General features: G+C 62.6%; 108 protein-coding genes, 1 tRNA gene, 1 pseudogene and 1 riboswitch (1 of these 111 cut by a window edge). Of the genes and pseudogenes, 47 read left to right on the forward strand and 63 right to left on the reverse strand.

Annotated features, from left to right (window positions below; genetic code table 11):
* From SM763_RS04960 to SM763_RS04970, 3 genes are all read right to left on the reverse strand, one after another.
* A partial coding sequence (locus SM763_RS04960) for a transposase (RefSeq protein WP_368998048.1) occupies positions 1-177 on the reverse strand: 177 nt, incomplete at its 3' end.
* Between the two features lie 23 nt (positions 178-200).
* Positions 201-752 (reverse strand): hypothetical protein, encoded by a 552-nt coding sequence (locus SM763_RS04965; RefSeq protein WP_368997842.1) that lies wholly within the window; start codon positions 750-752, stop codon positions 201-203.
* Positions 752-4054 (reverse strand): TM0106 family RecB-like putative nuclease, encoded by a 3303-nt coding sequence (locus SM763_RS04970; RefSeq protein ID WP_368997843.1) that lies wholly within the window; start codon positions 4052-4054, stop codon positions 752-754. The genes SM763_RS04965 and SM763_RS04970 overlap by 1 nt, the downstream gene beginning before the upstream one ends.
* A 105-nt stretch (positions 4055-4159) precedes the next feature.
* Between SM763_RS04970 and SM763_RS04975 the strand changes: the two genes are divergently transcribed.
* Together SM763_RS04975 and SM763_RS04980 are read left to right on the forward strand one after the other, a co-directional pair.
* Positions 4160-5143, forward strand: coding sequence for a helix-turn-helix transcriptional regulator (locus tag SM763_RS04975; RefSeq protein ID WP_368997844.1), 984 nt, complete (start codon positions 4160-4162; stop codon positions 5141-5143).
* A 22-nt stretch (positions 5144-5165) separates the two neighbouring features.
* Positions 5166-5831, forward strand: coding sequence for a hypothetical protein (locus SM763_RS04980; RefSeq protein ID WP_368997845.1), 666 nt, complete (start codon positions 5166-5168; stop codon positions 5829-5831).
* Positions 5832-6025: 194 nt separating this feature from the next.
* Here SM763_RS04980 and SM763_RS04985 read toward each other — a convergent pair whose 3' ends face one another.
* From SM763_RS04985 to SM763_RS05025, 9 genes and pseudogenes are all read right to left on the reverse strand, one after another.
* Positions 6026-6283 carry a hypothetical protein gene (locus SM763_RS04985; RefSeq protein ID WP_368997846.1) on the reverse strand — a complete coding sequence of 86 codons (258 nt, stop codon included), beginning with the start codon at positions 6281-6283 and terminating at the stop codon, positions 6026-6028.
* Entirely contained in the window at positions 6280-6954 is a 675-nt protein-coding gene (locus SM763_RS04990) for a YcbK family protein (RefSeq protein WP_037207574.1), read from the reverse strand. Before SM763_RS04990 ends, SM763_RS04985 begins: the two co-directional genes overlap by 4 nt.
* Before the next feature lie 73 nt (positions 6955-7027).
* Positions 7028-7318, reverse strand: a complete 291-nt coding sequence (locus SM763_RS04995) for a DUF6127 family protein (protein WP_037207576.1) — start codon at positions 7316-7318, stop codon at positions 7028-7030.
* Positions 7319-7337: 19 nt separating this feature from the next.
* Positions 7338-8414: a DUF2793 domain-containing protein gene (locus SM763_RS05000; RefSeq protein ID WP_368997847.1), complete on the reverse strand. Its 1077-nt coding sequence runs from the start codon at positions 8412-8414 to the stop codon at positions 7338-7340.
* Positions 8415-8422: 8 nt separating this feature from the next.
* On the reverse strand, positions 8423-12391 hold the full coding sequence (locus SM763_RS05005; RefSeq protein WP_368997848.1) for a baseplate multidomain protein megatron: 3969 nt from the start codon (positions 12389-12391) through the stop codon (positions 8423-8425).
* Positions 12392-12400: 9 nt separating this feature from the next.
* Complete coding sequence (locus SM763_RS05010) at positions 12401-12835, reverse strand: NlpC/P60 family protein (protein WP_368997849.1); 435 nt, start codon at positions 12833-12835, stop codon at positions 12401-12403.
* Positions 12832-13716 carry a DUF2163 domain-containing protein gene (locus tag SM763_RS05015; protein ID WP_368997850.1) on the reverse strand — a complete coding sequence of 295 codons (885 nt, stop codon included), beginning with the start codon at positions 13714-13716 and terminating at the stop codon, positions 12832-12834. The genes SM763_RS05010 and SM763_RS05015 overlap by 4 nt, the downstream gene beginning before the upstream one ends.
* A complete protein-coding gene (locus tag SM763_RS05020) occupies positions 13713-14339 on the reverse strand; it encodes a phage distal tail protein, Rcc01695 family (protein WP_368997851.1) in 627 nt (208 codons plus the stop codon). Before SM763_RS05020 ends, SM763_RS05015 begins: the two co-directional genes overlap by 4 nt.
* Positions 14339-15886, reverse strand: a pseudogene (locus SM763_RS05025) (phage tail tape measure C-terminal domain-containing protein); the annotation flags it as partial. The gene SM763_RS05020 and the pseudogene SM763_RS05025, both read right to left, overlap by 1 nt.
* Positions 15887-15949: 63 nt before the next feature.
* Here SM763_RS05025 and SM763_RS05030 point away from each other — a divergent pair.
* Positions 15950-17014 (forward strand): type I restriction enzyme subunit R domain-containing protein, encoded by a 1065-nt coding sequence (locus SM763_RS05030; protein ID WP_368997852.1) that lies wholly within the window; start codon positions 15950-15952, stop codon positions 17012-17014.
* Between the two features lie 394 nt (positions 17015-17408).
* Here SM763_RS05030 and SM763_RS05035 read toward each other — a convergent pair.
* Together SM763_RS05035 and ychF are read right to left on the reverse strand one after the other, a co-directional pair.
* A tRNA-Ser gene (locus SM763_RS05035) sits at positions 17409-17498 on the reverse strand.
* A 211-nt stretch (positions 17499-17709) separates the two neighbouring features.
* Positions 17710-18807, reverse strand: a complete 1098-nt coding sequence (gene ychF, locus SM763_RS05040; RefSeq protein WP_065272349.1) for a redox-regulated ATPase YchF — start codon at positions 18805-18807, stop codon at positions 17710-17712.
* A gap of 211 nt (positions 18808-19018) precedes the next feature.
* Here ychF and SM763_RS05045 point away from each other — a divergent pair, with 211 nt between their 5' ends.
* The 3 genes from SM763_RS05045 (at position 19019) to trpA (ending at position 20398) form a co-directional block, all read left to right on the forward strand.
* On the forward strand, positions 19019-19333 hold the full coding sequence (locus SM763_RS05045; RefSeq protein ID WP_368997853.1) for a hypothetical protein: 315 nt from the start codon (positions 19019-19021) through the stop codon (positions 19331-19333).
* Between the two features lies 1 nt (position 19334).
* A complete protein-coding gene (locus SM763_RS05050) occupies positions 19335-19511 on the forward strand; it encodes an acyloxyacyl hydrolase (RefSeq protein WP_368997854.1) in 177 nt (58 codons plus the stop codon).
* A gap of 95 nt (positions 19512-19606) precedes the next feature.
* Complete coding sequence (gene trpA, locus SM763_RS05055) at positions 19607-20398, forward strand: tryptophan synthase subunit alpha (protein WP_065272348.1); 792 nt, start codon at positions 19607-19609, stop codon at positions 20396-20398.
* Between the two features lie 47 nt (positions 20399-20445).
* Here trpA and SM763_RS05060 read toward each other — a convergent pair whose 3' ends face one another.
* On the reverse strand, positions 20446-21684 hold the full coding sequence (locus tag SM763_RS05060) for an ATP-binding protein (protein ID WP_368997855.1): 1239 nt from the start codon (positions 21682-21684) through the stop codon (positions 20446-20448).
* Between the two features lie 286 nt (positions 21685-21970).
* Here SM763_RS05060 and SM763_RS05065 point away from each other — a divergent pair, with 286 nt between their 5' ends.
* The 5 genes from SM763_RS05065 (at position 21971) to SM763_RS05085 (ending at position 26341) form a co-directional block, all read left to right on the forward strand.
* A complete protein-coding gene (locus tag SM763_RS05065) occupies positions 21971-23137 on the forward strand; it encodes an alpha-hydroxy acid oxidase (protein WP_368997856.1) in 1167 nt (388 codons plus the stop codon).
* A gap of 113 nt (positions 23138-23250) precedes the next feature.
* Entirely contained in the window at positions 23251-23877 is a 627-nt protein-coding gene (locus SM763_RS05070) for a 50S ribosomal protein L25/general stress protein Ctc (RefSeq protein ID WP_274831530.1), read from the forward strand.
* 155 nt (positions 23878-24032) lie between these two features.
* Positions 24033-24725: an aminoacyl-tRNA hydrolase gene (gene pth / locus SM763_RS05075; RefSeq protein ID WP_368997857.1), complete on the forward strand. Its 693-nt coding sequence runs from the start codon at positions 24033-24035 to the stop codon at positions 24723-24725.
* 73 nt (positions 24726-24798) lie between these two features.
* Complete coding sequence (locus tag SM763_RS05080) at positions 24799-25962, forward strand: serine hydrolase domain-containing protein (RefSeq protein ID WP_368997858.1); 1164 nt, start codon at positions 24799-24801, stop codon at positions 25960-25962.
* A 10-nt stretch (positions 25963-25972) separates the two neighbouring features.
* Entirely contained in the window at positions 25973-26341 is a 369-nt protein-coding gene (locus SM763_RS05085) for a DUF2237 family protein (RefSeq protein ID WP_368997859.1), read from the forward strand.
* A 9-nt stretch (positions 26342-26350) separates the two neighbouring features.
* Here the strand turns inward: SM763_RS05085 and SM763_RS05090 are convergent, their stop codons facing one another.
* From SM763_RS05090 to miaB, 21 genes are all read right to left on the reverse strand, one after another.
* Positions 26351-26782, reverse strand: a complete 432-nt coding sequence (locus SM763_RS05090; protein WP_274844838.1) for a helix-turn-helix transcriptional regulator — start codon at positions 26780-26782, stop codon at positions 26351-26353.
* A 99-nt stretch (positions 26783-26881) separates the two neighbouring features.
* Entirely contained in the window at positions 26882-27370 is a 489-nt protein-coding gene (locus SM763_RS05095) for a hypothetical protein (RefSeq protein WP_368997860.1), read from the reverse strand.
* A gap of 200 nt (positions 27371-27570) precedes the next feature.
* Positions 27571-27936, reverse strand: a complete 366-nt coding sequence (locus SM763_RS05100) for a hypothetical protein (RefSeq protein WP_274831536.1) — start codon at positions 27934-27936, stop codon at positions 27571-27573.
* A gap of 224 nt (positions 27937-28160) precedes the next feature.
* Positions 28161-29420 carry a tryptophan synthase subunit beta gene (gene trpB, locus SM763_RS05105; RefSeq protein ID WP_065272338.1) on the reverse strand — a complete coding sequence of 420 codons (1260 nt, stop codon included), beginning with the start codon at positions 29418-29420 and terminating at the stop codon, positions 28161-28163.
* Positions 29421-29583: 163 nt separating this feature from the next.
* Positions 29584-30231 (reverse strand): phosphoribosylanthranilate isomerase, encoded by a 648-nt coding sequence (locus tag SM763_RS05110; RefSeq protein ID WP_368997861.1) that lies wholly within the window; start codon positions 30229-30231, stop codon positions 29584-29586.
* Positions 30232-30235: 4 nt separating this feature from the next.
* Positions 30236-30586 (reverse strand): lipopolysaccharide assembly protein LapA domain-containing protein, encoded by a 351-nt coding sequence (locus SM763_RS05115; RefSeq protein ID WP_065272336.1) that lies wholly within the window; start codon positions 30584-30586, stop codon positions 30236-30238.
* Positions 30587-30871 (reverse strand): integration host factor subunit beta, encoded by a 285-nt coding sequence (ihfB, locus tag SM763_RS05120; protein ID WP_065272335.1) that lies wholly within the window; start codon positions 30869-30871, stop codon positions 30587-30589.
* A 282-nt stretch (positions 30872-31153) separates the two neighbouring features.
* The gene (locus tag SM763_RS05125) at positions 31154-32707 is read right to left on the reverse strand and encodes a hypothetical protein (RefSeq protein ID WP_368997862.1); all 1554 of its coding nucleotides are present in this window, start codon (positions 32705-32707) and stop codon (positions 31154-31156) included.
* Positions 32708-32905: 198 nt separating this feature from the next.
* Positions 32906-34585 carry a 30S ribosomal protein S1 gene (gene rpsA / locus SM763_RS05130; RefSeq protein ID WP_368997863.1) on the reverse strand — a complete coding sequence of 560 codons (1680 nt, stop codon included), beginning with the start codon at positions 34583-34585 and terminating at the stop codon, positions 32906-32908.
* Positions 34586-34891: 306 nt separating this feature from the next.
* Positions 34892-35506 (reverse strand): (d)CMP kinase, encoded by a 615-nt coding sequence (gene cmk / locus SM763_RS05135; protein WP_065272331.1) that lies wholly within the window; start codon positions 35504-35506, stop codon positions 34892-34894.
* Between the two features lie 21 nt (positions 35507-35527).
* Positions 35528-36874, reverse strand: coding sequence for a 3-phosphoshikimate 1-carboxyvinyltransferase (gene aroA / locus SM763_RS05140; RefSeq protein WP_368947763.1), 1347 nt, complete (start codon positions 36872-36874; stop codon positions 35528-35530).
* A gap of 115 nt (positions 36875-36989) precedes the next feature.
* Complete coding sequence (gene trmB, locus SM763_RS05145; protein WP_368998049.1) at positions 36990-37754, reverse strand: tRNA (guanine(46)-N(7))-methyltransferase TrmB; 765 nt, start codon at positions 37752-37754, stop codon at positions 36990-36992.
* 131 nt (positions 37755-37885) lie between these two features.
* Entirely contained in the window at positions 37886-38557 is a 672-nt protein-coding gene (locus SM763_RS05150; RefSeq protein WP_368997864.1) for a COG3904 family protein, read from the reverse strand.
* A 160-nt stretch (positions 38558-38717) separates the two neighbouring features.
* Positions 38718-39899, reverse strand: a complete 1182-nt coding sequence (metK, locus tag SM763_RS05155; RefSeq protein WP_065272328.1) for a methionine adenosyltransferase — start codon at positions 39897-39899, stop codon at positions 38718-38720.
* A 6-nt stretch (positions 39900-39905) separates the two neighbouring features.
* Positions 39906-39955: riboswitch (SAM-SAH riboswitch) on the reverse strand.
* Positions 39956-40018: 63 nt separating this feature from the next.
* Complete coding sequence (gene lnt / locus SM763_RS05160) at positions 40019-41527, reverse strand: apolipoprotein N-acyltransferase (RefSeq protein WP_490363263.1); 1509 nt, start codon at positions 41525-41527, stop codon at positions 40019-40021.
* Complete coding sequence (locus SM763_RS05165; protein WP_274830557.1) at positions 41524-42423, reverse strand: hemolysin family protein; 900 nt, start codon at positions 42421-42423, stop codon at positions 41524-41526. The genes lnt and SM763_RS05165 overlap by 4 nt, the downstream gene beginning before the upstream one ends.
* 23 nt (positions 42424-42446) lie before the next feature.
* Positions 42447-42959 carry an rRNA maturation RNase YbeY gene (ybeY, locus tag SM763_RS05170; RefSeq protein ID WP_368997865.1) on the reverse strand — a complete coding sequence of 171 codons (513 nt, stop codon included), beginning with the start codon at positions 42957-42959 and terminating at the stop codon, positions 42447-42449.
* 60 nt (positions 42960-43019) lie between these two features.
* A complete protein-coding gene (locus SM763_RS05175; RefSeq protein WP_368997866.1) occupies positions 43020-44033 on the reverse strand; it encodes a PhoH family protein in 1014 nt (337 codons plus the stop codon).
* A gap of 190 nt (positions 44034-44223) precedes the next feature.
* Positions 44224-44529, reverse strand: a complete 306-nt coding sequence (locus SM763_RS05180) for a hypothetical protein (RefSeq protein WP_065272323.1) — start codon at positions 44527-44529, stop codon at positions 44224-44226.
* Positions 44530-44542: 13 nt separating this feature from the next.
* Positions 44543-45127, reverse strand: coding sequence for an OmpA family protein (locus SM763_RS05185; RefSeq protein ID WP_370571264.1), 585 nt, complete (start codon positions 45125-45127; stop codon positions 44543-44545).
* Positions 45128-45392: 265 nt separating this feature from the next.
* Entirely contained in the window at positions 45393-46718 is a 1326-nt protein-coding gene (miaB, locus tag SM763_RS05190; RefSeq protein WP_065273685.1) for a tRNA (N6-isopentenyl adenosine(37)-C2)-methylthiotransferase MiaB, read from the reverse strand.
* Between the two features lie 131 nt (positions 46719-46849).
* Between miaB and SM763_RS05195 the strand changes: the two genes are divergently transcribed.
* Positions 46850-47716, forward strand: coding sequence for a glycosyltransferase family protein (locus SM763_RS05195; protein ID WP_490363266.1), 867 nt, complete (start codon positions 46850-46852; stop codon positions 47714-47716).
* Positions 47717-47763: 47 nt separating this feature from the next.
* Here SM763_RS05195 and SM763_RS05200 read toward each other — a convergent pair whose 3' ends face one another.
* Positions 47764-48561 (reverse strand): phytanoyl-CoA dioxygenase family protein, encoded by a 798-nt coding sequence (locus SM763_RS05200; RefSeq protein WP_368997868.1) that lies wholly within the window; start codon positions 48559-48561, stop codon positions 47764-47766.
* Between the two features lie 95 nt (positions 48562-48656).
* Here SM763_RS05200 and SM763_RS05205 point away from each other — a divergent pair, with 95 nt between their 5' ends.
* Positions 48657-49583 carry a LysR family transcriptional regulator gene (locus tag SM763_RS05205; RefSeq protein ID WP_368997869.1) on the forward strand — a complete coding sequence of 309 codons (927 nt, stop codon included), beginning with the start codon at positions 48657-48659 and terminating at the stop codon, positions 49581-49583.
* Here the strand turns inward: SM763_RS05205 and irrA are convergent.
* Positions 49574-50002, reverse strand: coding sequence for an iron response transcriptional regulator IrrA (gene irrA / locus SM763_RS05210; protein ID WP_274830553.1), 429 nt, complete (start codon positions 50000-50002; stop codon positions 49574-49576). The genes SM763_RS05205 and irrA overlap by 10 nt on opposite strands.
* Positions 50003-50214: 212 nt before the next feature.
* Here irrA and fabA point away from each other — a divergent pair, with 212 nt between their 5' ends.
* Complete coding sequence (gene fabA, locus SM763_RS05215) at positions 50215-50724, forward strand: bifunctional 3-hydroxydecanoyl-ACP dehydratase/trans-2-decenoyl-ACP isomerase (RefSeq protein ID WP_065272318.1); 510 nt, start codon at positions 50215-50217, stop codon at positions 50722-50724.
* Positions 50725-50816: 92 nt separating this feature from the next.
* On the opposite strand, the gene SM763_RS05220 is transcribed toward fabA, so the two are convergent.
* Positions 50817-51911, reverse strand: a complete 1095-nt coding sequence (locus SM763_RS05220; protein ID WP_368997870.1) for a hypothetical protein — start codon at positions 51909-51911, stop codon at positions 50817-50819.
* A 57-nt stretch (positions 51912-51968) separates the two neighbouring features.
* Between SM763_RS05220 and fabB the strand changes: the two genes are divergently transcribed.
* Positions 51969-53198, forward strand: coding sequence for a beta-ketoacyl-ACP synthase I (gene fabB, locus SM763_RS05225; RefSeq protein WP_368997871.1), 1230 nt, complete (start codon positions 51969-51971; stop codon positions 53196-53198).
* A gap of 7 nt (positions 53199-53205) precedes the next feature.
* Positions 53206-53997, forward strand: a complete 792-nt coding sequence (locus tag SM763_RS05230; protein WP_368997872.1) for an enoyl-ACP reductase FabI — start codon at positions 53206-53208, stop codon at positions 53995-53997.
* A 92-nt stretch (positions 53998-54089) separates the two neighbouring features.
* Here the strand turns inward: SM763_RS05230 and SM763_RS05235 are convergent, their stop codons facing one another.
* The 3 genes from SM763_RS05235 to SM763_RS05245 form a co-directional block, all read right to left on the reverse strand.
* Positions 54090-54701, reverse strand: coding sequence for a hypothetical protein (locus SM763_RS05235; RefSeq protein WP_368997873.1), 612 nt, complete (start codon positions 54699-54701; stop codon positions 54090-54092).
* Positions 54702-54763: 62 nt separating this feature from the next.
* Entirely contained in the window at positions 54764-55831 is a 1068-nt protein-coding gene (locus SM763_RS05240; protein ID WP_368997874.1) for an NAD(P)H-dependent flavin oxidoreductase, read from the reverse strand.
* 339 nt (positions 55832-56170) lie between these two features.
* Positions 56171-56599: an FKBP-type peptidyl-prolyl cis-trans isomerase gene (locus tag SM763_RS05245; protein ID WP_065272312.1), complete on the reverse strand. Its 429-nt coding sequence runs from the start codon at positions 56597-56599 to the stop codon at positions 56171-56173.
* A 197-nt stretch (positions 56600-56796) separates the two neighbouring features.
* On the opposite strand from SM763_RS05245, the gene SM763_RS05250 reads away from it, so the two are divergent.
* The 10 genes from SM763_RS05250 to SM763_RS05295 all read left to right on the forward strand — a co-directional run bounded on the left by SM763_RS05250 (position 56797) and on the right by SM763_RS05295 (position 66430).
* Positions 56797-57483: a haloacid dehalogenase type II gene (locus tag SM763_RS05250; protein ID WP_368997875.1), complete on the forward strand. Its 687-nt coding sequence runs from the start codon at positions 56797-56799 to the stop codon at positions 57481-57483.
* Positions 57484-57515: 32 nt separating this feature from the next.
* The gene (locus SM763_RS05255; RefSeq protein ID WP_368997876.1) at positions 57516-58349 is read left to right on the forward strand and encodes an alpha/beta fold hydrolase; all 834 of its coding nucleotides are present in this window, start codon (positions 57516-57518) and stop codon (positions 58347-58349) included.
* Complete coding sequence (locus SM763_RS05260; RefSeq protein WP_368997877.1) at positions 58349-59323, forward strand: threonine ammonia-lyase; 975 nt, start codon at positions 58349-58351, stop codon at positions 59321-59323. Before SM763_RS05255 ends, SM763_RS05260 begins: the two co-directional genes overlap by 1 nt.
* 88 nt (positions 59324-59411) lie before the next feature.
* On the forward strand, positions 59412-60203 hold the full coding sequence (gene pcaD, locus SM763_RS05265) for a 3-oxoadipate enol-lactonase (protein ID WP_368997878.1): 792 nt from the start codon (positions 59412-59414) through the stop codon (positions 60201-60203).
* Positions 60196-60906, forward strand: a complete 711-nt coding sequence (locus SM763_RS05270; RefSeq protein ID WP_368997879.1) for an alpha/beta fold hydrolase — start codon at positions 60196-60198, stop codon at positions 60904-60906. The genes pcaD and SM763_RS05270 overlap by 8 nt, the downstream gene beginning before the upstream one ends.
* 1 nt (position 60907) lies before the next feature.
* A complete protein-coding gene (locus SM763_RS05275; RefSeq protein WP_368997880.1) occupies positions 60908-62248 on the forward strand; it encodes a lyase family protein in 1341 nt (446 codons plus the stop codon).
* 105 nt (positions 62249-62353) lie between these two features.
* Positions 62354-63553 carry a TCR/Tet family MFS transporter gene (locus SM763_RS05280; protein ID WP_368997881.1) on the forward strand — a complete coding sequence of 400 codons (1200 nt, stop codon included), beginning with the start codon at positions 62354-62356 and terminating at the stop codon, positions 63551-63553.
* A gap of 106 nt (positions 63554-63659) precedes the next feature.
* Positions 63660-64754, forward strand: coding sequence for a Zn-dependent alcohol dehydrogenase (locus SM763_RS05285; RefSeq protein ID WP_368997882.1), 1095 nt, complete (start codon positions 63660-63662; stop codon positions 64752-64754).
* Positions 64755-64783: 29 nt separating this feature from the next.
* Entirely contained in the window at positions 64784-66016 is a 1233-nt protein-coding gene (locus tag SM763_RS05290; protein ID WP_368997883.1) for a mandelate racemase/muconate lactonizing enzyme family protein, read from the forward strand.
* A 105-nt stretch (positions 66017-66121) separates the two neighbouring features.
* A complete protein-coding gene (locus SM763_RS05295; RefSeq protein WP_335645308.1) occupies positions 66122-66430 on the forward strand; it encodes a metalloregulator ArsR/SmtB family transcription factor in 309 nt (102 codons plus the stop codon).
* A 284-nt stretch (positions 66431-66714) separates the two neighbouring features.
* Here the strand turns inward: SM763_RS05295 and SM763_RS05300 are convergent, their stop codons facing one another.
* Positions 66715-67563, reverse strand: coding sequence for a fumarylacetoacetate hydrolase family protein (locus tag SM763_RS05300; RefSeq protein ID WP_368997884.1), 849 nt, complete (start codon positions 67561-67563; stop codon positions 66715-66717).
* Positions 67564-67599: 36 nt separating this feature from the next.
* Entirely contained in the window at positions 67600-70596 is a 2997-nt protein-coding gene (locus tag SM763_RS05305; protein ID WP_368997885.1) for an ABC transporter transmembrane domain-containing protein, read from the reverse strand.
* Positions 70597-70839: 243 nt separating this feature from the next.
* On the opposite strand from SM763_RS05305, the gene SM763_RS05310 reads away from it, so the two are divergent.
* Complete coding sequence (locus SM763_RS05310; RefSeq protein WP_368998051.1) at positions 70840-71187, forward strand: DUF3307 domain-containing protein; 348 nt, start codon at positions 70840-70842, stop codon at positions 71185-71187.
* Positions 71188-71199: 12 nt separating this feature from the next.
* Here SM763_RS05310 and SM763_RS05315 read toward each other — a convergent pair whose 3' ends face one another.
* Entirely contained in the window at positions 71200-71658 is a 459-nt protein-coding gene (locus SM763_RS05315) for an Lrp/AsnC family transcriptional regulator (RefSeq protein WP_274829522.1), read from the reverse strand.
* A gap of 145 nt (positions 71659-71803) precedes the next feature.
* Here SM763_RS05315 and SM763_RS05320 point away from each other — a divergent pair, with 145 nt between their 5' ends.
* Both SM763_RS05320 and SM763_RS05325 read left to right on the forward strand, forming a co-directional pair.
* Positions 71804-75226: an indolepyruvate ferredoxin oxidoreductase family protein gene (locus tag SM763_RS05320; protein WP_368997886.1), complete on the forward strand. Its 3423-nt coding sequence runs from the start codon at positions 71804-71806 to the stop codon at positions 75224-75226.
* A gap of 303 nt (positions 75227-75529) precedes the next feature.
* Entirely contained in the window at positions 75530-75967 is a 438-nt protein-coding gene (locus SM763_RS05325) for a response regulator (RefSeq protein WP_274839011.1), read from the forward strand.
* 25 nt (positions 75968-75992) lie between these two features.
* On the opposite strand, the gene SM763_RS05330 is transcribed toward SM763_RS05325, so the two are convergent.
* Positions 75993-76658, reverse strand: a complete 666-nt coding sequence (locus tag SM763_RS05330) for a TetR/AcrR family transcriptional regulator (RefSeq protein WP_065272299.1) — start codon at positions 76656-76658, stop codon at positions 75993-75995.
* A gap of 351 nt (positions 76659-77009) precedes the next feature.
* Between SM763_RS05330 and SM763_RS05335 the strand changes: the two genes are divergently transcribed.
* A complete protein-coding gene (locus SM763_RS05335) occupies positions 77010-77492 on the forward strand; it encodes a GNAT family N-acetyltransferase (protein WP_368997887.1) in 483 nt (160 codons plus the stop codon).
* Between the two features lie 88 nt (positions 77493-77580).
* On the opposite strand, the gene SM763_RS05340 is transcribed toward SM763_RS05335, so the two are convergent.
* Together SM763_RS05340 and SM763_RS05345 are read right to left on the reverse strand one after the other, a co-directional pair.
* Positions 77581-78210: a glutathione S-transferase family protein gene (locus SM763_RS05340; protein ID WP_368997888.1), complete on the reverse strand. Its 630-nt coding sequence runs from the start codon at positions 78208-78210 to the stop codon at positions 77581-77583.
* Between the two features lie 75 nt (positions 78211-78285).
* Positions 78286-78780: a class I SAM-dependent methyltransferase gene (locus SM763_RS05345; RefSeq protein ID WP_274829518.1), complete on the reverse strand. Its 495-nt coding sequence runs from the start codon at positions 78778-78780 to the stop codon at positions 78286-78288.
* A gap of 275 nt (positions 78781-79055) precedes the next feature.
* Here SM763_RS05345 and SM763_RS05350 point away from each other — a divergent pair, with 275 nt between their 5' ends.
* The 5 genes from SM763_RS05350 to SM763_RS05370 are packed head-to-tail and all read left to right on the forward strand — an operon-like array spanning position 79056 to position 86298.
* Positions 79056-80828: an ABC transporter ATP-binding protein gene (locus SM763_RS05350; protein WP_368997889.1), complete on the forward strand. Its 1773-nt coding sequence runs from the start codon at positions 79056-79058 to the stop codon at positions 80826-80828.
* Positions 80821-82773 (forward strand): ABC transporter substrate-binding protein, encoded by a 1953-nt coding sequence (locus SM763_RS05355; RefSeq protein WP_368997890.1) that lies wholly within the window; start codon positions 80821-80823, stop codon positions 82771-82773. Before SM763_RS05350 ends, SM763_RS05355 begins: the two co-directional genes overlap by 8 nt.
* Positions 82773-83801, forward strand: a complete 1029-nt coding sequence (locus SM763_RS05360; protein WP_274831563.1) for an ABC transporter permease — start codon at positions 82773-82775, stop codon at positions 83799-83801. The genes SM763_RS05355 and SM763_RS05360 overlap by 1 nt, the downstream gene beginning before the upstream one ends.
* Entirely contained in the window at positions 83798-84955 is a 1158-nt protein-coding gene (locus SM763_RS05365; RefSeq protein ID WP_065272293.1) for an ABC transporter permease, read from the forward strand. The genes SM763_RS05360 and SM763_RS05365 overlap by 4 nt, the downstream gene beginning before the upstream one ends.
* The gene (locus SM763_RS05370; protein WP_368997891.1) at positions 84952-86298 is read left to right on the forward strand and encodes a CoA transferase; all 1347 of its coding nucleotides are present in this window, start codon (positions 84952-84954) and stop codon (positions 86296-86298) included. The genes SM763_RS05365 and SM763_RS05370 overlap by 4 nt, the downstream gene beginning before the upstream one ends.
* Before the next feature lie 164 nt (positions 86299-86462).
* Here SM763_RS05370 and SM763_RS05375 read toward each other — a convergent pair whose 3' ends face one another.
* Positions 86463-88835: a mechanosensitive ion channel family protein gene (locus SM763_RS05375; protein ID WP_368997892.1), complete on the reverse strand. Its 2373-nt coding sequence runs from the start codon at positions 88833-88835 to the stop codon at positions 86463-86465.
* A 221-nt stretch (positions 88836-89056) separates the two neighbouring features.
* Here SM763_RS05375 and SM763_RS05380 point away from each other — a divergent pair, with 221 nt between their 5' ends.
* The 7 genes from SM763_RS05380 to SM763_RS05410 are packed head-to-tail and all read left to right on the forward strand — an operon-like array spanning position 89057 to position 95570.
* Positions 89057-90283: a glycosyltransferase family protein gene (locus SM763_RS05380; RefSeq protein ID WP_237028367.1), complete on the forward strand. Its 1227-nt coding sequence runs from the start codon at positions 89057-89059 to the stop codon at positions 90281-90283.
* On the forward strand, positions 90280-91524 hold the full coding sequence (locus SM763_RS05385; protein WP_274829511.1) for a glycosyltransferase family 4 protein: 1245 nt from the start codon (positions 90280-90282) through the stop codon (positions 91522-91524). Before SM763_RS05380 ends, SM763_RS05385 begins: the two co-directional genes overlap by 4 nt.
* Positions 91521-92609, forward strand: a complete 1089-nt coding sequence (locus SM763_RS05390) for a glycosyltransferase family 4 protein (protein ID WP_368997893.1) — start codon at positions 91521-91523, stop codon at positions 92607-92609. Before SM763_RS05385 ends, SM763_RS05390 begins: the two co-directional genes overlap by 4 nt.
* Positions 92606-93193, forward strand: coding sequence for a histidine phosphatase family protein (locus tag SM763_RS05395; RefSeq protein WP_368997894.1), 588 nt, complete (start codon positions 92606-92608; stop codon positions 93191-93193). Before SM763_RS05390 ends, SM763_RS05395 begins: the two co-directional genes overlap by 4 nt.
* On the forward strand, positions 93190-94326 hold the full coding sequence (locus SM763_RS05400; protein ID WP_368997895.1) for a glycosyltransferase family protein: 1137 nt from the start codon (positions 93190-93192) through the stop codon (positions 94324-94326). Before SM763_RS05395 ends, SM763_RS05400 begins: the two co-directional genes overlap by 4 nt.
* An 8-nt stretch (positions 94327-94334) precedes the next feature.
* Entirely contained in the window at positions 94335-95093 is a 759-nt protein-coding gene (locus SM763_RS05405) for a polysaccharide deacetylase family protein (RefSeq protein WP_368998052.1), read from the forward strand.
* Complete coding sequence (locus SM763_RS05410) at positions 95094-95570, forward strand: class I SAM-dependent methyltransferase (protein ID WP_368997896.1); 477 nt, start codon at positions 95094-95096, stop codon at positions 95568-95570.
* 84 nt (positions 95571-95654) lie between these two features.
* Here SM763_RS05410 and SM763_RS05415 read toward each other — a convergent pair whose 3' ends face one another.
* A complete protein-coding gene (locus SM763_RS05415) occupies positions 95655-96797 on the reverse strand; it encodes an alpha-D-ribose 1-methylphosphonate 5-triphosphate diphosphatase (RefSeq protein WP_368997897.1) in 1143 nt (380 codons plus the stop codon).
* 52 nt (positions 96798-96849) lie between these two features.
* On the opposite strand from SM763_RS05415, the gene SM763_RS05420 reads away from it, so the two are divergent.
* On the forward strand, positions 96850-97533 hold the full coding sequence (locus SM763_RS05420) for a DUF1045 domain-containing protein (protein WP_368997898.1): 684 nt from the start codon (positions 96850-96852) through the stop codon (positions 97531-97533).
* On the opposite strand, the gene phnN is transcribed toward SM763_RS05420, so the two are convergent.
* From phnN to phnG, 7 genes are all read right to left on the reverse strand, one after another.
* Positions 97515-98075 (reverse strand): phosphonate metabolism protein/1,5-bisphosphokinase (PRPP-forming) PhnN, encoded by a 561-nt coding sequence (phnN, locus tag SM763_RS05425; RefSeq protein ID WP_368997899.1) that lies wholly within the window; start codon positions 98073-98075, stop codon positions 97515-97517. The two genes, SM763_RS05420 and phnN, sit on opposite strands and share 19 nt — an antisense overlap.
* Complete coding sequence (gene phnL / locus SM763_RS05430) at positions 98072-98755, reverse strand: phosphonate C-P lyase system protein PhnL (RefSeq protein ID WP_368997900.1); 684 nt, start codon at positions 98753-98755, stop codon at positions 98072-98074. Before phnL ends, phnN begins: the two co-directional genes overlap by 4 nt.
* Before the next feature lie 10 nt (positions 98756-98765).
* Positions 98766-99536 (reverse strand): phosphonate C-P lyase system protein PhnK, encoded by a 771-nt coding sequence (phnK, locus tag SM763_RS05435; RefSeq protein ID WP_368997901.1) that lies wholly within the window; start codon positions 99534-99536, stop codon positions 98766-98768.
* Positions 99533-100393 (reverse strand): alpha-D-ribose 1-methylphosphonate 5-phosphate C-P-lyase PhnJ, encoded by an 861-nt coding sequence (locus SM763_RS05440; protein ID WP_368997902.1) that lies wholly within the window; start codon positions 100391-100393, stop codon positions 99533-99535. The genes phnK and SM763_RS05440 overlap by 4 nt, the downstream gene beginning before the upstream one ends.
* 339 nt (positions 100394-100732) lie before the next feature.
* Entirely contained in the window at positions 100733-101833 is a 1101-nt protein-coding gene (locus tag SM763_RS05445) for a carbon-phosphorus lyase complex subunit (RefSeq protein ID WP_368997903.1), read from the reverse strand.
* 3 nt (positions 101834-101836) lie between these two features.
* Positions 101837-102421 (reverse strand): phosphonate C-P lyase system protein PhnH, encoded by a 585-nt coding sequence (gene phnH, locus SM763_RS05450; RefSeq protein WP_368997904.1) that lies wholly within the window; start codon positions 102419-102421, stop codon positions 101837-101839.
* Positions 102421-102885: a phosphonate C-P lyase system protein PhnG gene (gene phnG / locus SM763_RS05455; protein WP_368997905.1), complete on the reverse strand. Its 465-nt coding sequence runs from the start codon at positions 102883-102885 to the stop codon at positions 102421-102423. Before phnG ends, phnH begins: the two co-directional genes overlap by 1 nt.
* 108 nt (positions 102886-102993) lie before the next feature.
* Here phnG and phnF point away from each other — a divergent pair, with 108 nt between their 5' ends.
* Entirely contained in the window at positions 102994-103707 is a 714-nt protein-coding gene (gene phnF, locus SM763_RS05460) for a phosphonate metabolism transcriptional regulator PhnF (protein ID WP_368997906.1), read from the forward strand.
* A 314-nt stretch (positions 103708-104021) separates the two neighbouring features.
* Here the strand turns inward: phnF and SM763_RS05465 are convergent, their stop codons facing one another.
* The 3 genes from SM763_RS05465 to SM763_RS05475 are packed head-to-tail and all read right to left on the reverse strand — an operon-like array spanning position 104022 to position 106236.
* Positions 104022-104825, reverse strand: coding sequence for an ABC transporter substrate-binding protein (locus tag SM763_RS05465; RefSeq protein WP_368997907.1), 804 nt, complete (start codon positions 104823-104825; stop codon positions 104022-104024).
* Positions 104822-105532, reverse strand: a complete 711-nt coding sequence (locus tag SM763_RS05470) for an ATP-binding cassette domain-containing protein (RefSeq protein ID WP_368997908.1) — start codon at positions 105530-105532, stop codon at positions 104822-104824. Before SM763_RS05470 ends, SM763_RS05465 begins: the two co-directional genes overlap by 4 nt.
* Entirely contained in the window at positions 105532-106236 is a 705-nt protein-coding gene (locus tag SM763_RS05475; RefSeq protein WP_065272274.1) for an ABC transporter permease, read from the reverse strand. Before SM763_RS05475 ends, SM763_RS05470 begins: the two co-directional genes overlap by 1 nt.
* 403 nt (positions 106237-106639) lie before the next feature.
* Between SM763_RS05475 and nadA the strand changes: the two genes are divergently transcribed.
* The 3 genes from nadA to nadC are packed head-to-tail and all read left to right on the forward strand — an operon-like array spanning position 106640 to position 110136.
* Complete coding sequence (nadA, locus tag SM763_RS05480; protein ID WP_368997909.1) at positions 106640-107692, forward strand: quinolinate synthase NadA; 1053 nt, start codon at positions 106640-106642, stop codon at positions 107690-107692.
* Positions 107693-107695: 3 nt separating this feature from the next.
* Positions 107696-109285, forward strand: coding sequence for an L-aspartate oxidase (locus SM763_RS05485; protein WP_368997910.1), 1590 nt, complete (start codon positions 107696-107698; stop codon positions 109283-109285).
* On the forward strand, positions 109282-110136 hold the full coding sequence (gene nadC / locus SM763_RS05490; protein WP_368997911.1) for a carboxylating nicotinate-nucleotide diphosphorylase: 855 nt from the start codon (positions 109282-109284) through the stop codon (positions 110134-110136). The genes SM763_RS05485 and nadC overlap by 4 nt, the downstream gene beginning before the upstream one ends.
* A 21-nt stretch (positions 110137-110157) precedes the next feature.
* Here nadC and SM763_RS05495 read toward each other — a convergent pair whose 3' ends face one another.
* From SM763_RS05495 to SM763_RS05505, 3 genes are all read right to left on the reverse strand, one after another.
* On the reverse strand, positions 110158-112143 hold the full coding sequence (locus SM763_RS05495; protein WP_368997912.1) for a CocE/NonD family hydrolase: 1986 nt from the start codon (positions 112141-112143) through the stop codon (positions 110158-110160).
* 52 nt (positions 112144-112195) lie between these two features.
* A complete protein-coding gene (locus SM763_RS05500) occupies positions 112196-113299 on the reverse strand; it encodes a CaiB/BaiF CoA transferase family protein (protein WP_368997913.1) in 1104 nt (367 codons plus the stop codon).
* 102 nt (positions 113300-113401) lie between these two features.
* Positions 113402-114169, reverse strand: partial view of an energy transducer TonB gene (locus tag SM763_RS05505; RefSeq protein WP_368997914.1) — the 3' portion only. The gene runs 234 nt beyond the window's last position; the window shows 768 of its 1002 coding nt (coding positions 235-1002); the start codon falls outside the window, past its right edge; its stop codon occupies positions 113402-113404.

The following is a 114169-nucleotide window of genomic DNA, read 5'->3' on the forward strand; positions in this document are numbered from 1 at the left end:
GCACGTTTGGATCGCTTCATCGCTGAAGCTCGGCTGCCGCCCACGCTTCCCGCTCGGCGGCGGCTTCCACATCATGTCGGGATTGAACCAGATCGTCAGCGATCCGCGCTGACACAGTGCTTCATTGTAAGCCGACCAGTTCGTGGTCTTATACTTCGTAGGGGCCCAACTGCTCATACCTTCCAGCTATCACGCTGGATTCACGCAGTGAATCCCTCACCCGATTTGCGCAACAAGGCCTCCCAGATCTGGTCGACCGGTTCAGAAAACTCATCGTCCTCATCGATAAAGTCCTCAAATTCGTTATCCACCTCATCGAGTTCGAGTTCGACGTTACCGTCGGGAGCACCGCGATTTCGTGAAACTAATTCTGGATCAAAATCGGATCCTGTTTTACCCGAAACGGAGTTTTCTGAGTCATGTTCTATGTATGCTTCGGTAGTTGACGTTTGTTGTCCAACTTCAGGAGGACCCATTCGTATTGGATTTTCGTCGTGTACGTCGTCTCGCGTATCCGTCTCGCGAACCTCGGATCCGAAGACATATAGATCCGGATGAAAACCGTCCCTAATTAAGTCTTCGGGATCAGCCGCGGATTTGGTGGTCCCCGAGTTAGGCTTAGCCTGCTCGACTGCCGGCAAGGGTTCAACTTCGGAAAATTCGGAATCTACTAATGGATTCAAATCTGGATGAACGGTCGTATCGTTCGAGCCTGCCAGTTTGCGTCTCAGTTTCGACAAAAAACCCTTCATCAATCGGCCCTTTTTACAAAAGGCAGAGCACAAAGCGTATTCACCAACTGCATTTGCTCGACACTATTGCACTTCGCCTCACGCAAACGCGGCGCACCGAATACCACTGCGAGCGCCTTGGCGCGTGAGACCGCGACATTGATGCGGTTCAGAGAAAACAGGAACTCCATCCCGCGCGAGGTTTCTTCGGCGGAAGATGCGGTCATGGAAACAAGGCAGACGGGCGCTTCCTGCCCCTGAAACTTGTCCACGGTTCCGACACGAACACCCAAGGGAAGGGCATCCCGCAGAGCGTTTACCTGAGCGTTGTACGGAGCGACGACAATGATGTCCGTCTCGCGCATCGGCCGCGTGCTGCCATCCTTCCCCGTCCAGCTGCTGTCAAGGAGGTCAGTGACGGTTTTGCCAATAGCGGCGACTTCTTCCTGTGCGATCTGTGCATTCCCCTCATGCGGGACCGGCACCCAGAAAGCTCCGGCTTCGGGGAGCGCCGTGCCTGTCACGCACTGGTTAGCCGTATCAGGATGGCTGGTCAGGCGGCCTTCATACACCTGTTCCGAGACAAACCGACAGACCTCCGGATGCATGCGCCGGGATGTGGGAAGGAAGATACCCCGCTCGGCTGGAACCGTCGCATGCTCCCCGAGCATCCAATCTAGGCACGACAGGCTCGCAGGCTCGGGATGCGCCCCCTGGATGACCTGCGGCAACTGGCGCGGGTCGCCCACAAGGACGATGTTTCGCGCGGCGCGACCCATGGCAGCCATGTTTGCCAAGCCAACCTGGCCCGCCTCGTCGACGAACAGCCAGTCAAAAGCCTGCACATTCTCGTCGCGCGAAAAGAACCAAGCGGTGCCGCCCACGACATGGGCGTCTGACAGCGCAGGGTCGTCGTTTGCCTGCGCGCGGGTGATCCCGGAAAATCCATCGAGATACCCATCCTCACCCCCTCCGACCTTGTGCGCCAGTTCGGCGTTTTCCAATGTGATGTCGAGATCGTCATCCTCGAGTGCGAGAAGACAACCCATCAGAACATTTCGGATCGCCTCGTGACTGTTCGAAGCGACTCCAACTCGGAACCCTTGGCGGACAAGGGACAGGATCGCGCGGGCGCTGACATAGGTCTTGCCGGTGCCGGGCGGTCCCTGGATCGGCAGGACCGTTCCATCCATGTCATTCACTACGGCAATAGTACCCGTTACTGGGTCTGCCCCGCCCAAAAGATCGCCCCGTGGGCCAGAACGCAGACGCGGTGCAGCGCGCGACAGTAGGTCATCCACTGCCGTGTACCTGCGTGCGCCGCACTGATCGTCGATCACATCACGCAGAGCATTTGCAATGACGCCCGTCTGGATCGGCCAGTCCGGATGCAGCGTCAGTTGATCTGCCAAGAGGTCGGCTTTGCCTGGACCTGCCTTGACCGTGATCTGACGAGCGCGGCGATCCATGGACTCGATCCCGACAGTAGTAGGAGGGCTGTCAAACACCGGAACCGTCGCTTTCTTGCCGCTCCGCAGTTTCGTTTCCTGTTCGGGATAGGTGTATCGGCGCGCGAAGGATCTCTTGACGGGTTCGACAGGACCCGCTGCCTCAAGCCCGCCAAGCGCATCGAGATCGTCGAGCAGATCATCTTCGTCCTTAGCAGCGCTATCGAACACGGCCCATTGCGCGGGCTTCACCTCACGGCTGTGAAAGACGCCGAGGTTGAACAGCATATCCTGCCGCGCCTCCGGCAAGCCTGATGCTGCCAGCAGGTTGCGCAGAGCTTGCGTGTCGGCATCTTCTTCGACTTCTTTATCGCCTGCATCCGGGGCAAGTGTCGGCCAAGGGCCGGTGGGTCGGATGCCTACCAGCCAGTCGCGCAATTCCTCAGTGGAGATACAGTCGATGCGGTTGTAATCCTCGATCTCGTCCAGAATCTGCTGGTCCTGCGTTTCGCGCCAGCGCTCATAGGCCACGACCGAGCCACCCGCCGTCTTGACCTCGCCGTCGCGCTTGCGGTCGTAAAATGCTTCCATCGATTTGATGGAATAGTTCGGCTCCGATCCGATCAGCCCGCCGCGGACCACGGCGAACAGATCGACGAAGCGCCGTTCCCGGAGCAGCCGGTCGAGGAAAGCCTCACCGATCCCATATTTCGTGGTCAGGCGTTTGAGGGCTGTGATCTCGTAGGGCGCGTAGTGATAGATACGCGCAGTGGGGTATCGCGAAATCCGCGCGCGAAAAAAGGCCAGCAAGTCGGACAATGCCCGCGCTTCTGCGTCGTGGTCATGGGCCCAGAACGCCTTGAACGCCCCGTCGAACCAGATGCCGTGCAGGTATTCGAGGCCGCCCTCGTAGTGTGGATCGCCTTCAATGTCGTAGTACAGGTCGCCCGGCTGCGGTTCCGGCAACAGGTCAAAGCCCTTGCTAGGCTCGGGCGCCCGTAGTTCGAAATCTGGCTCCCCGGTTTTGCGGGCCTGCTGCAGGCGGGCCTGAGCGACCAAACGGGCCTGGGTGTTTTCGGCCATTCCGCGCACTGGGTGATCCAGCATCGAGAGAGCCTCCAATGTGTGAACACCCGCGGCTTCCAACTTCTTCACCTGACCACGGCTGATATTGGCGACATTGAACAAGCTGTCTTCGGTCTGCCAAACGCTTTCGCAATGATCGGCCCAACGGCAAAGACCGCAATCGGCACATGGTATCGGGCGGGTCGGCAGTGGATCGGCAACGAAAGCTTCCAGCCGTTCGCGCGCCATCCGCCCATAGGCAGAGTAGTCAGCCAGGCGCAGCGTCGCGCGCGTGCCGTCGCCCAATTCGACATGCGCAAACTCGGGCACCACCCCCTGAATTTCCGCCAGCAGATCGGAATACAGCACCAGTTGAAGCACATGTTTGGGATCGGCCCGACGTTTCAGCTTGGTGTCGGCCACCTCGTAGCTGAACGATCCAAGCGCCGAGGGTGTCTCGACACGTTCCAGGAAATCGGACCAGCCGCCCCAGTTCCCCGACAGAAACGCGCCCTGAAACACGACGTCCGGACCAGCCGCAAGCGCCGCGCGCGTGGCTTCGCCGTTTTCGCCAAGTTTGCCGCGCTCGATTTCCATGACCGTGCGCCCGGCCTCCTTGAGATGTGCAAGGTGCGCCGCCTCATGCGCATCGCCCTGCTTTTGCAAAAGCGCTGCGTCCTCGGTGTCGTCCCCCGGCTCCGGGCCCGTTCCGCGCATATAGGCCAGATCAAGGGTGGTCGCATGTGCGCAGCCTGTGAAGCGCATGAGATCCGTTGCGGACAAGAATATGCGACCGTCGAGATCCCTCATGGCTACTCCATTACCTATGCAAATCAATCTCCAAGGGAATCACCTCGACAGACCGCAAGGTCATCAATACCGTTCGAGGGTGTCAATTTCTGGCATGGAGATCAAATGTCTTTTGCAAAAGCGCAGGATTTGCTTCGCCTTGCCCAGATGGCGGCTTCTCGCCGGGGAGGTGTCAGCCTTGAGGACATCTGCGCCGAGTTCGATGTGTCGCATCGCACTGCTCAACGGATGACTGAGGCTCTCGAAGCAACTTTCGTGAACGTTTCGACCGCCGACGATGCCGAAAGACGGCGATACTGGCGGATGGACGCACCCTTGCCAGACCGACTGCAGCCCCGACAGGAAACGGCGATCGAGGCGCTAGAAATCGCGGCACGTACCGCGCGCGATGAAGGGCGAATACGGCACTCACGCTCTCTGGAGGATCTCCGCGACGCGTTGCTGGCGCGTTTGAATCCAAGGGACGCGCTTCGGTCGGAAGCCGATGCAGAGGCAGTGCTGGCTGGATTGGGCCAGGTCACGCGCCCAGGCCCGACCGTCACACTGAAGCCTGCCGTGACAGATGCCGTCATCGAAGCCCTGCGCGGTCCCTTCAGGCTGCGCGTCTGCTATGGCGCTCAGGGCGCTGCGCCGCGTGTGATCGAGCCGCATGGCATGCTACTGGGGCACCGCAGCTATCTCGTCGCACGGCAACCTGCGCGTGGAGAAGGCATCCTGAACTTCCGCATGGATCGGATTCATGAAGCGGAGGTTCTGAACGAGAGCTTTCAGCTGGCCTCGGGTTTCTCCCTAGAGACCTATGCCGCTCTGGCGTTTGGTGTCTATCAAGACCCTGAACAATATGGCGAAGTCGTGTGGCGCTTCTCACCGGAAGCCGCTGAGCGTGCCGCCGAATTCCGTTTTCACCCGACCCAAGTTATCGAACCTCAGGACGATGGCAGCCTGATCGTCAGGTTCAAGGCGGCGGGCTGGCTGGAAATGGCATGGCACCTCTATCAATGGGGCGACAAGGTCGACGTGTTGGCGCCCCAAGGCTTGCGCGAATTGATTGCGGGCCACCAGAGGTCGGATTTCGACGCTCTGCCATGACGATATTGAATAGGAATTTACTATGAAAAACGGTCTTGATCATACAGCCCTGAAAGCAAAGCAACGCGCCATTCGCGAAGGCTTCCCCGAGACCATGGGATTGCGCGCCCATCGCGCCATCAGCTGGATCGGCCGTGCTGAGGCTTGCGACGAGGATGATGATGCGCGTTTCATTTTCCTTTGGATCGCATTCAACGCGGCCTACGCCGACGAGCAGGAGTTTCAGGCGGTCGCCCCGGGAGAACGCGCTGCTTTCGTCGAGTACTTTGGTCGGCTCGTGGCGCTTGATCAAGACCACCGCATCTACAAGGCGCTGTGGCAGCAGTTTTCCGGCCCTGTTCGGATGCTCATGGAAAATCGGCACGTCTTCAATCCCTTCTGGCAATACCACAATGGGATTGACGGGTTTGAGGATTGGGAGGAACGCTTCAAGACCTCAGCCCGCGCCTTCGCGCAGTCCTTCCAAACCGGTGACAGTGTACGTGTTCTGAGCTTTGTCTTCGACCGATTGTACGTCCTGCGAAATCAACTCGTCCACGGAGGATCGACCTGGAACAGCGGAGTGAACCGCGCGCAGGTTCGGGACGGCGCGGAAATTCTTGGGTTCCTGATGCCTGTCTTCATCGACATCATGATGGACAACCCAAATGAACACTGGGGCAAGCCATTTTATCCCGTCGTCGAATAGGTTCGAAACGGCCTATGATCATCACGTTTCAATTGGATATGCACGCCCGAGCTTGGTCTCTCATAACAGCATAGTCCGCCATCATCTCGACAACGGCCGATCCGTCTGGCAGCATCTCCAATTCTTCGGCCGCCCTAGACTGAAACTCCCCGCTGTATTCCACGACCGGTGGACATGCAGCCATGCTGCGAGTTTCAAAATCCGCCTTCACGCAGCCGGTCAACCAACTGGCCCCGATCACGAGGACGGCGAGCCGCCGCCTCCAGCATCCTTCGCTGAACTTCATCAGCTTTCTCCCTGGTTTCAAGGCGTTCCGCCAGGCGGCCAGCGCGCTCGCCGGAGCGGCGCAGGGTCAGCAAGAACAGAAGGATCGCAAAAACTGTGACGCCGTAGCGGAGCGCCGCGCGTGCCCATGCCGATCCAACGAGCGAAGCGACAAGCTCACCGATCATCGCCGCCCCCGCTTCCAGTCGTCGAGCCGAGCGTAGATCGTGACCGCGATACCGCCGAGTGCGACGGCGATGAACACCCAGCGCAACGTGTCGAGATACGGCACGAGCGGCAGGATGGCGGTCTGGGTCTCTGCCAGGACGCCTTGCGCCACCTCGACCCCGACTGCGCCCAACGTTGCCACGCCAGCCGCGCCACCGCCCTTCATGGTGCGGCTGGCGGCCAGCACTTCGCGCGCTGGTGGCGTTTCTTCGGCGAAGGCAGTCGCCCGGGCCGGGAACCGCTCGCCCCACTGCCGTGCGGGGCCGAGGTCGACATGGATGAACCCCGAGCGCGGGTAGAAGCCGAAGCCGAGGAAGCCGACTTTCCTTGCCGCCGCTTCGAACGCCACCGGATCATGGTTCGCCATAGCGATGTCGAAGGCCGCGCCGTCCATATGCTTCGAGTGGGTTGCACCGCCAACAGCACGGTTGTGCTCCGGACTGCGATAGGCCGAGCGGACGATCAGCGGCTTGCCCAGCCGATCCCGCAACGCCTGCAGCTTGTCGAGTGCGGGTTCGTTGACAAGCAGCTTGCCGGTGCCGCGGCACGCAATTTCGGCCGGGCTGAAATTCGGCCAGCGCCAGGCTTTCTCCGGCACATCGCGCCAATGGTCGTAAAAGGTCGTCGTCATGGTATCCTCCTGAAACGAAAAGACCCGCCTCGGAGGCGGGTCGATTGGACTGACAGTTTGGAGTGGCGAGCGGCTATGGACCGCCACCGAAGATTTTGAGCTTGATCGCGATGCCCGCGAGCAGCGCCAGCATCACGCCGGTGGTGATCATGCGGACGGCGGTCTGCATCGCGGTGCGGCGCACCAGCCGGACGCAGTCGAGCAATGATCGCAGATCCCGTATATCGAGCGCCGCTTCTTCACCGTCGAGACCAACATCGGCGAGCGCGCGCTTGGCGCCTTTCTCGGCGGCCCGTGCCAGCATCGCCTCGAACTCGGCGTCGGGCATGCGCACGAAACCCTGATCGGATCGGGGTGGTGTCATGAGGTAATCCTCTCTCCGATCAGCCGATCTTGCAGCCCCAAAGGGACGTCTGATCGGCCGCGAAATACCCATCCTGCGAGCGGAAGTACCCCTGGAGTTCAACCGTATCGCCCGCCGTCAGCGACACCATCGTCTGCAACCAGAGCGCCGTGGCTTCCGAGACATGCGCGCCACTGATCTCGCCGTAGGAGCCCCGGATTTCGGTCGCGCCGTTCAGTACGAGCCGCCCGCGCATCCGGGCCGCTGTGCTGGAATTGACCTTGTAGAGCAGCGTCGCGCCGAAGAGGTAGGTGCCGTCCACGGGCGCTGTGAACAGGTTGGTCCCGGCATCAAAGGCAGCCTGATCGTTATAGTCGGTGTTGTTCAGGCCAATTTTCGTCCAGGTGCCGATCCCGACGTAATTGTCGTAGTTCGTGTAGGCCTTGAACCGCGGGAGCCGGGGCTGGTCGACGATGCCATTGGCGTTGTCGACGCTCAGCCCATCGAAAAAGGTGCTGCCGTCGGCCGAGACCGCGATCCGGAACCTGTCCGAGCCGAACAACCCGACCAGCGCCTTCGTGACAAAGCCAGTCTGGAGCGTAAGCCCGAGATCGTCGCCCGCGGCCTCCTTGTTCATGGTGTAGAACAGATCGCCGGTGCCCCCCTCGGCGACGGTCTTCGCCGTCCAGAGCGCGGCGTTCAGCTTGGCCGAGAACGGGTTGGCAGCATCGGCGGTGGTTCCGAGCCCCAGCAGCGCAAGGCTCTGCAGTGCCGTCGGCGTTGTCCCGACCCAGCTGGACCCGTCGTAGACCAGCAGCAGGCCTTCGTCCTCGACCCATGCCCGCCAGCCGGTGCGCGGCGGCAAAAGTAGCCACGCCCCGTCCGTCCAGAGCGCCACATTCAGGTCCCAGCCCGCCCAGTCGCCCGTGCCGCCGCTGGCGACAATGAAGCGGTCGCCATCGGCCGGGCTGCCGGGTGGCGCGGTCAGATCCCGGTCGAGAACGGAGAGATGCACAAGCCCGTCGAGCAGCCGCAATGCCTCGTTGAGGGTGACATGCTTCTGTGCCTGCGCCGCCAGGATGTACGGGAGCAGCAGGTTGGTCGTGGTGTCGGACATAGCGGTCCTCAGAGTTGGAGCGTGATGGTTTTGGCCGCGCCCCGCCCAATGAGGGCGGAGAGCTGGAAGATGCGGATGTCGAGAGTGTCGCCGGGCGCGAACAGCGCACCCCAATCGGCGGTTTGCTGGGCGGCTGTGTAGATCGCGCTGGTGGTGGTCGCGCTCAGCACTCGCTTCACGGTTGCGCCGTCGAGGATCTCGATCTCGTAGGCCTCGGTCTCCTCGACGAGCGGCACGTCGACCGCGCCCCAGTTGTCGGCCGCTAGTGCGCGGGACCGGCGAGTCCAGCGGATGGTCAGATCGCCCGGTGCACGTGGTTTGCGCCATGGCTGCTCGACATGGGCGACTGAGAACGGCCGCAGACCCACGCCAACCGGGTTGAAGGAGGCCGCGACATATGTCTCGTCGCTGACAGACCGGCTTGCAGGACCGATGCGCCAGTTCCACGGCAGGCCGAGATCGGCCTCGGCGATCGGGAGGGACGCAAGGGCCTCGTCAAGTACTACCACCCGAGCGCCTGCAAGAGCCGGATTAGCCATGGCCGTTTCCGTGCCGCGCTGGCCACGAAGCAGGCGCATCATTCGATAACGGCCCGGCGCAATCAGGTCTGCCACGCCGGCCTGCACGATTTCCCACGTGTCGGGTGCGCTCTCGATGGCCAGCGCATTGGCCCCGCCGAACAGCGTCAGGTCGGTGACGCTTTCCAGTGTGCCAGAGAGCAGATCAATCACCAGCGCATTGCCAAGATCGAAGCGCGAGGTCGGGCCCGCGTAGAAATCTGAGACCAGCGTTCCGATCCGGGCACGGCTGTCGAATGTCGTCAGCAACTCGAAGCCATCGGTAGAGGGGCTGCGAAACACCGCCATCTCGCCGGGCCAAGGCACGGCATGTGCTGCAGCGAATGGGCGATGCGCAGGCTGATCTTCGGTCAGCTGCGGCAGGTCCAGCAACACCACCTCTGGTGCCCCGAACACAACGGCTTTTGACAAGGACGATGGTCTTGGCGATCCGGGCGGCAGGTCGTGGGCTTCCCGGTCCTGACGGACCGCTTCGATCCCGCGCGCCTCTGCGTCGGCAATGGAAACGAGCCGCAGGTCGACCAGCCGCCCGTCGTGTTCCAGCGTCACGACATCGGCGGGATCGAGCGCCAGCCGGGAGGGTGGCAAACGTAGCGCTACCGTCTCCCGCCCGGTCCAGGCTTCCATGAGCGCGCGGCGGCAACGGCGCTCGGCCTCCTCAGGCGGAACCGCCATGGGGAAGCTCTCCGAAGCGATCCGCGTCGTGTCGACGGTGATACGGCGCGCCTCGACGAGGGCGGCGTCGTAATCCTCATCTGCACGGGCCACCTGCCACTTCAGCGCCTGTGGTAGTTCGGTTTCCTGCGCGCGTGTCAGCTCCAGCACATCGCCTTCGCGGGCAGCCACCAGATCGTCATGTGATACGTTTGCGACTGCAGCGCCCCCCCGCATGACAAACCGGATCACGCCTTCGGTCTCGACCGCGTCGAAGCCGAAATGACGCGACAGCGTGGTGATTGAGGCGCGCGGGCTTTCCAGCGCACCGATCGCGTAGCCCTCGACCGCGCCCCACAGGCCGGTGACGTCGATCCGGGCTTCTGGCATTCCGGCCCGCAGGCAGAGGTGCCGGACGAGGGCCGCCAGCGACACCGCTCCCAGCCGCCCCGTCAGCCAGTGACCGAGCCGCCAGTTCGCCCCGTCTGTCCAGACGTCGGTTAGCGCCGGAAAGAACGGATACGGTCGCGCGTCCCAGGTCCAGGCGGCGCATTCCGGAACGTGAACCATTCGCCCGCCATAGACGGACGACACTGGGTTGTTCGCGGCATCGCCCCACCAAAGATACGTCGCCTCGAGATAAGCGCGCTGGATCGCGTTATCGCGCCAGCCCCGCGAGAAATGCGGAGTGAAGCTCTCCGATGACTTCGGGTCGAAGAACACGTTGGGCTGGTTGGTGCCACGGTCGATGGCGGGACAACCGAGTTCCGTGAACCAGATGGGTTTCGACTGCGGCACCCATCCCGTTGGGCTTCCGCTCTCCACTCCCCCCGGGCGGTCGTAGTGCGGGTTGGACCACCAAGCCTGCAAATCCTTGTAGCGGAAGACCCATGGCTTGGCCGCAGCGCCGTCTGTGATCGCAGTCCGGATCTGTGCGGACCGGTCAGCGGCCGAATCATAGAACCAGTCGAAGCCTTCGCCGCCCGCGATATTCGCTTGCAGGTAGGCCCGGTCGTAGATGGCGGACCAGCCCACTGCCGCGTCGCAGTGCTCGAACCCGTCCCGCCAGTCCGACAGCGGCATGTAATTGTCGATACCGATGAAATCGATCTCCGGATCGGCCCAGAGCGGATCGAGATGGAAGAACACGTCGCCGCTGCCATCGCCTGGCTGGTGCCCGAAGTATTCCGACCAGTCCGCCGCGTAGCCGATCTTCGTCCCTGACCCGAGGATCGAGCGCACATCCGCGAGCAGATCCCGATAGGCCTGCACCGCCGGATAGGTGGACGCGCCCGAGCGGATCGTCGTCAGGCCCGGCATCTCGGTGCCGATCAGAAAGGCATCGACGCCGCCCGCCGCCGCGCAGAGATGGGCGTAGTGCAGCACCATGCGGCGCAGCCCCCAGTCGCCGGACGCACCGGTCCAGCTGACGCTTTCGCCCGAGATATTGAAACTTCCCGGTGTTGCCCCGCCGAACAGCGCCGCGACTTGGCTTGCGGCCGTGGCGGTCTTGTCCACCGTCCCGGCGTAGCCAGCAGCCGGAGAACAGGTGATCCGCCCCCGCCACGGAAAAGCGGGCTGGCCGGTCTCAGCGGCGTTGTCGGAATACGGGTTCGGCAGCGTGTTGCCGGGCGGGACATCCATCAGGATGAACGGGTAGAAGGTGACGCGCAGCCCGCGCGCCTTCATCTCCTGGATCGCTTGCACCACTGCGAAGTCGGCGGGCGTGCCGCCATAAACCGGGCGATCCTGATCGTCCCGACTGACGAGGAAGGCACTGGCGCGGCTGACGCCATTCACGGACCATGCCGACGGCGTAGTAGTTTTGGCGGTGACCTCGACCCCGGGCCGCACCGTGCAATTGCCTGCCCGCAGATCGTTCCCGAACCAGGCCACCACCAGTGACACGCTCTCGACCTTCGGGGCCATCGCCTGCAGACGGTCCAGCGCCACCACCATGTCAGCGGTATCGGTCAACGCATTGAGGTTCTCGGGCTCGGACGATCCGCCGCTGCCCTTCCTGATGCCCTGCGTTGCATAGGCGAACTCGCCGGATGCCGGGATCATGGTCACAGCCTGCGTGAGACCCTCTGCCGTGTCCGGATCGGCAAGCGGACGGAAGACTTCGAGACTCAGCTGCGGGATGCGATTGCCATAATTGCCGAGCGGCAGGTCCTCGAAGACGACATAGGCCGTGCCGCGATAGGCTGGCGTGTTGGCCGCGCCCATCTTGGCTGTGATGAACGGATCTGCCGCCTGGCTATCATCGCCCGGATACCAGCGCCATGTGACCCCTGCGGTGTCCAGCAGCTTGCCGTCGGCCCAGATGCGGCCGATGCCGGTGATCGGGCCCTCGCAGAGCGCGACCGCGAACGAGGCATAGTACAGATACTCGGTTGTCTTGACCTTGCCGCCACCCCCGCCGCCTTTCCCGCCGCCCTGCGTTGTGGTCTTGGTCTCTTCGCGGAAATCCGTCGCCCAGATGATGTTGCCGCCGATCCGCATCCGGCCGTAAAGGCGCGGGATCACCGCTCCTTCCGTGGCCGAAGTGATGCGCAGGTTGTCCATCCGCGCGCCTTCGATCCTTTGGGTCGGCGCCAGTGACGAGATGATCCAGCTGTCGACGACCGAGCCGATTGTGGAGCCGATGAAGCCACCGATGGTGGCGGCGCTGACGCCGAGGATCGCGCCGCCAATGCTGCCACCAATGGCAGCGCCAGCAGCACCGAGAACGACGGTGGCCATGGGATGATCTCAGCGTTGCGGGAACAGGAAGGCGAAGGCGATGCGCCGCCGCCAGGATTGCGTGAGCGGTTCCTCGATCACGCCGAGCCGCTCGTAGGCGTGGAGGAAGGTGGCGGGGCCGGTCAGGATCCCGACATGCTTGGCGATCGCGCGGGGCTTCATGCGGAGAAGGACCAGCGCACCGGAACCGGCAGCTTCCGTTTTCACCTCGATCATCATGGCGCGCGCGCCTTCGGCCAGAACCTCACGCGGGCCCGTCTCGCCCCAGTCCCTGCTGTAGGGCGGGATCGGGAACGGCTCGGGGCCGACGACCTCGCGCCAGACGCCCCGGGCAAGCCCGAGACAGTCGCAGCCGACGCCCTTGAGGCTCGCCTGGTCGTGGTACGGCGTACCCAGCCAAGCCCGCGCAATGGCGATAACCCTGTCTGGTTCGGCCTGCGTCACAGCACACCTCCTTCGTGGCCACCGTCCTTAGTCGCGTAGCGCAGGATCGTGTCCTGGCCGGGGATGTGCGGGAAGCCGCGGAAGTTGGCGGTGTTTGCGAACTTGGCCCCGCAGGTTTCGATGCGTTTGTCGCAGCCCGCACGGATGGTGAAATCATCACCCTCGGTGATCGCTCGCACCGGCGCCTCGAGCAGGGTCAGCACAGCGATGCCATCAGTCACGTCGTGGCCCAGCACCTCGGTGCGCCTCCCCGCGTTCGCGCCGCTCGTCCAGTCCAGCGTGCCGAAGGTGAACCAACCGGAGGCGAACCCGCGGAGGCCCGAGGCGGTGAAGGCCCGGTCGCGCAGGAGATCGATCACCGCGCCCGTCCCATTGAAGGCCGGGTCCTCCAGGTCGACCCCGCAGCGCGCGTCCCCCAGCGCGGCATCGCAAGTCGCCTGAAACGTCCGCCCGACTGTCTGGCCCAGCACATGCGCGAGGCTGCGCACTTCGGTCACGAAGGCCAGCCGCCCGCGCCGGATCTGGCCGATGGCACCGCGCCGCATCAGCACGCGCTGGCCGGTGTCAGCCCAGTTCACGCGCCAGACCTCGACCTCGGCATTGTCCCAGCGGCCATCGAGGATGTCGGTCTCGGTGATCCGGTCGGAGGTCAGCACGCCCTCGGCGTCCTGCGCATCGACCGAGAGGTCCGAGCCAGAGCGGACTTCTGACGCCGTCAGACCGCTCTCTGGCTCGAAGTTGGTGCCGTCGAAGCTCAGCGTCAGGTCGTGGTCGGTGAAGCCGAAGATTACGCTATCCGCGCGGGCAATCCGCCAGCACCAGGCGAGCGTCGTCGTGCCCTCTTCGAGATGGGCCAGCAGGTCGGGATCGAGGGTCTTCATCGGCGCAGTTCCAGAAGCGGAATGGATGTGATCGAGCCGAGGCGCTCGAGGTCGAGCGTCACGTCGAGCGCGTCGGTGTCGAAGCGGACGGGCACATCGAACTCGAAGCCCGCGGTGATCGCGACGCCGTCCGCAGGCACGCTGTCGAAGGTCACGACGCCGGTGGTCGCGTCGACAGACCAGCCGGCGGGTTGCTCCGCGCCATCGAGGGCAATGCGCACCATGCCCGCCACCGGTTTGGTGATCGTCCGGGTCCAGGTCTGGCTGCCCGAGGCGTAGCGTTTGACCAGCTGGAAAACGGTCGTCGCTCCGTCGCCGGTCCCGATCATCTGGTCGGTTGGCGATGGCGTGCCCGAAGGCAGGCAGGACTTGTGGTCGCCCCAATCCTTGAAACGGAAACCATACAGGCGTCCGTTTCGCGCCTCGAAGAAGGCGACGACCGCCGCCAGATCGTCCGCGCGGCGGATGCCGTAGGCGACATCATAGCGGCGGCGCGAGTTGGCCCAGCTGGCGTTGCGCTCCTCGTCGCCCGAGGCGAGCTCGACGATCTGTGTGCGCCTTTCGGGTCCGCCACGGGCACCCCGGCTGATGTTGTCGGGAAACCGGACTTCGTGAAACGCCATCACATGCCCCTCTGCCCGAGCGACACCGCGCGGGCGATGTCGGCTGCGACCTGCGTGCGCGACTGCCGGAAGCTCTCGGCATCGCGGGCCATGATGGTGACGTTGACGCCGCCGCCTGCTCCGTAGGACTGCGCCTCGCGCCGCGACAGCACGCGCTCGCCGCGCTGCAGGATCGCGGGGACTTCATCGTGGCGCAGCCCCGCCACACCGCCGGAATGCATCCGGGGCGCAGCCGCAAAGGCCATCGCCGGGACCATGCGCGAAGGCCCGCCCGATCCAACCATGCCGCCCGCATGCAGGATGTTCGCGAAGATACCACCCGCACCGCCGAGCGCGCCGGAAAGCGCATTGGCGATCGGCCCCAGGATGAACCGACGCGCCGCCAGCTTCGCGAGATCGGCCAGTAGCGAGGTGACGAGATCGCGGAAATCCAGCTTGCCGGTTTTCACGAACGTAGCCACTGCATTCTCGGCCGATTGGAACGCGCTGACGAGGCTTTGACCGATGTCCCCGCCAATCTCCCGCGCCTTGCTGGCATAGTCGCTGAGCGCTGCAGTGACTGCCTGCCAGCCGGAAACTGCGGCTTCGGTATTTGGTTCGGCGGCGGCCGCTGCAGCCCCGGCCGCTGCGCCTGCACCTGTGGCTGCTTGTCCGGCATCGCCAAGGGCGGTCTCATATCGGTCTGCCGCGTCGGTCGCCTCGGTCAGCGCGTCTGCACCACCCTCATTGCTGCCCCGCACCGCATCATGCAGGGCCTGCCAGCTGGCGAGGGGCGCACGCGCGCCCTCGGCCAGATCCCGCGCCGCACCGCGATAGGTGTTGGCTGTTGCGAGGGCGGTATTGGCCGCCGCGGTGAGCCCGAGATCGGGCGCGGAAAGCGGGTTATCCTCAAAAGCGCGGTCGAAGGCAGTCTGTGCGGCGGTGGTCGCGGCAGTTGCTGCGCCCTCAAAGCGGTTCTCTATCTGGCCCAGCTCGAGATCGGGGATGATCGAGATGCGCCGCTCAGACCCGAGTGCCTCCAGCCCCTGGTTGATCCCACCGATGAATGTGTTGATCCGCGAGACGACGCCGTTCAGCATTGCCTCGACACCGTCGATCAGACTGTTCGCCGCTTGGAACGCCAGATCGCCGATGGCGGCGGGTAGCAGACCCCAGATCGCCTTGATCGCCTCGTAGGCTCCCTCGAAGGTGTTCGCCGCCGTGTTCCCGAAACCGACGACGCTCTCGATGGCGCTCTGCATACCCGACGCCGCATCGGCCTTAAGGTCGAAGAACATCGCCGTGGCGGCTGCACCAGCCGCAGCGGCGCCCATGCGGATCCGCTCCCAGACCTCGACCGCGAGATCCTTCAGGAGTGACATGGCCTCACCAAAGCCGCCCGCGCCGGAGACCAGGCGGGTGAACTGGTAGACGAGCTCGCCCGCGCCGACGATCAACGCGCCGATGCCGGTGCGGATCAGCGCCCCGCGCAGGACGACGAGCGCGGTGGCCAAGCCCCGGACCGAGAGCGCGGCAACCGCCATCCCGGCCACCCAGCGTCCCGCGATGCCGAACTGACAGATGGTCTGACGGACGAGGACAAAGACAAGCTCGGCCGCGCCGCCGCCAAGATGTCGATCCTCGTGAAGGCCCCCGAGCGGATCCGGGCGATCTGCGCCGACATCGCGCAGCACTTCCAGACGAAGGTCCAACCGAACGGTTTCGGGGCTCAGGTGGTCACCTTCGACCGTGAGAGCTGTCTTCTTTACAAGCTGGAACTCGACAAGCACCTGCCACCAGAGACCTCCGACATCGTCATGTCGGTCAACAGCGGCGAGGATGAGTATGCCGCCTACCGGCGCGACAGGGATGCCGAAGAGAAGCTGCTGGACCGGTTCCGTGACCCGAAGGACCCGTTGAAAATTATCATCGTAACGTCGAAGCTGCTGACCGGCTTCGACGCCCCGATTCTGCAGACGATGTACCTGGACAAGCCGTTGCGCGACCACACGCTGCTCCAGGCGATCTGCCGGACGAACCGGCCCTATGGCGTGCAGAAGACCCACGGGCTGATCGTCGATTACCTCGGGATCTTCGACGACGTCGCGCAGGCGCTGAAGTTCGACGAGAAGGGCGTTCAGAAGGCCGTGTCCAACATCGCCGAACTGGCCGCGATGCTGCCGTCCGCGATCCAGAAGTGCCTCGAGTACTTTGCCGGGGTGGACCGAACACTAACCGGCTACGAGGGCTTGATCGCCGCACAGGATTGCCTGCCGAACGACGAGCGACGTGACGCCTTCGCATCGGATTTCAGTGTACTGAGCCGCATCTGGGAGGCGCTATCGCCGGACCCGGTGCTGACGCCCCATGAGAAGGATTACCGCTGGCTGGCGCAGGTCTACGAGTCGCTCAAGCCGTCAACGGGCACTGGGCGGCTGCTCTGGCACCGCCTGGGCGCGAAGACGATCGAGCTGATCCACGAAAATGTCCACGTCGACGCCGTGCGAGACGATCTCGACACCCTGGTGATGGACGCGGAGCTGCTCGAGGCTGTTCTCGGCAACCCGGACCCCGAGAAGAAAGCCAAAGAAATCTCCGTCAAGCTGACGGGGCGGTTGCGCAAACACACCGGAAATCCCCAGTACAAGGCACTAGCCGAGCGTCTGGAAGCACGAATGGTTGGCCGCCAAGGTTAACGATTTCCACAAAGTGTTTCTGAACCGGGTGAGAGACCTCGATGCTGACGAATGGCAGAAGGAGAGAGAAGCAGGCGGCGCATCAGGCCAAGAGGCGACCCAAGTCTAGAGCGGCTTTCTAGACGATGCCTCGTTGGATTTGGGTCCGTTCTTGAGAACGCCACTTGCATCGAAGTGTCCAGCTGCGCCTATGAAAAACCAATTCATTGTCAGATACTTGCAAGCTATTCACCAAATCGGCGCAGTCATCAGGTCCGGAGAATATCGGCCCTGAGAGACCGCTTCCGAGCCACCTGGCGCAGAGGCCAGTGCTCAGCCCCTCCCGCATAACCCTCCGAACCAACGGAAAAATCCGGCCGCAGCCGGATCGGGAGAACGCTTTCGCGGGGGCAGGTGGCGGAGACGAAGGGATTCGAACCCTCGAGACCCTTCCGGGCCTACTCCCTTAGCAGGGGAGCGCCTTCGACCACTCGGCCACGTCTCCGTCGACGCGTATAGCCCAGCAACTATCGGATATACAAGGGCATTCTTGAAACGACGGGCATTTTCTTGGAAAATCCAAGAACCCCTTGAAATCGCTGTTTTTCATGGCTTCTCCCCGCCCACGGTTGAGACGCCAGTCAGGAAAGGTGCACAGAAAAACGCCCGCCAGGGGTCCTGACGGGCGCTGCGATCTTCGTGGGCATACCGAGTGTTCAGGTGTTGAACAGGAAATGCAGCACGTCGCCATCCTTGACGATATAGGCCTTGCCCTCGGCGCGCATCTTGCCGGCTTCCTTGGCGCCCTGTTCGCCATTGTTGGCGATGAAATCCTCATAGGCGATGGTTTCCGCCCGGATGAAACCTTTTTCGAAATCGCCGTGGATGACGCCTGCGGCCTGCGGTGCCGAGGTGCCCGCGCGGATGGTCCAGGCGCGGGCCTCTTTGGGGCCGACGGTGAAATAGGTTTCCAGATGCAGCAGCTCGTAGCCCGCGCGGATCAGCCGGTCGAGCCCGGCTTCGCTGAGGCCCATTTCCTCAAGGAACATCTCTGCCTCTTCAGGATCCAGCTGGCTGATCTCCTCTTCGATCTGAGCCGAGATAATCACATGGGCATTGCCCTGTGCCGCTGCCATTTCTGCCACTTTGGCAGAGTATTCGTTGCCTTCAACGGATTCGGATTCGCCGACATTGCAGACATAAAGCACCGGTTTGGTGGTCAGCAGCTGCAGCATCCGCCAAGCCTTGGCATCTTCGGCGTCAACCTCGACGAGGCGCGCGGGTTTGCCCTCTTCCAGCATCGCCTGGGCGTCGGCCAGAAGGCGATCCTGCTGCTGGGCCTCCTTGTCATTGCCCTTCAGCTTGCGCACGAGGCCCGCACGGCGTTTCTCGATGCTTTCCAGGTCGGCCAGCATCAGTTCGGTTTCGATGGTTTCAGCATCGGCCACCGGATCGACGCGCCCTTCGACGTGGGTCACATCGCCGTCTTCGAAACAGCGCAGCACATGGGCGATGGCGTCCACTTCGCGGATATTGGCCAGGAATTGGTTGCCCAGCCCTTCGCCCTTGGAGGCGCCTTTGACGAGGCCGGCGATGTCCACGAATGTCATCCGTGTCGGGATGATCTGTTTCGATCCCGCGACGGCTGCCAGTTTATCAAGGCGCGCATCGGGCACCCCGACCTCACCCACATTCGGCTCGATCGTGCAGAACGGAAAATTCGCTGCCTGCGCCGAGGCTGTTTTCGTCAATGCGTTGAACAATGTCGACTTACCAACATTGGGCAGACCGACGATTCCCATTTTAAAGCCCATACCGGCCTCCTGATGCCACTTGGGAGCCGCTTCTAGGCAGCATTGGGCGGTGGCGCAAGCGGTCATGGCCCCGCAGCAACCATTGTCATCTGCCCCGGCCGCCCCGTTCACGCCATATCACGGCCGCTATCATTGTCTTGATTTTCCTGTTGCAAACGGACTTCAATACCCATGTCCCGGTCACCCAATTCTCCTGATGCTGAGTGAGACGATGAAATACATTGCTGCCCTGACCGCCGTCCTTTTGTCCGCAGGCGCTGCCGCCGCGCAGGACCGCGAACTATCTGTCGGGATCGGATACTCCGAATTCTCCCGGCCCGGTTCGGAAAACAGCGCACTTGTGTCGCTGGATTACCGGCACAACGCGTTTTACGAAAAGGGCATCTTTTCCGCCCGTTTCGGTGCTGCCCTGGACGTGCAGGAGACCGGAGACCTCTTCATCGGCGCCGGTGTGGCGGGCAAATGGGATCTGGGCCAATCCTGGTTCATCGAGGCCAGTGTCCTGCCGGGCGCCTATTTCGAATAGCGTGGCACTGAACGATCTGGGGTCAACCTTCGAGATCCGCAGCATGGCAGGCGTCGGACGCAGCTTTGCCAACGGAACCGCCCTGTCGCTGTCCCTGTCGCATAAATCCAATGCTTCGACCGCCGATATCAATCCCGGCGTAAATTCCCTGCATCTGCGCTGGCATTTTCCGCTGTGATCCGGGGCATGTGCTGCAGGGTTGATGTGGCTTGGGATTGATTTCCGGCAGAACATTCGGCACACCAGAGCGGACATCACAAACAAGGCCCGATCATGACCCGCATTGACGCCAAATTCGCCGAGCTTTCGGCCGCCGGAAAGAAAGCTTTCGTCTCCTATGTCATGGCCGGAGATCCGGATTTCGACACCGCGCTGGAGGTGGTCAAGGGACTGCCTGCCGCCGGGGTCGACATTATCGAACTGGGCCTGCCCTTTACCGATCCGATGGCGGATGGGCCCACCATTCAGTTGGCCGGGCAGCGGGCGCTGGACGCCGGGATGACCCTGGAACGTACCCTGCAGCTGGCCGCGGAATTCCGCAAAGGTGACGACACCACGCCGATCGTGCTGATGGGCTATTACAACCCGATCTATAACCGCGGCGTCGATAAATTTCTGACCGACGCCAAGGCCGCCGGGATCGACGGGCTGATCGTGGTCGACCTGCCCCCGGAAGAAGACGATGAGCTGTGCATTCCCGCCCAAGCGGCCGGGCTGAACTTCATTCGCCTTGCGACGCCCACCACCGATGACAAACGCCTGCCGCGGGTGCTGCAGAACACCTCGGGCTTTGTCTATTACGTCTCCATCACCGGCATCACCGGCGCCGCCGAGGCCGAAGCAGGCGATGTTGGACCGGAAGTGGCGCGCATCAAGGCCGCCACCGACCTGCCGGTGATCGTGGGCTTTGGCATCAATACCCCGGAAAAGGCGCGCAACATCGCGTCGATTTCAGACGGTGCCGTAGTCGGCAGCGCCATCGTCAGCCAGATAGCCGCCGGAAAACCGGTGGAAGAGGTTCTGGCCTTTGTGAAATCCCTGTCGGATGGCGCCCACGCCGCCTGACGCCTCCTTCAGAACAACAACCTGATCCGCGCTGCGGATCAGGTGGGTCAGGGTAGGCTGCTCCCGGCAAGCGCGCGCGCCATTGCCGCAACAAGGTCGGATTTGCGGGTTGGTTTGGCCACATGCGCCGTCATGCCCTGCGCCAGATAGCCCTCGATCTGATGCGCCATCGCATTGGCCGAAATGGCAATGATCGGCACCGGCGCACGACCCTCTTCACGTTCGGCGCGGCGGATCTCACGGGTTGCGGCAACACCGTCCATAACGGGCATGTTCACGTCCATCAGGATCAGGTCGGCGCCACCCGCCCGCCAAAGCGCACAGAGCTCGGCCCCATCCGGCAGAATGGTCAGATCCAGATCGAACTCCTTCAGCAGGTGGCGCAGGACCAGTTGATTGGTCAGATTGTCCTCAGCCGCCAGCACCCGCCAGCGGTGACGCTGCAACACCTCATTGCTCCAGTCCAGTTCGCCCTGCGCCGGATCCTCCGCAATGGGTTCGGTGCTTTGCAACACCAGTGAGACATGGAATTCGCTGCCCTCCCCGGCTGCACTGGTGAAATCGATCCCGCCGCCCATTTCCCGGCAGATCTGCTGCGCCACCACCAGACCCAGTCCGGTCCCGCCATGCAGCCGGTTCACGCTGACCTCGGCCTGAGCAAAGGGACTGAACAGTTTCTTGTGCTGCGCCGCGTGGATGCCACTGCCGGTATCGCGGATCCTGAAATCCAGCGCCACGCAGCCGTTTGTTACCTCCCGCGCATGCACGGTAAAGGTTACGGCCCCTTCGGAAGTGAACTTCAGCGCATTGGCCAGAAGATTGCCCAATACCTGAGTAAGCCGCGTCGGATCCAGATCAGCCCAGACCTCTTTGCGGGCCATCAGCCCGCTCAGCACGCTGGTAAAGGACAGGCCCTTTGCTTCGACCCGGGGGCGAAACTGGCGGCAGAGGGAATGAAATACCTCATTCACGCAGGTTGGCATCATCTCCAGTTCAAGCTTACCCGCTTCGACCTTGGAGAGATCCAGAATGTCATTGACGATGGTCAGCAACAGATTGCCGCTGTCAGCGATGGTCTCCAGCGCCTGTTTCTGATCCTCGCGCATGCCGCTGTCCGCGAGAACCTCGGCCATGCCCAGAACGCCGTTCAACGGCGTCCTGATTTCATGGCTCATCACCGCCAGAAAGGCCGACTTGGCCTGGTTGGCCGCTTCGGCCTCCTGCCGAGCGGCCCGTTCCTGCTCAAGTGCAAGGCGCAGATCGGCAGTTGTTGCTGTTGCGGGCAACCTGGGTTCGGAATTGCGGTTCACTGTCGAAATGACATGCCTCAATCGGTTCGTGCGTTTCAATAATCGCCCAAACCCATACAGACACCGCCCTGAGCCGGCCTCAAATGGCGCCAGAAATACGGCTACCCTGCAAGATTTCGACGTCTTGTTTTGAAACCTATAGGTTTTCTACAATAAATATACCGTAAAATTTTACCGACAGACAATTTGCGCAGGCCATCATTGCGCCAATGGAACAGAATTGGTAAACATTCCTGACCACCACTAGGGCGAGGACGAACCGGTGCCTGTTATCACCAATATTAACGACCTGAAGCGCATCTACGAACGCCGCGTTCCCCGGATGTTTTACGATTATGCCGAAAGTGGCAGCTGGACCGAGCAGACGTTCCGCGAAAACACCTCGGATTTTGAACAGATCCGCCTGCGCCAGCGCGTGGCCGTTGATATGTCCGGCCGCTCCACCGCCAGCCAGATGATCGGCCAGGACGTTGCGATGCCCGTGGCACTGGCGCCCGTCGGCCTGACCGGCATGCAGCATGCCGATGGTGAAATCAAAGCCGCCCGCGCCGCTGAGGCCTTTGGTGTGCCCTTTACCCTCTCGACCATGTCGATCAACTCGATCGAGGACGTGGCGGAGGCGACAAACAAACCCTTCTGGTTCCAGCTTTACACCATGAAAGACGAGGATTACGTGCGCCGCCTGATCGAACGTGCCAAGGCGGCCAAATGTTCGGCGCTGGTGATCACGCTGGACCTTCAGATCCTTGGGCAGCGCCACAAGGACCTGAAAAACGGTCTTTCCGCACCACCGAAACTGACACCCAAGACCATCGCCAACCTGATGACGAAATGGGCTTGGGGCATCGAAATGCTGGGCGCCAAGCGCCGCGAGTTCGGCAATATCGTCGGCCACGTCGAAGGCATTTCCGACGCGTCTTCGTTGGGCGCCTGGACGGCCGAGCAATTCGACCCCTCGCTCGACTGGGGCAAGATCGAAAAGCTGAAGGAAATGTGGGGCGGCAAGGTGATCCTGAAGGGGATCCTGGACGCCGAGGACGCCAAGATGGCCGCCAAGGTCGGCGCCGATGCCATCACTGTCTCAAACCACGGCGGGCGCCAGTTGGACGGGGCGCTCAGCTCGATCCGGATGCTGCCGCAGATCATGGATGCTGTCGGTGATCAGGTCGAAGTGCATCTGGACAGCGGCATCCGCTCGGGGCAGGACGTCCTGAAGGCGCTGGCGCTGGGGGCCAAGGGCACCATGATCGGCCGCGCCTTTGTCTATGGTCTGGGTGCCATGGGGCAGAAGGGTGTGACCACTGCTCTGGAAGTCATCCAGAAAGAGCTGGACACCACAATGGCCCTGTGCGGCGAGCGCAACGTGGCGGATCTTGGCCGTCATAACCTGCTGGTCCCCGAAGGGTTCGAAGGACGCTGGCAGGACTGATCTCCGGCAGCGATTTTTAAGCTTTGCATTGCGGGGATTCTCCGCTATACGCGCGGCTTCACGCGGGGTGACAGCCTTGGAGGCATCCCGCCCTAACATATTGGAGAATTAAAATGGCTGGAGAGATTCCTGATCTCGTTTGCCAGGAACGTGCGGGGACGGGCAAGGGCGCCGCTCGCGCAGCGCGTCGCGCTGGCATGGTTCCTGGTGTTGTTTTTGGTGGTGACGTTGATCCCATTGCGATCCAGATCCCCTTTAACGAGCTGTTCAAAAAGCTGAAAGCCGGTCGCTTCAAGTCCACTCTGTGGAACCTGAAGGTTGAAGGTCAGGAAGACGTCCGCGTCATCTGCCGCGACGTCCAGCGTGACGTGGTCAAGGACCTGCCGACTCACTTTGACCTGATGCGCCTGCGCCGCACCACCAAGATCAACCTGTTCATCCCGGTTGAGTTCGTCGGTGAAGAGGTTGCACCCGGCATCAAAAAAGGCGGCATGCTGTCCGTCGTCCGCCCCGAGGTGGAACTGGTCGTGACCGCTGGCGACATTCCGGAAAAGCTCGTCGTGGACATCTCCGAGCTGCAGATCGGTGACACCGTCACCATCTCGTCGATTGACCTTCCGAACGGCACCAAGCCGACCATCGACCGCGACTTCGTGATTGCGAACATCGCAGCACCTGCTGGTCTGGCTGCCTCGGACGACGAGGAAGAAGGCGAAGCGGAAGAAGCCGCAGAAGAATAAGATCTACGCCACATTGGCAGGATCAAGGAACGGAGCCCTTTTCGGGCTCCGTTTTCTTTTGCCACACCGAAAACCGTCGACGGGCCCCGGCACTGGATTTCCCGGCGCGCAGCAGGCATGTATCAGGCAGAGATCTGCAAACAGCGAGAGAGCCCATGAAACTCTTTGTCGGACTGGGGAACCCCGGCGCCAAATTCGAAAGAAACCGGCACAATATCGGCTTCATGGCGCTGGACCGGATCGCCGAAGACCACGGGTTTTCCCCCTGGAAGTCGAAATTCCAGGGACAGATCTGCGAAGGCACGCTGGGCGGTGAGAAGGTGCTGCTGCTGAAGCCGCAGACCTTCATGAACAATTCCGGCCAGTCCGTCGGGGAAACCATGCGATTCTACAAGCTGACACCAGCGGATGTCACCGTGCTGCATGACGAACTGGACCTGGCTCCCGGCAAGGCGCGCGTCAAACAGGGCGGTGGCCACGCGGGCCACAACGGGCTGCGCTCGATCCACGCCCATATCGGCGCAGACTACGCCCGCGTGCGTCTGGGCATTGGTCATCCCGGCCATAAGGACGCCGTGGCAGGTTATGTGCTACGCGATTTCCCCAAGGCGGACGAAGACTGGCTCGACGATCTAATGCGCGGCATTTCCGACGGCGCAGCATCGCTGGCCAAAGGGGACGGCGGCAAATTCATGAATGCGGTTGCCCTGCGCACCGCGCCGCCACGCAGCTCCACTTCGCCCAAGGGGCAGGAGAAGCAGGCCAAGGCGGAAAAGCAGGCGGACAAAGCCCCCAAGACACAGGACAACCGCTCTCCGCTTGAGCGTCTGGTGGACAAGTTCAAGTAGGCTGCTTTCCGTTGCGTCCGCTTTGCGCGGGCTCACCCCGGCGGCTAGGCTGACCGTAAAGGGGAGGAAAGACATGCGCAAACTCATGCGGATAGCCGGGCGCGTCCTGGCCATTGCAGCCGTTGTCCTGCTGGCGGCAGGCCTGTGGAAACGGGACGAGATTATGCGCCTTTGGGCGGTGAATTCGCTGTTTGCCGAAGACAGGATCGTGGCAAATTTCTCTAACATGGAGGGCGCCTTTCTGACCCGGTCGGTGTCGCGCGGCGGCGGACCCGTCGTACCCCTTGCCACAGCAGAGGCGATGACCCTGCCCGCCGGAGCGGACGACTGGATCGATGCCCGCGCCGTGACCTCTCTTCTGGTGCTAAAGGACGGGAAGATCCGCCACGAAAGCTATCACCTTGGCACCGAAGAGGCGGACCGGCGGATTTCCTGGTCGGTGGCAAAAAGCTATCTTTCGGCGCTGTTCGGGATCCTGCTGGAGGAAGGCGCGATTGCCTCTCTCGACGATCCGGTCACCACATACGCGCCGCTGCTGAAAGGCAGCGCCTATGACGGCGCCAGCATCCGTAACGTTCTCAACATGGCCAGCGGCGTCACCTTTGACGAGGATTACCTGGATTATGATTCCGACATTAACCGCATGGGCCGCGAGATCGCATTGGGCGGGGCGCTGGACCAGTTCGCTGCCGATTTGAAGGACAGCTTCGCCGCTCCGGGCGGCACCTGGCAATATGTGTCGATTGACACCCATGTGATCGGCATGGTGATCCGGGGCGCCACCGGGCGCAGCATTCCGGACCTCCTGTCGGAAAAGATCATCACCCCGCTGGGGCTGGAACAGGCACCCTATTACGTGACCGATGGCGACGGCGTGGCCTTTGTGCTGGGCGGGCTCAATATCACCACCCGCGATTATGCCCGGTTCGGTCTGTTGATAGAACAGGACGGCCGGTACAACGGACAGCAGATCGTGCCTGCCGACTGGATCGCCGCCTCGACCCGCCCCTCAGCTCCGACCAAGGAGGGTAAGATCGGATATGGCTATCAATGGTGGGTGCCCATCGGCGCCCATGACGGTGAATTTCTCGCCCGCGGTGTCTACGGCCAATACATCTATATCGACCAGGACCGGGACGTGGTGATCGTCAGCACGGCAGCAGACAGAAAATTCCGCGACAAGGGCGTAAACCGCGCTAATATCGAAATGTTTCGACAGATCGCCCGCGCACTATAGGGAGGCCCGCATGGAAAAAGACGACAGCATCAACGTTCTGGGAGAGGCGCTTGAGCCCTGCTCCACCGATCCGATGACCGGCTTTTTCCGCGACGGCGCGTGCAACACCTGCGCGGCGGATCAGGGCAGCCACACCGTCTGCGCGGTGATGACGGCAGAGTTCCTTGCTTATTCGAAATATGTGGGAAATGACCTCAGCACGCCACGACCCGAATTCCAGTTCAAGGGACTAAAACCCGGCGATTGCTGGTGCCTCTGCGCCGCCCGGTTCCTGCAGGCCGCCGATGAAGGCTGTGCGCCGCGAGTGAACCTGAAAGGCACCCACCAACGGGCGCTGGACATCGTGCCATTCGACGTCCTGAAGGCCCACAGTGCCTAAGCGCAGACCCTAGCCGTCGTCACTCATCAGATCCTCGATGAACAGGCTCAGCAGCTGCGTGCGGCCGCTGACCCCGGCCTTGCGGTAGATCGCATTGCTCTGCGCCTTGACTGTGCCGTCCGAGGTTTGGCGCAGCTCTGCGATTTCCGAAAGGCTGAGCCCTTTGAGGGAAAACAGCGCCACATCGCGTTCGGCGGGGGTCAGACCCCAAGCGCAGAACCGTTCTTCCAGGTGATCCTTGAAAGCCGATTGCATCAGGCGCAGGCTTTCCTCGACCGCGCGCACCCGTTGCTGGCTGCGCCGGTAGGCAATCCAGCCCAGAACCACCCCCAGCACAAGCCCCAGCGCGGCGCCGATTTCCAGCAATTCGCGGGTCTGCCAGCTGATCGGACGGGACCGCAGCCCCAGCACCGTAAGCGCGATATCGGAAACGAAAAACATGGCGCAAAGACCTTGCACCAATACCAGAACGGGAAGAAACCAACCCGTCTTCATGCGGCTGCCCTGCGTTTGGTCAGCACAGGCGCGTCCGGCCCATGATCAGTCATCACCGTCCCCGCCTTCGCCATCACCGCCTTCACCGGAGCCGCCCTGCCCTTCGCCACCCTGTCCGTCACCCCCATGACCGCCGTGGCCGCCCGCGCCGGGACCATCGCCGTTGCCGCCATCGTCAGATCCGTCATCCCCGTCTTCACCGCCATCGTCCCCGTCGCTGTCTCCGTCTTCGCCACCAAGGCGATCAAACAGACTGAAAAGACCGCTGCTGGAACTGTCGTCATCCTTGTCTTCGATATAGTCGCGCAGGATCTCACCTGTGCCGGGGTTCACAATGATCTCGCGCTCGGTCCGGTCGGTTGTGGCCACGATCCTGTAGCGGCCAAGGAAAGTCCGCGTCACCACGATTTCCCCATAACCCTGCTGGCGCAGCTGATCGGTAATTCTGTCCGTGAAGGGGTCGGCCAAGGCGACGCCCGGATAGGCCAGCAACATGACAAGAACAAAGAGGACGTCGGCGATCCGGCTGCGCATGGGCTGTGTCCTCCTTCGTGTGATTTCAACGGGGCGATGAGTTACTCTGTGGGACAATGCCACTGATCGGCAGAAAAGCTCAACCGCGGTATCAGGCAGAAAATACCGCGGTTGAACCTTGTGAGGCGCCGGGGGGAAATGGAGCGTTGGGACGGATGCTCCACAGGCGCCTTGGGTGCGCTTAAGGGACGCGCGTCGGGTTAGTCGTGACCTTCACCACCGTTTCCTTCACCACCATGGCCTTCGCCACCGCCGCCGTGGCCTTCACCACCATGGCCTTCACCACCATGGCCCTCGCCACCGTGACCTTCACCACCTTCACCGTGGCCTTCGCCGCCCTCGCCGTGGCCCTCTCCATGGCCTTCGCCGTGGTCGTCTTCACCCGCATCATCGGACTTCCCATAGGCATAGGCATGCTCGTTCTGGTTCTGATGCTGGTTCTGGTTTTGATAGGCGTGCTCGTAGGAATTCTGGTTCTGCTCGCCCGAGCCTGTCTCGGTAGAGGCATAGGTGGTCGCTGCAAGGCCCAAGAGGATTGCGGTGCTGGTCAGAAGTACGCGGTTCATCAGGATCTTCCTTTTATTGATCACGTTGGCGGTGGGTTTTCAGCCGCCTTGACCCAGACTGAACCGCTCGGCCCGGCAAGAACCATTCGACAGAGGTTTAAATTCCGGCCGGACTGCGGTTGGTTTAGGGCGCATAAACCTGGGTTTATGACCCCGAAAACGAAAAAAGAGCCGCCAAATGGCAGCTCTTTTCCTGTGTTTACAGATAGATCAGGAGATCTGGATCAGTCTTCCAGATCGCGCCCCTCTTCGGTATCGGACATGTCAAACCCCAGATGGCGCGCCACCGTGAAGATGTCCTTGTCGCCGCGACCGCACATGTTCATCACGATGATATGGTCCTTGGGCAGGGTCGGCGCGATCTTCATCACATGGGCCAGCGCGTGGCTCGGCTCCAGCGCCGGGATGATTCCCTCCATCGCGCAGGACAGCTGGAACGCCTCCAGCGCTTCCTTGTCGGTGATCGACACATATTCGGCGCGCCCCGTGTCATGCAGCCAAGCGTGCTCCGGGCCGATGCCGGGATAATCCAGACCCGCAGAGATCGAGAAGCCTTCGAGGATCTGACCATCGTCATCCTGCAAGAGGTAAGTGCGGTTGCCGTGCAGCACGCCCGGGCGACCGCCGGTGAGCGAGGCACAATGCTGCATCTTCTCGTCAACGCCCTTGCCGCCAGCCTCGACGCCGATGATGCCAACGCTCTTGTCGTCCAGGAACGGGTAGAACAGACCCATCGCGTTCGAACCGCCGCCAATGGCTGCAACCAGCGTATCAGGCAGGCGGCCTTCGCCTTCCTGCTCAGCCAGCTGCCAGCGCACTTCCTTGCCGATCACGGACTGGAAATCGCGAACCATCGCCGGATAGGGGTGCGGCCCCGCCACGGTGCCGATGCAGTAGAAGGTATCGCGCACGTTGGTCACCCAGTCGCGCAGCGCATCGTTCATCGCATCCTTCAGCGTGCCCCGGCCCGAGGTCACCGGAATCACCTCGGCGCCCAGCAGACGCATGCGGAACACGTTCGGGGCCTGACGTTTGACATCATGCGCGCCCATGTAGACCACACATTTCAGGCCGAACTTGGCGCAGACAGTCGCGGTGGCGACGCCGTGCTGACCGGCACCGGTTTCGGCGATGATCCGGGTCTTGCCCATGCGGCGGGCCAGCAGGATCTGACCCAGCACGTTGTTCACCTTGTGGGCGCCGGTGTGGTTCAGCTCGTCGCGCTTCATATAGATCTTGGCGCCGCCCAGATGATTGGTCAGGCGCTCCGCGAAATACAGCGGGCTGGGACGGCCCACGTAGTTCTTCCACAGATCGTCCATCTCGGCCCAGAAGGTCGGGTCGTCCTTGGCCCGGTCGTATTCCTCTTCAAGGCTGAGGATCAGCGGCATCAGCGTTTCACTGACGAAACGCCCGCCGAAAATGCCAAAGCGACCCTTTTCGTCGGGCCCGTTCATGAAGCTGTTGAAAAGATCTTCGGCCATGATTGTTCCTCTCTGCGCGGCACTGCTTCTGAGTATAGCGCAGCAGGCGACGGGTAAAGAGACACCAGACAGGAATCGCGCCATCTGCGGTAAAGTCACCGGGATGATCGGCACGGAGCGGGGGCGCGGCTCCGGTAGCCGCAAGCCCCTCGCCAACCTGAGGCTATGCCGTTGCGTGCTCCACAAAGACGCGGATCAGGTCCGCATCCTTGATGCCGGGGGCGCTTTCAACGCCCGAGGACACATCGACCTGACGGGCACCAGTCATGCGGATCGCTTCGGCGACGTTCTCCGGGGTCAGACCACCGGCCAGCATCCAAGGCTTGCGCCAGTATTTACGCCCGGCCAGCAGGCGCCAGTCAAAGGCAAGCCCGTTGCCCCCCGGCAGGTCGGCGCCCTTGGGCGGCTTGGCATCGATCAGCAGCTGGTCAGCCACATCGGAGTAAATATCAATCTGCGCCAGGTCCGCCGCGTCAGCCACCCCGATGGCCTTCATCACAGGCAGGCCGTAGCGTGCCTTGACCTCGGCCACGCGCTGGGGCGTTTCCTTGCCGTGCAGCTGCAACATGTCCAGCGGCACGGCCTCTGTCAGCGCATCCAGCTCCGCATCGCCCGCGTTGACCGTCAGGGCAACCTTGCACAAGCCGACAGGCGCCGCTGCGGCCAGGGTTGCCGCGGTTTCATAAGAGACGTTGCGTGGTGATTTTTCGAAGAAGACAAAGCCCGCGTAGGCCGCGCCCGCGCGCGCCACGCAATCGACGTCCTGCGGCGTGCTGAGGCCGCAGACCTTTACCCGGATGTCAGCAGCCATCAGATCAGACCGAGTCGTCCAGCAATGCCAGAACTTCGTCCTTGCCTTCGTGCTTCTGTTTTTTCAGCTTCTGCACTTCGCGGGACAATTTCTTCACCTCGCGGGTCTGGTTTCCGACCTCGCGGCGGTGCTTGTGCTCGCGCAGCCATTCCCAGATGAAGCCAATCACCAGACCGGCCGCAACGCCGCCCAGAACCACGACAAACAGCGGCAGGGCGATGCCCGGGTTCCAGCCCACCAGTTCCGCCAGGGCGGTCGGCATCAGCTTCAGCTCCACGACAGAGCGGTTCGCAAGGCTCACCGAGACCAGAATGATCCCAAGCGAAGCCAGGATGGCATACCGAATATAGCGCATTTAAGCCTTTCCGTTCAGACGGTCCCTCAAGAGCTTTCCAGTCTTGAAGAACGGCACATGTTTTTCCTCAACATGGACCGTTTCGCCGGTACGGGGATTGCGACCAACCCGCGCATCGCGCTTTTTCACCGAAAAAGCGCCAAAGCCGCGCAGCTCGACCCGGTCACCCCGGGCCATCGCATCGGTCACTTCCTCAAATACCGTGTTCACGATCCTTTCGACGTCCCGCTGATACAGGTGCGGGTTTTCGTCTGCAATCTTCTGAATCAGTTCAGAGCGGATCATCCTTTCTGCCCTCCCAAGCCAACGCAATCCTTTGTCGAGTGTTCCCGACTATAGGAAAAAATCGGCGCGCCGGGAACAAAAACAGGCGTCGCCAACCTCCTAATCTGAGGAGATTGCACGAAATTGCTTTGTAAAACCAGCCATTTGCTGCCTATAGGGCAGTTTGCCGCCGCCCGGGCCCGGTTTCGCGCCGCCGACGGCCTGCGCCCGGACCTGATTCGCCGCCCGCTCAGACCCGGGGTTCAGAGACATCAAAATTAGAAGGAAAATCTCATATTGAGATCAAATCTTCTGATCGACAGGTTCCTTGGGGTCCAGATGAAACATCACAATACCATATGCCATTGGCGGGGAAGACAGAGTATCTTCCCAGCGCCTCGGCTGCGCATCCGCGTCCTTTGGCACAGTGACGCGCTCGGGAATATCGATGCTTTTCTTGGCGAGCTCCATGGTATCACCATCAGCCACAAAACTCTCAATCTTGGCCGTACGCTCCTCCCGCAGCTTGGCTTTCTGTTCAGCGCCAAAAGCGATAGTTCGCTGGGCTTCCTCAGGACTGAGCAGGTCATTAATTTCGTCTTCACTTGCCGCATATCTGCCTCTTACGGCAATTGCCGAAGCCTGTTCATAGTCTTTGATTGTTACTGACCCACCGGCGTGCGTAACGATCAGGTCGTTTCCGTCTTTCTTCACAGTATACGGGCCATTTTCTTCGACCCGCAGTACGAATTCGGCGCCGCGCGCCACCTGAACGGTGTCATGGCCTGAGTCAAATCGAACGCTCATCCCGACAGTTCCACCGCCAATCGCAATGGTATCATTGCCAGTACCACCATCAATCGTCAGGGCTTCCTCAACCGTGACTGAAATGAAATCATCCCCTGCCCCTGCGTTGATATCCGCTCTCTGCGCATAGCCCAGTCTTGCCTGCTTTACGCGTTCCTCCGCCGTTTCTGCTCGGGTATAGCTGGTAACTTCGGAGATCCCTATATAGGTGGCTCCGAACTTCGTTACGGCTGTCCCACCAATTCCAGCATCAACGGATATGGTGTCATGGCCATCGCCGCTGTATACGCCACTTACAACCCCAGCGCGAATGGCTGCGGAATCGCTCCCCTCGCCCGCATAGACGGCCTTCACCAAGTCGGTTTCGATCGCAATCGCATCATTGCCGCCTTTGGTGTACACACTACTTACGCGCTTGGCCTTGATGGCGACCGCATCATTGCTGACTGTTTTTGAGTGCCATCCGAGTACAGTATCGCCAGATTTGGTTTTCTTGGCGTGTAGGCCGCTACTTCGATCTGTGTATACGGATTCCACCCAATCAGCTTCAATACTGATGGCATCATTCCCACCTCGCGTGTAAACCCCCTTAACTGTGCTGGCCCGAATGGCAAAAGAGGCTTCATTTTGGGAGGAAACATTTCTGACGGTTTTGCCGCTAACAATGCTCAGCGCATCGGAGTCCGGGGTCTTGAACAAGGCGACAACTGTTCCGGCAGAAGATCGGCTCTGACCGCCAAGTTTGTCGAGGGCCGCCGCCATATTGGCCGCCAGTTTGCGGTAATGCTCGGCGAGAATTCTACTCCGGGCCGCGCTGTTCTTGCTTGAGTCTTGGGCGTTTAATTTTTTCCGGGTATCTATCCCGGTTTGGAGTTTCTCAGCTTGATAGTCATTCTCTGCTTTCGCAATGGTGTTCAGCCTGTCCACGCCCCAGGCCGTCCCTTGATCACCCGATTCGACCCGGGCCTGAGCGCCCCTGTCGCTGGCTGAGGCATTAATCAGTGTAAGGGCGGAATTATTGACAATAGAAAGGCCGGAAAATGTGGTCATGTCTCTACTCCTAAAGCTGAATTCGTTCGCTGCAGTCTCAACCATAGACATTTAGACACCATTACAACTAAAAGGAGATTGCGTGGAATTTTACTAACCCACGCTCTGGACTGTCACCTTTCCATGCCCCAGAACACAGAAAAGCCCCGCAGAACTGCGGGGCTTTCCAGATTGTTAGAACAGAGAAATCTCTGAAGATCAGTCGCCGGTCTTCAGCGCTGCGCCCAGGATGTCGCCCAGCGATGCGCCGGAATCCGAGGAGCCATACTGTTCCACTGCTTCTTTCTCTTCCGCGATCTCGCGTGCCTTGATCGACAGACCCAGACGGCGGGTCTTGCTGTCAACGTTGGTCACGCGGACGTCGATCTTGTCACCAACCGAGAAACGCTCGGGGCGCTGATCGGCACGGTCACGCGACAGGTCGGAGCGGCGGATGAAGGACTTCATGCCTTCGTATTCCACTTCGATACCACCGTCTTCGATGGCGGTCACTTCGACGGTCACGATCGAGCCACGCTTCACGCCGCCCACGGCTTCGGCGAACTTGTCGCCGCCCAGAGCTTTGATCGACAGGGAGATACGCTCTTTTTCAACGTCCACTTCGGAGACAACGGCCGAAACCATGTCGCCTTTGCGGTAGTTCTGGATCGCATCTTCGCCACGCTCGTCCCAGCTGAGGTCGGAGAGGTGAACCATGCCGTCGATGTCGCCTTCGAGGCCGATGAACAGACCGAATTCGGTGATGTTCTTGACTTCGCCTTCGACTTCGGTGCCCTCGGGGTGGGTCTCAGCAAAGACTTCCCACGGGTTGCGCATGGTCTGCTTGAGGCCCAGGGAGACGCGACGCTTGGCGCCGTCGATTTCCAGAACCATGACGTCGACTTCCTGCGAGGTCGAAACGATCTTGCCGGGGTGCACGTTCTTCTTGGTCCAGGACATCTCGGAGACGTGGACCAGACCTTCGACACCGGGCTCCAGCTCAACAAATGCACCGTAATCGGTGATGTTGGTGACGCGACCCTTGTGCACCGAACCCAGCGGGAACTTGGCGCCAACCAGATCCCACGGATCTTCCTGCAGCTGCTTCATGCCGAGGGAGATACGGTGGGTCTCTTTGTTGATCTTGATGACCTGAACCTTGACGGTTTCGCCGATCGACAGGATCTCGGAGGGGTGGTTCACACGGCGCCATGCCATGTCGGTGACGTGCAGCAGGCCGTCAACGCCGCCGAGGTCAACAAACGCACCGTATTCGGTGATGTTCTTGACCACGCCGTCAACCGCATCGCCTTCGGACAGTTTGCCGATGACTTCTGCACGCTGTTCGGCACGCGATTCTTCCAGGATGGCGCGACGGGAGACAACGATGTTGCCACGGCGACGGTCCATTTTCAGGATCTGGAAGGGCTGCTTCAGACCCATCAGCGGGCCAGCGTCGCGCACGGGGCGCACATCAACTTGCGAACCGGGCAGGAAGGCCACGGCGCCGCCGAGGTCGACAGTGAAGCCGCCTTTGACGCGGCCGAAGATCGCGCCTTCGACGCGGGCATCGTCTGCGTATGCTTTTTCCAGGCGATCCCATGCTTCTTCGCGGCGCGCCATCTCGCGGGAGATGACAGCTTCGCCACGGGCGTTTTCAGCCGAGCGCAGGAAGACTTCCACTTCATCGCCAACAGCGATTTCGGGAGTTTCACCGGGATTTGCGAATTCTTTCAGATCAACGCGGCCTTCCATTTTGTAGCCGACGTCGATGATGGCCTGGCCCGCTTCGATTGCGATGACCTTGCCTTTAACAACGGCCCCCTCATCGGGTGTGTCCATTTCGAAGCTTTCGTTCAGGAGGGCTTCGAATTCCTCCATCGATGTGTTCTGAGCCATGTGGTCTCGGATTTCCTTTACATATCTTATTTAGCTGGCCATGCGGTTGTCTCCGCCGGTCTGAATGGGTTGGTCGGTCTGAGATCACGCATCTGAACCGTCTGGAGCAAACAAACACAAAGGGCCGGAGGTTGCCCCGACCCTGCTCAGACTGTCCGTGGTGCGTTTTCGCATCTCTTTCGACAGGGGCCGTATAAGCAGATTCCCCCTTGCTGGCAAGGGGAAATGGACTCGGCATCCCTGTCACGACAAGGATGCGCCCCGGCTATTGGCGGCGGAAACAGCCGCCGCCTCCCCCGTTTCCGGTCAGCCTTGCCGATCCTTGATCGCCGCAATGGCCGCCGCGATGGCGGCTTCGATGCTCAAATCGCTGGTATCGATCACGACCGCGTCATCCGCGGGCTTCAGCGGCGCCTCGCTGCGATTCATGTCGCGTTCGTCCCGGGCCTTCACATCAGCCAGAACGGTGTCGTAATCGCTGTCCGATCCGTTTTCGCTCAGCTCCAGGAACCGGCGGCGGGCGCGGACCTCGGCGCTGGCGGTGACAAAGAGTTTCGCCTCGGCATCCGGGCAGATCACCGTGCCGATGTCGCGCCCGTCCAGCACCGCGCCCCCGGCCCGGCGGGCAAAGCTGCGCTGGAAATCTACCAGGGCCTGACGCACCTCAGCGATCACCGCCACTTTTGATGCGGCCTGGGCCACCTCGGCCGTGCGCAGCCCCTCGGCCTCCAGATCGGCAGCGACCAGAGACTGCGCGGCCTCAAGTGGTTTATCGCCAGCCAACACCCGCGCCCCGACAGCCCGGTACAACAGGCCCGTGTCCAGATGGGCAAAACCGAAATGCGCGGCGACGGCCTTGGAAATCGTGCCTTTGCCCGCTGCTGCCGGGCCGTCGATGGCGATGGTGAAACGGGTGGTCATGCTGCAAAGCGCTCCGAAATCTCAAGCGTGGGTGAACTTGGCGCCAAGCGCGGTCATCAGCGGCTCGAAGATCGGGAAGGAGGTCGCAATCGGGCCGCCATCATCAACGGAGACCGGGTTTTGCGCCGCCATGCCCATCACCATGAAGGACATGGCGATCCGGTGATCAAGGAAACTCTCGCAGGTGCCGCCGCCGGGTACGCCTTCGGGGCCAAGGCCCATCACAGCCCACCAATCGTCGCCTTCACGGACGGCAACGCCATTGGCCCGCAGGCCCCGCGCCATGGCGTCGATCCGGTCGCTTTCCTTGACGCGCAGCTCTTTGACGCCCGCCATCATGGTCTCGCCCCGTGCAAAAGAAGCAACGACGGAGAGCACCGGGTATTCATCGATCATCGAGGCCGCGCGTTCAGGCGGCACCTCGATCCCCTTCATCGAGGGAGAATAGCGCGCCCGCAGGTCGGCGACCGGCTCACCGCCCTCGACACGTTCGTTTTCATATGTAAGGTCCGCGCCCATCTCGCGCAGGGTAGTGAACAGTCCCGCGCGGGTCGGGTTGAGGCCAATTCCCGGCACCAGCACGTCCGATCCGGGCGTGATCAGCGCCGCGCAGACCGGGAAGGCGGCTGAGGATGGATCGCGCGGCACCGCGATCACCTGCGGTTTCAGCTCGGGCCTACCGGTCAACGTGATGACGCGGCCCTCTTCGGTCTCTTCGGTGGTGATCTCGGCGCCGAACCCTTCGAGCATCCGCTCGGTATGGTCGCGGGTGGCTTCCTTCTCGATCACCACGGTCTGCCCCGGCGCGTTGAGGCCTGCCAACAGAACAGCCGACTTCACCTGCGCCGAGGGCACCGGCACCACATAGCGCACCGGCACCGGATCCGCCGCCCCGACGATGGTCATCGGCAGCCGCCCGCCAGAGCGGCCCACCGCCTGCGCGCCGAACAGGGCCAGCGGATCGGTAACCCGCGCCATCGGACGTTTGTTGAGGCTGGCATCGCCGGTGAAGGTCACTGAAATCGGCGAGGTCGCCATAGTGCCCATGATCAGCCGCACGCCGGTGCCGGAATTGCCACAGTCGATCACATTGTCCGGCTCGGCAAAACCGCCGACACCGACACCAAAGACCGACCACTTTCCGCCGCCATGGTTGATTACCTCGGCCCCGAACGCCTGCATCGCCTTGGCCGTGTCCAGAACGTCCTCGCCTTCCAAAAGTCCCGAAATCCGGGTTTCGCCCACGGCCATGGCGCCAAGGATCAGGGACCGGTGCGAAATCGACTTGTCGCCCGGCACCTTGGCCACGCCTGCCAGCGGGTCGGCACGGTGAGAGGTCATCGGGGTAGGCGTACCGTGTCCGGACATGAAGGCTTCCTTTGTCAGAGTGTCGCGAATGCTTTTGTTTCCGCTATCGGTAACGAATTGCCGTGATCCGGTCCAGCGCCGATCAGCGCAAGATCACGCCCATATCACCCTGATATCAGCCAAGGCGGCGGAAGGTCAGGTAATGTGGCGTGCGCCCCTCTCGCAGGGCCTTTTGCTCGTAACGGGTGGAAATCCAGTCGTCCCATGGCTCGCGCCAGTCGGCAGGGCGCTCGGCCAGCCATTCAAAGCCCGCTCTTGGCACTTCTTCCAAGGTCTGGCGGACGTAATCAGGAATATCCGTCGCCACCCGGAAAATCGCGCCGGGTTTCAGGCAGCGGGCCAGCGGCTCAAGATGTTCCTGGGTCACAAAACGGCGGCGGTGATGGCGTTTCTTCGGCCAGGGATCGGGATAGAGCAGGAAGGCGCGCGAAATCGACGCTTCGGGCAGCACATCCATCAGATCGCGCGCATCGCCGGGATGCACTGCGATATTATCCGCATTTGCCTTGCGGATCTTGCCCAGCAGCATGGCCACCCCGTTGATAAAGGGTTCGGCACCGATGATGCCGACTCCTGGGTTGTTCTGGGCCTGATGTACCAGATGTTCGCCGCCACCAAAGCCGACCTCGAGCCAGATATCGCGACCGCCAAACAGCGCCTGCAGATCTAGCGGATTGCGCTCCGGGTTTTCATCCCAGCCCACCGCCCCGGGCGACAGCGCCCCGAGGTCCTCGTCCAGATAACGTCGCTGGCTGTCCTTCAGGGTCTTGCCGCTGAAACGGCCATAGAAATTGCGCCAGGGCGCGCCGCTGGCGTGTTTGTCGGCCGCATCGGTCCGCGCCGGGTGGCTGGCAGAGCTGGTTTTCTTGTCATCAGACATCGGACGGGCCTTTTCATTGCCGGTGTTTCCACGCCCGATCTTGCGTTTCGCCATTAACAGGCGCAGGCGGGCGAATGCTGGGCGTCCATCTGCCGCAAGCCGCCCTGCGGGTCAAGAGAGCTGTCCCGGTGCTACTGATCCTGCGGCGCCTGTTCCCGCAACACTCCGGCAGCCACCAGTCGCAAGCGGGACGGGTACCATTCGGCATTGGGGCGCACCCGCATGGTTTCAATCGCAAAGGCCGGATCGACCCCGCGCGATACCAGATAGGTCAGCTGTTCGTAGATTTCCTCCTGAGTGTCCTGATAGATCCAGGAGCCAAATTCAAAAGGGGTGGCCCAATCTTCGTCATCGCGCCATTCCCGGTAATAGCTTTGCACCGCTTCCGGCGCCCAGCTGCGCTGATGAAACCCGATCTTGGACCCCAACATCATGCGCCGCCGCTGCCCGGCCAGGAAGATATCGACACAGGCGCTGACGCATTCGCCATCGACCGAAGTATTCAGCCCATGGTCCATGACGATCCATGCGATCTCGGCCCCGGCATAGACACTGCCGCCACCACTGTTCAGCCGGATCTCGGTGACCTGCGGGTTGTCTGCCAGGATGCTGCGAAAGGCGTCGATGTCCTCGGGGGTGATCTCGGACGCCGCGCCGGTGATGTCGGTTTCGGTGTCAAACACCAAGGCCTCGCCGTCGATACGAAATTTCTGCGGCAGGGGCTCCCTGGCCAGCAGGGGTAACGGCAATGCCAGCAGCACAAGGCAAAGTAGCGAGAATATAGGCAGGGATGAACGGTTCATATGGACATGGCTTCCTTTGCGCGAAGGGCATTCCCCGCCGGAAAAGACTAGTTCGGCCCCGGCGCGTAGCTCAAGCCCTGCGCCCTACACCAGTCGCGGATCAAAAAAAGGGGCAGGCCCCGTGGCCCGCCCCCGTTTTGCAATACACAGCCTGACCGGATCAGACGGCCTTTTTCAGCGCCTCGACCAGATCAGTGCGTTCCCAGCTGAAGCCGCCATCGGCATCGGGTTCGCGGCCAAAGTGACCATAGGCCGCGGTGCGCTGATAGATCGGCTTGTTAAGGCCCAGATGCGAGCGGATGCCGCGCGGGCTGAGATCCATCACCTGACCAATGGCTTTTTCAATCGCCTCAGGCGCGACGTCGCCGGTGCCGTGGGTGTCGGCATAAATCGACAACGGCTGGGACACGCCAATCGCATAAGACAGCTGGATGGTGCATTTGTCGGCCATGCCAGCGGCAACGACGTTCTTGGCCAGATAGCGCGCGGCATAAGCCGCCGAACGGTCAACCTTGGTCGGATCCTTGCCCGAGAAGGCGCCGCCGCCATGCGGGGCCGCACCGCCATAGGTGTCGACGATGATCTTGCGGCCGGTGAGGCCAGCATCGCCATCGGGGCCGCCGATCACGAACTTGCCGGTCGGGTTTACGTGCCAGATGGTTTCTGCGGTCAGCCAGCCCTCGGGCAGGGTCTCGCGGATATAAGGTTCCACGATCTGGCGGATATCGTCGGATGTCAGCGACTCGTCCAGATGCTGGGTCGACAGCACCAGCGAGTTGACGCCCACCGGCTTGCCGTTCTCATAGTTGATGGACAGCTGCGATTTGGCATCGGGACCCAGTGCAGGTTCGGTGCCGTTCTTGCGCACTTCGGCAAGGCGGCGCAGAATCGCGTGGCTGAACTGGATCGGCGCGGGCATCAGCGCGTCGGTTTCATTGGTGGCAAAGCCGAACATGATGCCTTGGTCGCCAGCACCTTCGTCCTTGTTCTCGGCCGAATCGACACCCTGCGCGATATGAGCGGACTGTTCATGCAGCAGGTTGGTGATTTCCACGGTCTCGTGGTGGAACTTGTCCTGCTCGTAGCCGATGTCCTTGATGCAGGCGCGGGCGATCTCGTCGATCTTGCCCATGTAATCGTGCAGTTTGTCCTGGTCGGACAGACCCACCTCGCCCCCGATCACAACGCGATTGGTTGTGGCAAAGGTCTCTGCCGCGACACGCGCTTCTGGCTCTTCCGCCAGAAAGGCGTCCAGAACGGCATCAGAAATCCGGTCACAGACCTTATCCGGGTGGCCCTCGGAAACGGATTCCGAAGTGAAAATATAGTGCTTGCGGGTCATGAAAAGTGCTCCATTTGGTTTCGCCTCGCCACGCCAGGAAGCCGTTGTGGGAGGAACCGAAACTACCTACGTGGGAAGACGGTTGTCGTCAATGCTTTTACCGGCCAGAGGTTGAGCAGCTATGAACGCGCCTGCATATTTCCGCCGCGGCGCAGCGCCGCACCTGCCAGCCCCAGCAACAGGATCAGAACCAGCCAATCCCCTGTGCGGCTGTAAAGGGTCGCGGGTAATCGCGCGGGCAGGATTACATCCACATAGCCAGCCTCCCCCAGGGGCAGCGACGGGCCAAGGCGCCCATAGGGGTCAATCACGCCGGAAATACCGGTATTGGCGGCGCGCAGCATCGGCAGCCCCTGCTCTGCGGCCCGCATCCGCGCCTGCACCAGATGCTGATAGGGCCCCGAACGAGTGCCGAACCAGGCATCATTGGTGATCTGCACCAGCATGTCCGGGCGATCAGGTGCGGCGTTCACATCCTGCGGGAAGACTGCCTCGTAACAGATCAGCGGCAGTGCATTGCCGATAGGCAGATCCATCAGCCGCGCGCCGGGTCCCGCAGCATAGCCCGCACCGGCCTGAGAGGCCAAACCATGGAATCCGAACCGCGCCATCAGATCGCCAAAAGGCACGTATTCCCCGAAGGGCACCAGATGTGCCTTGTCATAGATCTGCCCGGCCGAACCATCGGCGCTGATCAGAGCAGCCGAATTGAAATAGGCGCCGCCTTCTTCGCGCTGGATCCCCAGCAAGAGCGGCACGCCCGGCGCCTGCTCAAGGATCGCCTCCAGCGTATCCCCGGCATAGTTCAACAACTGCGGCACCGCGGTTTCCGGCCAGATGATCATATCAGGGCGCGGGCCTTGGGCGTTAAAACCCATGGCGCGGCGCACGAAATCCCACCGCAGATCCGGGTGCCATTTCTGGTGCTGCGGCGCATTGGGCTGCACCAAGCGCACATTTTGATCGGTCAGTTCGACCTCGGGCGGAGACGGCAGCAGCGCCACCAGAGCCACAAGTGCACCACCGGGCAGGACCGCCCGCGCGGGGCTTTGGCGCAGCAACGCCAGCGGCAGAAACGCGGCAAGCGTCAGAACCGCCAGCCCCTGCGGGCCAATCCAAGGCAGCAGCTGCGCTGCGGGCGTATCAATCCAGAACTGTCCGAAAGCGGCCCAGGGAAACCCCGTCAGAAGATAGGCGCGGGCAAATTCTGCAAGACTCCAGAAGGCAATCAGCAGGGCGACCCGCGCTGCCCCCCTGCTCCACCGCACGGCCCCGGCAAAGGCGGCGCCCCAGAACAGCGCCAGACCACCGGCCAGAAACACAAGGGCAAAGGGCGCCATCCAGGCGTGTCGCTGCGCATCCACCTGAAAGGGTTCAACGATCCACGACAGGCCAAAAGCGAAATAGCCAAGCCCAAAGCCCCAGCCCAACATGGCGCCAGACCAGGACGTCTGCGCCCGCAGGGCAAAGGCGCCAATCACCGCCAGCGCAATCGGCACGGTCCAGAGCATGTGATTAGGGGCCAGCGCCAGCGACATGAGCGCGCCAAAGCCAAAGGCCAGCACAAGGACCGGCAAATGGGGTGCCAGCCGCCCCAACCTGCTGCGCAGACCGGAAACCCTCGTCATTCCGCGGCGTGGGGCACCAGTACCCGCAGCCGTTTGATCCGACGGGGATCGGCATCCATGATTTCGAACTCAGGCCCGTCCGGGTGCACGATCACCTCACCGCGGGCGGGCACCCGACCCGACAGCATGAAGACCAGTCCACCCAGCGTGTCGATCTCTTCTTCGTCGACATCGTCGTGATTGGTCAGCGACTGGCCGATCTCGGCCTCAAATTCATCCAGTGGCGTGCGGGCTTGGGCGATATAGCAGCCAGATTTTTCCCGAAACCAGGTCTGATCCTCGCCGGTGTCGTGTTCGTCCTCGATCTCACCGATGACCTGCTCAATGAGGTCTTCGATGGTCACCAGACCGTCGACACCGCCATATTCGTCGATCACCAGCGCCATGTGCCGACGTTCGGCCTGCATCTTGGCCAGAAGCACCCCGATGGGCATCGACGGTGGCACAAACAGCAGCGGGCGCAGCATCTCGCGCAGATTGAACGGCTCCGCCCCGCAGTTGAACCCATGGGTCAGGGCAAAATCCTTGAGGTGAGCAAAGCCAAGCGGCGTGTCCAGCGTGCCCTCGTAAACCGGGACACGGGTAAAGCCGCTGTCGCGGAAGACCTGCACCAGATCGTCGCTTTCGATTGTCACGGGGACGGCCACGATCTCGGCCGAGGGGATAGCAACGTCTTCAACCCGCATCCGGCGCAGATTGATCATGCCATGTGGCTGAACCTCGGAGACAGCGTCTTGCTGCTCTTCCTGTTCCTCCGTCGCGGCAGAGGCCGACAAGGAGCCGAAAATACGCCCCAACAGTCCGGTCTTTTCCGCGTGCTCCGTGGCCTCGATGGCCTCACTCTTCATATGCAGCGCGCCATGCGCTGCGTTAGAACTGCCTTCTATGTCGCCCATTTATCCTATCCAATATGCCCCGTTCAGGGGCTTCCATTTACCGTATATGGGTTATCGATACCCAGTTTGCCAAGTATCTCGACCTCCAGCCCCTCCATTAGTGTGGCGTCGGGGTCGCGAATGTGATCGTAACCCAAAAGATGCAACACTCCGTGAACAAGCAGATGACAGAGGTGATCTGCCAGCGGTTTGCCCGCTTCCTCAGCCTCACGGGCGCAGGTTTCATAGGCAATGGCAATGTCACCCAGCGGGATTTCGCCCGAAAAATCAGCCTCTGGTGGCAGAGGGTCCCCGCCCGGCTCCTCGGCAGAGAGCTCCTCGGCTGGCCAGCTGAGCACATTGGTCGGGGTCGGCTTTTCACGGAATTCTGCGTTCAGATCCGCGATACGCGCATCGTCGCAGGCCAGCAGGGAAATCTCGCACTCCTCGGCCTCCAGATCAAAATGCGCAAGCGCAGCGCCGATGGACCGCTCCGCCAGCGCCTCAAGCGCAACCGCATCCCAGCGGCTGTCTTCGGTGGAAATCTCTAATGTCATCTGTCACTTTCACATATCCGCTGGGGTCCGACATCACGGACCCGGCGCAGGGCGCCGGGATCAGATTGCCGGAACATCCGCGTCATAGGCTTCGATGATCGCCGCCACCAGTGGGTGACGCACCACATCGCGGGCGCTGAAATAGTTGAAGCTGATCTTGGGAATGCTGCTCAGCAACCGCTCCGCATCCGCCAGACCCGAGGGCACGCCGCGCGGCAGGTCCACCTGGCTGCGGTCGCCGGTGATCACCATGCGCGAACCTTCGCCAAGGCGGGTCAGGAACATCTTCATCTGCATGGTCGTGGCGTTCTGCGCCTCGTCCAGCACCACAAAGGCATTCGAAAGCGTGCGCCCCCGCATAAAGGCCAGCGGCGCGATCTCGATCGTCTTCTCTTCCTTCAGCTTGGCCAGTTGCTTGCCGGGCAGGAAGTCATTCAGCGCGTCATAAAGCGGCTGCATATAGGGATCGACCTTTTCCTCCTGGGTGCCAGGCAAGAAGCCGAGCCGTTCGCCCGCCTCAACAGCAGGACGGCAGAGAATAATCTTGTCCACCTGTCCAGTGATGAACATGCTGACCCCGGCCGCGACAGCCAGATAGGTCTTGCCGGTGCCGGCCGGGCCGATGCCGAATGCCAGCTCGTGTTCATATAGGGCTTGCACATAGGCCTTCTGCGCGTCGGTGCGCGGCTCCACCAGCTTCTTGCGGGTCTTGATCTCGACCTTGCCGCCACTGAACATTTCCAACTGGCCGCCCGGATCGGTCTGATCCGACGGCCCCATGCGCAATTCGCGGTCCACATCGGCACTTTCGACGCTGCGGCCTGTTTCCAGCCGATCATAGAGCGCGGTCAGAACCGCAGCGGCCTGTTCGCGGCTTGCTTCCTCGCCCATCACCGACAGAAGATTGCCGCGGCGCAGGATCTGCACGCCCAGCTTCTGTTCGATATCGGCGATATTGCGGTCGTATTCCCCACAGAGGTCGATCAGCAGGCGATTGTCAGGAAATTCCAGCAGCACTTCATGTGCGGTGTCGGGATGGGGGTGGGACGACGACGGCGGGGCGCTGGTGACCAATCTCTATTCCTCTGGCTTGCGGTTTCCTTCAATGTGCCTCTGCCGCGCGCCCGGTGCAAGCGCAGCCCGGCAAAATTCACACGGTTGAAACAAAAATGGGCTGACACAATACGGACGGGGTCAGAACGGCAAAAGAAAACAGCCGCCCAGAGACGGGCGGCTGCGTTGTTCTTAAAATCGTTTGATGCGCTTACAGCGGGTCGCCATAGGTGGAACCGGACTTGAACGGGCCAGTCGCCACATTACGCGGCAATTCGCTGTTACAGACCGGTTTGCCATCCGGCGTACGGCGCAGGTCGGCATAGCCTTCGACACCGTCATCGATGATCCAGTGTTCGCAGCCCTGCGGATCGACCCAGATACCGGCAGTCAGCTGCGAAAGATCGCCACTTTTGCCGTCAAAAATGTTCTGGTCGCGAGTCTTGTCGGTGACATCGGTACACGCAGCAACCGAAAGCGCAAGGCACAGAGCAGCGGCCCCTTTGAGAATGGTCATGCTGTAATCCCCCTTAGCGCACACAATAGATTTCGACGCGACGGTTCTGCGCCATATTGGCCGCGCTGGTATTGGGAACGCGCGGATCACGTTCGCCGTAGGCGCGGATATCACCAACCCGCGCACCGGCAGATCGTGCGACCTGAGCCACCGCATTGGCCCGGCGTTGAGACAGGCCGATATTGTATTCATCCGAGGCGCGGCTGTCGGTGTGACCCGCAATCACGAAATACCGTGTGCTCGGTTTTGTCTTCTGAAAGAATTCCGTCAGGCGCTTGCGGCCTGCCGCGTTGATGAAATGCTTGTCCGTGGCAAAGAACTGATCCGTCGGCATCATACCGCACAGCAGACCGGGACGACACACAGGTTTGCCGTCCGGTGTGACATGCGGTGTCATGTAACCTTCGGCGCCATCGTCCATTACCCAATGTTCGCAGCCATCCGGATCAACCCAGATGGTCGGTACATAGCGTTCCCCGACAACAGTGCGTGTCTGCGTATCCTGCGCCTGAACAGACGCCCCTGCCAGACTGAATGCGACCGTGGCAGCGGCCAGCAAAGCGCCTGCTTTTCTCAACTTGAAATTCAGCACAACCAGATATCCTTCACCTAAGTCCGCCCGGGAGCATGCCACCACGAGCGTTAAGCCTCACGGTAACAGCATCAATCCATGTATAAACAATAAACTACACAACTTTTCAGCCTATTGCCCCTTGGCGGAGCCTATTTTTTCCCAAAACTATGCGGATTTCCCCAACACTCAAACAAATTTCTTAAAACTGTCCACAAAATGGATGCAATAAAGACTCACCCCGCGCCAAAGGAGCGAGGTGATCAAAGGCTGCAAAGGCCCGAGGAAATGGTCAGCCGATCAGTTCACCGGCCAGCGAATTTGCCCCCGAGGACACGATGCGCACCCGCGCCAGATCGCCGATGGCGCGGTCGCAATCGGCCACATGCACCGCGTGCAGATAGTCGGATTTGCCCACCATCTGCCCGGGCAGACGGCCCGCCTTTTCGAACAACACGCCAACTTCGCGCCCGACCATGCTGTCCTGCACCTCGCGCTGCTGGCGGGTCAGCAGGGCCTGCAGCCGCTGCAGGCGTTCATCCGCCACTGCGGCCTCTACCTGCGCGCGCTCGGCCGCCGGGGTGCCCGGACGGGTCGAGTATTTGAAGGAATAGGCAGTGCCGTATTTCACTTCCTCGATCAGGTCGAGCGTGGCCTGGAAGTCCTCTTCGGTCTCTTCCGGGAAGCCGACGATGAAATCGCCCGAGATCAGGATATCCGGCCGCGCGGCGCGAATGCGTTCGATCAGGCGGATATAGCTTTCGGCGGTATGGCTGCGGTTCATCCGTTTCAGGATCCGGTCCGATCCGGCCTGCACGGGCAAGTGCAGATAAGGCATCAGCTTTTTGCAGGTGCCATGCGCCTCGATCAGGTCGTCCATCATGTCGTTGGGGTGCGAGGTGGTAAAGCGGATGCGCTCCAGCCCGTCGATCTTGTCCAGCTCCCAGATCAGCTGCGCCAGGGTCCAGTCGGCGCCATTCGGCCCCTCGCCGTGGTAGGCGTTGACGTTCTGACCCAGCAGGGTGATTTCGCGCACGCCGCGCTCCACCAGTTCCTGTGCCTCACCGATGATGCGGGATACGGGGCGGGAGACTTCGGCACCACGGGTATAGGGCACCACACAGAAGGCGCAGAACTTGTCGCAGCCCTCCTGCACCGTCAGGAAGGCCGTCGGGCCACGCTTGGCCTTGGGGCGGTTCTTGAGCTTTTCGAATTTGTCCTCTTCGGGGAAATCGGTGTCGAGCACCTTCTCCCCCGCGCGCGCCTTGCTCTCCATTTCCGGCAGGCGGTGATAGCTTTGCGGGCCGACCACCAGATCGACCAGCGGCTGGCGGCGCATGATCTCTTCGCCCTCGGCCTGCGCAACGCAGCCCGCAACGCCGATCTTCAGATCCGGCTTCTCTGCCTTCAGACCCTTGAACCGGCCCAGCTCGGAATAGACCTTTTCGGCGGCCTTTTCCCGGATGTGGCAGGTGTTCAGCAGGATCATGTCGGCATCATCCGCCGATTTCGTCTCGACATAGCCCTGCCCGCCCAGCGCCTCGGCCATGCGTTCGCTGTCATAGACATTCATCTGACAGCCGTACGTCTTGATAAACAGCTTCTTGGGGGCGCTCATGGGTTCGTTGCCTTCCAGCCGGACATAGGGATCAGCGGCCTGCCATACTGGGAAATGACGCCGCTTGCAATGCAGGCGCACTTACCCGATTTTGGGAGCAAATGCCAGAAAGGCAGGAGCAGACCGCCGTGATGTATTCTTCCCTCGACGATTTTCTTGAGCAGCAGTCGGCGCTGCTGATCAAGGGGCCCGTCGCGCTGATCTTTTTCGAAGATGACGTGGAAATCGGCACCACCCTGCGCCACCACCTGCAAAGCGGCTTTGCCGAGGTGATCGCCCTGATCCCCGATGCCTTTGACCTGCCGGGGGATGTGAAAAACCGGGTGCACCGGGTGCCGTTTGACTGCAGCGTGCCCGAAACCGTCTTTGCCGCCATCAACAAGGTGATCAACGCCGCAAGCCCTGGATGCTGGCTCTACTACTGCTACAACGCGGAATACCTGTTCTTCCCGTTTTGCGAAACGCGGACGGTGGCCGAAATGCTGACCTTCCACACCGAGGAAAAGCGCGCGGCGATGCTGACCTATGTGATCGACCTTTACGCAGGCGATCTTGAGGCTCACCCCAACGCCGTGTCGCTGGCCAATGCCTATCTGGATAAATCGGGATACTACGCTCAGTCCCGCTATATCGGCGCCAAAAGCAGCCCCGAGGAGCGGCAGCTCGACTTTTTCGGCGGTGTGCGCTGGCGCCACGAGGAACACATCCCGCAGGCCAGCCGCAAGATCGACCGGATCTCTCTGTTCCGGGCCAGACCCGATCTGGAGCTACAGCCGAACCACACCTTCAATATCGACGAATACAACACCTATTCCTGCCCCTGGCATCACAACCTGACGGCAGCCATCTGCTCCTTCCGCACCGCCAAGGCGCTGAAACGCAACCCTGGCTCTTCGTTCGATATCCACAGCTTCCGCTGGCACAATTCCACCCCGTTCGAATGGCACTCGCGCCAGTTACTGGATCTGGGGTTGATGGAGCCGGGGCAGTGGTTCTGAGGCCGGTTTCCCCGGCGCGCCCCCTGCCCCGCCTTCATAGCGACCGCTTACCGCTGCAACAGCACCGGGAACCAATCCTCGCGCAGGCGCTGGCCCGGCTGCATGTCATGGCCCGGAAACGGCGGTGAGGTCGGGCCGGGGCGTTCGACATAACGTGCATCGTCGCCCACCAGCCGCAGCGAAAAGGCACGGCGGCGCTGATCTGCGGTATTGCCGCGGGCGCCATGCAGGGTGCGATAGTTGAAGGCCACGGCGTCGCCCGGCTCCATTTCCCACTCCATGACCCGCATGCCTTCGGCGTCGGGATCGGGCACAGCCATGTACTGGCCTTCGTCGGCAAAGAACCCCTCTTCCGAGACCCAGCGGGTCGGCAGCACTTCCTTTTCCCAGGCATGCGATCCGGCGACGCAGCGCAGCGACGCCTCCCGCACCGGATCCAGCGGCGACCAGAAGCTGATCGTCTGCTGCCCCTCGACAAAGTAATAGGGGCCATCCTGGTGCCAGGGCGTCGCCATCGAGGTGCCCGGTTCCTTGACCAGCACGTGATCGTGGAACATCTGCACCCGGTCAGAGCGCATCAGATCGGCGGCAACCTCGGCCACTGGCGAGGCCTTGATCGCTTCGTCAAATTCCGAAATCCGCGTCCAGTTGCAGTAGTCATCAAAGAAACGCCCGGTCTGGCCCTTCTTTTCGTTGTTGGACGCATAGGGTCCGGGCTCTGCCATATTGGCCTCTACCCCCCTGCGCAGCAGATCGACCTGATCCTTGAACAAGCCCTTGATCATCACCACCCCGTCGCGCTGGTAGGCTTCGACCTGCTCTTCGGTGATCAGCGGATGCACCATCTTTCGTCTCCCTCATTGGACGCCTTGATGCTGGCAAAGTTGATCTGGCCAGAACATAATTTCAAATCATATCTTTCTAATATACCCTTCCGAACATGTTATACCTCACTCTGCGCCACTATGAATATGTCACCGCCATCGCCCGCCATGGCAGCCTGTCGGGTGCGGCGTCGGCGCTGCATGTCAGCCAGCCCGCCCTGTCCGCCGCGCTGGCCCGGATCGAGGCACATCTGGGCCGGGTATTGTTCCTGCGCAGAAAAGGCGCGGCGCTGGCGCTGACGCCACAGGGGCGCGAGTTTGTCACCGCGGCCGAGGCGCTGTTGTCGGAGGCCGCGCGGCTGGAACACGCGGGCACCGGTGCTGCACCGCAGGGACGGCTGGTACTGGGATGTTTCCGTGATCTTGCGCCCTTTCTGCTGCCGCGTGCCCTGCGGATGTTGCGCCAGACCCTGCCGGGGGTGGAGCTGGACCTGTTGGAGAGCGATTTCGAGGATCTCATTGCAGCGCAGCTGTCCGGCGCCTGCGATCTGGCACTGACCTGGGATCTGGGGCTTGATTCCAGCTTTACCCGGCAGGAGCTTTACCGCGTCACGCCGCAGGCGCTGATGCCGCCGGATCATGCACTGGCCGCCCGGGCCGAGGTCAGCCTTGACGACCTCGCGAGCCAGCCGCTGATCCTGTCGCGCGAGGGCTTGTCGATTGCCCATATGATGCGGCTGTTTCGCGGCGCAGGGCTGGTGCCTGCCATCGCCCATCGCGCCGCCTCTCTGGAACTTTTGCGCAGCCTGGCCGCCAGCGGCGAAGGCATCGGGCTGGCCTACAGCCTGCCGCAATCGGATCACAGCTATGAAGGACTGCCACTGATCGCCCGCCCGCTGGCCGCGCCGCAGGCGGTGGAGCCGGTCGTGTTGACCTGCCACGCGGACCCGGCGCCGCACTCGCTCACCGCGCGGGCGATGGCTGCGCTGACGCAGGCTTTCAAAAAGGACGCTACGGAAAGAGAATCAGAAGATCAGCCGTGATCGGCCTTCTTGCGCAGCCGGACCACTACATCGACCGATGCGATTTCCATGCCTTCGGGCGCCTCGGGCAGGCGCTGGATCACCAGCTGATCTGAGGGCGCATCGCTGACGCGGCCTTCCTGCTCCCAGTAGTAATGCGGGTGGTCATGGGTGTTGGTGTCAAAATAGCTTTTCGACCCGTCCACCGTGATCTCCTGCAGCACGCCCGCCTCGCAAAAAGCGCGCAACGTGTTGTAGACGGTGGCCAGCGACACGGCCGCGCCCTTGTCCTTGGCGGCTTCGAACAGGCTTTCGGCGGTGACATGGCGATGCTTGCCATCCCCGACCAGCAGTTCAGCCAGCGCCACCCGTTGCCGGGTCGGGCGCAGACCGGCCTGTCCCAGCCAGTTGGTTGCCAGATCTTCGCTGTTTGGCGTCATGTGCAGATCCTGCCTCGCGTTGCTGACCGTATATATAGGGGCAACGGGGGGGGATTTTCAAATGGATTCCCCTGCGGCGTCTTGCACCGCGCCCCGTATAAAGCCCCCGCAGCACATGGACGGGACAGATGCAGAACCCTTGCAGGACCCGCAGGGCCGATGCTACAGGAGGCCAGATTGAAAACAGACACCTCAGCAGGAGCACCGCCAGCATGGCCGACTACCCGAGCAGCTTTGACAAAGAAGATTTGCTGAAATGCGCCCGAGGCGAGCTGTTCGGCCCGGGCAATGCCCAGCTGCCCGCGCCGCCGATGCTGATGATGGACCGCATCACCGAAGTGAGCGCCGACGGCGGCAGCCACGGCAAGGGCCACATTCTTGCGGAATTCGACATCACCCCGGACCTGTGGTTCTTCGAATGCCACTTCCCCGGCAACCCGATCATGCCCGGCTGCCTGGGTCTGGACGGGCTGTGGCAGCTCACCGGCTTTAACCTCGGCTGGCGCGGCTGGAAGGGCCGCGGCATGGCCGTGGGCGTTGGCGAGGTGAAGCTGACCGGCATGGTCCGCCCCGACCGTAAGATGCTGACCTACAAGGTGGATTTCAAAAAGGCGATGCAGACCCGCCGCCTGACCATGGGCGTTGCCGACGGCACGGTGGAGGCCGATGGCGAAGAGATCTACCAGGTCAAGGACATGCGGGTTGTTCTGAGCGAGGGCTGAGGCCCGCGACGGCTGACCTCAGTCACAATCAGGTTAGAAGATCAGGAGGCCCCGCGGGGCCTCTTTTTTGTTGGACGCCAAAAAAATGCCTCTCAGGTCATTCTGTTGTGTTTGGGACAAACGTCTAGCATGGCCTTTTGGTTTTTCAGCTGCTCAAAGGTGATGAACCCCTTGTACAAGGTTCTACGCCTGACTCTGAACACATCTCGGTAGGTGATAAACATCACATAGGTAAAACCAAAGCTGTTATTGTTCGCAGCCGAAAGTGCATCGGGATATTGCTTAAGAAGATCGAAACGCTGCTCCATATCTGGAAAATGATCGGATAGATCTGGTGCATCCTTCAACACACTTCGAAACAACCTAGCGGCCTCGTGAATTTCACCCGAAGCTTGCTCGATTTTTCTATTGTTGCTGACCACCTGCAAGAAAGTATCTGCCATCCTAAAGGGGTCAGTTTCTTCGTTCACCACAAAGCTTTCCCCCTTGGAAAGCGTTGTCTTTGAGCCACCTTCCGGCCTGAATGGTGAAGCCAACGAGGGGGAAAACGAAGGCGAATGATCTTTTGGAAACAGCGCAACGCCTAAACAACTTGCAAACACCATATCTTTCGCGGGGGTTGCGCCGGAGTTTGAGACCGTAATGCTCAGGCGCAATCTTCCATCCTCATAAATCGCTTCAGTCTTTGATACGTTCACGTATGCGCGAAGCGAGCGTTCATTGGCGTCCAGAGCGATGCGATTGCTCTCAATCGATGCCTCAACTGCTTTGCGGCTAGCGACAAGCGTGGAGACCAAGACCACAGCACCGATCACCCCGATCACAATTGATCCGAGTGCAGCCCAAACCATAGCTCTCGAAGACCGTGCGATATCCTCCTGCACTTTAAGCCCCAGAAGGTCGAGATTCTCCACTGCCAAACCGTCCACCGCTAGAGGTACTTCTTTGCAGGGCAACAACGGGCAGTATTCGGCACCAACATAATAAACAAAAAACAATACCGCGGACCCAAGTCCAGCAATCAATCCCAGCGCAAAAAAACCTTTTTGAAATTCCTTCAATTCCCCAACCGCCTTTTGAACCTTAGTGATCCACAGGATCAACGTACCCCAATCCAGCGAACAGGAGAAAGCACGTAATACACCGGCGCCTTCTGCGAACAGGGGATCCCCCCACACCCAACCCATCTTGCACCCATGCCCTGCACGGCCTAGTAAGGCAAAAGCTATTAAGGGAGTGCACCTATGCGTCGCGTCGTCGTCACCGGTCTTGGCATCGTCTCCTCGATCGGCAACAGTGCCGAAGAGGTTCTTGCATCGCTCAAGGCCGGGAAATCCGGTATCGTAGCCAGCCCCGAAATGGCCGAACACGGCTTTCGCAGCCAGGTGGCCGGCACGCTGAAAATCGATCCTGCCGAACATGTGGACAAGCGCACCCTGCGCTTCATGGGGCCGGGGGCCGCCTATGCCCATATCGCCATGAGCCAGGCGATCGCTGATTCCGGCCTTTCCGAAGATCAGATCGTCAACGACCGCACCGGTCTCATTGCAGGGTCCGGCGGACCGTCGACCTCGTCCCTGCTGGCCGCGCATCAGACCGTTCTGAAAACCGGCGCGACCAAGCGGATCGGGCCGTTTGCGGTGCCGAAATGCATGTCGTCCACGATCTCCGCGAACCTGTCGACCGCGTTCAAGATCAAGGGCATCAACTATTCCATCACCTCGGCCTGCTCCACCTCGCTGCACTGCATCGGCAGCGCCGCCGAGCAGATCATGATGGGCAAGCAGGACGTGATGTTCGCAGGCGGCGCCGAAGAACTGGACTGGACCCTGTCCTGCCTGTTCGACGCGATGGGCGCGATGTCCTCGAAATACAACGACACGCCCGAAAAGGCCTCGCGCGCCTTTGACCAGAACCGCGATGGTTTCGTGATCACCGGCGGCGGCGGCATCGTGGTGCTGGAAGATCTGGATCACGCGCTCGCCCGCGGCGCCAAGATCTACGCCGAGGTCACCGGTTTTGCCGCAACCTCGGACGGGCACGACATGGTTGCCCCCAGCGGTGAAGGCGGCGAGCGCGCCATGCGTCTGGCTCTGTCCACCCTGCCCGAGGGCCGCAAGGTCTCCTATATCAACGCCCATGGCACCTCGACCCCCGTCGGCGACCTCGGCGAAGTCGAAGCCGCCCGCCGCGTCTTTGGCGCAGGCCAAGTCCCGCCGATTTCCTCGACCAAGTCGATGACCGGCCACGCACAGGGCGCTGCTGGCGCGATGGAGGCGATCTTCTGCCTTCTGATGCTGGAAAACGATTTCATCACCCCGTCGATCAACGTCGAAACCCTGTCCGAAGGCATCGAAGAGGGCGAAATCGCCACCTCCTATGTGGAGAACGCCGGTCTGGACAGCGTGATGACCAACAGTTTTGGGTTTGGGGGCACTAACGGCTCCATGGTTCTGAGCAAGTACAAGGGATAAGCGCGTCATGTCTGGAGTTTTGACCGGCAAACGGGGCCTGATCATGGGCGTGGCCAACGAACGTTCCATCGCCTGGGGCATCGCCAAGGCGATGCACGAGGCCGGAGCCGAGCTGGCCTTCACCTATCAGGGTGAAGCCTTTGGCAAGCGGCTGGAACCGCTCGCGGCCTCTGTCGGCAGCGATTTCATGGTTGATGTGGATGTGACCGACGATGCCTCGCTCGACACCGCATTCGAACAGCTCGCAGCGCGCTGGCCGACGATCGATTTTGTGGTGCACGCGATTGCCTATTCGGACAAGACAGAGCTGACCGGCCGGTTCATCAACACCAGCCGCGCGAACTTCAAGAACTCCATGGATATCTCCGCCTATTCCTTCATCGAGGTGGCGCGCCGCGCCTATCCGATGATGGAGGAGAACGGTGGCACCTTGCTGACGCTGACCTATGGCGGCTCCAACCGGGTGACCCCGAACTACAACGTGATGGGCGTTGCCAAGGCCGCACTGGAAAGCGCCACCCGCTATCTGGCCAATGACCTTGGCCCCGATGGCATCCGCGTCAACGCGATCTCGCCCGGCCCGATGAAGACCCTCGCCGGCGCCGCTATTGGCGGGGCGCGCAAGACCTACAAGCACACCGAACAGAACGCGCCCTTGCGGTCAAACGCAACGCTTGAAGCTGTGGGCGGCAGCGCCGTCTATCTGGCCTCGGATGCGGGCGCCTATACAACGGGTGAGGTCATCCGTGTCGATGGCGGGTTTCATATCCTTGGTATGCCGCAGCAGGAAAACCTCTAAGCTTTCCGCAAGCTGCATCCTTCAAAATGGAAAAACGGGCGCCCTCACCGGGCGCCCGTTTTTCTTTTATGGCAGGCGCGATCCCAAACGGCTCACCCTCCGTCAGCCTCGTCCGGCCCATCCTTCTCTTGAACCTTACGGCGGGAGCGCACCAATCCTGCCTCGAACCCCTCGCCATCTCCGAACTCAGAGAACTCGGCATAGCGCGCATGCGCGCCCGCCACCCGCGCCGCATGTTTGATCGGGCACCAATAGGCTTCGGTGCGGCTGGCAACTTCACGCACCCAGGCGATCACCCCGTTGCAATACCCGCAGTAGATGCAATTCAGTTTCTGCACCCCGTTGAGATAGGCCAGATGGTGCCGGTCCATCCGGATAAAATCGCGCCTCGGCACCTTTGGGATACCGTAAACCGGGAAACAGGCGGCCTGATAGACAAGCACGAAGAGGTCCAGCAGCACGAAGGGCACGATCAGCGCATAGATAAAAGGCGCGGTGATCAGGACCATCGGCCGTGTGTAGGCCAGGAAGCGCAGCCAGCGCACCCGCAGCGCCCGGTGACGGCGGCGGGCCTCTTCCTCCCAGACGATACGGCCGTTCTCCAGCTTGTACTGGAACGCCGCGCGCTTGTCGGCGATTTCATCTTCCAGCTCGTCCTGCAGCTCCCGCATCCGGGCCAGCAGATCCTCCATTCGCGTGCTCATCTCATACCCTCCATCTGCTCGTTACACCGGCGCGCGGATCGCGCTCTGTTTCGCCCGCTGGTCTAGGCCATGGCCGCGCGCCATTCGGCAATCAGCGCAGCCATGATCTCTGCTGCCGGACCGCTGCGGGCATGCGGCGCGCCCTGGCCCGCCCATTGCGCACCAAACCCGGAAGCCCCGGCCGATTTGGCCGCCGCATTCAGCGCCTTTCCCGCATCATAGGCGATCGGGTAGTCTGGAACAGCCGCGCCTGCGTGCTCTGCCGCCCATGCGGTGAAATCGTTGGCGAGGCAACGGGCCGGGCGGCCTGAAATCGCTGCTGTCATCTGCGTGGCCTCTGCCGCTTTCGAATGCAGCCGGGCGCGGTACGCACCATCTGCCAGGCTTTCGCTACAATCGATGAAGGCGGTGCCCAGCTGCGCCGCCGAGGCGCCCAGCCCCAGCGCCCCTGCAATATCGCCCCCCGTCATCAACCCGCCTGCGGTCACTACGGGCAGATCAAGCTCCGCCACCAGCAGCCGCATCAGATCAAGGGAACTCAACCTTTCATCCGGGGCCGCGGGGTCGAAGATGCCGCGATGGCCGCCCGCCTCCCAGCCCTGCGCCACCACCGCCTGCACCCCGGCGTCACGGATCGCACGCGCCTCCGCCAACGATGTGGCGCTCGCCATCAAAAAGATACCCGCCTCCTTCAGCGCCAGCATCACATCCGGCGCAGGCAGGCCGAAATGAAAGCTGATCACCGCCGGGCGCTCTGCCAGCAGCATCTTCTGCATATCCCGATCCACCACAAAGCTGGTGTAGATTTCGCTCAAGGCCGCGGGCGGCGCCGCATCGAACCGAGCAAAGACAGGTGCGAGCAGATCCAGCCAGGCTGCCTCCCGCGCCGGGTCGGGCACTGCGGGCTTGTGGCAGAAAACATTGACGTTAAAGGGCCGCGCGGTCAGCGCCCGCGTCTGCTGGATCATCTCCTGCGCCTGCGCCACGCCCGATGCCCCGATGCCCAGCGCGCCAAGCCCGCCTGCATTGCTGACCGCCGCCGCCATGGCAGGAGAGCTGACCCCCGCCATCGGCGCCTGAAAGATCGGCACCTCAAGGTCCAGTGCCCGGATAAGCTCCGTTGCAGCCATGCCATATGTCTCCCTGTTTTGCCCCTCGGCCAGCAAAGCCGCAGTTTCATGCCCATGCAAGTAGAGAAAGCGAAACGCCCATCCCCTTTGGCCGGAGCCAGGTCAAGGGCGGCGCAGCCGCCGCACCCTAGGTGCGGCCTGCCCTTGAGGCGGCTCTGGCCGCACACAAACTGGCTCTGGCGCCAAAGGAGGGGCAAAGCCCTTCCTTTGGCGCCTCTCAGCCGTCCTTCGCGCCGCGCAGCGGCGCCACTCCGACGGAACGGACCCAACGGAAAAGGCCGGATCTGGGATCCGGCCTTTTCGGGCGGGAGAACCCCGCCTTGCAGAATAATTCGCAGATCAGTTGATCGACACCAGCTCGATATCGAAAATCAGATCCTTGCCCGCCAGCGGATGGTTGGCATCCAGCGTCACCGTCGCTTCGTCCGCTTCGACCACGGTTACCGGCAGAACCTGGCCTTCCGGGGTCTGCATCTGCAGCTGCGTGCCCGGCTCCAGCGGAATGTCATCCGGAATACCTTCGCGCGGGATCGCCTGACGTGCGTCAGGGTTGGACGGACCGTATGCGTCATCACAGGCGATCTCGAGCGTCTTCTTGTCGCCCGCGACCATGCCCGGCAGACCGGCATCCATGCCGCCGATCACGTGACCGGCGCCAACGGTGAACTCCAGCGGATCACGCCCTTCGGAGCTGTCAAAGACGGTTCCATCCGTCAGTCGGCCCGTGTAGTGGATGCGCACGGTGTCGCCATTCTTTACCTCGGTCATGTGACCTCCAGTTCGTGTTCAGAATCTAAAGGGCCGGACCCTACAGGACCTGTTTGTGATGTAAACCCACGGCCCGGACCGCAGCAGAGACAATATTTGACCGCCATCCGGGCACCCTCGCGCAATTGTGACAGGTACAACTTCCCGCTTTGTTCCAAGCTGCCTCCTATGACAAAGTCGCGGCAACGGAGGATCTCATGCCCATCACCACCTGTGTATTCGACGCCTATGGCACCCTGTTCGATGTTGCCGCCGCCGCCCGGCAGGCCGCGGCCGAGCCGGACTTCCCGCAGCTTCAGGGCACATGGGCAACCCTCGCCGCCAACTGGCGCCAGAAGCAGATCCAATATACCTGGCTGCGTGCGGTGACAGGCGCCCATACCGATTTCTGGGAGGTCACCCAGAACGGGCTGGACTGGTCGCTGGAGGCCGCCGGTCTGGCCGGAGATGACGCCCTGCGCGAGCGTCTGCTGGCGCTCTACTGGGAACTTCAAGCCTACCCCGAGGTGCCCGCCATGCTCACCTCGCTGAAAGAGGCCGGTTTCAACACGGCCATCCTGTCCAACGGCTCGCCCGGGATGCTTGAAGGATGCGTGCAATCCGCCGGAGTGGGCACGGTTCTGGACGATCTCCTGTCGGTCGAAAGCGTCGGCGTCTTCAAGCCGCATTCCAGCGTCTACGATCTGGTCGGCAAACGCTTTGACTGCGCATCGTCCGAGGTGCTCTTCGTCTCTTCCAACGGCTGGGACGCGGCGGCGGCCAGCGGTTACGGCTTCGAAACCGTCTGGGTCAACCGCGCCGGAGAGCCGATGGACCGCCTGCCCTGGACGCCGCAGCACGTGCTGAATGATCTCACCACGATCCCGGACATCGCCAAGGGCTGATCCCCTCAATCCCAAAGGAGCACATCGCACCGATGCCAAATTTCACCACTTCGGATGGGCTGTCGCTCCACTACACCGACAGCGCGCAGGGTCAGGCCCTGCCGCTGATCTGCCTGCCGGGCCTTACCCGCGATGGGCAGGACTTTCGGTATTTTGCACCGCATGGCGCACGCTACCGGATGATCACGCTGGATGCGCGCGGGCGCGGGCAGTCAGACCTCGATCCTGAGATTGCCAATTACAACGTCATGCGCGAGGCGCAGGATGTGACCGAACTGATGGATCACCTGGGCCTGGAACAGGCGGCGATCCTCGGCACCTCGCGTGGGGGAATGGTGGCCATGGTGCTGGCCGCCACCGCAAAGGACCGCCTTAGCGCCGTGGTGCTGAACGATGTGGGACCGGAAATCCCTCAAGATGGCATTGCCCGCATCATGGAATACGTCGGTCGCCGCCCCGCTGCAAAAACCTATGATAAGGCTGCGCAAACTCTGGCGGCTTTGATGGCACCCGCCTTCCCCGACGTGCCGCCCGCCCGCTGGCGTGAAGAGGTGGAGGTCTTCTACGACGAAACGCCCGAGGGCCTTGCCCTGCGCTACGATCCACGCCTGCGCGATGCGCTGCTGGAGCAGGCCAAGGCTGGCCCGCCCCCCGATCTTTGGCCGCTGTTCATGGCGCTTGAAGGGCTGCCCTGCGGCGTGATCCGGGGCGCCAATTCCGATGTGCTGAGCCATGAGACCTATCTTGAAATGCAGCGCCGCCTGCCTGCCCTGCAGGCGGTAGAGCTGGACAATCGCGGCCATGTCCCGTTTCTGGACGAACCGGCTGCCCTCACCCTTATTCATTCCGTATTGGACCAGATTTGATGACTTCCATTTCCATGATCGAAGCCGCTGCCCAGCGGCTTGATGGCCACGCCCGCAAGACACCGCTGCTATCCTCGCCCTTCCTCGACGAGGTTGCGGGCCGTCGCCTGCTGGTCAAACCCGAATGCCTGCAACACACTGGATCGTTCAAATTCCGGGGCGGCTGGGCAGCGCTCTCGGCAATGGACGAGGACACCCGCAAACGTGGCGTGCTGGCCTATTCCAGTGGCAATCATGCGCAGGGTGTCGCAGCCGCCGCGCAGGCCCATGGCGTCCCTGCCGTGATCATCATGCCCTCTGACGCGCCGCAGCTGAAGATCGACAACACCCGCGCCCTTGGCGCCGAGGTGGTGCTTTATGACCGTGGAGGCGAAAGCCGCGAAGAGATCGGCGCCCATTACGAGGAAACCCGCGGCCTGACGCTGGTGAAACCCTATGACGATCCGCAGGTGATCGCGGGCCAGGGCACCGTTGGTCTGGAGATCGCAGAGCAGGCCGCTGCCGAAGGGGTTACCTCGGGCGATGTGCTGGTCTGCTGCGGTGGCGGCGGTCTGACCGGCGGCGTGGCGCTGGCGCTTGAGGCGCGTGCGCCCGGTCTGCGGGTGCGCCCCGCCGAGCCGGAAGGCTTTGACGATGTGGCCCGGTCGCTCTCAAGCGGGCAGGTCGAAAGCAATCCCGCCACCTCCGGCTCCATCTGCGATGCCATCCTGACGCCTGCGCCGGGGGAAATCACCTTTCCCATCCTGTCGCGCCTTTGCGGCCCCGGCATTGTCATCACCGAGGACGAAGCCCTGCACGCCATGGCGCTGGCATTCTTGCGGCTGAAGATCGTTGTCGAGCCGGGCGGCGCTGCTGCCCTCGCCGCGGCACTGTTCCACGAGGATGAGATCCAAGGCGATGCGGTGATCGCCGTGGCCACCGGCGGCAATGTGGATCCCGCGATGTTCATGCGCGCACTGGAGCAGCACGCCTAAGGCGGCACCCGTCCCTCCCCGACCTTTGCTTTACCTTCCCGTGCCTTCGCGGATATGGTGCGCCGCAAACGTGACGGGGAGAGATATCATGCAAATAGCGGATCTGGGCGATGTCCAGCTGCACTACCGTGTCGACGGCGATCCGGACGGCGCGCCCATCGTTTTTGCCAACTCTCTGGGCACCGACCTCAGAGTCTGGGACGCGGTGGTCGAACGCCTGCCTGCGGGTCTGAAGGTGATCCGCTATGACAAGCGCGGGCATGGTCTGTCCACGGTTCCGCCCGCCCCCTATTCCATGGGCGCGCTGGTACGCGATGCCGAGCGGCTCTTGGATCATCTCGATGTCCGCGACTGCGTCTTTGTCGGCCTCTCCATTGGCGGCATGATCGCACAGGGGCTGGCCGTGAAACGCCTCGATCAGGTGCGCGCGCTGGTGCTGTCGAACACCGCCGCCAAGATCGGCACCGCCGAGATGTGGCAGGAACGGATCAAGGCGGTCGAGGAACAGGGCATCGAGGCGCTGGCGGACAACGTCATGGAACGCTGGTTCGGCAAGGATTTCCGCGCCACACCCGAACTCACCCTCTGGCGCAACATGCTGGTGCAGCAATCGCGCGCCGGTTACGCAGGTTGCTGCGCCGCCATCGCGGGCACCGATTTCTACACCCCCACCAGCGGATTGCGCCTGCCCTGCCTTGGCTTTGCCGGGGCCGAGGATGGCTCTACCCCGCCCGATCTGGTGCGCGAAACCGTCGATCTGATCCCCGGATCGCAGTTCCACCTGATCCGTCGCGCGGGCCACATCCCTTGCGTCGAAAAGCCCGATGAATACACCGAACGGCTGACCACCTTCCTCAAGGAGATCGGACACATTGGCTGACTTTCTGCTGATCCACGGATCCTGCCACGGCGCCTGGTGCTGGCGCGACCTGATCCCGGCGCTGGAGGCGCGCGGCCATACCGCCCGCGCCATCGACCTTCCCGGCCACAACGACAGGCGCGACCTGACCAGTGTCACGCTGGAGGAAACCGCTGAGGCGATCCTGATGGCCGCCGGGCCGGACACCATCGTGCTGGGCCATTCCTGGGCGGGTTTTCCGATCTCGGCCGCCGCAGAAAAGGACCCCAGCCGCCTGCGCGGGCTGATCTATCTCTGCGCCTATGTGCCAGTCTCGGGCCTTTCCATGATCGACATGCGCAAGCGCGGCCCGCGCCAGACGCTGGCCCATGCGGCGATCAAAGACGAAGCTAGCAACAGCTACACAGTAGACCCGGCCGAGGTGCCGCGCCTGTTCTACCACGACTGCCCGCAAGAGGCGGTGGATTATGCGCTGGAGCGTCTCTGCCCGCAAGCGATCCGCCCGCAGGACACGCCGCTGACCCTGGGCGCCAACTGGGACGGTACGCCCAAGGCCTATATCCGCTGTGCAAATGACCAGACCATTCCGCCGGAATATCAGGCCGATATGGTCAAGGACTGGCCCAAGGGCCGCGTGCATGTGATGCAGACCTCTCATTCCCCCTTCTTCGCCGCGCCGGATGCGCTGGCGGATCTGCTCACCCAGATCGAAAAGGATCTCTGACATGGCCGGATCGGTCTTTGACAGCCAGCTTTATGGCGATCTTTTCCCGGCGGGCGATGCTGCGCGCCTGTTCAGCGACAGCGCCGAAATCCGCGCCATGCTGCTGGTCGAGGGTGCGCTGGCCAAGGCGCAGGGCGCGGCGGGCGTGATCCCTGCCGACAGCGCCGCCGCCATCCAGCGGGCGGTGATGGAAGTCGCTTTGGATCCCGGTGCGCTGCGCAAGGCCACCGGACAGAACGGCGTGCCGGTGCCCGCGCTGGTCGCCGCCCTGCGCAGCGAGATGAACGCGCCGGAGCATGCGCAATACGTGCATTGGGGCGCCACCTCGCAGGATATCATGGACACCGGCCTGATGCTGCGGCTGCGGCAAGTTCTGGCAGCGGTTGAAACCGATCTGAAAGCGGCGCTGACGGCGCTGGCCCGGCTGGCCAAGGACCATGCCGAACTGCCAATGCCCGCCCGCACCTATGGCCAGCACGCCACCCCGACCAGTTTCGGCGCCGTGGTCTCCGCCTGGGGCGCGCCACTGATCGCGCTTCTTGAAGAGCTGCCCACCTTGCGCCAGTCTTGCCTGCTGGTCTCACTCTCTGGTGCTGCCGGAACCGCCGGGGCGCTGGGGCCCGAGGCGCCGCAGATCCGCACTGACCTGGCCGAAGGCCTGTCTCTGGGCGATCCCGGACGCAGCTGGCACAGCGACCGAACCCCGGTGCTGCGCCTCACTGACTGGCTGGTGCGGGTCAATCTGGCGCTTGGCAAGATGGGTGAGGATTGCATCGCGTTGGTGCAGACCGGCATTCAGGAAATCCGCCTTGGCGGAGCAGGCGCCTCATCGACCATGCCGCAGAAACAGAACCCGGTTGCGCCCTCGGCGCTGGTGGCGCTGGCGCGGCAGGGATCGGGGCTTCTCTCGGTCCTGCACGGCGCCGCCATGCAGCAGCATCAGCGCGACGGTGCCGCCTGGTTCACCGAATGGATGTGCCTGCCACAGATCGTGCTAGGCGCCGCCAGCGCCGCCGCCATGGCCAAAGATCTGAGCGCCGGGATCACCCCCAACGCCGATGCCATGGGGGCGGCGCTCGCCAGCGGCCTGGACATGATCCACGCCGAGGCGCTGAGCTTCAACCTCGCCGCCAGTATGCCCCGACCGGAGGCGCAGGCCGCCGTGAAAAAGCTCTGCCTGGAGGCCAACGAGACCGCAACGCCACTCAGCACCCTTGCAGCGCGCACCTTTGCCGATCTGGATACTGAGGCGCTGTTTGATCCAGCCCGGCAACTGGGACATGCCCCGGCGGAAGCCTTGCGTTTTGCCGAAAAAGCCGCCGAAATCTGCGGCCAGGGTTAAGCAAAAAAGAGACATAACGATGGGACGCGGGAAAGACGGTTTGGCAGAGGCTGTGCCCGCGTTCATGAAACGCAGGCACAACAGACGCGGGGCGGTGCCCTTCTGATGCGCCTGCCGCTGGTTTTTGTTCTGCTTACCGTGATGATCGACGCCATGGGCATCGGTCTGATCATGCCGATCATGCCCAGCCTGATTGTCGAGGTGCAGGGCGGATCACTGGCGGATGCGGCCATCTGGGGCGGCGTTCTCAGCACCGTCTTTGCCGTGATGCAATTCCTGTTCAGCCCGGTGCTGGGCTCCTTGTCAGATGCCATTGGCCGCCGTCCGGTACTGCTGGTGTCGCTATTCGTGATGGCGCTGGATTATCTGGTGATGGCATTGGCCGGGTCGCTGTGGCTGCTGCTGGCCGGACGTCTTATCGGCGGTATCACCGCCGCCACCCACTCCACCGCAGGCGCCTATATCGCCGATATCTCGAAACCGCATGAAAAGGCTGCGAATTTTGGCCTCTTGGGCGCGGGCTTTGGCGCTGGTTTCGTGCTGGGTCCGCTGATTGGTGGTCTGCTTGGCGAGATGGGCACCCGGGCACCCTTTTATGCCGCCGCCGCCCTGTCAGCGCTGAACTTTGCCCTTGGCTGGTTCGTGATGCGGGAAACGGTCACCGACAAGACCCGCCGCGCCTTTGACTGGCGCCGCGCCAACCCCTTTGGCGCCTTTCGCGCCATGGCCCGCGTTCCTGGTATTGCCAACCTTCTGTGGGTCTATTTCCTCTATTCCGTGGCGATCTACGTTTACCCGTCGATCTGGTCCTATTTCACCGCCGAACGGTTTGGCTGGGACACCAAGGTTATCGGCGTGTCACTGGCCATCTACGGCGTCTCGATGGCGCTGGTGCAGGGCTGGCTTTTGCGCCACTGCGTGCGCTGGTTCGGCGAGCGACGCACCGTGCTTTGGGGGCAGATCTTCGACTTTGTCGCCTTTGGCATTCTCGCCTTCATCACCAGCGGGTCGCTGGCGCTTGCGCTGATCCCGGTCTCGGCCCTTGGCGCGGTGGTGCAGCCCGCATTGCAGGGGATCATGTCACGCGCGGTGGACGACAACCAACAGGGGGGGCTACAGGGGGTGATGACCGCCGTACACGCCCTGTCGATGATCATCTCTCCGATGATGATGACGCTAACCTTTGCCCATTTCACCCGCGCCGAGACCGCCATCTACCTGCCGGGGGCGCCGTTCCTGCTAGCGCTGGTGCTGATGTTGGGTGGGTGTCTGCTGTTCTTGCGCGCCAGCCGTTCCCCCACGTAAACGCGCAATCTCCCCTGCAACTCTCCTCTTGCGACAATCAACCGTCCGGGTCACCGTGCGGAAAATGCACGGTCTAAAAAACACGGGCCAACGGGGAGAACGCACCATGCAAACCATCAAAGCCGCCGTCTGCCACGCCTTCGGCAGTCCGCTTGTCATCGAGGAGATTCAGCTGGCCTCCCCGCGCATGGGCGAGGTCGAGGTGACGCTGGATGCGGTGGCCATCTGCCACAGTGATATTTCCTATGCCGAAGGCGCCTGGGGCGGTCACCTGCCTGCCGTCTATGGCCACGAGGCGGCCGGAACGATCACCGCGGTTGGCGGCGGCGTCAACGGATTTGAAGAGGGAGACAGCGTTGTCGTCACCCTGATTCGCGCCTGCGGCACCTGCCCCAGCTGCGCAGGAGGCAAGCCGACGATCTGCGAAACGCCCTATGACGGGGTCAAAAACGGCCCCCTCACCACCGCCGAAGGCGGCCCGCTGGAACAAGCCATGGCTTGCGGTGCCTTCGCCGAAAAGGTGGTGGTCGATCAGCGCCAGATCGTGAAGATCCCCGACACCATGGCCAAGGATGTCGCCTCGCTGATTTCCTGCGGGGTGATCACCGGCGTTGGTGCCGCGGTCAATGCCGCCGGTCTGCGCCCTGGGCAGGACGTGGTGGTAATCGGCGCTGGCGGCGTTGGCCTCAACGCCATTCAGGGCGCCCGTATCGCAGGCGCCCGCCGCATTGTCGCCGTCGACATGAGCGAGGAAAAGCTGGAGGTTGCCAAGGAATTCGGCGCCACCCACGGGGTGCTCGGCAACCAGGCCTCACCCTGGCGCGCCGCTTACAAAGCGCTTGGCGGCAAGGGGGCCGATGCGGTGCTGGTCACTGTAGGCGCCATCCCCGCCTATGATCAGGCCGTGCGCTATCTGGGAAGGGGCGGCAAGGCGGTGATGATCGGCATGCCGCATTCCGGCCAAAAGGCGGAATACGAGCCCGTCGTAATGGCCGCCATCGGTCAAGGCATGGTCGGCTCCAAGATGGGCGATGTGGTGATCCAGCGCGATATCCCCTGGATGATCGACCTTTACGATCAGGGGCGGCTCAAACTGGACGAGCTGATCTCCGGCCGCTGGCGCCTTGACCAGATCAACGAGGCCATCGCCGATACCAAGACCGGCTCAGCCCGGCGCAACGTCATCCTCTTCAACCGCTAACGGCTGCCGCAGCCCAAAGGAGCCCTCCCATGAAGCTGCAGAACCTCGACATCATCGTCACCGCACCGCCTGCCCCGGGTTGGGGCGGGCGCTACTGGATCCTGGTAAAAGTGACCACCGACACCGGGATCACCGGCTGGGGCGAATGCTATGCCGCCTCGATCGGGCCGGACGCCATGACCCATGTGATCCGCGATGTCTTTGACCGGCATATGGCGGGCGAGAATCCGGAAAACATCGAGCTGATGTTCCGCCGCGCCTATTCCTCGGGTTTTACCCAGCGTCCCGATCTGACGGTCATGGGGGCCTTTTCCGGCTTGGAAATCGCCTGCTGGGACATTCTGGGCAAGGACAGGGACCGCCCGGTGCACGCACTGCTCGGGGGGCGGATGAACGATCGCATCCGCGCCTATACCTATCTTTATCCGCTGCCCCATCACGACATCGCCGCCTTCTGGACCTCGCCCGATATGGCCGCCGAAAGCGCCACCGAAATGGTGCTGAGGGGCTATACGGCGGTGAAATTCGACCCCGCAGGCCCCTATACGATGCGCGGCGGCCATATGCCCGCGATGCGCGACATCAGCCAGTCGGTCGCCTTTTGCAAGGCGATCCGGGAGGCGGTCGGCGACCGTGCGGATCTGCTGTTCGGCACCCATGGCCAGTTCTCGACCGCAGGCGCCGTACGGCTGGGCCAGGCGCTGGAGCCCTATTCGCCGCTGTGGTTCGAAGAACCCACGCCCCCCGACAATATCGAGGACATGGCCCGCGTCGCCCGGCAGGTGCGCATCCCGGTTGCCACCGGCGAGCGGCTGACCACCAAGGCCGAGTTTGGCGCGGTGCTGCGTGCGGGCGCTGCCGAGATCCTGCAACCGGCGCTGGGACGGGCCGGCGGCATCTGGGAGATGAAGAAGGTTGCCGCCATCGCCGAGGCCTTCAACGCGCAGATGGCGCCGCATCTTTATGCTGGGCCGGTGGAATGGGCCGCGAATATTCATCTGGCGGCCTCGATTCCGAATATCCTGATGGCCGAAACCATCGAAACCCCTTTCCACTACGCCCTGATCAAAGGGGCGATCCGCGTCGAAGAAGGCTTCATCCGGCCGCCCGAGGCCCCCGGTCTGGGCATCGAGGTGGACGAGGACCTGGCCCGCGCCAATCCCTTTACGGGTGATGATCTGCACCTCAACATGCAAGAGGCGCCCTGCGACTATGCCAAGGGAAATTCCTTTGCCGGAGGCGCCCCGCCGCTGCCCGAGTGACTCTGTTTCATCGATGGCTTGTGCAACAGGGACAAAATGGGGCATTATACGGTCCATCATTTATCGCAGGACCCCGGACACGTGACCATTCAGCATCCCGATACGATGTCGCCGGATACCCCGATCGACATGGCCCAGCGCGCCGCCGATGCCGCGTCTTTCCTCAAGACGCTGGCCCATGAAGGGCGGTTGATGATCCTGTGCCATCTCGGCACCGGTGAGAAATCCGTCGGCGAATTGGAAGCGCTGCTGAATATGCGTCAGGCCGCCGTCAGCCAGATGCTGGCGCGACTGCGCGACGAGGGGCTGGTCGAAACCCGCCGCGACGGCAAGACGATCTTCTATTCCCTGAAGGACCGGAACACCGAAGAGATCATCGCACTGCTCTACCGCCAGTTCTGCGGCCCGGAATAAGCACCCACTGCGCCCGGCACCGAGCGGCCCACAGACGTCTCCATTCCAAGACTACACTGGATCAAACCCGCTGGGTTTGAGACCCACGGCACCTGCCCCCGTTCGACAAGGACGCGGGTGCTCCCGTGCCTGTCAGGTCCCTTGCCTGCGGCAAAGCCCCAGACACGCTTTGGGCGTGGCGCGGCTTCGCCGCGCCCAACTGGCACAGGGCATTCCCTGAATGGCCGAAACCAGGCGGGAGTGCCCCGCGCGCCTTTCAATGATGGTGTTTCAGAACGCCCGGATCAGTCGTCCGCACGCACGGTCTGCCGTTGACGGCCCAGACCTTCGATTTCCAGCTCCATCACGTCGCCCGGTTTCAGATAGATCGGATCAGGCTTGATACCCATGCCGACGCCCGGCGGGGTGCCTGTCGCGATCACATCGCCCGGATGCAGGGTCATCAACTGGCTGAGGTGGGCAATGATTTCCGCCACCGAGAAGATCATCTTGCCGGTGGTGCCACTTTGCATGCGCTGACCGTTCACATCGCAGGACAGCGACAGGTTCTGCGGATCGGAAACCTCGTCTCGGCTCACCAGCCAGGGACCGATCGGACCAAAGGTGTCGCAGCTTTTTCCCTTGGTCCATTGTCCGGTCAGCTTGATCTGGAAATCCCGCTCGGACACATCGTTGACCACGCAATACCCGGCCACATAATCCAGCGCGTCTTCTTCGCTCACGTATTTGGCGGTCTTGCCGATCACCACGCCCAGTTCGACCTCCCAGTCGCCAGCGACCGAGCCGCGCGGCAGCACCACATCGTCATTGGGGCCGACAATGGCCGAGTTCGCTTTCATGAATAGGATCGGATGTTCGGGGATCGGCATTCCGGCCTCTTCGGCGTGGTCCGAATAGTTGAGACCGATGCAAAGGAACTTGCCCACGCCGCCGACGCAGGGCGCCAGGTCCACATCGCCTTCGACCACAGGCAGGGCCGCCACATCCAGCGCCGCCAGCTTCGCCAGCGCGGCATCATCCAGCGTTGCGCCTGTGATATCCTTCACATGGTCCGACAGATCGCGGACCGTTCCATCGGCCGCCAGCATCCCCGGACGCACAGTGTCTCCCACGCGATATCGCAGCAGTTTCATTCTATTCTTCCCGTCTTGTTGGTTGTCTTCGTCAGATCAGCTCGACACGTAGCCGGCCACCACCTGCAACAGCTTAAAGGCCGTCGCGGCGTCGTTTTCCACCACGGCGAGGAACTCTTCCTCGCCGATACGCAGACAGGTCAGATCCGTCTGCGCGATCATGCTGAGCGCACGGGGCTCCTTGCGGATCAGCCCCAGTTCCCCGACCAGCCGCCCCGGGCCAACCGTGGCAATCAACCGGTCCTCTTCGCCATCCTGTGGCAGGAACAGCCCCGCTTCGCCTTCGGTGATCATATAGGCACCGTCGCTGGCATCGTCGTCTTTCAAAAAAACCGCATCGCCCGCCTTGGCCTCGTACCAACGCGCGCCAAAGGCCAGCAGCCGCAGCTGGCGCCGGTTGAGACCTGAGAAAAGCTCTGATTGTTCCAGCGCCCGCAGTTTGCGCGCCAGATCCTGGCTGGCGGCGCTGTCGGCCACGGCGGCCTCCTGCATCTGGTCGCTGACCAGCCGCCCCTGGCGCAGCTGGTAGAAAACATCGAAGACTTCGGAACGTTCGAAATCGCTGTCGAGATAGACCAGCGTCGTCTCCGGCAACAGCTTGCGCAGGTTCTTGTGCACCGAAACGCGGGTTTCCAGATCGTAACTCGCCAGCGCCGATTCCAGGATCAGGATATCGGGCCGTTTGATCGTCGCCCGGGCAAAGGCCAGCGGTTCGGCAAAACTGGCAGGCAGGCCCTGCCCGCCCAGCGCGACCGGCAGGTCGAAGATCAGTTCGACCACCATGTTGCGGGTGCCATTTTCCACCAGCACGTCCGACACCAGCTTGCGCAGCTCGTCACCGCGGGCGCCGGCAGTGTCGGAGATCTTGCCGAACATGGCGTTCTCCATCACCGTCAGACCGGGAGCAAAGCTGCTGTCGTCGATACGGACAAAGATGTCCTCAAGCGTTTCCATCAGCTCGTCCGCGTGGCTGCGGCGGAACTGCAGGATGCGGTCCTGCATTTCCTGACTGAAGGCCGGGCCGATCTGCTCGGCCGAGATGCTGAAGGGCACGATCAGCATCTGCGCCAGCTCGTCCCGGTCAAGCGCATCGACGCCCTTGCTGCGGGTCTTGTCCACCAGCGCCAGCGCCGCCTCATAGGCCGACGGTTCCAGCCCCAGTTTGCGGAACAGCGGATGGCCGGTACCATCGATACCAAAGATCTGCCGCAGCATGTCCACCACGTCCTGCGTCAGCGTCACAAGGTCGGTGTCCAGCTTCAGCTCGCGCAGCCGGTCCAGAAAATTGACGTGGCGTTTCAGCACCGCTTCGGTGATCGGCTCGCGCAGGGTGGCATACAGCAGGTTTTCCGCCACCGGCAGCGCCGGGTTATAGCGGTCGGGCGCAAAGAAATGCGCTTGCGCCTCCAGTCCAGCCTTTTCAATGGCCGCCTGCACCTTGGGCCGCAGATCGATCAGGCTGGCGGTCAGGCGCGGATGCGCGCTGCTGTCGAATTTCTGATCCATGCCGCGCCGGAACAGGGCGGTATCGGTGCCGATGCCCGACACCAGCTGCACCCACCAGTCGCGCAATTCCGCCTCGGTCGAGAAACCCGCGAGCGAAGGATCCAGCCAGGCGGCATCATAGGGATCGGGGCTGTTGCCCGCCCGCAGCGCCGCATCCAGCTGCAACAGGTCGCGGGCCTCACCCTGCGGGCGTTGCCGCATCGGCATCATCACGTTGTCCCCGAAAGAGCCCCGGAACAGCACCGGCCGCGAGGTCGCATGACCGATGCGCGAGGCAACGATGGCCTGATGCACTTCGCGCAGATCAAAGCTGGCGACCGTCACGGCGCCCGCTGCCGGCAGCACCTCGCGGGTCAGCAATTCGGCCATGGCGCGGCGGTCTTCCTCGGAGGGGGCGGCAATGCCGATGACCTTTCCGGCGGGCAGCGTGGCGGTCAGATCCTCCAGCACGAGATTGCCATCGGCATCGCGCACGCTGACGTCTTTCAGCTCGATATCGCCCTTGAGGCGCGGAATGTCGTCAGGTTCGCCCATCATCAGCGCTTCATCGACCATGCCGGGCGGCGCGAAACGTTCCAGGATCACCTCCCAGCGCAGCGACATGTCCTGCGTCTGGTTGTAGTAGGTCAGAAGTTCTTTCCAGGGCGAGGCGATATCCTTGTACGCCGCCAGCGCCGCGACCAGCGCGCCCAGTGATACCTTGCCCTGCAGCACCAGGAAGCCGCCCACGGCGTAAAAGAAAAATGGCGTCAGCTGGGTGATGAAGTTGTTGAGGAACTTCATGAAGAACTTTTTCTGGTAGATATCGAAACGGATATCATAAAGCCGCCCCAGCCGGTCGGTGATCACCGCCATCCGGTAACGCCAGCCGCCGTTGATGCGCAGCGTGGCGGCGCCTGCCGCGCTTTCGCCGATTTCCGAGGCCAGCGCCCGCACCTCCTTGATGCGCTCCTTGTTCAGAAGGTTGATGCGCCGTTGCAGCATCGGGATCAACCAGCCCTGCAGCGGGATCAGTGCCACGGCGGCCAGACCGAACCAGAAGCTTTGCACAAACAGGAAATAGAGGATGGTCAGCATCTGCCCGGCCTGCAGCACCGGCTGGCTGACAGCATCGCCCATCAGACCGCCCATCGGTTCGGATTCCGATGTCACCATCGACACCAGTTCGCCCTGGCTGACCCGCTCGAAATAGGGCTGAGGGAACCGCAAAACGCGGGCAATGAGCTGATAACGGAACCGGCGCAGCATCCGTTCGGCCAGAATACCCTTCATGGTGTTGATGCGCATTTTCAGCAGACCGTGCATCAGCACCGACACCAGAAACGCCACACAAAGGATCCACAGGAAGGTCAGCTTGTCGAAGGAATAGCCCAGCACCTCGATCGTGTCGGTCTCGGCACCGATGGCATCGTTAATGATACGCTTGGGCAGTTCCAGCGTCAGGTACAAAAGCGGAAACAGGCAGGCCGTGACCACCAGAAGCACGAGCTGATCACGTTTGGAATACTTCCAGATAAAACGGAACAAAGAACGTTCTATGAGACAGCTCCGGATAGGCGTCTGAAATTCGGTACAGCATATGCCTAGCGCGGTTTACCTGTGACAGGCAATGGCAACTGCGCCAAAGCCTGTTTCGGCCTGTCGTCGCGGCACCATGGCATGCAGCATTTGCCACGGCGGCAAAAAAACGTAAGGTTCCGCTACGACATAGATGAACAGGGGACTGTTTTGCCGGAGCATACCGGAACATTATTGCTGCTGCTCTGCCTGATGCAGGTCAAACATATGTTTGCAGATTTCTTTCTGCAGACACCAAAGATGCTGTCGGGCCGCGGCGAATACCTGCACAGCGGTCGTGCGCAGCATGCCGGCGTTCACACGCTTGGATCCATTCTGGTCTTCGTGCTGATGGGCGCGCCGGTCCTGTTCATCCTGATCACCTGCGTGCTGGAATGGATCGTGCATTTCAACATCGACTACTGCAAGGCGCGCTATTCCGACAGCAAGCAGCTGACCCCGCAACAGGCGGCTTTCTGGCGCGCGGCGGGCGCGGATCAGGCGCTGCACCAGCTGACCTATATCGCCATGGCCGCCGCCTGGCTGAAATACGCGACCTAGGGCACAACCGGCCTAAGGTACAACCGGCCTGTCCCGCTTGATCGTGCGCAGCACCACGTTGGTCTGGGCGCTGGCCACCGCAGGCAGGCGGAACAAGAACTCTTCCAGAAACCGGTTATAGGCCTCCAGATCCGGCGCCAGAACCCGCAGGTGATAATCCGACTGGCCGGTGGTCGCAAAACACTCCTGCACCAGCGAATTGTTCTCAACCGCGCGGATGAACTCCTTCAGCTTTTCCGGATCATGCCGTGTCAGCTGCACATGCACCATGGCGTGAAAGCCAAGCCCCATGGCCGCCGCATTCACCACCGCGCCATAGCGTTCGATCACACCGGCCTCTTCCAGCGCACGCACCCGCCGCCACAGGGCAGAAGGAGACATGCCTACCGTCTCGGCCAGATCCGCATTGGAAATACGCGAATCCTCCTGCAATAGGGTCAATATACGGCGGTCGCGGTCGTCCAGCTTCATTGTAACGGTTATCCAGTTCAAAATAGTGATCAACAACGGTTAATTTATCCAAAAATTGCCAAAACGCCAGTAGATGCGGCAAAATTTTCCGCCTCAAATGGATTATCCTTTCGCGATCACAGACTACCCGCGCGAGGACTCCCCGATGACCAAGCTGAGCCACGACTTCCGCAGCTACCAGCTCGATGACCGTTACGAGATGACCAAGGGCCGCGTGTTCCTCACCGGCACGCAGGCGTTGGCGCGGATCATGCTGGACCAGTCCCGCCGCGATCAGAACGCCGGGATGAACACCGCCGGTTTCGTTTCGGGCTATCGCGGCTCGCCGCTGGGGGCCGTGGACCTGGAGTTCTGGCGCTCGCGCAAGCGGATGGAAGAGGCCAAGGTCAAATTCATGCCCGCCGTGAACGAGGATCTGGGCGCCACCGCCGTTCTGGGCGCGCAGCAGGCGGTTCTGGATCCCCATTGCGAGGTCGAGGGCGTCTTTTCCATGTGGTACGGCAAGGGGCCGGGCGTCGACCGTTCTGGCGATGCGCTAAAGCACGGCAACGCCTATGGATCGTCGGAAAAGGGCGGCGTGCTGGTGGTTGCGGGCGACGACCACGGCTGCGTCAGCTCCTCGATGCCGCATCAGTCGGACGTCGCCTTCATGGCCTGGTTCATGCCGGTTCTGAACCCGGCGGATGTCTCCGAATTCCTGACATTTGGCGAATACGGCTTTGCCCTGTCGCGCTATTCCGGCACCTGGGTCGGCTTCAAGGCGGTGTCGGAAACCGTGGAGAGCGCTCGGTCCGTGGAATTGCAGCCGGACCGTGAATTTGTTCTGCCCGAGCTGCCGCCCTACCCCGGCGGGCTGCACATCCGCCGCGCTGATCTGCCCTCGCCCGAGATCGAGACCCGGATCCAGGCCAAGATCAAGGCGGTGCGCGCCTTTGCTGAGGCCAACCCGATCGACCGCCGCATCTATGACGTCGAGGATGCCAAGTTCGGTTTCGTCACCACCGGCAAGGGGCATCTCGACCTGATGGAGGCGCTGCGCCTTCTGGGTCTGGACGAGGCCGCCTGCCGTCGGCTGGGTATCGACATCTACAAGGTAGGCATGGTCTGGCCGCTGGCCCGCCCCGAGGCGCTGCGCTTTGTGAACGGCAAGGAAGAGGTGCTGGTCGTAGAGGAAAAACGCGGCATCATCGAAAGCCAGTTCAAGGAATATTTTTACGACTGGCCCGGCGACAAACCCAAGAAAATGGTCGGCAAATACGACAGCAAGGGTGAGCCGCTGATCCCATGGACCGGGGAGCTGAGCCCGCTGCAACTGGCACCCATCGTGGCCGCGCGTCTGGATGCCTTCTTCCCCGAAGAGAACCTGCCCGCCAAGGCCGCCGCGCTGACCGCTGAGCCACCCAAGCTGATCAACGTGCCCGGCGCCACCCGCACGCCCTATTTCTGCTCGGGCTGCCCGCACAACACCTCGACCAAACTGCCCGAAGGCTCCAAGGCATTCTCCGGCATCGGCTGTCACGTCATGGCCAGCTGGATGGATCGGGAAACCGCAGGCTATGCCCAAATGGGCGGCGAAGGCGTGCCATGGGCGGTGGCCTCGCAGTTCAACGGCGGCAAGCATGTGTTCCAGAACTTGGGCGAAGGCACCTGGTATCACTCGGGCAGCCTGGCGATCCGGCAAGCGGTCGCTGCCAAGACCAACATCACCTACAAGATCCTTTATAACGACGCGGTCGCCATGACCGGCGGTCAGCCGGTGGATGGACCGGTCAGCGTTTCGGGCATCGCCCAGACCTGCCGCGCCGAAGGGGTGGACCGCATCGCGCTGGTCTCGGACGATATCGGCAAGTTCAACCGCGCCGATTTTCCGGCAGGCACATCGTTCCACGACCGGGAAGAAATGGACGCGGTACAGCGTGAACTGCGTGAAATCCCCGGCGTCACCGTCCTGATCTATGAACAAACCTGCGCCACCGAGAAACGCCGCCGCCGCAAGCGCGGCAAGATGGAAGACCCGAAGAAATTCGCCTTCATCAACGATCTGGTCTGCGAAGGCTGCGGCGATTGCTCGGTGGAATCCAACTGCCTGAGTGTAGAGCCGAAAGAGACGCCCTTTGGGCGCAAGCGCAAGATCAACCTCTCCTCCTGCAACAAGGACTTCTCCTGCCTCAACGGCTTTTGCCCCAGCTTTGTCACCGTTGAGGGTGGCGAGCGGCGCAAGAAGCAGCCAGCCGGTCTGGATGCAGACCAGCTGACGGCCCGCCTGCCCGCCCCGGACCTTCCCTCCCTCGCCGAGCCGTTCGATCTGCTCGTCACCGGGGTGGGCGGCACAGGCGTTGTGACCGTCGGCGCGCTGATCACCATGGCCGCCCACCTTGAAGGCAAGGGGTCGAGCGTGCTGGACTTCACCGGCTTTGCGCAGAAATTCGGCACCGTCCTCAGCTACATCCGCCTGTCGAACGCGCCCGAAACGCTGAACCAGGTGCGTATTGATCAGGCCGCTGCCGATGCGGTCATTGGCTGCGATGTGGTGGTGTCCTCCGCCCCCAAGGCCTCGGCACACTACCGTGCGGGCACCAAAGTGGTGCTGAATCGCGCCGAAATGCCCACTGGCGATCTGGTGCTGCGCCGCGATGCTGACCTGATGACCGGTCTGCGCGAAAAGGAGATCGAAGCGGTGGTTGGCGCGCAGAACCTATCGGGCTTCAATGCCAACGAGGCGGCAGAAGCCCTGCTGGGCGATGCGGTTCTGGCCAATGTGATGATGCTGGGCTTTGCCTGGCAAAAGGGGCTGGTGCCGGTCAGCGGTGCGGCCCTCAGCCAAGCAATCGAACTCAACGGCGTGGCCATCGACAAGAACCACCTCGCCTTTGCTATCGGTCGCGCCATGGCGGTGGATCCCGTGCTTGTCAGCCAGTTCTACGACGAAACCCCGGAGGAAGGGGAAACGTTGCAGCAGATGATCGACCGCCGCGCCGCCTTCCTGACCGAGTATCAGGACGCTGCCTATGCAGAGCGCTACCGCAACACGCTGGAGCAGCTGCGCAGTTCCCTGCCCGCAGATGCGCAGGACGATCTGGTTACACACGCGGCAAAGTCGCTGTTCAAGCTGATGGCCTATAAGGATGAATTCGAAGTCGCCCGCCTGCTGACCGCAGACAGTTTCAAGGAGCAGATCGCGTCGGAATTCGACGGCAACTATTCAGTCAAATACCACCTCGCGCCGCCGCTGCTGGCGCGCGGCAAGGACAGCCGGGGCCGCCCGAAGAAAAGCGCCTTTGGCGCCTGGCTACGCCCGGCTCTGTCGGTGATGGCCAAGGCCAAGGGCCTGCGTGGCAGCGCGTTCAACCCCTTTGGCTATCACGCCGAGGCTCGCCTGCACCGCGACCTTCTGGACTGGTACGAGGCGGCGCTGACCAAGGTCGCACGTGCCTATGGCGCGGACCGGCACGACACCTGCGCCGACATCCTAGCAGCACCGATGGAGATCCGGGGCTATGGCCCAGTCCGCATGGAGGCCGCCGCCAAGGTGCGCCAAGAGGTCGACCAACAGCTCGGCCAGCTCTGAGCACCGTCTCTCCCGATCAAGGGCGCGCCTGCCTCTGCGCAGCGCGCCCTTTTTTGATCCAAAACTCTTGCTTATCCAGCACAGCTTTCCACTGCCCCGGATTGAAAACGCCTCTCCCATCGGGCTGCACAGTGCGACCGATTGCGGCCAGTGCCGGATTGGCAATTGTAAAAGTAGCCACAGAAATGCATAATTTTCGAACGATGGGTGACTTCGTTCCGATAAGGACGCAACGCGCCTTGGGAAACCGGCCAAGCAGTGCCGGGACACGCACACCAGACGGTTCGGAAAGGGCCTGCCTGTATGCCAACTGAAATGAACATCCTTCTGGTCGAAGACAGCGACCTGGATGCGATGATCCTGGAACGTACTTTGAAACGGCTTGATCTTCCGGCAACCGTTGTGCGGGCGCGTGACGGCATCGAAGCACTGGATATCCTGGCGGGCACAGCCCCGGGGATATCAATCGAAAGCCCGTTCCTTATCCTGCTGGATATCAACATGCCGCGCATGAACGGCCATGATTTTCTGAGCGCCCTGCGCGCCAACCCGGACACGGCAGATCAGATCGTCTTCATGTTCACCACATCAGACAATCACGCAGACATTGCCGAGGCTTATAAGCACAATGTCAGCGGATATTTCATCAAGCCCCAAGGTGCAGCCGAGCTGAAGACGCTGCTGACCTCTCTTTTCCGGTTTTGGGAGATTTGTCAGCCGCCTGTGCCCAGTCCCGCCTAGGCGATGGTCGCCAGACCCGGTCGACTCAGACGTCCCAGTATCTTTCTGTGTAGACGGCGAATTCTTCCAGCTCCTCCGGCAGGGGTTCTTTGCCGGTGAAGACCCGCAGGTAATGGGGCGTCATCTGCAACCGTTCCTTATGGCTCTCGTTCGGCTCCGCCATGTCATAGCCAAGCTGCATGTAGTAAAGAACCTTGGCCCGGGTCTTTGCCTCCAGCTCCGGATAGCCATAGCGGGAGAACATGTCGCTGAGCGCTTTCACCCGCCGTGCATCGGAACGGTCCAGCAGGCTGCGCACCTTGCCCGAGCGCCGCGCCCAGTCCCGCACCGCGAAATCGAGCGCGGTATTGAACAGATCCGGGTTGGCAATGCAGTGAAAGACGTTCAGCACCGCGCCCGTGATCGCGGCGGCAGGGGCTTCGGTCTGGGCAACCATCGCGGCGGTGTTGGTCTGCTCCCACGTCTGCAACAGCGCATCCAGCAGATCCTGCCGCGATTTGAAATACCAGTAGAAGGAGGAACGCGACACGCCCATGCGCTCGGCCAGGGCCAGCACCTTGACCTGCTCAACCCCGTGGCTGATCAGCACATCCATCGCCACATTCAGCCAGTCGGCCCGGGTAACCTTGACGTTGCCGGTGAGGGGTTCGGCGGTGGGATCATCCCGGTGCAGGATCGGTTTGGGGGGCATGGACAGAACACCTCGTGACGTGCGCCAATCAGGGCACCAAACATCCTGCGGCGCCCACCGCGCCTTGTCCACCGCATTTGGCGGTGTTGCGACATTTGTCTCATTTTAAGCCCAGGGCACCTGCGCTCTCGAAATCGTGTCAGTCCATCGCGCGGGCCCGCACCGCCCGCGAACGAACGGTCATTGAGCACCCGCATTATGTATGCGAGCCTTCACGCTGAGACGGTTTCTAAGGTGACATGAAATGAGCAATGCCTGCACAGTGCGATGCTGCGAGAACTTCCGCGGTCATGCCATCTGCCACCGCAAGGGAAACGACAATACCCGCCCGATTGCCTTGGAGAAAAACCAATGAGCGTGACAGTCCGAGCGTTCAGGGCAGAAGATGCAGAGGCATTCCGCACTCTTCAACGGGCCTGCCTTGCGTATTACCAGATCGCCCCTGCCACCCATGATCAAGAAGAGCGGGTGCTTTCACTGCTCCGCGCCGAAAGGCACATGGCGTGCCATCTGGCCTTTGATGGCACCCAGCCCGTCGGGTTCGCCACATGGGGACTAAGCTTCCCGGCCGGCCCGGGCATATCACTGGTCATGAAAGAGCTGTTTGTTTCTCCGACCGTTCGACAAAAGGGTGTTGGAAAAGCATTGTTATCCGCCCTCATCGATGTGGCACGTCGCGAGGGCTGCACCCGTTTTGACTGGGCCATTGACGGCACCAACGGTGGCGCACAACGATTTTATGAGGCGCTTGCAGCACCGAAAATGACCAAGCAGAGCTATCGCGTAGCCGAAACGGAATTTGACGCCTTTCAAGCCCGAATTGAGCCCAAGTAGCGCCTGATTAAATTCTGATATTGGCTCCGAACTCGGGCTGTCAGGACGTGCCATCGCTGCGCGAGACCTCCTCCTCTGCCCTCCCGGCCTACAACTGCGAACTTGGACGCTCCCGAATGGCCTCTTGCCAGGCCAGCGTGGCCGAGTTGGCTTCGGGCACGCGCATCTTGATCACGCGAGCAAAATCAACAAAGACGAAGGCCGAGATATCCGCCAGCGTGAAATGATCAGTGGCAAGGAAGGGGCTGTCCTGCAGGCGCTCTTCCAAGAGATCAAAGAACCGCACAGTCCGCGCCTGTCCGCGTTCGGCCAGCTCAGGGATCTGGGCATAGTGATCAGGGCCCGGAATGGCGCGGTTTTCAAACGCCGGGTGGGTGTTGCGCAGCGCCTCGGCCACGGGGGCGCCGCCCTGCTGTTCGACGATGGAGTTCCACATCAGCACCAGCCCTTTTTCATCGGCGGTGCGTCCCATCAACGGCGGTTCCGGATGCGCCGCCTCCAGATAGGCGGCAATGCCAAGGTTCTCGGTCAGGACAGTGCCCGTATCGGTGACCAGAACCGGGATCGTCGCGCGCGGGTTCACCGCCAGAAAGGCCGCGTCCAGCTGCTCTCCCTTGGCGATGGAAATGTCATGGGTTTCAGGGCTCAGCCCCTTCTCCGCAAGAAACATCCGCGCCCGGCGCGGGTTCGGCGCGGTGGAGCAATCGTAGAAAATCATGGCGGCCTCCCTCTGTTACCGCCAGCCTAGGGGCAGGGCAGCACGTGAGGCCAGCATGACGGAGCGTCGCGCGGATCAGGCGTCGCGGCGGTAGATGAAGCAGCGCCCCTCGACCGCGTCCGGCGGCAGGGGCATTTCGCGCAAGCTGTCAAAATACATCCGGTCCGAGGACACCATCATGCCGCCCACCGCCAGCAGCGGTTCGATGAGCGGCGACACCAGCCGGGCAAAGGCATCGTTCTTGGCGCGATTGTGACCGCCCAGATCCGCGTGGATCAGACTGGCGGTCGCACCGAACCGTTCCACAGCTGCCGGTAGCGTTTCACGCACATCGCCAAGGATCGTCAGTTCCTCGGGCGGGGTGCTGTCAGGATGCGAGGCAACAGCGCGTTCGAAGACATAGATATCCCGGCCGGTGATATTGTGCTTCATGTGGTGGTAGGTGCGCCCGTTCCCAAGCCCCAGCTCAAAGACCGGGCCGCTCATACCAGCGGTTTCGGCAATGGCGTAATCCAGACAGGCACGCTGGGACACCATGCGATCGATAAAAAGGTCCAGACGGGTGATCATGTTACGGTCTCCTTGCACGCCATGGCCGCACGGCGGCCAATCCCGTGCAGATGTGTCAGACTTTTACGCAAATGTGTAGCGAATAGCGAAAACGGCCCGAGCGCCTTCACAATTGCGTAAAGACCCCACCGGCGCGTCATATTTCCCGCATCTGGGGCTGCTATCTGCGAATGGGGTTTGACTAGTGACCGTAGGCCGCGCGATGGTGGGGGAAAAAACAGGGAAACGGGAAGATCATGAAGAGACATCACCGGACCTCAGACGGGTTGAACTGAATGGCGCCGCTGTTGTCAGTCGAGGGCCTCAGCATCGGCTTTGGCCAGGATGAAGCTGTCGTGCGCGATGTTAGTTTTGACGTTGCCCCCGGCGGCACCCTGGCGCTGGTCGGGGAAAGTGGTTCCGGCAAGACGATCACCTGCCGCGCCGTGCTGCGCATTCTGCCACGTGCCGCCCAGATCCGTTCTGGCCGCATCACCCTCCACGGCGGCGACGCGCCGCTGGAGCTGAGCCGCCTTGGCGAACGACGCATGCGGGATGTGCGCGGCAACCGGATCGCGATGATCTTTCAGGAGCCGATGCGCTCTTTGTCGCCGTTGCACCGGATCGGCAACCAGGTCTCCGAAGTTTTATGGCTGCACGAAGGCAAAAGCGAAGCCGCCGCCCGCAAGGAAGTACTGGAGTGTTTCGAACGGGTCGGTTTTCCCGAGCCGCAACGCACCTATGACTCGTACCCCTTTGAATTGTCCGGGGGCATGCGCCAGCGGGCGATGATCGCCATGGCAATGGTGGCGAAACCCGATCTTCTGATCGCGGATGAGCCGACCACGGCGCTGGATGTGACGACCCAGGCACAGGTTTTGGGCCTGATGAAGGAATTGCAGCGCGACACCGGCATGGCGATGATCCTTGTGACCCACGATCTGGGCGTCGTTGCCAATATGGCCGAAGAGGTGGTGGTCATGCACAAGGGCCGGGTGATGGAAGCTGGTCCTGCTGCACCGATCCTTTCGGCACCCGCGCATGCCTATACCCGGGCGCTGATCAACGCCGCGCCCAAGATCCCAGCCGCCACGCAGGCCGTGCCGCCAGAGCCCAAGGAAGATCTGATCCTTGAGCTGAAATCGGTGTCCAAGACCTACACCCTGCGCGCCGGAAAGGGCTGGGCTGCCCCCACTCTTATACACGCCTGTCGCGGCGTCGATCTGAAACTGCCGCGCGGCAAGACGCTGGCCATCGTCGGCGAAAGCGGCTCTGGCAAGACCACCGCCGCCCGCATCGCGCTTGGCGCCGAACCGCCGGATCCCGGCGGCGAGGTTCTGTTCCGCCCCGATCCGGATGGCGAGACCGTCAAGGTTCACCAGATGGACCGCGCCGCCCGTACCGCGTTTCAGCGCGAGGCGCAGATGGTGTTTCAGGATCCCTATTCCTCGCTCAGCCCGCGCATGCGCATCGCGGACACCATGACCGAGCCGCTGGAGATCCACGGTATCGGCACCTCCGCCGACCGCCGCGACAAGGCAGCAAAGATGCTGAAAACCGTCGGCCTTGGCCCCGAGATGCTGCAACGCTATCCGCATGCCTTTTCCGGCGGCCAGCGCCAGCGCCTGTCGATTGCCCGTGCGCTGATGCTGGATCCCTCGCTGATCGTTTGCGACGAGCCGACCTCGGCGCTGGACGTGTCGGTGCAGGAACAGATCCTGCGGCTCTTGGAAAACATTCAGGAACAGCAAGGGCTGTCCTATCTCTTTATCAGCCACGATCTGGCTGTGGTGGCGCGGATCGCCGATGAGGTCGCGGTGATGCGGCGCGGGCTGATCGTCGAGCAGGCTCCACCGCAGACGCTGTTCCACAACCCGCAGCACCCCTACACCAAGGCGCTGATCGCAGCGCAGCCGGAACCCGATATCGGGCGCCCGATCAATCTGGATCTGGTTTCGCAAGGCGCCGGCGCGCCGGACAGCTGGCCCGAACATTTCAGATTCACAGGAGCCGAGGCCCCGCCTCTGGTCATCCTGGAACCCGGACATAAGGTACGTTGCCATGTATAACGCCCCGAAACCCGCGACAAAACGAACCGCCCTGAAACCCGTACTGGCCATCGCGCTGGCCGCACTGCTGGCACCGCTCGCCGCGCTGGCAGGCACGCTGCCTACCCCGCAGGAAAGCGCCTTCTGGGACCAGGAGGTCGCCTCTGGCAACCTGCCCAAGGCGGCAGAGCGCCTGCCGGATGCGCCGCTTGTGGTCAATCTGGAGGCCAAGGGCCGTGCCTTTGGCGTGCAGGGCGGTGCGCTCAACACCATGGTGACCCGGTCGAAAGACATCCGCCAGATGGTGGTCTGTGGCTACGCGCGGCTGGTCGGCTATGACGCGGATTACAAACTGCAATCGGACATCCTGCTGGGCTATGAAGAAGAGGACAACAAGCGCTTTACCTTGCATCTGCGCCCCGGACACCGCTGGTCTGACGGGTCTCCCTTCACCTCGGCGGATTTCGAATACTGGTGGAAGGGCATTGCCAACAATCCGCTGCTGAGCCCGGCCGGGCCGCCGGAATTTCTGCGTGCCGAGGGTGAGCTGCCCGAGGTCACATTCCCAGATGAGACCACCGTCGTCTTTGAATGGCAGAACCCGAACCCCAGCTTTTTGCACCATCTGGCGCAGGCGCGCCCGCCCTTCATCTACCGGCCCTCAGCCTATCTGAAGCAGTTCCACGCCGATTACGCCGACCCGGCCAAACTGGCCGAGGAAGTGGATTACGCCCGCGTCAAAAGCTGGGCGGCGCTGCACAACAAATACGACAATATGTACAAGTTCGACAATCACGAGCTGCCCACCCTGCAGCCGTGGATGAATGCCACAGCGGGCAAGAAAATCCGCCACTTGTTCGTGCGCAACCCCTATTACCACCGGATCGACGCCAAGGGCGTACAGCTGCCCTATATCGACACGGTGGAAATGGAGATCGTCTCGGGCGGGCTGGTGGCTGCCAAAGCCAACGCCGGAGAGGCAGACCTTCAGGCCCGTGGTCTGGGTTTTCGTGACATTCCGATCCTACGCAAGGGCGAAGCCGACGGCGGCAACTACAGGACCTTCCTCTGGGGCACTGGCACCGCCTCGCAGATCGCGATCTATCCGAACCTCAACGTAAACGATCCGGTCTGGCGCAAACTGCTGCGCGATGTCCGGGTGCGCCGCGCCCTGTCGGTCGCCATCAACCGCGCCGCCATCAACAAATCGCTCTATTTCAAACTGGCCAAGCCCGGCGCCATGACCGTGCTGGAAAAAAGCCCGTTCTTTGATCCCGCCCTGCGCGAAGCCTGGGCGCAGTTCGATCCCGATTTGGCCAATCAGCTGCTGGATGAGGCCGGGCTGACCGAAAAGGATGGCTATGGCATCCGCCAACTGCCCGACGGACGCCCGATGGAGCTGATCGTGGAAACCGCCGGAGAGCGGCAGGAGGTCGAAAACGCCCTGCAGATCATCACCGATGATTGGCGCGACGTGGGGGTCAAGCTGGTAATGCGTCCGCTCGATCGCGACATCCTGCGCAACCGGGTGTTCTCAGGCACCACTGCGGCCTCGGTCTGGTACGGCTGGGACAACGGCCTGCCGCAGCCCTATACCTCGCCCGCCTATCTGGCGCCGACCGATCAGGTCTTTCTGGCCTGGCCGAAATGGGGGCAATATTACCAGACCGGCGGAGAGGTCGGCGAAGCGCCCGATATGGAACCCGCTCAGCGCCTGATGGAGCTGGCACATGACTGGCGGATCGCCACCACCGAAGCGGAGCGGGTCGCCGCCTGGAAAGAAATGCTGAAAATCCATTCCGAGCAGGTCTACGGCATTGGCCTTGTGGCCGAGGCGCCGCAGCCCGTGGTGGTATCAAACCGCCTGCGCAACGTGCCAGAACGCGGCATCTGGGCCTGGGACCCCGGCGCTCATTTTGGAGTCCACCGCATGGATGAGTTCTTCTTCGAGGATGGTCAGGGCTGATGGAAATCCTGCGCTACGCCATATACCGCTTCGGCACCATGCTGCTGACGCTTTGGGTGGTGTCGGTGCTGATCTTCGTGATCATCAACCTGCCACCCGGCGATTACCTTTCCAACCAGATCGCTGAGTTGCGTGCCAGCGGTCAGACCGCAGGCGTGGCCAAGGCAGAGTTCCTGCGCACGGAATACGCGCTCGATAAGCCCATGTGGCAGCAGTATTTCATCTGGGCTGGCTTCATGCCCGGCCCGCACGGCTTCTCAGGCCTCATTCAGGGCAATTTCGGCTGGTCCTTTGAATTCGACCGCCCGGTGGCCGAAATCGTCGGTGACAGCCTGTGGCTGACGGTTCTCGTCAATCTCGCAGCGGTTCTCTTTGTTTATATGGTGGCCCTGCCGCTGGGAGTTCTGGCCGCAGCGCGCTCGCGCACCTGGGTGGATTACACCTCGGCCTTTGTCGGTTACCTCGGTCTGGCGACGCCAAACTTCCTCCTGGCGCTGATCCTGTTCTACTACGGCCATCGCTGGTTCGACCTGCCCATCGGCGGGCTGATGGATCCCATCTACGAAGGTGAGCCGATGAGCTGGGACAAGGTGAAATCGATCCTCATCCACCTGATCGTTCCAACCTTTGTCATCGGCACCTCGGGCGCCTCGGCGATGATGCAGCGATTGCGCGCCAATATGCTGGACGAGCTGGGCAAACCCTATGTGGAAACCGCGATTGCCAAGGGCATGTCGCCTTCGCGGATGCTGGCGAAGTACCCGCTGCGGGTGGCCTTCAATCCCTTTGTCGCTGACATCGGCAACCTGCTGCCCTCAATGGTGTCGGGATCGGTTCTGGTCTCGGTGGTGCTGGGACTGCAAACCATCGGGCCGGATCTGCTGCAGGCGCTGAAATCGCAAGACATGTTCCTATCGGCCTTCATCCTGATGTTCGTCGCCCTTCTGACCCTGATCGGCACGATGATTTCGGACGTGCTGCTGGTTCTTCTGGATCCGCGCATCCGCTATGAGGGACGCGACGCATGAGCAAGCTGCCCGACGGTCGCTATGTCGACGATGCCCCCTATGACGCCGAACAGTCCCTGCGCGAGCTGGAGCGGAAGGATCTGGATGCCCCGAACTGGGTGCTGATCTGGCGCAAGTTCAAGACGCACCGGCTGGGCCTGATCTCCGGTGCCTTCCTGCTATTCTGCTATCTGATGCTGCCCTTTGTCGGCTTTGTCGCGCCCTATGGCCCGAACGAACGTCACAGCGAGCATCTCTATGCGCCGCCGCAGGAGATCAATCTCTTCCACGAGGGCGAGTTCCTCGGCCCCTTCATCTACCCGATGACCTCGGAGGCGAACCTGGAAACCTTCCAGTGGGAGTTCAAACCGGATCTGGACAACCCGCTGCGGCTGAAATTTTTCTGCGAAGGCAGCTCCTACGATATCGCCGGGCTGATCCCGGCCGACACCCATTTGGTCTGCGCGCCCGGCGCCGATGTGCCGCTGTTTCTCTGGGGGTCGGACCGGCTGGGCCGCGATGTCTTCAGCCGCATCCTTTATGGCGCGCAGCTGTCGCTGACCGTCGGTCTGATCGGGATTACGGTCTCCTTCGTTCTAGGCATCTTTTTCGGCTCTATTGCGGGCTATTTCGGTGGCCGGATCGACTGGGTGATCAACCGGGTGATCGAGATCCTGCGCAGCCTGCCGGAGCTGCCTCTGTGGCTTGCGCTCTCAGCAGCCGTGCCCTCGAACTGGTCTCCGGTGGCGGTCTTCTTCATCATCTCGGTGATCCTTGGCATATTGGATTGGCCCGGCCTTGCGCGCTCGGTGCGGGCCAAGTTCCTGTCCTTGCGCGAAGAGGAATACGTGCGCGCCGCCGAAATGATGGGCGCCACATCGGGCCGGGTGATCCGCAAGCATCTCCTGCCGAATTTCATGAGCCACCTCATCGCCTCGGCAACCCTGTCGATCCCGGCGATGATCCTGGGCGAAACCGCGCTTTCCTTTCTGGGCCTGGGCCTGCGCGCGCCTGCGGTCAGTTGGGGCGTGATGCTGAACGATGCGCAGAACCTCGCCAATATCGAGATCTACTGGTGGACCGCCATTCCCATGCTGCCCATCGTGGTGGTAGTGCTGGCCTTCAACTTCCTTGGTGACGGCTTGCGCGACAGTCTGGACCCCTATCAACAATGACCCTGCTTGCCGCCCTTCCCGATCCCGCAAGCTATGCCATCACCGGCAGCGGGCACAGGCCCAGTGCCTTTGCGGTGACCGGGCTGGCCACTGCCTCTGTTGCTGCCGTCGGCGTGGAACTGGCCCGCTACATGAAGGTGGCAGGTCTTGCGCCCCGCGCGCCCGAAGTCACCGTGGATCAGCGTTTGGCGGCGCTGTGGTTCGGCTATAGTTTTCGCCCCGCAGGCTGGGAGATGCCATCGCTTTGGGATCCGATTGCCGGGGACTATCCCTGCGCCGATGGCTGGATCCGACTGCACACCAACCTGCCCCATCACCGCGCCGCCGCGCTTCAGGTGCTCGGCTGCGAAGGCACGCCCGAGGCGGTGCGCACGGCCGTCAGCAAATGGGACGGCGACCTGCTGGAGCGCGAGATCGTCGCTGCTGGAGGCGTGTCGGCCACCATGCGCAGCCGCGAGCTGTGGCTGTCGCACCCGCAGGGACAGGCAGTCGGCTCGGAACCGTTGGTACAATGGACCGCCCCCCGCGACGTCTCTCCGCGTGCGCGTCCTGAAGCAAGTGAGGCACGGCCGCTGGCCGGACTGAAGGTGCTGGATCTGACCCGGGTCTTGGCCGGGCCGATTGCCACCCGGACGCTGGCCGGATTTGGCGCCGAGGTGCTGCGGATCGACCCGCCCGGCTGGGATGAGCCGGGGGTGATACCGGATATTTCGCTGGGCAAGCGCATGGCCATGCTCGATCTGCGCAAGGACCCGGACCGGCGCCGTTTCGAGGCACTTCTGGCCAAGGCCGATGTGCTGGTGCACGGCTACCGCCCCGGCGCCCTTGCAGGTCTTGGTTACGATCAGGCAACCCGCGACCGGATCGCCCCAAACCGGATTGAGGCACCGCTCAACGCCTATGGCTGGACCGGCCCCTGGGTGCGCCGCCGCGGCTTTGACAGTCTGGTACAGATGAGCGCGGGCATCGCCGATGCAGGCCGGATCTGGGCAGGCGCAGAGAAACCGACCCCGCTGCCGGTGCAAGCACTGGATCACGCCACTGGCTATCTTCTGGCTGCGGCGGTGATTTCCGCCCTCAGCCGGGCCACCGAGACCAGTAAAACCCCGCAGGCACGGCTGTCCCTGGCCCGCACCGCCGAGCTGCTTGCCAGCCTGCGCCCATCGCAGGGTGGCCCCTCCATCACCCAGGCCGAGGCGCAGGATTATGCACCTTCCCGCGAACATTCCGGATGGGGACCGGGTCTGCGCCTGAAACCGCCGCTTGCGCTGGGAGAGACCGGCATGCGCTGGGACCTACCCGCAGACAAATGCGGCTCTTCCGAGCCGGTCTGGACCAGCTGACCCTTAGCCATCTGGCATCTCCCTCAAGAACGGCAGACCGCCCGCGCCGTGCCCCTGCACGGCGCCCGGCCCAACCCCAGGCGGAGCGCAGAGGCGCTCAGGCGCGGGGGCGGGAGCGCCCCGTTCTCACGCACCGCGAATTTCAGAATTTATGCAGCACAGACCTATCGGTCGTCGCCGCCCCTGCCCTCATCGGCGTCCAGAAGATCGGCATCAATCGCCGCCTGCACGGCCCCCGCCGCCGCCTCCTTTTGCTGCGGGGTCAGGTTCTCGTTCTGATCCTCCGCAAGGCGCACCGTGACCTCGCGATGAGCGAACTTGATGCCTTCGCGTGCGAACAGCTGGCGGATTTCCTCGTAGACCTTCTTGCCTACCAGCCATTGATCGCCCGGTTTGGTCATGAATTTCACCCGGATGATCATCGCCGAATCCTGCATCTCGATGACACCCTGGGATTTCAGCGGCTGGATGAAATTGTCGCCAATGACCGGATCGTCCAACAGCTCCTGCCCCAGTTTCTTGATCAGCTTGCGGACCTTTTCCACATCGGTGTCATAGGTCACCCGCAAGGGCAGCTTCATCATCACCCAGTCGCGGGAATAGTTGGTCAGCACCCGGATTTCGCCAAAGGGAATGGTGTGCAGCGCGCCCAGATGGTGGCGCAGCTGGAAGGAGCGGACCGAGATCTTCTCGACCGTGCCTTTCACGTCGCCGATGTCAATATACTCACCCTTGCGAAAGGCATCATCGACCAGAAAGAAGGCGCCAGAAAAGATATCCCGCACCAGCGTCTGTGAGCCAAAGCCCACCGCCAGACCGACAACGCCTGCACCAGCGAACAGCGGGCTGACATTGATCCCCAGTTGCATCAGCAGGATCAGAGCAATCGATACCACGACCACCGCCAGAATGGCGCCCCGGAACAGCGGCAGCAGCGTGGCAAGCCGACTGGCCCCGCCTGCGCCGCCTTCATCGCCCAGCTCGCTCTCGGGCATATCGCCGACTTCCTCGTCGATCTTGCTGTCGATCCAGATCCGCGAGACGCTGTAGATGATATAGCCAAGGAACAGGATCACCACGATGTCGAAGATCCGGTCGATGGCCGAATTGTCGGTCCAGTCAAGATCCGGGTTCCACACATAGATCAACGCCAGCGCCCCGCCGACAAAGGCCAGAACCCCGGCAACCCTGCGCGCCAGATCCTCATAGGTGGCAATCGGGTGGCGCTTTCGCATCGAAGCGGCGGCCGCCTCATCTGCCTCTACAGTCTCCCCGTCAGGGCCATCGGCATCTTGCGCATCGCTGTCCTCTGGCTGAACCATTTGCGCGGGAAGACGCCGCCTGTCGGCATAGACTTCGATCCCGTAGTTGATGATCCCATAGACCACCAGGATCGAGGTCAGCACCATATAGGTGCCCGCCATCAGCGGGATCGACATCTCCCGCTCCAGCACCAGATCAAAGGCCAGCTGAAGCCAGCCAAAGACGATATAGGCCACCACCGCAGGCGCCCAGGCCACCGACAGCAGCCGCACCAGCCAGGAACATTCCTCAGCATCGCGGCCCGCGCGAATGGCGCGGCTGATGGCTCCGGCGTTAAAGGCGACAAGCGCCAGATTGCCGACAATCCCCAAAAGCGCCAGCCCGCCATAGACGATGGCATAGACGTTGTAAGTCAGCCCGAAATCCCCGACCCAGGCGGCAAAGACGAGGGTCGAAATATCATAGGTCGCCAGCACCGAAGCCCAGATATAAAGCCGTTTGGCATCCCGGTCGGAAAATGCCGGTATCCGGTATTGGCTAAGGTAGGGCGACAGCACCATGCGCCACAGGTCCGATATGGTCCGGGACAGGAAAAAGGCGGTATAGATCGCCAGCACCGTCAGCCGCACCGACGAATTGCCTGAGGAACCCAGCACAAGATAGGATCCCAGCAGAGCGATCCCCATCGAAAAGATCGTTCCCCCGACGCCCAGCAGGAAGCGAAAGAACAAAAACGGCATTTTCTCGCGATAGCCTTCGGGCTTTTCCTTGGTGCGGGCCACCACGTGGTGCAGCGCAAATCTCTTGCCGTAGAGCTCAACGGTGACCCAGCGCCCCAGAAACAGGAACAGGAGGCTCCAGAACAGGATTTCCGCATAGGTGGCGATCCGGCCATCGGGGCTGGTCTGGCGCAGGATGTATTTCATCTCAAAGATGGAATAAGGCAGCGCCTCCAAACGACTGCGCAATTCGGCCCGGAAGATATCCATCTCCGACTGGGCTTTCATCAGCATCGATGCACCTTCCATCTTGGCATCGTGTTCGCTGATGGCCTGTTCCGCAGCCCCGTCCTGCGCGCGGGCGCCGCCGCTGTCGACGATGATCACATCAACGCCGCTTTCGGCAGCCAGCTCGATGGCCCGAGCGATCGGATCCTCGCCGTTGTCAGCCGCCGTCTGCGCATGTCCTGTGCCCGCAGTCCCGATGACCAGCGCACACAGAAGAAACAGGGCAAATAACCCCGGGAGAAGCCGCCGGATGGGAATGAAGTTCATGGTCTGAAATCCTCAGGACAGTTCAAACCAGACTAGCCAGCGCCCCCAGTCGGCGCAATTGCCCTACTGCAACAACAGCGGAACGATTTTGGCACATCGCCGTGACGCGCGGGGCTTTAGCTGCCATTTGTTGCGCAATCGGGACTGCAAAGGCCGATCGCCCTTGATTTCGGCGCCTGCCTATTGCACCACCCTGATAATACACCTGTTCAGGCGACCCTATGAAAGATCAGACAAGCTCCACCGCCGACAGGGAAAACGGCGCCCGCAGCCCCCGGGTCATGCTCTACAGTCATGACACCTTCGGGCTGGGCCACCTGCGCAGATCGCGGGCGCTTGCCGGGGCGATTACCGCCGCCGATCCTTCTGCGTCAGCGCTGATCCTGACCGGTTCACCGGTTGCCGGGCGGTTTGCCTTTCCCAGCCGGGTCGATCACATGCGCCTGCCCGGGGTGATCAAACGCTCCGACGGCAGCTATGCTTCGCGCACCATGGGGATGAGCATCGAGGAAACCACCGAGATGCGCGCCGGGCTGATCCGCTCCATGGCGCAGCAATACGATCCCGACGTGCTGATCGTCGACAAGGAGCCAACCGGTTTCCGCGGTGAGCTGATGCCCGCGCTGGAATGCCTGCGCAGCCGTGGCCATTGCAAGCTGGTGCTGGGCCTGCGCGACGTTCTGGACGAACCCGAGGTGCTGGCTGCCGAATGGGAGCGCAAGAACGCGGTTCCGGTGACCGAACAGTTTTACGACGAAATCTGGGTCTATGGCCTCAGCTCGGTCTATGACCCCACGCAGGGGCTGGATCTGTCGCCCGAGGCCCGCGCCCGCATGCACTGGACCGGCTATCTGCGCCGCGATCTGGGCCAGATCGGTGAGCCGCCCGAACAGCCCTATATCCTGATCACCCCCGGCGGTGGTGGCGACGGGGCGATGATGGTGGATCTGGTGCTTTCGGCCTATGAACGGGACCCAAACCTCAGCCCGCGTGCCGTGCTGGTCTATGGCCCCTTCCTGTCCGGAGAAACCCGCGAGGCGTTTGAGGCCCGCGTTGCCGCGCTGGATGGCCGCGTCACCAGCGTTGGTTTCGAAAGCCGGATCGAAACGCTGTTTGCAGGCGCCTGCGGCGTGGTTTGCATGGGCGGCTACAACACCTTCTGCGAGGTCCTGTCCTTTGACAAACCTGCGGTAATCGTGCCCCGTACCACGCCGCGTCTGGAACAGTGGATCCGCGCCAGCCGCGCCGAGGAACTGGGCCTTGTTTCCATGCTGGACGAAGACCGCGATGGCTGGACCCCCGAGGCGATGATCCGCGCGATAGACGCGTTGAAGGATCAAAACCCCCCCTCTGCCGCTTTTGGCGAAGGGTTCCTCGACGGGCTCGATTATGTCACCCACCGGGTGAGCGCCCTGCTGCAGGACGCGCCGCGAAAGGCAACCGAATGACCACAAACCGGCCACCGCTTGCGGTGCTGGTCAAGGGCTGGCCGCGCCTGTCCGAGACCTTTATCGCGCAAGAACTTGTCGCGTTGGAGGCCGCGGGCCACAGTTTCGAGATCTGGTCCCTGCGCCATCCCACCGATGTCAAACGCCACCCGCTGCACGACCGCTTGCAGGCGCAGGTGAACTACCTTCCCGAATACCTCTTTCAGGAGCCGGAGCGCGTCTGGCGCGCCCGCGAGACGGCGCAAAAGCTGCCGGGCTACGCCGAGGCCAGGCGGATCTGGCGCGCCGACTTGCGCCGCGACCCCAGCCGCAACCGCATCCGCCGCTTTGGCCAAGCCTGCGTGCTGGCCACTGAAATGCCGGACGCGGTTCTGGGGCTTTATGCCCATTTCCTACACACGCCGTCCTCGGTGGCGCGCTATGCGGCGATCATGCGTGGCCTGCCGTGGAGCTTTTCCGCCCATGCCAAGGACATCTGGACCTCGCCCGACTGGGAGATCCGTGAAAAACTGTCCAGCGCCGATCACGGCGCTGCCTTCGGCGCCACCTGCACTGCCTTTGGTGCCCAGCACCTGCGCGATATGTCGGACGATCCCGCCCGCATCGATCTGATCTATCACGGCCTCGACCTCAGCCGCTTTCCCGCCCCGCCCGAGCGCATCTGGCGCAAGGCCAGCGATCCGCTGCACCTGATGTCCGTTGGCCGTCTGGTAGAAAAGAAGGGCTTTGACCGGCTGATCGACGCGCTGGCGCTGCTGCCCAAGGATCTGGACTGGCACTGGACCCATATCGGCGGTGGCGGACTTGGCGCTCTGTTGCAAGGCATGGCCGAGGATGCGGGCGTTGCTGATCGCATCACCTGGCGCGGTGCCTGCGACCAGCCCGAGGTGATCGAGGCGATGCGCCAGAGCGATATCTTCGTCCTGCCCAGCCGCGTTGCCGCAGATGGCGACCGCGACGGGCTGCCGAACGTGCTGATGGAAGCCGCATCGCAGCGGCTGCCGATCCTGTCGACGCCGGTCTCTGCTATCCCGGAATTCATCGACAGCGGCACCCATGGTCTGCTCAGCGACGATGCGCCCTCAGCGCTGGCAGGCGCCATCTGCCAGATGGCCGAGGATCCGGACAAGACCGCCGCCATGGCCGAAGCCGCGCTCCAGCGCCTGCGCCGTGACTTTGGCATGGATCCGGGCATTGCCCGCCTTTCCGAACGGCTCAACGCCATGCTGAATGGCGCATGACCAGCGGCAACGGCAAACACATCGCCTTTTATGCGCCGATGAAATCGCCGCGCAGCCCGGTGCCCTCGGGCGACCGGGAAGTGGCCCGCAACCTGATGGATGTGATTGCGGCAGGCGGCGCCCGCGTCGATCTGGTCAGCGAGCTGCGCATCTACGACAAGACAGGCAATGCCGAGCGGCAGGACAGCCTGCACGCCGCCGCGCAGCAGGAGGTCCGGCGCCTGCTGGACGAGATGCCGCCCGTGGATCTCTGGGTGACCTACCACAACTACTACAAGGCGCCGGACCTGATCGGGCCTGCCGTGGCCCGCGCCCGTTCCATTCCCTATGTGCAGATCGAAAGCACCCGCGCCACCAGTCGCCTGACGGGCCCCTGGGCCGGGTTTGCCAAGGCCGCCCATGATGCGGCCGATGCGGCCGATACCATCTTCTATTTCACCGCCAACGACCTGATCACGCTGGAGCGCGAGCGCTTTGGCAGCCAGGCGCTGGTACATCTGCCGCCCTTCCTGCCGCAAGGCGCGCTGCCGGAGCCATCGACGCTGGATGGTCCCATGCTCAGCGTTGGCATGATGCGCGCGGGGGACAAGCTGTCCTCGTATCGTATCATTGCGGAAACGCTCACCTGTCTGATGGGCGGCTGGCAGCTTGAGATCGCAGGCGATGGCCCCGCCCGGGCCGAGGTCGAGGCGATGATGGCGCCCTTTGGCGATCGGGTGCGCTTCCTCGGCCAGCTGGATCGCGACGGCCTGACGGCCGCCTATGGGCGCGCCAGCCTGTTCCTCTGGCCCGGCGTCAACGAGGCCTTTGGCATGGCATACCTGGAGGCGCAGGCCCATGGGCTGCCCGTGGTGGCGCAGGATCGCCCCGGCATGCGCGACGTGCTCACCCCAGCCGCATACCCGGCACCGGAAGAGGGGCCAGAGGCGCTGGCAGAGCAGATCAACGCCCTGCTGACCGATCCCGATCTGCGCACCCGCCGCAGCGCCGAGGCGCGCCAGATGATTGCCACAACCCACCTTGCCCCCGCCGCAAGCGCCCGTTTCTGGGCCGCCGTGGCCCCGCTGATGGAGGCCCATCCATGATCCGTCTTGCCCTTTTGCGCCATGGACATACCGACTGGAACCGCGCGGGCCGCATTCAGGGCCGCAGCGATATTGCGCTGGATGATACCGCCCGCAGCGAGCTGACCGCGCAGGCATTGCCCGCGCCCTGGGATGCGGCGGATCTGTGGTCCAGCCCGCTGCTGCGCGCCGCCGAAACCGCGAAACTGGTGGCAGGGCGTGATACCCAAACGGCGCCCGAGCTGATTGAAATGGACTGGGGCGACTGGGAAGGTCTGCGCGGGATCGACCTCAAGGCCGACCCGAAAAGCGGCTTTCGCGATATCGAGCACTGGGGCTGGGACTATCGCCCCCCCGGCGGCGAGTCCCCGGCCGAGGTCTGGGAACGTATCGCGCCCTGGCTGCAACGCCTCACCCGGGACACGGTCGCGGTCTGCCATATCGGGATCATGCGGATGATCCTGGCGCGCGCTTATGGCTGGGACTTCGACGGCCCGGCGCCCTTCCGGATCAAGCGCAACCGCCTATTCGTGGTGGAGATCGACGGCGACGCCCTCCGCCCGCTGCCCGATCCCATCCGCCTGATCCCGAAAGAGCCGCAATGAAGGTCCTGATCGCAGTCACCCATCTACTGGGCACCGGGCATCTGTCACGGGCGCTGACGCTGGGCCGGGCCTTTGCGGCGGCAGGCCATCAAGTCCGCGTGGCCTCGGGCGGATTTCCGGCACCACAGTTGAGCCTTGCGGGGCTGGACCTGGTGCACCTGCCGCCGCTGCGCTCGGACGGGGTGGATTTCACCCGGCTTCTGACAGCCGAGGGCACCGTGGCGGATGACGCCTATCACAACGCCCGGCAACAGACCTTGTGCGATGCCCTGCGCGAGATGCAGCCCGATGTGCTGATCACCGAGCTTTACCCCTTTGGCCGCCGCAGCCTGAAGGGAGAGTTTCTGTCACTGCTGAAGGCCGCCCACGCCCTGCCGCACCGGCCCGTAGTGCTGGCCTCGATCCGCGATATCCTGGCGCCGCCCTCCAAGCCCAAAAAGGCGGTAGAGGCAGACGCGGTGATCGCGGAGTTCTACGATGCAGTGCTGGTGCATTCCGACCCCGCCGCCACCCGGCTGGATATCAGCTGGCCGGTCTCGGAGATGCTGGCGGGCAAGCTGCGCTATACCGGTTACGTGGCGCCTCCAGCCGCCCTGCCGCACCCCGAACAGGCAGGCGCGGGTGAGGTGCTGGTCAGTGCCGGCGGCGGCAGCGTTGGCGATGCCTTATATGACACCGCGCTGGAGGCCGCGCAGCAGTCGCCTGATATCACGTGGCGGCTTTTGGTCGGCGGCAGCGACGCGGCAGAACGGATCGCGCGGTTCACTGCCAAAGGCTCCCCCGCCCTGATCGAAGCCGCCCGCCCCGATTTCCGTCAGATGCTGCGCCACGCCGCCGCCTCGGTCAGCATGTGCGGCTACAACACCGCGCTGGACCTGCTGCAGGCGGGCGCACCTGCCGTGTTGGTGCCTTTTGACGCGGGCAAGGAAGTGGAACAATCCCTGCGTGCCGAGAGCCTGGCGCCGCTAAGCGGTATCGCGGTGCTGAAGACCGCCGATCTGACGCCCAGCGCGCTGGTACAGGCGGTGAAACGCGTGATGGCCGATGCGCCGCGCGCCACCGACCGCTTCCGGTTTGACGGCGCCACCAGAACGGTAGAGATTGCTGCCGAACTGGCAGGAGACCGTCGATGACCCCGGCAATCACCCCGGATTGGAGCGCGCTGGATCAGGAGCTTGAGGCCTGGCAGCAGGCCGGATTGCAGCTACCCCTGTGGTGGCGCGATGATGACGCCACCGAGGTCACGCCGCAACTACAGCAGCTGACCGAAACCGCGCAGCGGCTGGGTCTGCCGGTGCATCTGGCGATCATCCCACGGGACGCCCAGCCGGAACTGGCCAGGCATCTGCAGAACACGGCTGATCTGATCCCCGTGGTGCATGGCTGGGCTCATAAAAGCCACGCCCCGGAGGGTGAGAAAAAGGCCGAGTTCGGCGCCCACCGTCCGGTGCAGGATATGCTTGGAGAGGCCGAAGCCGGGTTGGAGCGGCTGAAGAGCTTTTTCGGATCCAGCCTGCGCCCGATGTTCGTACCACCCTGGAACCGTATCGCGCCCGAGATCCTGCCCTGGATGGCAGGCCTTGGCTATTGCGCCCTGTCGACCTTTACCCCGCGCTCCCGGACCAAGGCCGCGCCGGGTCTGGTGCAGATCAACACGCATCTGGACCCGATCGACTGGAAGGGCAGCCGGTCATTGCTGCCCGAGGCGCAGCTGATCGCCCAGGTCGCATCGCAGCTGAAAGACCGCCGCCAGGGCCGCGCCGACACCCGCGAACCCTATGGCATCCTGACCCACCATCTGGTGCATGACGACCGGATCTGGGGGTTTACCGAAACTTTGATTGCACGTCTTCTGGCCGGGCCCGCCATGGCCTGGACCTATGACGAAAGGATTTCCTGAATGAGCCGACTGGATTCGATGCTGCGCCGCCTGACCGCGCAACGGGACGGGCTGAACTGGGCCGCTGAGCAGATCACGGATGTTCCCGGCGACGCGCTGGACATGGGGTTGGGCAACGGACGCACCTATGACCACCTGCGCGAGATCCTGCCGGATCGCCGTATCTGGGTGATCGACCGGGTGCTGCAATGTCACCCTTCCTGCGTGCCGCCCGAAAAGGATTTCCTGCAAGGCGAAGCCGAGCCGATGCTGCAGCGCCTTGCGACTGAGGGCCACAAGATCGTGCTGGCGCATTATGATTTCGGTTTTGGCGTCAAGGAAAAGGACGTCGCCGAGGCCGCTGCCATGTCGCCGGTCATCGCCTCCGTCATGGCGCCGGGCGGTATCATCGTCTCGGGCCAGCCTCTGGTGGGTTTTGAGGAGCTGGACGGCCCAGAAGGCATCCCCGAAGGCCGCTACATGTTCTACCGCGCCTGACGCGCCGCCCAACGACATATTAGGAAACGAAAGGCCCCGATGCGCTTTGCGCCGGGGCCTTAATACATGAAACTGAGTTGTTTTTCAGGCCACCCTCTGGCCCCGGGAATAGACGCCCTGCAGGGCAGGCACACCAGCACGCATGGCAAAGCGGATCAGATCCGCGCGTTTGCCGACCTCCAGCAATCCACGATCCTTCAGGCCGACCGCCTTGGCCGGGGCGCTGGTGACGGTCGCCATGCCGCGCGACATATCACCCCAGATCTCTCCCAGCCGCGCCGCCGCCAGCAAGAGCGCCGCAGGCACGTAGTCGGAGGAGACGATATCGAGAAGGTCCAGCTCGGCCAGCTCCTGCGCCGCCACATTGCCCGAATGCGAGCCGCCGCGGATCAGATTCGGCGCCCCCATCATCACCTGGATGTCATGAGCATGGCAGGCACGGGCGGCTTCGACCGTGGTGGGGAATTCGGCCAGACGGATACCGTGACCGGCCGAGACGGCGACCTGATCCTCGGTGGTGTCGTCATGGCTGGCCAGCACCGCACCAAACCGCTGCGCGGCCTTCACCGCCTCGACCTCATGCAGATCGCCATAGGTGTCGCGCATGGTCTTGAGGTTGGCGACATGCTGCAGGAAGGCATCATCATCAAACCCGTGCTTGCCCTTCACATAGGCCTCGAGTTTCGAAATATCGCGGAACTGGCGCTGCCCCGGCGTGTGGTCCATCAGCGAGACCAGACCGACGCGGTCCTCATCCGTGAACTCGTTCAGCTCATCCACTAGAGTCTCCGAACAGACCTCGGCCCGCAGGTGCAGGAAATGGCTGATCTTGAGCGCATCCTTGCCGCGCAGTTCCAGTAGTTCAGAGGCCAGACTACGGGCGTATTGACCATATCGCGCCTCCTTGCTCTTGATCGAACCGACCCGCATCGCATCGAAGACCGTGGTGATCCCGGTGCCCGCCAGCTCCGCATCATGAGCGATGATCGCAGCGGCATGGGGCCAGTCCACCTTGGGGCGGGGCTGGATATGGCGCTCCAGATTGTCGGTGTGCAGCTCGATCAGGCCGGGGCTGACGAAATCGCCGCCGCAATCCACCGCACCGCTGGGCACGCCCGCACCGTCGGCCATATCCGCGATCTCTCCGTCCTTGATCCTGAGGCTACCGGTGCGGGTTTCGCCGGGCAGAACAAGGGTGGCATTGGCAAGGATCATCTCTTGTGTCATCTGGATTTCACATCTTTCGAGCTATGGAGAAGGCCACGTTTAGGAGGCCAATGTGACATTCACGCGATACGCGATCTATTTTGCGCCCCCCCATGGGGCGGCTTGGAGCCAGTTCGGAGCCAGCTGGCTGGGCTGGGATATGGAGACCGGGGAGGCGCTGCCGCACCCGGAAGTCAACGGGCTGGACGTCGCAGCGATCACCGCAACGCCGCGCAAATATGGCCTGCATGCGACGATGAAACCGCCGATGCGACTGGCCGAAGGCACCTCCCGCGCCGATCTGGAGGCTGCCTGCGCCGCGCTGGCCGCTACACAGGCGCCAGTCACGCTGGAGGGGCTGCAACTGGCGCGGCTGGGCCGGTTTCTGGCGCTGCGTCCCGTGGGCGATGAAAGCGCGCTCAATGCGCTGGCCGCCGCCTGCGTGCGCGATCTCGACGCCTTTCGCGCGCCCGCCCCCGAGGCGGAACTGGCCCGCCGTCGCGCGAATGGGCTCAGCCCCGAGCAGGACCAGAACCTTGTAACCTGGGGCTATCCTTACGTGCTGGATCAGTTCCGGTTTCACATCACCCTGACCGGCAAGCTGCCCAAGCCGGAGCTGCCCAGCGTCGAGGCTGCCTTGCAGGCGCATCTGATCCCGCTCTTGCCTGCGCCCTTGGTGATCAAGGATCTGGCGCTGATGGGCGAAGATACCGAGGGACGTTTTCACCTGATCCACCGCTACGCCCTGACCGGCTGAAGCGCGGCGCACGCGGCCATGACCGCCACGCCCAGATCGGCGCTGTTGTCGATCTCGTGGACCTGGGCCAGCCCCGCAGGCAGAGGTTTGCTCGCGCGGGCAAGTCGACGCTGCACCTCGGCGGCATCCTCGCGCCCGCGCGCCGCCAGCCGGGCGGCCAGCACCTCGGGACGGGCGGTGACGGAGAGCACCCGGAAATCGTCGAATGCGTTCTGCGCCTCCAGCAGCACCCCGCGCGAAAGGTTCACCAGAACGGCCGTAGCCCCGACGCGCAGAGACTCGATCTCTTTGGGAATGCCATAGTGCAGCCCATGGGCAGGCCAGTGCAGGGCAAAGGCGCCTTTTCCTGCCAGATCCAAAAACGCGGCTTCGGTCACTGCGGTGTAGTCCTCCCCCCCGGCCTCGGGCGCGCGGGTGATCACCCGGCGCATCAATTTTATGCCGGGATCGGCCTGCCGCAGCCCCTCCATCAGGCTGTCCTTGCCCACGCCTGAGGGACCGACAACGGCAATCACCGGCCCCTTGTTCGCTCCCATGCTCATGCGGCTGCCCTTGGGGTGAAGCCCGAGACATCGACAAACCGGTCGCAGACCTGTTCGCGCGCGGCCTCGTCATGGAAGATGCCGACAATGGCTGCACCGCGCGCCTTGGCTCCTTCGATAAGGCCCAGCACCGTGGCCCGGTTCTGCGCATCAAGGCTGGCGGTGGGTTCATCCAGCAATAGCGCCGGATAGTCATAGGCAAAACCGCGCGCGATATTCACCCGCTGCTGTTCCCCGCCGGAGAAGGTCGTGGGGCTGAGGCTCCAGAGCCGTTCGGGAATGTTGAGCTGCGCCAGAAGGGTCGCCGCCTTTTCGCGCGCCTCCTCGATCGGGGTGCCCACCGCCAACAGCGGATCCGCCACCACATCAAGGGCAGGCACACGCGGCACCACCCGCAGGAACTGGCTGACATAGCCCAGCGTCTTGCGGCGCAGGTCCAGGATCTCGCGCGGCTCGGCCTGTGCCACATCGGTGCCGCCCACCATGATACTGCCGCTGGCAGCCAGGTAGTTGCCGTAAATGAGCCGCATCAGGGTCGATTTCCCAGCCCCCGAGGCCCCCACCAGCCCGACGCATTGGCCGGGTTTGACGGAAAGCGTTGCACCCTCCATCACCGGGATCACCGCGCTGCCCTGATTGTGCAGGGTGAAGCTTTTGCTGACGTTTTGGAGTTCGATCATCACTTTACCCTCACACCTGCAACACGCTGGAGACCAGCAGCTGCGTATAGCCATGTTGCGGATCGTCCAGCACCTGATCGGTGAGGCCGGTTTCGACCACATGACCGTCCTTCATCACCATCAACCGGTCCGCCAGAAGCCGCACCACCGCCAGATCGTGGGTGACGATAATGGCGCTGAGACCCATCTCGCGCACGAGGCCCCGCAACAGATCCAGAAGCCGCGCCTGTACCGAGACATCGAGGCCGCCGGTAGGTTCATCCATGAACACCAGCCGCGGTCCGGTCACAAGATTGCGGGCGATCTGAAGCCGCTGCTGCATGCCACCGGAAAAGGCCGAGGGGCGGTCGTCGATACGGGCATCGGAAATCTCGACCCGACCCAGCCAGTCAGCGGCACGGGCGCGGATATCACCATAGTGGCGGTCGCCAACGGCCATCAGCCGCTCACCGATGTTGCCACCGGCCGAGACCGACATGCGCAAGCCATCGCGAGCGTGCTGGTGGACAAAGGCCCAGTCGGTACGCCCCAGCATCCGGCGCGCGGGTTCCGACATGGTGACCGTATCCACCGGCCCATCGGCGCGGGTGTCAAACACGACCTCACCCCGATCCGGCGCAAGGTGCCCGGCAAGGCAGTTCAGAAGGGTGGACTTGCCCGAGCCGCTTTCGCCGACGATGCCCATCACCTCACCGGGGTAAAGGTCAAAGCTGACATGCGTGCAGCCGATCCGCGCGCCATACATCTTGGCGATGTCTTTCACTTGCAGCAAAGGGGTCATGCCGCGGTCTCCTCTCCCAGGCGGCCCACATGACCTGCCTCGCGCCGCGAACGGCAGTAATCGGTGTCCGAGCAGACAAACATCCGGTTGCCCGCATCATCGAGGATCACCTCATCCAGATAGCTGTCCTCTGCCGCGCAAAGGTCACACGGATGATCGGCCTTACTGGCCTCGAAGGGGTAATCCTCGAAATCAAGGGAGACGACCGATGTATAGGGCGGCACCGCATAGATGCGCTGCTCACGGCCCGCGCCAAAGAGCTGGATCGCTGCCATCTCCATCTTGGGGTTGTCGAATTTCGGGATCGGCGAGGGATCCATCACGTAGCGATCCGACACCTTCACCGGGTAGGCATAAGAGGTCGCGATGGCGCCGTGCTGGCTGATGTCCTCGTAAAGCTTCACATGCATGAGACCATATTCCTGAAGCGCGTGCATCTTGCGGGTCTCGGTCTCTCGCGGCTCAAGAAAGCGCAAAGGCTCCGGGATCGGCACCTGATAGACTAGGATCTGATCCTCACTCAGCTCCGCCTCGGGGATGCGGTGGCGGGTCTGGATAACGCTGGCCTGTTCCGTCTCTTCGGTGGTGGCGACCCCTGCGGTGCGTTCAAAGAACTTGCGGATCGACACCGCGTTGGTCGTGTCATCGGCGCCCTGGTCGATCACCTTGAAGGTATCATCCGGGGTCAGCGTCGCGGCAGAGACCTGCACACCGCCGGTGCCCCAGCCATAGGGCATGGGCATTTCACGGCTGGCAAAGGGCACCTGATAGCCCGGCACCGCCAGACCTTTGAGGATCGCCCGGCGGATCATCCGCTTGGTCTGCTCGTCGAGGTATGCAAAGTTATAGTCAGACATGGTTTTCTCCATTTCCTGACGAGGTTTCAAAATGGGCGCGGTCATCTTCTTGGCAACAGTGCTGACCCTCAGTGTGGCGTACAGCATCTGGGATTTCCGACGATCCTCCCGAAGAAGAAAAACACTTCGCCAAGATGACAGTGGAACCTGGGTCTGGATTGACCATAGAGGCCGGGAATGTCGATCGGACACTCACCCGGATTCCCCCGGAGGTGAGTGGCACTCGGACGGTGGAGGCGGAGATGGAGGGGACGGAGGCGGTGGGGATTGAATAGCCGCGCCTTGCAAGCAATTTCCCCGGTACAATCTCCTTCAATTCGGTCCTGTGTTGCACGGCGCTCATTCCGCCGCCTCCCGTGCCGCCATCTGTTCCACCGCCTCGGCGGCTTCTCGGCGCAGCTTGCGCACCAGTTCCAGCTCGGACTGGAAATCGACGTAATGCGGCAGCTTGATATGTTCGAGGAAACCCGTCGCCTGAATGTTGTCCGAATGGCTGAGCACGAATTCCTCGTCCTGCGCGGCGGCGCCAAGGTTATCCTCGCCCAGCTCTTTCCAGCGCAGGGCGCGATCTACCAACGCCATGGCGATGGATTTTCGCTCTGACTGGCCGAACACCAGACCATAGCCACGAGTGAACTGCGGCGGCACGGTCTTGGAGCCCTTGAACTGGTTCACCGTCTCGCATTCTGTCAGCTCCACCTCGCCGATCTCGATGGCAAAGCCCAGCTCGGGGTTCTCCATCTCCACCGCGACGGTGCCGATGCGCAATTCGCCCACAAAGGCGTGGTTGCGCGCATAGCCACGCTGGGTGGAATAGGCCATGCCAAGGATGAACCCCTCATCCCCGCGCGTCAGAGACTGCAGTCTGACCGGCCGGTCAGCGGGAAAAGCCATCGGCTCGCGCGTCAGATCCCCGGGCTGGGCCTCTGAACTCGGTTCGCGCTCGATGATGTCCTCACCCTGCAGGAACTCGGTGATATGGGGCGTGGGTTCGGTCCTGGGCGTTGCAGCGGGGGCTTCCGGCACCTCGCCCTCGGCGGCCAGTTTGAAGTCCAGCAAGCGGTGCGTGTAGTCGAAGGTCGGCCCCAGCACCTGCCCGCCCGGCGCATCCTTGAAGGTCGCCGAAATCCGCCGGTCGCAGGCCATAGCGCCGGTGTCCACCGGCAGCGTATAGCCAAAGCGCGGCAGGGTGGTGCGATAGGCGCGGATCAGAAATATCGCCTCGATCAGATCGCCGCGCGACTGTTTGATCGCCAGCGCCGCCAGATCGGGATCGAACAGCGATCCTTCGGCCATCACCCGGTTCACCGCCAGCGACAGCTGTTCGCGGATCTGCGCCAGTGACAGCTCGGCAACCGAAGCATCGCCGCGACGCTCCTCAGCCAGCCAGGCATGGGCATTGTCGATGGCGCGCTCGCCGCCCTTTACAGCTACATACATGCCTCAGGCCTCCGCAAGGATCTGGGTCGAGCGCGGCAGCGCCGCCACCTGAGACCCAGAAGTGAAAAAGAAATCGACACCCAACGGATAGAGCATCGCATTGCCCGCACAGGCCGCCGGATCCGGCAAGGCCATCCGCGCTGTCTCTTTGATGCCGGGACCGCTGAGCGTGGCATTGGTCGCGTCAAAGCCCGCAACCTCGACGATCAGCGTCGCCGAGCGATCCGGGTATTCCGCCGTGCCGATGCGGAACCGGTCGAGCGGCATCAGCGCCTCCCAGCCGCCAAGGGCAAAATCCGCCTGCTCCGCACTGACAATGGGCGCGCCGGTGTGAAAGGTCAGCCAGCCACGCAGGGCCTCGCTGTCCACATCGGGCGCCAGAAAGACGCCGGTTTCGGGATCGCAAAGCGTCAGCAGCAGGCTGCCCGCCGCATGGGAAATCCCCTCGGGCGGGATAGCCCCCGTGATCTTTTGCACCGTGCCGGGCCGCGCCATCGCATTCATTGCCGCACGAAAGGCATGGGCCGAGGCGACTGGCGGGTTGGCAAACCCACCCGCATAGACCGTGTTGTCCGTCAACTGGTTCATCAGTCCTCTCCCCGCACCATGGTGAAGAAATCGACCTTGGTCGCAGCCGCTTTGGAGGCGCGCGCCTCTTTGGCCTCTGCGCGCTCTTGCTCGAGCGGCGCCAGGATTGTCGCGCGCAAGGTCTCTGCCGCCTCAGTCTGCATCAGAGCGTCTATCTTGGCCGCCATTTCGGCCTTGGCCTTGGAGCGGCCCTGCACATAGCCATGCCCGACGGTGCCATCGGCCAGCGACAGGGCGCAGCGGGTGACGGTCATCTCACCGAGGTTGAAGGGCGCGCCGCTGCCGCCCATACGGCCCCGGACCATCACGCCGCCCGCCTCAGGCGCGCGCAGCCAGTCAAAGGCAGGCTCATGATCAAAGGCGCGCCAAAGCTCGGCTAGCCGGGCATCGTCAGCCGAGGCCAGAAGACCCATCCAGGCCTTGCGATCTCTTGTGCGATCCTCTGCGGAAATTGTGGTGTTCATCGTGTCAAAGCCTCTTGGCCGGGTTGTCTACATAAACTATACAACTAGACAAATCATAGGTGACTCGCCTGCAAGGGCGCAAGCCAATCCTTGTGAAAGTTTGATGACATGGCCCGAACCCCGGTCTGGAAATCCATTGCAGGCACATTGACCGACGATATCGCCCAGGGGCGCTATGACACCGGTGACAAGCTGCCAGCCGAGGCGCAGTTGGCGGCGCGGTTCGGCGTCAACCGCCACACGGTGCGCCGCGCTCTGGCGGAAATGGCAGCTGGCGGGCTGGTGCATGCACGGCGCGGCGCCGGAGTGTTTGTTGCCGCCAAACCGACGGATTACCCGATCGGCAAGCGGGTGCGCTTTCACCAGAACATCTCCAAAGGCGGGCAGACACCGGCGAAACAGATCCTGACCACCGAAACCCGCGCAGCCGCCGCTGGCGAAGCCGCCGCGCTGGCGCTGCCCCCCGGCGATCCGGTGCATGTCTACGACGGGTTGTCGCTGGCAGATGGGCAGCCGATTGCCCTGTTCCAAAGCATCTTTCCAGCCGAACGGTTCCCCGAGATGCTAACGGCGTTGAAGGAAACACAATCCGTCACTGCCGCGCTGCAACGCTGCGGCATCGAAGACTATACCCGCAGCGAGACCCGCATCACCGCCCGACAGGCCACCGCGACACAGGCGCTGCACCTACGCATCCCCGAAGGCGCCCCGATCCTGCGCACCACCGGCATCAATGTAGATTCCGAAGGCCGCCCCATCGAATATGGCCGCACCTGGTTTGCAGGCGACAGGGTGACTCTGACCGTCGGCGGCGACGAATAGAAAGCTCTCGCCCATCAAAGCACTTCTGACGATGGCCCTTTCCCGTTGGGCCCAGCGCCGCCTGCCGAAAAGCCGTTCGCCAAATCCGGGTCAAGGGCCGCGCAAGCGGCCGTGCGCATGCACGGTTTACCCTTGAGGCGGCTTTGGCGAAGAGAACACTCGATATGGCGCCTGAGGGGCAGACCTGCCCCTCAGGCGCCTCTCAGCAAGAAAAAGCGCCGCGCGACAGCGCGGCGCCTGGCCCAACCGGGACAACGCATTTTCAAATGCGGCGCCACGGGCGGGAGATCCCCGCGCCGTGGCTCACACAAGGCTTATTGCTTGGCGTTGAACACAAACAGGGTCTCACCGTTGATCTTGTAATCGTTGATCAACGCCTTGGCCTTGTCCGACACCAGCCAGCCTTCCAGCTTCATCGCCAGATCGTTCTTGGCATGCGTGTGTTTCTCCGGGTTCACCGGCAGATAGGCGTATTGGTTGAACAGCACCGGATCGCCCGAGAACAGCAGCGCCAGATCCCCCTTGTTGCCAAAGTTCAGCCAGCTGGCGCGGTCGGCCATGATATAGGCATTCATCCCCGCTGCCGTGTTCAGCGCCGAGCCCATACCGGCCCCCACCGCGCGGTACCAGTCGCCGAACCCTTCGGCGTCCAGACCAGCAGCAGCCCAGAGGCTCAGCTCTTTCTTGTGGGTGCCGCTATCATCGCCGCGGCTGACGAACAGCGCCTCTGCGCCTGCAACCTTCTGCAGGGCATCGACTGCGGTTTCCGCATCCGTAATACCGGCGCCATCGGCCTTGGGTCCGATAAAGACGAAATCATTGTACATGATCTCGCGGCGATGGGTGCCATTGCCCCCAGCCAGAAAACGCTCTTCGGCCTTTTTCGAATGCACCAGGATCGCATCCACATCGCCCGCTTCGCCCAGGCGGATCGCCTGACCGGTGCCAACGACCAGAAGCTGCACATCCAGATCCAGATCCTTCTTGATCTCCGGCAGCAGGATCTCTGCCAGCCCGGAATTGTGGAACGAGGTGGTCACCGCCATCTTCATCTCTTCGGCAAAGGATGCGGTGGCCAGAACGGCCGAGGCGACAACGCCCAACATCAGATGTTTCATTCTACTATATCTCCTCTCAAGAATGCTTGCCCCTGCGGGGTTTGAGGTCCGGCAAAAAAATCTTCTGCCGGAGTGAACTCGTGAATGCGCCCGCCAATGATGAGGATCACCTCATCCGCCAGCCGCTGCGCCTGCCCCATGTTGTGAGTCGACATGATCAGGCGGGTCCCGCTTTGAGCCGCCTCGGTCAGGATCTCTTCGATTTCTCGCGTCGCCCGTCCATCAAGCGAGGCGCAGGGTTCGTCCAGAAACAGCACTTCCGGCTCCCGGATCAGCGCCCGGGCCAGCGCCAGCTTCTGCCGCTCACCACCCGAAAGCAGCACCGCAGGCCGCTCCAGCGCATCGCCCAGATCGATCCGCCGCGCCCAATCCGCGGCCCGCGCACGGGCCTCTTTCCGCGACACACCGATCAGGCGCAGCGGGTAGGCGATGTTTTCCACCACGGACCGGCGCATCATCACCGGGGTCTGAAACACAAAGGCCTGGCGTTTTTCCGCCTCCGCCCTGGGACAGGCCCAGGTCAGGCTGCCGCCATTGAGCCGCACGACACCGTGCAGCATCTTCAGAAACGAGGTCTTGCCAGCCCCGTTCGGCCCCACCACGATGGTCGCCCCCACGCCTTCCAGCGTCAGGTCCACCGGACCGACCAACACCTTGCCGCGCCTGCGCACCACGCCCTGCTCCACGGTCAGCGGGAACATCTGCATCACCAGCGTCCCCCGCGTTCGGTATGGCCAATCCAGTGGATCGACAGGTTGACGGCAATCGCCATGCCAATCAGCACAAAGCCAAGGCCCAGCGCCATGGCGAATTCGCCCTTGCCGGTCTCCAGCGCGATCGCGGTGGTCAGAACCCGCGTCGCATGATCGATATTACCGCCCACCACCATGATGGCGCCGACTTCTCCGATGGCCCGGCCAAACCCAGCCAGCGCCGCCGTCAGCAGCGCCCGCCGCCCATCCCACAACAGCGCCCGGATCCTTTGCCCCTGGGTGGTATTCAGTGAAATCAGCAGATCGTGGTAATCGCTCCACAGCTCGCGCAGGGACTGATGCGCGATCGAGGCGACCAGCGGCACGATGATGATCACCTGAGCGATCACCATCGCCGAGGGCGTGAACAACAGCCCCAGCACCCCCAGCGGCCCGGACCGCGACAGGAAGACATAGACGATCAGGCCGACCACCACCGGCGGCAGCCCCATCAGCGCATTGAGCACCGCAATCGTCGGACGGCGCAGGCGAAACCGGCGGACAGCCAGCAAGGCCGCCAGTGGCAAGGCGATGGCAGAGGCGATGGCAAGGGCGGTCAAAGTGACCCTGAGAGAGCGCAAAGTGATCTCGACCAGATCAGGATCCAGCATCACCACCAGCCAGAACGCCTGGCTCAGACCGTCCCACAGATCAGACATGACGCTTGATTTTCCCCCCGATGGCTTAGGGTTACAGGCCTGTTTCCCTCAGCTTTCCCCAGTGTCAAAACACAGGAAAGCACCCCGAAACAGAAAAAAATGCAGCCGCCCCTGAAAAAGGACAAATTGTCCACTATATCGATGAGTGACTGCGCATCGCCGGACAGAAAGATGCCCAACGCCCGCGCTTGATCCGGGGAACAGATCTCCTATCGCCGGGTTTCCCAACCTGCGGAGCAAGAGTTTCTTGGCCTTCCGGCCACCCCAACAGCAGCCCCGGCGCAGCAGCGACCAGCCTGCGGCCTTTTCGCACCATTACTTGCGCGCGGCATGTGAACGTGAAAGAAGACCGACCCAAAGTGCCCGCCACAGTTCCGCAAGGGCGCGTTTTCGAGGAAATGCCATGTTCGATCTGCAAACCATGCGCGATCAACTCGCCAGCACCTATGATCTGGCGCCCAACCCCGATCTGGCCGAACAGATGTCGGATCTGTACCAGACCATGGACCGCGTGGTGAACCCGGTCGACTGGGCGCGCTATGCGCCCTATGTCGCGGCGATCAACGCGCTGAAGAAAGAACGCGGCGCGGTCATTTTGGCCCACAACTACATGACGCCGGAGATCTATCACGGCGTTGCGGATTTCGTCGGCGACAGCCTGCAGCTGGCCATCGAAGCCGCCCGCGTCGAAGCGGATGTGATCGTGCAATGCGGCGTGCATTTCATGGCCGAGACCTCCAAGATCCTTTCTCCTGAGAAAACCGTGCTGATGCCCGATATGGCGGCAGGCTGTTCGCTGGCCGAAAGCATCACCGCCGCGGGCGTGGAAGAGATGCGCCGCAAGTATCCCGGCGCGCCTGTGGTGACCTATGTGAACACCACCGCCGAGGTAAAAGCCGCCTCCGATATCTGCTGCACCTCCTCCAACGCATCGCAGATCGTCGCCGCGATGGACAGCGACACGGTCATCATGACGCCGGACAAATACCTGGCGCAGAACGTGGCCAACCAGGTGCCGCAGAAAAATATCGTCTGGTGGGACGGCTCCTGCATCGTACACGAGCAATACACCGCCAAGGACCTGCGCGAATTCCGCGAATGGAACCCCGGCACCCGGCTGATCGCCCACCCCGAATGCCCCCCCGATGTGGTAGCCGAGGCGGACTTCTCCGGCTCCACCAGCGGCATCATCAAATATGTGACGGACGAAAAACCGGAAAAGGCGATGCTGATCACCGAGTGTTCGATGGCTTCGAACATCGCGGATGAGCTGCCCGAGGTGGATTTCGTCGGCCCCTGCAACATGTGCCCCTACATGAAGATGATTACGCTGGAGAAAATCCTGTGGTCGCTGCACACCATGTCCGAACCGGTCGAGGTTGACCCTCAGGTCGCGGACAAGGCGCGGCTTGCAGTGCAGCGGATGATCGATCTCAGCCAGAAACTGGGCATCTGACCGGTGACAGAGGCCAGCACCGGGCGCATTGACACCGGCCGCATCGTCATCGTCGGCGCCGGTCTGGGCGCGCTTTACGCGGCGCTGGAACTGGCGCCGCGGCCAGTGCTGATGATCTCTCCTGAAACGCTTGGTCAGGGCGCGAGTTCCGCCTGGGCGCAGGGCGGTGTCGCCGCCGCCATGGATCAAAGCGACAGCCCCGAAGCCCATGCTGCCGATACCCGGACCGCTGGCGCAGGCACTGTCGATCCAAAGGTGGCCGCCATGGTCACCCGCGTTGCGCGCGAGCATATTCTGGACCTCACCGATCTTGGCACGCCCTTTGACCGCGACGCGGCGGGCAACTACGTGATGAGCCGCGAAGCCGCCCATTCCGCCGCCCGCGTGGTGCGCGTGAAGGGTGACCGGGCTGGCGCGCAGATCATGGAAACCCTGATCGCCGCCGTGCGCGCCGCCCCTTCGGTGCAAGTGCTGGAAAACACCCAGGCCGTCCGACTAGAGGTAGACGGCGATACCGTCACCGGCGTCTGGATCTCGCAGGCCGATGCGCCGTCGGATCCCGTCCTGATCACTTGCCCCGGCGTTCTTCTGGCCGGGGGCGGCTCTGGCGGGCTTTATGCCCATACGACCAACCCGCCCCGCATTCGTGGGCAGGTTATCGGTCTTGCCGCCCGCGCGGGCGTGCGTATCGCCGACCCTGAATTCGTGCAATTCCACCCCACCGCCTTTGATATCGGTGAAGACCCGGCGCCCTTGGCGACCGAGGCCCTGCGCGGCGATGGCGCAGTGCTCCTGAACAATAAGGGCGAACGCTTCATGCAGGCGGTCCACCCGGACGCGGAACTGGCCCCGCGCGACATCGTGGCCCGCGCGATCTTTGCCGAAACGCAAGCCGGGCGCCGCCCGGTGCTGGACACCCGGCAGGCCCTTGGCGCCGAGGTTGCAAGCCGCTTCCCCACCGTTGCCGAAACCTGTGCCCGCGCCGGGATCGACCCTGTGACCCAGCCGATCCCCGTGGCCGTCGCCGCCCACTACCACATGGGCGGGGTGGACACGGACATGCAGGGGCGTGCCAGCCTTGGCCATTTGTGGGTCTGCGGCGAGGCTTCCTCGACCGGGCTGCACGGTGCCAACCGGCTGGCCTCCAATGGATTGCTGGAGGCATTGGTCTATGCCCGCACCGCTGCGGCCGATATGAAGGATCTGGAGCAAAAGGGTGATCTGTCTGAAGTCGCGATCACCTTTGCCCCGGATGGTCACGAAACAGATCCCAGCGCCGTTCAGACCCTGCGGGAGACCATGACCGCCAATGTCGGCGTACGTCGCACCGAGGACGGCCTCAAAACCGCGCTTACCACCATTGCCCGGCTGGAGGCGGCAAACGCCGATGACGAGTCCTTCGTCAACATGTGCGCCACCGCCACCCTGATCGCCGCCGCCGCCCTGATGCGCCGCGAAAGCCGAGGCGGGCATTACCGCGATGATTTCCCCGAGGCCGATCCCGCACAGGCCCATCGCACCCATATCACCCTGACCGAGGCCCTTGCCCTGCGCGACCGGATCGCGGGCGAGAGCGCAAAGGAGCCCACATGAGTACCGCCTTCGCCACCCTGCCCGACCTGATTCTGGAACCGATGGTACGTGCCGCCCTGCACGAGGATCTGGGCCAGAACGGCGATATCACCACCCGCGCGGTGATCCCGGCGGATGTGACCTATTCCGCCCGGTTGAACGCTCGCGAAACAGGCATCGTCTCCGGCATGCAGATCGCCCGCATCGCCTTTCATCTGGTGGATGCGGGACTGAAGGTGGAAACCCTGCTGCCAGACGGAAGCCCCTGCAAACCCGGCGATACGCTGATGACCATCGAAGGCTCGGCTGCCTCGATCCTGTCGGGGGAACGGGTGGCGCTGAATTTCGCGGGACGGCTAACTGGGATCGCAACACTGACCCATTGTTTCGTGCGCGAAACAACTGGAACGGACACCCGCATCACCTGCACCCGCAAGACCACGCCGGGCATGCGCATCGCGGAAAAACAGGCGGTTTTGCACGGCGGTGGCTACAACCACCGCTTTGGTCTGTCGGATGCAATCCTAATCAAGGACAACCACATCGCTGCCGCCGGAGGCATTACTGCCGTGCTGGAAGCAGCAAAGGCCAGCGTCAGCCACATGATGAAGGTGGAGATCGAGGTCGACACGCTGTCCCAGCTCGAAGAGGTGCTGAAGACCGGCGGCGCGGATGTGGTCCTGCTCGACAACATGGACACGCCGACGCTGGCAGAGGCCGTCAAGATGACGCGCGGCCATCTGGTGACCGAGGCATCCGGCAACATGAAGCTGGAGCGTATTGCCGAGGTCGCCGCCACCGGAGTTGATTACATCTCCTCCGGCGCGCTGACCCATTCGGCGCCGACTCTGGACCTCGGCCTCGACTTCTGAACGCCGCGCTGACGGCTGCCGCTAGAGGCAGCCGCGCGGTACGGTCTCGGACCATTCCTTGACCAGTACCGGCTCTGATGCACCGCCCTCATAGGCGTGGATGCGCCGCCAGAGGTAGAAATTCTGCGCATCGCAGGTCATCCGGTTTTCCGTATCGATCGCCACCTGCCAGTCGCCGCGCTGATAGGTAAAGCGCCAGTCGGATTTGAAGGTCGCCGTGGCCGGATCATCGGGGTGGATCGCGTAATGCATCGTGACATGGCTGCCGACCTGCATTTCGTTATGCGGGTTCACCGCCTCGCCGTAGTCGTCGAAGGTATCGAGCACCAGCGTACCATCCGTAAGCACCTTGGTCTCTGACGTGCCCGAAGGCGCGCGCAACTGCCTGCCGCCCAGGGTCGGATAGGGCTGCGCGGGGCCGGGGGCTTCGGGGGCGATTTCATCGGTCACGCTCCGCTCGGGCAGGATCAGGGCGCAGTCTTTGAGTTCCAGTGTGATCTCTGCCGCCTCTGGCGCGGGCCAGACGATGGGCCAGTAAGAGGTCGAGAGCGCCAGCCGCAGCACATGACCGGGGCGCAGCGCATGGGCGCATTCGTTCAAGGGAAACTCTACCTCGTAGCGTTGCCCCGGCACCAAAGGCTCAGGCGCGTCATGGCCATTCAGATGCGTCAGGTTGAAAGGGCGGAAACTGATCCGCTGCGAGGATCCATCCGGCGCCACATCGCACAGGCGTCCGACGATCTGCGCGACCGGGCGATCGACGGTAAAGGTGATGCGCACGCGCGGGCGGCCAAGGATCTGCAACTCATCTTCCAGCGGCGCGGTGTCGAAACAGGCCGACAGCGCATCATCCTCCGCCTGATCGCCGGGGAGTTCATTGTCGAACCGCATGCCCGGACAGAAATAGCCCCCCGCCTGCCCGACGGTTACAGGGTTAGAAATCCTGCACTCCCCGCTGCCTGCAGTGTCTGTCAGACTGCCTGTCGAAAGATAAACCACCCGTTCGCTGACATTGGGCGAGGGCCAGTTCTGCTCGGCCACCCAGCGGCCCTTGCGGGGCTTGTTTTCCTTGGTGGGGCCGAAATGCTCTTGCATGTAGACACGGTAGTCGGGCAGCGCCTCGGCGCCGCTCTCCTCACCCTTCAGCCAGTGATCGAACCAGCGCAAGACCTCACCGTGGAAATCCGCTGCGTCCAGTTTCGAGATATGCGCATAGCGATGCTCCCACGGACCCATCAGCGCCTTGGTGGGTGCGGTCAGGTTCGCCGCCAGCATCGCTGGCGTATTGAGATAGGCATCGGCCCAGCCAGTGATCGCCAGAACCGGGGCGGTGATCGCTGGCCAGTCCTCGCAGACCGAGCCATGTTTCCAGAAGTCATCGCGGGACGGGTGGCGCAGCCAGTCGGCGGACATGAAAGGCAGCTTCTCGATCCGCTCCAGCCAGGCATCGCGCCAGTCGGGGCGCAGCTCGGGATCCAGGGGCCGCGTCATATAGGCGAACATCTGGCTGCCCCAATTGGCATTGTCGCTGAGCAGGCATCCCCCCATGTAGTGGATGTCATCGGCATAGCGGTCGGCGGTGGACGCGACCGAGACCACTGCCTGCAATTCGGGTGGGCGACGGTAGGCCAGTTGCAAGCCGTTGAAGCCCCCCCAGGAGATACCGATCATCCCGACCTTGCCGCTGCTCCAGGGTTGCGCCGCGATCCAGGCGAGGACCGCCTCGCCGTCGCTCAGCTCCTGTTCGGAGTATTCATCGTCAAACAGCCCCTCACTGTCGCCGCTGCCCGAGATATCGACGCGGATGCAGGCGTAGCCTTCTCCGGCAAAAACGGTATGGGTGGTCTCATCCCGCGGCGCGGTGCCATCGCGTTTGCGATAGGGCAGGTATTCCAGGATCGCCGGGAACGGCCCCTCCCCTTCGGGCAGCCAGATCCGCGCCGCCAGACGACGCCCGTCAGCCATCGGAATCCAGGTGTTTTCAATCAGGGTAAAGGGCACGGGCATAGGGGGCATCCAATCTTAAAAAAGTTTGGCGCCACCCTGCCTTCGCGCGTCCTTATTTGGCAAGCTTTGGCGCGGATTTTTCCAGCGCCAGTTCGGCATCCGAGAATTTCCATGGCCCCCGCACGCCCGGCACCCCTTCAGGCGCGATCTGCATCCCACGATGCTGGATCTGCGGATCGTCAAAGGCCTGCCCGATGGTGTTGATCGGCCCGGCGGGAACCGTCGCCGCCTCCAGCGCCGCCAGAAGATCAGATTGGCTCCATTGCATCAGGGCCGCTTCCAGCAGCGCGGTCAGCTCCTGACGGTTCGCCACCCGCAGCTGATTGGTCAGGAACCGCGGATCGACCTTCAGATCCGGCAGGCCCAGCGCATCACACAGCCGCTGGAACTGGCCGTCGTTGCCCACCGCCAAAATGATATGGCCATCCTTCACCGCCATCACCTGATAGGGCGCGATATTGGGGTGATCATTGCCCAGCCGCGTCGGGCTGGTGCCGGTGGCGAGATAGTTCATCGCCTGATTGGCTAGCATCGCCGTGGCACAATCGAGCAGCGACATGTCCAGATGCTGCCCCCGCCCCGTGGTGTGGCGCTGCTCGACCGCTGCAAGAATGCCGATGGTGCCGTAAAGCCCGGTCACGATATCGGTGATGGCAACGCCCACCTTCTGCGGCTGCCCCTCGGGGTCGCCAGTAATCGACATCAGCCCCGACATACCCTGAAGCAGGAAGTCATAGCCCGCGCGGGAGGCATAGGGGCCGTCCTGCCCGAAACCGGTGACCGAGCAATAGATCAGCCGCGGGTTCACCTGTTTCAGGCTTTCGTAATCCAGCCCGTATTTCTTCAGGCCGCCAACCTTGAAGTTCTCGATCAGGATGTCGGCGTCCTTGATCAGATCAATGACCGTCTGGCGACCTTCCTCGGTGCGGAAATCTGCGGTGACACAATCCTTGCCGCGGTTGGCCGCATAGTAATAGGCCGCCGTCTTGTCCTCATCCCGCTCGATGAACGGAGGGCCCCAGTGGCGGGTATCATCGCCTGCCTCGCTTTCGACCTTGATCACCTCGGCGCCCAGATCCGCCAGAGACTGGCCAATCCAGGGTCCAGCCAGAATACGGGCGAGTTCAACCACTTTGAGGCCTGAAAGCGGGGTCATGGCGGCTCCTGTTCTTGTCGCTGTTGCGCCTGTGTAGCCCAGCCCTCCGGAGGCAGCAATCGGCGCCGGGGTGTTTTGATCAAATCCCCCCGCGCCCCTTTGTCACTTGCCCTTGATCCGCACGGTAAAACTGGTGCGCGCACCCGCAGGCGGCGGGGGAAATGGCGCCGCCCGGCGTACTTGTGCCAGCGCGATATCATCAAGCCGCGCGGAGCCAGAACTGCGGGCAATCGCGACCTGCGCCAACCCGCCACTGGGCGCGATCCGGAAGGCGACGACCGCCTCGCCGCGCACATTGGCGCGGCGCTTGGCTCGCTCGATCCGGCGCAGGATCAGACCGGGATAGTTGCTCGTCGCGGCATTGCCCTGCTGTCGGGCCTTGCCGCCCGCCTGGCGCGATTGCCCGCCCGGCTGTTTCGCAGCGCCCTCTGCGACACCGCGGGTCGCGTTGGCGTTGCTGTTGCCGCGCGGTTGCGCGCTTGGCGTTGTCGGCTCAGGAGGGGTGCGCACCGGCTCTGCCTTTGCCACCTGCGGAGGGCGCAGCGGGCGGGACCTTGGCTTCAGCGACTGTTCGACCGGAGGCGCCTGCTCCGTAGGAGGCTGTGGTGCCTCAGCCTGTTCAATCGGTTCCTGTTCAACAGCTTCCATAGGTTTTGCCGCCTGCTGCACCGCTGGCTGGGTGGGTGGCAGCGCGGTCGTCGGCGGTGTCGGTGTTACAGCCTTGAGCGGTATGGGATCGCTATGGACCTGCGGCGGCGTGACCTCGATGCCGGGTGTCTGCGCGGCGGTGACAACAGGGACAACAACAGGCTCTAACATGGGGGATTGCGCCTGTGGCTGCACCTGTGGCGTCTCCACCGGCTGGGCCGC

It is taken from the genome of Pseudophaeobacter sp. C1-32P7 (genome assembly GCF_041008775.1).
In the GTDB taxonomy this organism is placed as follows: domain Bacteria; phylum Pseudomonadota; class Alphaproteobacteria; order Rhodobacterales; family Rhodobacteraceae; genus Phycobacter; species Phycobacter gallaeciensis_A.

Coding starts and splice junctions, on each gene's coding strand:
- SM763_RS04965 (WP_368997842.1), bottom strand. CDS start 752: ATGAAGGGTTTTTTGTCGAAACTGAGACGCAAACTGGCAGGCTCGAAC.
- SM763_RS04970 (WP_368997843.1), bottom strand. CDS start 4,054: ATGAGGGATCTCGACGGTCGCATATTCTTGTCCGCAACGGATCTCATG.
- SM763_RS04975 (WP_368997844.1), top strand. CDS start 4,160: ATGTCTTTTGCAAAAGCGCAGGATTTGCTTCGCCTTGCCCAGATGGCG.
- SM763_RS04980 (WP_368997845.1), top strand. CDS start 5,166: ATGAAAAACGGTCTTGATCATACAGCCCTGAAAGCAAAGCAACGCGCC.
- SM763_RS04985 (WP_368997846.1), bottom strand. CDS start 6,283: ATGATCGGTGAGCTTGTCGCTTCGCTCGTTGGATCGGCATGGGCACGC.
- SM763_RS04990 (WP_037207574.1), bottom strand. CDS start 6,954: ATGACGACGACCTTTTACGACCATTGGCGCGATGTGCCGGAGAAAGCC.
- SM763_RS04995 (WP_037207576.1), bottom strand. CDS start 7,318: ATGACACCACCCCGATCCGATCAGGGTTTCGTGCGCATGCCCGACGCC.
- SM763_RS05000 (WP_368997847.1), bottom strand. CDS start 8,414: ATGTCCGACACCACGACCAACCTGCTGCTCCCGTACATCCTGGCGGCG.
- SM763_RS05005 (WP_368997848.1), bottom strand. CDS start 12,391: ATGGCCACCGTCGTTCTCGGTGCTGCTGGCGCTGCCATTGGTGGCAGC.
- SM763_RS05015 (WP_368997850.1), bottom strand. CDS start 13,716: ATGAAGACCCTCGATCCCGACCTGCTGGCCCATCTCGAAGAGGGCACG.
- SM763_RS05020 (WP_368997851.1), bottom strand. CDS start 14,339: ATGGCGTTTCACGAAGTCCGGTTTCCCGACAACATCAGCCGGGGTGCC.
- SM763_RS05030 (WP_368997852.1), top strand. CDS start 15,950: ATGTCGATCCTCGTGAAGGCCCCCGAGCGGATCCGGGCGATCTGCGCC.
- ychF (WP_065272349.1), bottom strand. CDS start 18,807: ATGGGCTTTAAAATGGGAATCGTCGGTCTGCCCAATGTTGGTAAGTCG.
- SM763_RS05045 (WP_368997853.1), top strand. CDS start 19,019: ATGAAATACATTGCTGCCCTGACCGCCGTCCTTTTGTCCGCAGGCGCT.
- trpA (WP_065272348.1), top strand. CDS start 19,607: ATGACCCGCATTGACGCCAAATTCGCCGAGCTTTCGGCCGCCGGAAAG.
- SM763_RS05070 (WP_274831530.1), top strand. CDS start 23,251: ATGGCTGGAGAGATTCCTGATCTCGTTTGCCAGGAACGTGCGGGGACG.
- pth (WP_368997857.1), top strand. CDS start 24,033: ATGAAACTCTTTGTCGGACTGGGGAACCCCGGCGCCAAATTCGAAAGA.
- SM763_RS05080 (WP_368997858.1), top strand. CDS start 24,799: ATGCGCAAACTCATGCGGATAGCCGGGCGCGTCCTGGCCATTGCAGCC.
- SM763_RS05085 (WP_368997859.1), top strand. CDS start 25,973: ATGGAAAAAGACGACAGCATCAACGTTCTGGGAGAGGCGCTTGAGCCC.
- SM763_RS05090 (WP_274844838.1), bottom strand. CDS start 26,782: ATGTTTTTCGTTTCCGATATCGCGCTTACGGTGCTGGGGCTGCGGTCC.
- SM763_RS05095 (WP_368997860.1), bottom strand. CDS start 27,370: ATGCGCAGCCGGATCGCCGACGTCCTCTTTGTTCTTGTCATGTTGCTG.
- SM763_RS05100 (WP_274831536.1), bottom strand. CDS start 27,936: ATGAACCGCGTACTTCTGACCAGCACCGCAATCCTCTTGGGCCTTGCA.
- trpB (WP_065272338.1), bottom strand. CDS start 29,420: ATGGCCGAAGATCTTTTCAACAGCTTCATGAACGGGCCCGACGAAAAG.
- SM763_RS05110 (WP_368997861.1), bottom strand. CDS start 30,231: ATGGCTGCTGACATCCGGGTAAAGGTCTGCGGCCTCAGCACGCCGCAG.
- SM763_RS05115 (WP_065272336.1), bottom strand. CDS start 30,586: ATGCGCTATATTCGGTATGCCATCCTGGCTTCGCTTGGGATCATTCTG.
- ihfB (WP_065272335.1), bottom strand. CDS start 30,871: ATGATCCGCTCTGAACTGATTCAGAAGATTGCAGACGAAAACCCGCAC.
- SM763_RS05125 (WP_368997862.1), bottom strand. CDS start 32,707: ATGACCACATTTTCCGGCCTTTCTATTGTCAATAATTCCGCCCTTACA.
- rpsA (WP_368997863.1), bottom strand. CDS start 34,585: ATGGCTCAGAACACATCGATGGAGGAATTCGAAGCCCTCCTGAACGAA.
- cmk (WP_065272331.1), bottom strand. CDS start 35,506: ATGACCACCCGTTTCACCATCGCCATCGACGGCCCGGCAGCAGCGGGC.
- aroA (WP_368947763.1), bottom strand. CDS start 36,874: ATGTCCGGACACGGTACGCCTACCCCGATGACCTCTCACCGTGCCGAC.
- trmB (WP_368998049.1), bottom strand. CDS start 37,754: ATGTCTGATGACAAGAAAACCAGCTCTGCCAGCCACCCGGCGCGGACC.
- SM763_RS05150 (WP_368997864.1), bottom strand. CDS start 38,557: ATGAACCGTTCATCCCTGCCTATATTCTCGCTACTTTGCCTTGTGCTG.
- metK (WP_065272328.1), bottom strand. CDS start 39,899: ATGACCCGCAAGCACTATATTTTCACTTCGGAATCCGTTTCCGAGGGC.
- lnt (WP_490363263.1), bottom strand. CDS start 41,527: ATGACGAGGGTTTCCGGTCTGCGCAGCAGGTTGGGGCGGCTGGCACCC.
- SM763_RS05165 (WP_274830557.1), bottom strand. CDS start 42,423: ATGGGCGACATAGAAGGCAGTTCTAACGCAGCGCATGGCGCGCTGCAT.
- ybeY (WP_368997865.1), bottom strand. CDS start 42,959: ATGACATTAGAGATTTCCACCGAAGACAGCCGCTGGGATGCGGTTGCG.
- SM763_RS05180 (WP_065272323.1), bottom strand. CDS start 44,529: ATGACCATTCTCAAAGGGGCCGCTGCTCTGTGCCTTGCGCTTTCGGTT.
- miaB (WP_065273685.1), bottom strand. CDS start 46,718: ATGAGCGCCCCCAAGAAGCTGTTTATCAAGACGTACGGCTGTCAGATG.
- SM763_RS05195 (WP_490363266.1), top strand. CDS start 46,850: ATGTATTCTTCCCTCGACGATTTTCTTGAGCAGCAGTCGGCGCTGCTG.
- SM763_RS05200 (WP_368997868.1), bottom strand. CDS start 48,561: ATGGTGCATCCGCTGATCACCGAAGAGCAGGTCGAAGCCTACCAGCGC.
- SM763_RS05205 (WP_368997869.1), top strand. CDS start 48,657: ATGTTATACCTCACTCTGCGCCACTATGAATATGTCACCGCCATCGCC.
- irrA (WP_274830553.1), bottom strand. CDS start 50,002: ATGACGCCAAACAGCGAAGATCTGGCAACCAACTGGCTGGGACAGGCC.
- fabA (WP_065272318.1), top strand. CDS start 50,215: ATGGCCGACTACCCGAGCAGCTTTGACAAAGAAGATTTGCTGAAATGC.
- SM763_RS05220 (WP_368997870.1), bottom strand. CDS start 51,911: ATGGGTTGGGTGTGGGGGGATCCCCTGTTCGCAGAAGGCGCCGGTGTA.
- fabB (WP_368997871.1), top strand. CDS start 51,969: ATGCGTCGCGTCGTCGTCACCGGTCTTGGCATCGTCTCCTCGATCGGC.
- SM763_RS05230 (WP_368997872.1), top strand. CDS start 53,206: ATGTCTGGAGTTTTGACCGGCAAACGGGGCCTGATCATGGGCGTGGCC.
- SM763_RS05235 (WP_368997873.1), bottom strand. CDS start 54,701: ATGAGCACGCGAATGGAGGATCTGCTGGCCCGGATGCGGGAGCTGCAG.
- SM763_RS05240 (WP_368997874.1), bottom strand. CDS start 55,831: ATGGCTGCAACGGAGCTTATCCGGGCACTGGACCTTGAGGTGCCGATC.
- SM763_RS05245 (WP_065272312.1), bottom strand. CDS start 56,599: ATGACCGAGGTAAAGAATGGCGACACCGTGCGCATCCACTACACGGGC.
- SM763_RS05250 (WP_368997875.1), top strand. CDS start 56,797: ATGCCCATCACCACCTGTGTATTCGACGCCTATGGCACCCTGTTCGAT.
- SM763_RS05255 (WP_368997876.1), top strand. CDS start 57,516: ATGCCAAATTTCACCACTTCGGATGGGCTGTCGCTCCACTACACCGAC.
- SM763_RS05260 (WP_368997877.1), top strand. CDS start 58,349: ATGACTTCCATTTCCATGATCGAAGCCGCTGCCCAGCGGCTTGATGGC.
- pcaD (WP_368997878.1), top strand. CDS start 59,412: ATGCAAATAGCGGATCTGGGCGATGTCCAGCTGCACTACCGTGTCGAC.
- SM763_RS05275 (WP_368997880.1), top strand. CDS start 60,908: ATGGCCGGATCGGTCTTTGACAGCCAGCTTTATGGCGATCTTTTCCCG.
- SM763_RS05280 (WP_368997881.1), top strand. CDS start 62,354: ATGCGCCTGCCGCTGGTTTTTGTTCTGCTTACCGTGATGATCGACGCC.
- SM763_RS05285 (WP_368997882.1), top strand. CDS start 63,660: ATGCAAACCATCAAAGCCGCCGTCTGCCACGCCTTCGGCAGTCCGCTT.
- SM763_RS05290 (WP_368997883.1), top strand. CDS start 64,784: ATGAAGCTGCAGAACCTCGACATCATCGTCACCGCACCGCCTGCCCCG.
- SM763_RS05295 (WP_335645308.1), top strand. CDS start 66,122: ATGTCGCCGGATACCCCGATCGACATGGCCCAGCGCGCCGCCGATGCC.
- SM763_RS05300 (WP_368997884.1), bottom strand. CDS start 67,563: ATGAAACTGCTGCGATATCGCGTGGGAGACACTGTGCGTCCGGGGATG.
- SM763_RS05310 (WP_368998051.1), top strand. CDS start 70,840: ATGCAGGTCAAACATATGTTTGCAGATTTCTTTCTGCAGACACCAAAG.
- SM763_RS05315 (WP_274829522.1), bottom strand. CDS start 71,658: ATGAAGCTGGACGACCGCGACCGCCGTATATTGACCCTATTGCAGGAG.
- SM763_RS05320 (WP_368997886.1), top strand. CDS start 71,804: ATGACCAAGCTGAGCCACGACTTCCGCAGCTACCAGCTCGATGACCGT.
- SM763_RS05325 (WP_274839011.1), top strand. CDS start 75,530: ATGCCAACTGAAATGAACATCCTTCTGGTCGAAGACAGCGACCTGGAT.
- SM763_RS05330 (WP_065272299.1), bottom strand. CDS start 76,658: ATGCCCCCCAAACCGATCCTGCACCGGGATGATCCCACCGCCGAACCC.
- SM763_RS05335 (WP_368997887.1), top strand. CDS start 77,010: ATGAGCGTGACAGTCCGAGCGTTCAGGGCAGAAGATGCAGAGGCATTC.
- SM763_RS05340 (WP_368997888.1), bottom strand. CDS start 78,210: ATGATTTTCTACGATTGCTCCACCGCGCCGAACCCGCGCCGGGCGCGG.
- SM763_RS05345 (WP_274829518.1), bottom strand. CDS start 78,780: ATGATCACCCGTCTGGACCTTTTTATCGATCGCATGGTGTCCCAGCGT.
- SM763_RS05350 (WP_368997889.1), top strand. CDS start 79,056: ATGGCGCCGCTGTTGTCAGTCGAGGGCCTCAGCATCGGCTTTGGCCAG.
- SM763_RS05355 (WP_368997890.1), top strand. CDS start 80,821: ATGTATAACGCCCCGAAACCCGCGACAAAACGAACCGCCCTGAAACCC.
- SM763_RS05360 (WP_274831563.1), top strand. CDS start 82,773: ATGGAAATCCTGCGCTACGCCATATACCGCTTCGGCACCATGCTGCTG.
- SM763_RS05365 (WP_065272293.1), top strand. CDS start 83,798: ATGAGCAAGCTGCCCGACGGTCGCTATGTCGACGATGCCCCCTATGAC.
- SM763_RS05370 (WP_368997891.1), top strand. CDS start 84,952: ATGACCCTGCTTGCCGCCCTTCCCGATCCCGCAAGCTATGCCATCACC.
- SM763_RS05375 (WP_368997892.1), bottom strand. CDS start 88,835: ATGAACTTCATTCCCATCCGGCGGCTTCTCCCGGGGTTATTTGCCCTG.
- SM763_RS05380 (WP_237028367.1), top strand. CDS start 89,057: ATGAAAGATCAGACAAGCTCCACCGCCGACAGGGAAAACGGCGCCCGC.
- SM763_RS05385 (WP_274829511.1), top strand. CDS start 90,280: ATGACCACAAACCGGCCACCGCTTGCGGTGCTGGTCAAGGGCTGGCCG.
- SM763_RS05390 (WP_368997893.1), top strand. CDS start 91,521: ATGACCAGCGGCAACGGCAAACACATCGCCTTTTATGCGCCGATGAAA.
- SM763_RS05395 (WP_368997894.1), top strand. CDS start 92,606: ATGATCCGTCTTGCCCTTTTGCGCCATGGACATACCGACTGGAACCGC.
- SM763_RS05400 (WP_368997895.1), top strand. CDS start 93,190: ATGAAGGTCCTGATCGCAGTCACCCATCTACTGGGCACCGGGCATCTG.
- SM763_RS05410 (WP_368997896.1), top strand. CDS start 95,094: ATGAGCCGACTGGATTCGATGCTGCGCCGCCTGACCGCGCAACGGGAC.
- SM763_RS05415 (WP_368997897.1), bottom strand. CDS start 96,797: ATGACACAAGAGATGATCCTTGCCAATGCCACCCTTGTTCTGCCCGGC.
- phnN (WP_368997899.1), bottom strand. CDS start 98,075: ATGAGCATGGGAGCGAACAAGGGGCCGGTGATTGCCGTTGTCGGTCCC.
- phnL (WP_368997900.1), bottom strand. CDS start 98,755: ATGATCGAACTCCAAAACGTCAGCAAAAGCTTCACCCTGCACAATCAG.
- phnK (WP_368997901.1), bottom strand. CDS start 99,536: ATGACCCCTTTGCTGCAAGTGAAAGACATCGCCAAGATGTATGGCGCG.
- SM763_RS05440 (WP_368997902.1), bottom strand. CDS start 100,393: ATGTCTGACTATAACTTTGCATACCTCGACGAGCAGACCAAGCGGATG.
- SM763_RS05445 (WP_368997903.1), bottom strand. CDS start 101,833: ATGTATGTAGCTGTAAAGGGCGGCGAGCGCGCCATCGACAATGCCCAT.
- phnH (WP_368997904.1), bottom strand. CDS start 102,421: ATGAACCAGTTGACGGACAACACGGTCTATGCGGGTGGGTTTGCCAAC.
- phnG (WP_368997905.1), bottom strand. CDS start 102,885: ATGAACACCACAATTTCCGCAGAGGATCGCACAAGAGATCGCAAGGCC.
- phnF (WP_368997906.1), top strand. CDS start 102,994: ATGGCCCGAACCCCGGTCTGGAAATCCATTGCAGGCACATTGACCGAC.
- SM763_RS05465 (WP_368997907.1), bottom strand. CDS start 104,825: ATGAAACATCTGATGTTGGGCGTTGTCGCCTCGGCCGTTCTGGCCACC.
- SM763_RS05470 (WP_368997908.1), bottom strand. CDS start 105,532: ATGCAGATGTTCCCGCTGACCGTGGAGCAGGGCGTGGTGCGCAGGCGC.
- SM763_RS05475 (WP_065272274.1), bottom strand. CDS start 106,236: ATGTCTGATCTGTGGGACGGTCTGAGCCAGGCGTTCTGGCTGGTGGTG.
- nadA (WP_368997909.1), top strand. CDS start 106,640: ATGTTCGATCTGCAAACCATGCGCGATCAACTCGCCAGCACCTATGAT.
- nadC (WP_368997911.1), top strand. CDS start 109,282: ATGAGTACCGCCTTCGCCACCCTGCCCGACCTGATTCTGGAACCGATG.
- SM763_RS05495 (WP_368997912.1), bottom strand. CDS start 112,143: ATGCCCGTGCCCTTTACCCTGATTGAAAACACCTGGATTCCGATGGCT.
- SM763_RS05500 (WP_368997913.1), bottom strand. CDS start 113,299: ATGACCCCGCTTTCAGGCCTCAAAGTGGTTGAACTCGCCCGTATTCTG.